109 protein-coding genes, 4 tRNA genes and 18 pseudogenes (2 of these 131 cut by a window edge) are annotated in these 111,042 nt (G+C 71.2%); 69 read left to right on the top strand and 62 right to left on the bottom strand.

Going from position 1 to position 111,042, the window contains the following annotated elements; genetic code table 11:
* A protein-coding gene (locus QQK29_RS00335; protein ID WP_284296841.1) for a benzoate/H(+) symporter BenE family transporter crosses the window boundary here: on the bottom strand, positions 1-326 show its 5' portion. Its footprint begins 274 nt before the window's first position; the window shows 326 of its 600 coding nt (coding positions 1-326); its start codon is at positions 324-326; its stop codon lies off the left edge, out of view.
* A gap of 108 nt (positions 327-434) precedes the next feature.
* On the opposite strand from QQK29_RS00335, the gene QQK29_RS00340 reads away from it, so the two are divergent.
* Genes QQK29_RS00340 through QQK29_RS00365 form a run of 6 tightly spaced genes read left to right on the top strand, consistent with a single transcriptional unit; the run spans position 435 to position 7,737 of the window.
* The gene (locus tag QQK29_RS00340; RefSeq protein WP_284296843.1) at positions 435-782 is read left to right on the top strand and encodes a hypothetical protein; all 348 of its coding nucleotides are present in this window, start codon (positions 435-437) and stop codon (positions 780-782) included.
* Positions 707-1,720, top strand: a complete 1,014-nt coding sequence (locus QQK29_RS00345; RefSeq protein WP_284296846.1) for an FtsX-like permease family protein — start codon at positions 707-709, stop codon at positions 1,718-1,720. The genes QQK29_RS00340 and QQK29_RS00345 overlap by 76 nt, the downstream gene beginning before the upstream one ends.
* Positions 1,648-3,468, top strand: a complete 1,821-nt coding sequence (locus QQK29_RS00350) for an FtsX-like permease family protein (protein ID WP_284296848.1) — start codon at positions 1,648-1,650, stop codon at positions 3,466-3,468. Before QQK29_RS00345 ends, QQK29_RS00350 begins: the two co-directional genes overlap by 73 nt.
* Positions 3,465-6,137, top strand: a complete 2,673-nt coding sequence (locus tag QQK29_RS00355; RefSeq protein WP_284296850.1) for an ABC transporter permease — start codon at positions 3,465-3,467, stop codon at positions 6,135-6,137. The genes QQK29_RS00350 and QQK29_RS00355 overlap by 4 nt, the downstream gene beginning before the upstream one ends.
* Positions 6,134-7,015, top strand: a complete 882-nt coding sequence (locus QQK29_RS00360; protein ID WP_284296852.1) for an ABC transporter ATP-binding protein — start codon at positions 6,134-6,136, stop codon at positions 7,013-7,015. The genes QQK29_RS00355 and QQK29_RS00360 overlap by 4 nt, the downstream gene beginning before the upstream one ends.
* Entirely contained in the window at positions 7,012-7,737 is a 726-nt protein-coding gene (locus QQK29_RS00365; RefSeq protein WP_284296854.1) for an ABC transporter ATP-binding protein, read from the top strand. Before QQK29_RS00360 ends, QQK29_RS00365 begins: the two co-directional genes overlap by 4 nt.
* Here QQK29_RS00365 and QQK29_RS00370 read toward each other — a convergent pair.
* From QQK29_RS00370 to clpX, 3 genes and pseudogenes are all read right to left on the bottom strand, one after another.
* Entirely contained in the window at positions 7,709-8,077 is a 369-nt protein-coding gene (locus QQK29_RS00370; RefSeq protein ID WP_284296856.1) for a type II toxin-antitoxin system death-on-curing family toxin, read from the bottom strand. The two genes, QQK29_RS00365 and QQK29_RS00370, sit on opposite strands and share 29 nt — an antisense overlap.
* Entirely contained in the window at positions 8,074-8,280 is a 207-nt protein-coding gene (locus QQK29_RS00375; protein WP_284296858.1) for a ribbon-helix-helix domain-containing protein, read from the bottom strand. Before QQK29_RS00375 ends, QQK29_RS00370 begins: the two co-directional genes overlap by 4 nt.
* Before the next feature lie 51 nt (positions 8,281-8,331).
* Positions 8,332-9,608 (bottom strand): annotated as a pseudogene (gene clpX / locus QQK29_RS00380) (ATP-dependent Clp protease ATP-binding subunit ClpX).
* A gap of 114 nt (positions 9,609-9,722) precedes the next feature.
* Between clpX and QQK29_RS00385 the strand changes: the two are divergent.
* The 3 genes from QQK29_RS00385 to QQK29_RS00395 all read left to right on the top strand — a co-directional run bounded on the left by QQK29_RS00385 (position 9,723) and on the right by QQK29_RS00395 (position 11,689).
* Entirely contained in the window at positions 9,723-10,322 is a 600-nt protein-coding gene (locus tag QQK29_RS00385) for a hypothetical protein (protein ID WP_284296860.1), read from the top strand.
* Between the two features lie 129 nt (positions 10,323-10,451).
* Positions 10,452-11,147: a YcnI family copper-binding membrane protein gene (locus QQK29_RS00390; RefSeq protein WP_284296862.1), complete on the top strand. Its 696-nt coding sequence runs from the start codon at positions 10,452-10,454 to the stop codon at positions 11,145-11,147.
* Positions 11,147-11,689 (top strand): copper resistance CopC family protein, encoded by a 543-nt coding sequence (locus QQK29_RS00395; RefSeq protein WP_284296864.1) that lies wholly within the window; start codon positions 11,147-11,149, stop codon positions 11,687-11,689. Before QQK29_RS00390 ends, QQK29_RS00395 begins: the two co-directional genes overlap by 1 nt.
* Positions 11,690-11,804: 115 nt before the next feature.
* Here the strand turns inward: QQK29_RS00395 and QQK29_RS00400 are convergent, their stop codons facing one another.
* Together QQK29_RS00400 and QQK29_RS00405 are read right to left on the bottom strand one after the other, a co-directional pair.
* A complete protein-coding gene (locus tag QQK29_RS00400) occupies positions 11,805-12,479 on the bottom strand; it encodes an ATP-dependent Clp protease proteolytic subunit (RefSeq protein ID WP_284296866.1) in 675 nt (224 codons plus the stop codon).
* A gap of 26 nt (positions 12,480-12,505) precedes the next feature.
* A complete protein-coding gene (locus QQK29_RS00405; RefSeq protein WP_284296868.1) occupies positions 12,506-13,099 on the bottom strand; it encodes an ATP-dependent Clp protease proteolytic subunit in 594 nt (197 codons plus the stop codon).
* 163 nt (positions 13,100-13,262) lie between these two features.
* Here QQK29_RS00405 and QQK29_RS00410 point away from each other — a divergent pair.
* Both QQK29_RS00410 and QQK29_RS00415 read left to right on the top strand, forming a co-directional pair.
* Positions 13,263-13,502 (top strand): annotated as a pseudogene (locus QQK29_RS00410) (tetratricopeptide repeat protein); the annotation flags it as partial.
* Positions 13,469-13,723, top strand: coding sequence for a tetratricopeptide repeat protein (locus tag QQK29_RS00415; RefSeq protein WP_284296870.1), 255 nt, complete (start codon positions 13,469-13,471; stop codon positions 13,721-13,723). The pseudogene QQK29_RS00410 and the gene QQK29_RS00415, both read left to right, overlap by 34 nt.
* 184 nt (positions 13,724-13,907) lie before the next feature.
* Here QQK29_RS00415 and QQK29_RS18280 read toward each other — a convergent pair.
* The 4 genes and pseudogenes from QQK29_RS18280 to QQK29_RS00440 form a co-directional block, all read right to left on the bottom strand.
* Positions 13,908-15,181 (bottom strand): annotated as a pseudogene (locus tag QQK29_RS18280) (trans-sulfuration enzyme family protein).
* Between the two features lie 31 nt (positions 15,182-15,212).
* A complete protein-coding gene (locus tag QQK29_RS00430) occupies positions 15,213-15,728 on the bottom strand; it encodes a DUF1697 domain-containing protein (RefSeq protein WP_284296875.1) in 516 nt (171 codons plus the stop codon).
* A 163-nt stretch (positions 15,729-15,891) separates the two neighbouring features.
* Entirely contained in the window at positions 15,892-17,265 is a 1,374-nt protein-coding gene (gene tig / locus QQK29_RS00435; RefSeq protein ID WP_284296877.1) for a trigger factor, read from the bottom strand.
* A 36-nt stretch (positions 17,266-17,301) separates the two neighbouring features.
* A tRNA-Pro gene (locus QQK29_RS00440) sits at positions 17,302-17,376 on the bottom strand.
* 246 nt (positions 17,377-17,622) lie between these two features.
* Between QQK29_RS00440 and QQK29_RS00445 the strand changes: the two genes are divergently transcribed.
* Positions 17,623-17,808, top strand: a complete 186-nt coding sequence (locus QQK29_RS00445; protein ID WP_284296879.1) for a hypothetical protein — start codon at positions 17,623-17,625, stop codon at positions 17,806-17,808.
* Between the two features lie 62 nt (positions 17,809-17,870).
* Positions 17,871-17,944 (top strand) — tRNA-Gly (locus tag QQK29_RS00450).
* Positions 17,945-18,031: 87 nt separating this feature from the next.
* On the opposite strand, the gene QQK29_RS00455 is transcribed toward QQK29_RS00450, so the two are convergent.
* Positions 18,032-18,232 carry a hypothetical protein gene (locus tag QQK29_RS00455; RefSeq protein WP_284296881.1) on the bottom strand — a complete coding sequence of 67 codons (201 nt, stop codon included), beginning with the start codon at positions 18,230-18,232 and terminating at the stop codon, positions 18,032-18,034.
* A 43-nt stretch (positions 18,233-18,275) separates the two neighbouring features.
* Between QQK29_RS00455 and QQK29_RS00460 the strand changes: the two genes are divergently transcribed.
* The 6 genes and pseudogenes from QQK29_RS00460 (at position 18,276) to QQK29_RS00485 (ending at position 22,753) form a co-directional block, all read left to right on the top strand.
* Positions 18,276-19,307, top strand: coding sequence for an alpha/beta hydrolase (locus QQK29_RS00460; RefSeq protein ID WP_284296883.1), 1,032 nt, complete (start codon positions 18,276-18,278; stop codon positions 19,305-19,307).
* Positions 19,308-19,393: 86 nt separating this feature from the next.
* Positions 19,394-20,185: a cysteine hydrolase family protein gene (locus QQK29_RS00465; protein ID WP_284296885.1), complete on the top strand. Its 792-nt coding sequence runs from the start codon at positions 19,394-19,396 to the stop codon at positions 20,183-20,185.
* Positions 20,185-20,847, top strand: coding sequence for an AmiS/UreI family transporter (locus QQK29_RS00470; protein ID WP_284296888.1), 663 nt, complete (start codon positions 20,185-20,187; stop codon positions 20,845-20,847). Before QQK29_RS00465 ends, QQK29_RS00470 begins: the two co-directional genes overlap by 1 nt.
* Positions 20,848-21,000: 153 nt before the next feature.
* Positions 21,001-22,070, top strand: a pseudogene (locus tag QQK29_RS00475) (fatty acid desaturase family protein).
* A gap of 117 nt (positions 22,071-22,187) precedes the next feature.
* A complete protein-coding gene (locus QQK29_RS00480) occupies positions 22,188-22,391 on the top strand; it encodes a cold-shock protein (RefSeq protein ID WP_284296890.1) in 204 nt (67 codons plus the stop codon).
* A gap of 179 nt (positions 22,392-22,570) precedes the next feature.
* Complete coding sequence (locus QQK29_RS00485; protein WP_284296892.1) at positions 22,571-22,753, top strand: DUF2510 domain-containing protein; 183 nt, start codon at positions 22,571-22,573, stop codon at positions 22,751-22,753.
* Positions 22,754-22,913: 160 nt separating this feature from the next.
* Here the strand turns inward: QQK29_RS00485 and QQK29_RS00490 are convergent.
* The 7 genes and pseudogenes from QQK29_RS00490 to QQK29_RS00520 form a co-directional block, all read right to left on the bottom strand.
* Positions 22,914-23,551: pseudogene (locus QQK29_RS00490) on the bottom strand (response regulator transcription factor).
* A 16-nt stretch (positions 23,552-23,567) separates the two neighbouring features.
* On the bottom strand, positions 23,568-24,338 hold the full coding sequence (locus QQK29_RS00495) for a sensor histidine kinase (protein WP_348533903.1): 771 nt from the start codon (positions 24,336-24,338) through the stop codon (positions 23,568-23,570).
* Positions 24,339-24,394: 56 nt separating this feature from the next.
* On the bottom strand, positions 24,395-24,976 hold the full coding sequence (locus QQK29_RS00500) for a sensor domain-containing protein (RefSeq protein WP_284296894.1): 582 nt from the start codon (positions 24,974-24,976) through the stop codon (positions 24,395-24,397).
* A gap of 107 nt (positions 24,977-25,083) precedes the next feature.
* Entirely contained in the window at positions 25,084-28,500 is a 3,417-nt protein-coding gene (gene cydC / locus QQK29_RS00505; RefSeq protein ID WP_284296896.1) for a thiol reductant ABC exporter subunit CydC, read from the bottom strand.
* Position 28,501: 1 nt separating this feature from the next.
* The gene (cydB, locus tag QQK29_RS00510) at positions 28,502-29,551 is read right to left on the bottom strand and encodes a cytochrome d ubiquinol oxidase subunit II (RefSeq protein ID WP_284296898.1); all 1,050 of its coding nucleotides are present in this window, start codon (positions 29,549-29,551) and stop codon (positions 28,502-28,504) included.
* Positions 29,552-29,571: 20 nt separating this feature from the next.
* On the bottom strand, positions 29,572-31,161 hold the full coding sequence (locus QQK29_RS00515; RefSeq protein ID WP_284296900.1) for a cytochrome ubiquinol oxidase subunit I: 1,590 nt from the start codon (positions 31,159-31,161) through the stop codon (positions 29,572-29,574).
* 218 nt (positions 31,162-31,379) lie between these two features.
* Positions 31,380-31,760, bottom strand: a complete 381-nt coding sequence (locus QQK29_RS00520; RefSeq protein ID WP_284296902.1) for a nitroreductase family deazaflavin-dependent oxidoreductase — start codon at positions 31,758-31,760, stop codon at positions 31,380-31,382.
* A 106-nt stretch (positions 31,761-31,866) separates the two neighbouring features.
* Between QQK29_RS00520 and QQK29_RS00525 the strand changes: the two genes are divergently transcribed.
* Genes QQK29_RS00525 through QQK29_RS00540 form a run of 4 tightly spaced genes read left to right on the top strand, consistent with a single transcriptional unit; the run spans position 31,867 to position 34,455 of the window.
* Positions 31,867-32,400 (top strand): NACHT domain-containing protein, encoded by a 534-nt coding sequence (locus QQK29_RS00525; protein WP_284296904.1) that lies wholly within the window; start codon positions 31,867-31,869, stop codon positions 32,398-32,400.
* Between the two features lie 11 nt (positions 32,401-32,411).
* Positions 32,412-32,951, top strand: a complete 540-nt coding sequence (locus QQK29_RS00530; protein WP_284296906.1) for a winged helix-turn-helix domain-containing protein — start codon at positions 32,412-32,414, stop codon at positions 32,949-32,951.
* Positions 32,948-34,243 (top strand): hypothetical protein, encoded by a 1,296-nt coding sequence (locus QQK29_RS00535; protein WP_284296908.1) that lies wholly within the window; start codon positions 32,948-32,950, stop codon positions 34,241-34,243. Before QQK29_RS00530 ends, QQK29_RS00535 begins: the two co-directional genes overlap by 4 nt.
* Positions 34,234-34,455: a response regulator transcription factor gene (locus QQK29_RS00540; RefSeq protein WP_284296910.1), complete on the top strand. Its 222-nt coding sequence runs from the start codon at positions 34,234-34,236 to the stop codon at positions 34,453-34,455. The genes QQK29_RS00535 and QQK29_RS00540 overlap by 10 nt, the downstream gene beginning before the upstream one ends.
* Here QQK29_RS00540 and QQK29_RS00545 read toward each other — a convergent pair.
* The 5 genes from QQK29_RS00545 to QQK29_RS00565 form a co-directional block, all read right to left on the bottom strand.
* Positions 34,440-35,963, bottom strand: a complete 1,524-nt coding sequence (locus QQK29_RS00545; protein WP_284296912.1) for a hypothetical protein — start codon at positions 35,961-35,963, stop codon at positions 34,440-34,442. The two genes, QQK29_RS00540 and QQK29_RS00545, sit on opposite strands and share 16 nt — an antisense overlap.
* A complete protein-coding gene (locus QQK29_RS00550; RefSeq protein ID WP_284296914.1) occupies positions 35,912-37,717 on the bottom strand; it encodes a hypothetical protein in 1,806 nt (601 codons plus the stop codon). The genes QQK29_RS00545 and QQK29_RS00550 overlap by 52 nt, the downstream gene beginning before the upstream one ends.
* Before the next feature lie 229 nt (positions 37,718-37,946).
* The gene (locus QQK29_RS00555; RefSeq protein ID WP_284296916.1) at positions 37,947-38,084 is read right to left on the bottom strand and encodes a hypothetical protein; all 138 of its coding nucleotides are present in this window, start codon (positions 38,082-38,084) and stop codon (positions 37,947-37,949) included.
* Between the two features lie 14 nt (positions 38,085-38,098).
* Positions 38,099-38,308: a hypothetical protein gene (locus QQK29_RS00560; protein WP_284296918.1), complete on the bottom strand. Its 210-nt coding sequence runs from the start codon at positions 38,306-38,308 to the stop codon at positions 38,099-38,101.
* A gap of 152 nt (positions 38,309-38,460) precedes the next feature.
* Positions 38,461-40,086, bottom strand: a complete 1,626-nt coding sequence (locus QQK29_RS00565; RefSeq protein WP_284296920.1) for an acyl-CoA dehydrogenase family protein — start codon at positions 40,084-40,086, stop codon at positions 38,461-38,463.
* A 46-nt stretch (positions 40,087-40,132) separates the two neighbouring features.
* Between QQK29_RS00565 and QQK29_RS18285 the strand changes: the two are divergent.
* A pseudogene (locus tag QQK29_RS18285) lies at positions 40,133-40,444 on the top strand (nucleoside deaminase); the annotation flags it as partial.
* Between the two features lie 200 nt (positions 40,445-40,644).
* Here QQK29_RS18285 and QQK29_RS00570 read toward each other — a convergent pair.
* Positions 40,645-41,244 carry a helix-turn-helix domain-containing protein gene (locus QQK29_RS00570; protein WP_284296922.1) on the bottom strand — a complete coding sequence of 200 codons (600 nt, stop codon included), beginning with the start codon at positions 41,242-41,244 and terminating at the stop codon, positions 40,645-40,647.
* Between the two features lie 66 nt (positions 41,245-41,310).
* On the opposite strand from QQK29_RS00570, the gene QQK29_RS00575 reads away from it, so the two are divergent.
* The 4 genes from QQK29_RS00575 (at position 41,311) to QQK29_RS00590 (ending at position 46,396) form a co-directional block, all read left to right on the top strand.
* A complete protein-coding gene (locus QQK29_RS00575; protein ID WP_284296924.1) occupies positions 41,311-42,258 on the top strand; it encodes an NAD(P)/FAD-dependent oxidoreductase in 948 nt (315 codons plus the stop codon).
* Between the two features lie 177 nt (positions 42,259-42,435).
* On the top strand, positions 42,436-42,975 hold the full coding sequence (locus QQK29_RS00580; protein ID WP_284296926.1) for a DUF1345 domain-containing protein: 540 nt from the start codon (positions 42,436-42,438) through the stop codon (positions 42,973-42,975).
* A 110-nt stretch (positions 42,976-43,085) separates the two neighbouring features.
* Complete coding sequence (pta, locus tag QQK29_RS00585) at positions 43,086-45,263, top strand: phosphate acetyltransferase (RefSeq protein ID WP_284296928.1); 2,178 nt, start codon at positions 43,086-43,088, stop codon at positions 45,261-45,263.
* Positions 45,263-46,396, top strand: a complete 1,134-nt coding sequence (locus tag QQK29_RS00590) for an acetate/propionate family kinase (RefSeq protein WP_284301863.1) — start codon at positions 45,263-45,265, stop codon at positions 46,394-46,396. The genes pta and QQK29_RS00590 overlap by 1 nt, the downstream gene beginning before the upstream one ends.
* Before the next feature lie 212 nt (positions 46,397-46,608).
* Here the strand turns inward: QQK29_RS00590 and QQK29_RS00595 are convergent, their stop codons facing one another.
* On the bottom strand, positions 46,609-47,448 hold the full coding sequence (locus QQK29_RS00595) for a universal stress protein (protein WP_284296930.1): 840 nt from the start codon (positions 47,446-47,448) through the stop codon (positions 46,609-46,611).
* A gap of 110 nt (positions 47,449-47,558) precedes the next feature.
* On the opposite strand from QQK29_RS00595, the gene QQK29_RS00600 reads away from it, so the two are divergent.
* From QQK29_RS00600 to QQK29_RS00615, 4 genes and pseudogenes are all read left to right on the top strand, one after another.
* On the top strand, positions 47,559-49,007 hold the full coding sequence (locus QQK29_RS00600; RefSeq protein ID WP_284296932.1) for a sensor histidine kinase: 1,449 nt from the start codon (positions 47,559-47,561) through the stop codon (positions 49,005-49,007).
* Complete coding sequence (locus QQK29_RS00605; protein ID WP_348533763.1) at positions 48,923-49,192, top strand: sensor histidine kinase; 270 nt, start codon at positions 48,923-48,925, stop codon at positions 49,190-49,192. Before QQK29_RS00600 ends, QQK29_RS00605 begins: the two co-directional genes overlap by 85 nt.
* A pseudogene (locus QQK29_RS00610) lies at positions 49,189-49,807 on the top strand (response regulator). The gene QQK29_RS00605 and the pseudogene QQK29_RS00610 overlap by 4 nt, the downstream one beginning before the upstream one ends.
* Before the next feature lie 140 nt (positions 49,808-49,947).
* Positions 49,948-50,436 carry a Dps family protein gene (locus QQK29_RS00615; protein WP_284296936.1) on the top strand — a complete coding sequence of 163 codons (489 nt, stop codon included), beginning with the start codon at positions 49,948-49,950 and terminating at the stop codon, positions 50,434-50,436.
* Here the strand turns inward: QQK29_RS00615 and QQK29_RS00620 are convergent.
* From QQK29_RS00620 to QQK29_RS00640, 5 genes are all read right to left on the bottom strand, one after another.
* A complete protein-coding gene (locus tag QQK29_RS00620) occupies positions 50,433-51,812 on the bottom strand; it encodes an amidohydrolase (protein ID WP_284296938.1) in 1,380 nt (459 codons plus the stop codon). The genes QQK29_RS00615 and QQK29_RS00620 overlap by 4 nt on opposite strands.
* Positions 51,812-51,961, bottom strand: a complete 150-nt coding sequence (locus QQK29_RS00625) for a hypothetical protein (RefSeq protein ID WP_284296940.1) — start codon at positions 51,959-51,961, stop codon at positions 51,812-51,814. Before QQK29_RS00625 ends, QQK29_RS00620 begins: the two co-directional genes overlap by 1 nt.
* Before the next feature lie 5 nt (positions 51,962-51,966).
* Entirely contained in the window at positions 51,967-52,587 is a 621-nt protein-coding gene (locus QQK29_RS00630) for an FMN-binding negative transcriptional regulator (protein WP_284296942.1), read from the bottom strand.
* A gap of 63 nt (positions 52,588-52,650) precedes the next feature.
* Positions 52,651-53,643, bottom strand: a complete 993-nt coding sequence (locus QQK29_RS00635) for an Fpg/Nei family DNA glycosylase (RefSeq protein WP_284296943.1) — start codon at positions 53,641-53,643, stop codon at positions 52,651-52,653.
* Positions 53,644-53,646: 3 nt separating this feature from the next.
* Positions 53,647-54,132: a ribose-5-phosphate isomerase gene (locus tag QQK29_RS00640; RefSeq protein WP_284296946.1), complete on the bottom strand. Its 486-nt coding sequence runs from the start codon at positions 54,130-54,132 to the stop codon at positions 53,647-53,649.
* Positions 54,133-54,263: 131 nt separating this feature from the next.
* On the opposite strand from QQK29_RS00640, the gene QQK29_RS00645 reads away from it, so the two are divergent.
* The 9 genes and pseudogenes from QQK29_RS00645 (at position 54,264) to QQK29_RS00685 (ending at position 64,013) form a co-directional block, all read left to right on the top strand.
* Positions 54,264-54,935, top strand: coding sequence for a hypothetical protein (locus QQK29_RS00645; protein WP_284296948.1), 672 nt, complete (start codon positions 54,264-54,266; stop codon positions 54,933-54,935).
* 56 nt (positions 54,936-54,991) lie between these two features.
* On the top strand, positions 54,992-57,550 hold the full coding sequence (gene pepN / locus QQK29_RS00650; RefSeq protein ID WP_284296950.1) for an aminopeptidase N: 2,559 nt from the start codon (positions 54,992-54,994) through the stop codon (positions 57,548-57,550).
* 137 nt (positions 57,551-57,687) lie between these two features.
* On the top strand, positions 57,688-58,560 hold the full coding sequence (locus tag QQK29_RS00655) for a DUF2510 domain-containing protein (protein WP_284296952.1): 873 nt from the start codon (positions 57,688-57,690) through the stop codon (positions 58,558-58,560).
* Positions 58,560-59,114, top strand: coding sequence for a GTP-binding protein (locus tag QQK29_RS00660; protein ID WP_284296954.1), 555 nt, complete (start codon positions 58,560-58,562; stop codon positions 59,112-59,114). Before QQK29_RS00655 ends, QQK29_RS00660 begins: the two co-directional genes overlap by 1 nt.
* Positions 59,111-59,530: a roadblock/LC7 domain-containing protein gene (locus tag QQK29_RS00665; protein ID WP_284296956.1), complete on the top strand. Its 420-nt coding sequence runs from the start codon at positions 59,111-59,113 to the stop codon at positions 59,528-59,530. The genes QQK29_RS00660 and QQK29_RS00665 overlap by 4 nt, the downstream gene beginning before the upstream one ends.
* 146 nt (positions 59,531-59,676) lie before the next feature.
* Entirely contained in the window at positions 59,677-60,486 is an 810-nt protein-coding gene (locus tag QQK29_RS00670; RefSeq protein ID WP_284301864.1) for a DUF2510 domain-containing protein, read from the top strand.
* Between the two features lie 395 nt (positions 60,487-60,881).
* Positions 60,882-61,889, top strand: a complete 1,008-nt coding sequence (locus QQK29_RS00675; RefSeq protein WP_284296958.1) for a mechanosensitive ion channel family protein — start codon at positions 60,882-60,884, stop codon at positions 61,887-61,889.
* A 14-nt stretch (positions 61,890-61,903) separates the two neighbouring features.
* The gene (locus tag QQK29_RS00680; protein WP_284301865.1) at positions 61,904-62,302 is read left to right on the top strand and encodes a globin; all 399 of its coding nucleotides are present in this window, start codon (positions 61,904-61,906) and stop codon (positions 62,300-62,302) included.
* A 56-nt stretch (positions 62,303-62,358) separates the two neighbouring features.
* A pseudogene (locus QQK29_RS00685) lies at positions 62,359-64,013 on the top strand (FAD-binding dehydrogenase).
* A 209-nt stretch (positions 64,014-64,222) separates the two neighbouring features.
* Here QQK29_RS00685 and QQK29_RS00690 read toward each other — a convergent pair.
* Entirely contained in the window at positions 64,223-64,915 is a 693-nt protein-coding gene (locus QQK29_RS00690) for a DUF8185 domain-containing protein (RefSeq protein WP_284296960.1), read from the bottom strand.
* A gap of 51 nt (positions 64,916-64,966) precedes the next feature.
* On the opposite strand from QQK29_RS00690, the pseudogene QQK29_RS00695 reads away from it, so the two are divergent.
* The 4 genes and pseudogenes from QQK29_RS00695 (at position 64,967) to QQK29_RS00710 (ending at position 69,465) form a co-directional block, all read left to right on the top strand.
* Positions 64,967-65,859 (top strand): annotated as a pseudogene (locus tag QQK29_RS00695) (acyl-CoA thioesterase).
* A gap of 379 nt (positions 65,860-66,238) precedes the next feature.
* Positions 66,239-67,549: a quaternary amine ABC transporter ATP-binding protein gene (locus QQK29_RS00700; RefSeq protein WP_284296962.1), complete on the top strand. Its 1,311-nt coding sequence runs from the start codon at positions 66,239-66,241 to the stop codon at positions 67,547-67,549.
* Positions 67,549-68,490: an ABC transporter permease gene (locus tag QQK29_RS00705; protein ID WP_284296964.1), complete on the top strand. Its 942-nt coding sequence runs from the start codon at positions 67,549-67,551 to the stop codon at positions 68,488-68,490. Before QQK29_RS00700 ends, QQK29_RS00705 begins: the two co-directional genes overlap by 1 nt.
* A gap of 69 nt (positions 68,491-68,559) precedes the next feature.
* Positions 68,560-69,465 (top strand): glycine betaine ABC transporter substrate-binding protein, encoded by a 906-nt coding sequence (locus QQK29_RS00710; RefSeq protein ID WP_284296966.1) that lies wholly within the window; start codon positions 68,560-68,562, stop codon positions 69,463-69,465.
* Positions 69,466-69,526: 61 nt separating this feature from the next.
* Here the strand turns inward: QQK29_RS00710 and QQK29_RS00715 are convergent, their stop codons facing one another.
* The 5 genes and pseudogenes from QQK29_RS00715 to QQK29_RS00735 all read right to left on the bottom strand — a co-directional run bounded on the left by QQK29_RS00715 (position 69,527) and on the right by QQK29_RS00735 (position 73,310).
* A complete protein-coding gene (locus tag QQK29_RS00715; protein ID WP_284296968.1) occupies positions 69,527-69,949 on the bottom strand; it encodes a DUF6069 family protein in 423 nt (140 codons plus the stop codon).
* Between the two features lie 137 nt (positions 69,950-70,086).
* Positions 70,087-70,559: pseudogene (locus QQK29_RS00720) on the bottom strand (acyl-CoA thioesterase).
* Between the two features lie 23 nt (positions 70,560-70,582).
* Positions 70,583-72,260: pseudogene (ettA, locus tag QQK29_RS00725) on the bottom strand (energy-dependent translational throttle protein EttA).
* 49 nt (positions 72,261-72,309) lie between these two features.
* Complete coding sequence (locus QQK29_RS00730) at positions 72,310-72,780, bottom strand: DUF6993 domain-containing protein (protein WP_284296971.1); 471 nt, start codon at positions 72,778-72,780, stop codon at positions 72,310-72,312.
* A gap of 47 nt (positions 72,781-72,827) precedes the next feature.
* A complete protein-coding gene (locus QQK29_RS00735) occupies positions 72,828-73,310 on the bottom strand; it encodes a single-stranded DNA-binding protein (protein ID WP_284296972.1) in 483 nt (160 codons plus the stop codon).
* A gap of 698 nt (positions 73,311-74,008) precedes the next feature.
* Here QQK29_RS00735 and QQK29_RS00740 point away from each other — a divergent pair.
* A complete protein-coding gene (locus QQK29_RS00740; protein WP_284296974.1) occupies positions 74,009-74,701 on the top strand; it encodes a hypothetical protein in 693 nt (230 codons plus the stop codon).
* A gap of 279 nt (positions 74,702-74,980) precedes the next feature.
* On the opposite strand, the gene QQK29_RS00745 is transcribed toward QQK29_RS00740, so the two are convergent.
* Positions 74,981-75,394 carry a hypothetical protein gene (locus QQK29_RS00745; protein ID WP_284296976.1) on the bottom strand — a complete coding sequence of 138 codons (414 nt, stop codon included), beginning with the start codon at positions 75,392-75,394 and terminating at the stop codon, positions 74,981-74,983.
* Positions 75,395-75,440: 46 nt separating this feature from the next.
* On the opposite strand from QQK29_RS00745, the gene QQK29_RS00750 reads away from it, so the two are divergent.
* The gene (locus QQK29_RS00750; RefSeq protein WP_284296978.1) at positions 75,441-75,614 is read left to right on the top strand and encodes a hypothetical protein; all 174 of its coding nucleotides are present in this window, start codon (positions 75,441-75,443) and stop codon (positions 75,612-75,614) included.
* A gap of 120 nt (positions 75,615-75,734) precedes the next feature.
* Here the strand turns inward: QQK29_RS00750 and QQK29_RS00755 are convergent, their stop codons facing one another.
* The 7 genes from QQK29_RS00755 to msrA form a co-directional block, all read right to left on the bottom strand.
* Complete coding sequence (locus QQK29_RS00755; RefSeq protein WP_284296980.1) at positions 75,735-76,193, bottom strand: hypothetical protein; 459 nt, start codon at positions 76,191-76,193, stop codon at positions 75,735-75,737.
* A 273-nt stretch (positions 76,194-76,466) separates the two neighbouring features.
* Positions 76,467-76,961 carry a hypothetical protein gene (locus QQK29_RS00760; protein WP_284296982.1) on the bottom strand — a complete coding sequence of 165 codons (495 nt, stop codon included), beginning with the start codon at positions 76,959-76,961 and terminating at the stop codon, positions 76,467-76,469.
* 42 nt (positions 76,962-77,003) lie between these two features.
* Positions 77,004-77,156 (bottom strand): single stranded DNA-binding domain-containing protein, encoded by a 153-nt coding sequence (locus tag QQK29_RS00765; RefSeq protein WP_284296984.1) that lies wholly within the window; start codon positions 77,154-77,156, stop codon positions 77,004-77,006.
* 177 nt (positions 77,157-77,333) lie between these two features.
* Positions 77,334-77,546 carry a methyltransferase gene (locus tag QQK29_RS00770; RefSeq protein WP_284296986.1) on the bottom strand — a complete coding sequence of 71 codons (213 nt, stop codon included), beginning with the start codon at positions 77,544-77,546 and terminating at the stop codon, positions 77,334-77,336.
* Between the two features lie 87 nt (positions 77,547-77,633).
* Positions 77,634-78,200: a TetR/AcrR family transcriptional regulator gene (locus QQK29_RS00775; protein ID WP_284296988.1), complete on the bottom strand. Its 567-nt coding sequence runs from the start codon at positions 78,198-78,200 to the stop codon at positions 77,634-77,636.
* Positions 78,193-78,984, bottom strand: coding sequence for an alpha/beta fold hydrolase (locus QQK29_RS00780; RefSeq protein ID WP_284296990.1), 792 nt, complete (start codon positions 78,982-78,984; stop codon positions 78,193-78,195). Before QQK29_RS00780 ends, QQK29_RS00775 begins: the two co-directional genes overlap by 8 nt.
* A gap of 108 nt (positions 78,985-79,092) precedes the next feature.
* On the bottom strand, positions 79,093-79,620 hold the full coding sequence (msrA, locus tag QQK29_RS00785) for a peptide-methionine (S)-S-oxide reductase MsrA (protein ID WP_284296992.1): 528 nt from the start codon (positions 79,618-79,620) through the stop codon (positions 79,093-79,095).
* A gap of 146 nt (positions 79,621-79,766) precedes the next feature.
* On the opposite strand from msrA, the pseudogene QQK29_RS00790 reads away from it, so the two are divergent.
* Both QQK29_RS00790 and QQK29_RS00795 read left to right on the top strand, forming a co-directional pair.
* A pseudogene (locus tag QQK29_RS00790) lies at positions 79,767-80,766 on the top strand (aldo/keto reductase).
* Between the two features lie 143 nt (positions 80,767-80,909).
* Complete coding sequence (locus tag QQK29_RS00795; protein ID WP_284296994.1) at positions 80,910-81,629, top strand: hypothetical protein; 720 nt, start codon at positions 80,910-80,912, stop codon at positions 81,627-81,629.
* Here the strand turns inward: QQK29_RS00795 and QQK29_RS00800 are convergent.
* Entirely contained in the window at positions 81,551-82,405 is an 855-nt protein-coding gene (locus tag QQK29_RS00800; RefSeq protein WP_348533904.1) for an alpha/beta fold hydrolase, read from the bottom strand. The genes QQK29_RS00795 and QQK29_RS00800 overlap by 79 nt on opposite strands.
* A gap of 141 nt (positions 82,406-82,546) precedes the next feature.
* Between QQK29_RS00800 and QQK29_RS00805 the strand changes: the two genes are divergently transcribed.
* The gene (locus QQK29_RS00805) at positions 82,547-83,092 is read left to right on the top strand and encodes a TetR/AcrR family transcriptional regulator (protein ID WP_284296996.1); all 546 of its coding nucleotides are present in this window, start codon (positions 82,547-82,549) and stop codon (positions 83,090-83,092) included.
* Between the two features lie 17 nt (positions 83,093-83,109).
* On the opposite strand, the pseudogene QQK29_RS18290 reads toward QQK29_RS00805, so the two are convergent.
* The 5 genes and pseudogenes from QQK29_RS18290 to QQK29_RS00830 form a co-directional block, all read right to left on the bottom strand.
* Positions 83,110-83,747, bottom strand: a pseudogene (locus tag QQK29_RS18290) (ABC transporter ATP-binding protein).
* Positions 83,644-84,704 (bottom strand): annotated as a pseudogene (locus tag QQK29_RS00815) (ABC transporter ATP-binding protein). Before QQK29_RS00815 ends, QQK29_RS18290 begins: the two co-directional pseudogenes overlap by 104 nt.
* An 87-nt stretch (positions 84,705-84,791) precedes the next feature.
* Positions 84,792-86,657, bottom strand: coding sequence for a hypothetical protein (locus QQK29_RS00820; protein ID WP_284296998.1), 1,866 nt, complete (start codon positions 86,655-86,657; stop codon positions 84,792-84,794).
* Positions 86,570-87,373, bottom strand: a complete 804-nt coding sequence (locus QQK29_RS00825; protein ID WP_284297000.1) for a hypothetical protein — start codon at positions 87,371-87,373, stop codon at positions 86,570-86,572. The genes QQK29_RS00820 and QQK29_RS00825 overlap by 88 nt, the downstream gene beginning before the upstream one ends.
* A complete protein-coding gene (locus QQK29_RS00830; protein ID WP_284297002.1) occupies positions 87,370-89,811 on the bottom strand; it encodes a thioesterase domain-containing protein in 2,442 nt (813 codons plus the stop codon). The genes QQK29_RS00825 and QQK29_RS00830 overlap by 4 nt, the downstream gene beginning before the upstream one ends.
* A gap of 152 nt (positions 89,812-89,963) precedes the next feature.
* Here QQK29_RS00830 and QQK29_RS00835 point away from each other — a divergent pair.
* From QQK29_RS00835 to QQK29_RS00875, 10 genes and pseudogenes are all read left to right on the top strand, one after another.
* Positions 89,964-90,036, top strand: a tRNA-Arg gene (locus tag QQK29_RS00835).
* A gap of 76 nt (positions 90,037-90,112) precedes the next feature.
* Entirely contained in the window at positions 90,113-90,547 is a 435-nt protein-coding gene (locus tag QQK29_RS00840) for a MarR family winged helix-turn-helix transcriptional regulator (protein ID WP_284301867.1), read from the top strand.
* On the top strand, positions 90,544-91,791 hold the full coding sequence (locus tag QQK29_RS00845; RefSeq protein ID WP_284297004.1) for an MFS transporter: 1,248 nt from the start codon (positions 90,544-90,546) through the stop codon (positions 91,789-91,791). Before QQK29_RS00840 ends, QQK29_RS00845 begins: the two co-directional genes overlap by 4 nt.
* Before the next feature lie 163 nt (positions 91,792-91,954).
* Positions 91,955-92,578, top strand: a complete 624-nt coding sequence (gene orn / locus QQK29_RS00850; RefSeq protein ID WP_284297006.1) for an oligoribonuclease — start codon at positions 91,955-91,957, stop codon at positions 92,576-92,578.
* A gap of 29 nt (positions 92,579-92,607) precedes the next feature.
* Positions 92,608-92,683 (top strand) — tRNA-His (locus QQK29_RS00855).
* A gap of 47 nt (positions 92,684-92,730) precedes the next feature.
* A complete protein-coding gene (clpS, locus tag QQK29_RS00860; protein ID WP_284297008.1) occupies positions 92,731-92,997 on the top strand; it encodes an ATP-dependent Clp protease adapter ClpS in 267 nt (88 codons plus the stop codon).
* A gap of 73 nt (positions 92,998-93,070) precedes the next feature.
* Positions 93,071-93,331, top strand: a pseudogene (locus QQK29_RS18295) (DUF2017 family protein); the annotation flags it as partial.
* Entirely contained in the window at positions 93,304-93,459 is a 156-nt protein-coding gene (locus QQK29_RS00865; RefSeq protein ID WP_284297009.1) for a hypothetical protein, read from the top strand. The pseudogene QQK29_RS18295 and the gene QQK29_RS00865, both read left to right, overlap by 28 nt.
* The gene (locus tag QQK29_RS00870) at positions 93,456-93,809 is read left to right on the top strand and encodes a metallopeptidase family protein (protein WP_284297011.1); all 354 of its coding nucleotides are present in this window, start codon (positions 93,456-93,458) and stop codon (positions 93,807-93,809) included. The genes QQK29_RS00865 and QQK29_RS00870 overlap by 4 nt, the downstream gene beginning before the upstream one ends.
* 119 nt (positions 93,810-93,928) lie before the next feature.
* Entirely contained in the window at positions 93,929-94,450 is a 522-nt protein-coding gene (locus QQK29_RS00875; protein WP_284297013.1) for a hypothetical protein, read from the top strand.
* Here the strand turns inward: QQK29_RS00875 and QQK29_RS00880 are convergent.
* The 5 genes and pseudogenes from QQK29_RS00880 to QQK29_RS00895 form a co-directional block, all read right to left on the bottom strand.
* A complete protein-coding gene (locus QQK29_RS00880; RefSeq protein ID WP_284297015.1) occupies positions 94,354-95,052 on the bottom strand; it encodes a nucleoside/nucleotide kinase family protein in 699 nt (232 codons plus the stop codon). The two genes, QQK29_RS00875 and QQK29_RS00880, sit on opposite strands and share 97 nt — an antisense overlap.
* Positions 95,049-95,828 (bottom strand): energy-coupling factor transporter transmembrane component T family protein, encoded by a 780-nt coding sequence (locus QQK29_RS00885; protein WP_284297017.1) that lies wholly within the window; start codon positions 95,826-95,828, stop codon positions 95,049-95,051. The genes QQK29_RS00880 and QQK29_RS00885 overlap by 4 nt, the downstream gene beginning before the upstream one ends.
* The gene (locus QQK29_RS00890; RefSeq protein WP_431308636.1) at positions 95,825-96,832 is read right to left on the bottom strand and encodes an ATP-binding cassette domain-containing protein; all 1,008 of its coding nucleotides are present in this window, start codon (positions 96,830-96,832) and stop codon (positions 95,825-95,827) included. Before QQK29_RS00890 ends, QQK29_RS00885 begins: the two co-directional genes overlap by 4 nt.
* A 21-nt stretch (positions 96,833-96,853) precedes the next feature.
* Positions 96,854-97,308, bottom strand: a pseudogene (locus QQK29_RS18300) (ABC transporter ATP-binding protein); the annotation flags it as partial.
* A gap of 8 nt (positions 97,309-97,316) precedes the next feature.
* Positions 97,317-97,952 carry an ECF transporter S component gene (locus QQK29_RS00895; protein ID WP_284297019.1) on the bottom strand — a complete coding sequence of 212 codons (636 nt, stop codon included), beginning with the start codon at positions 97,950-97,952 and terminating at the stop codon, positions 97,317-97,319.
* Positions 97,953-98,196: 244 nt separating this feature from the next.
* On the opposite strand from QQK29_RS00895, the gene QQK29_RS00900 reads away from it, so the two are divergent.
* From QQK29_RS00900 to QQK29_RS00925, 6 genes are all read left to right on the top strand, one after another.
* A complete protein-coding gene (locus QQK29_RS00900; RefSeq protein WP_284297020.1) occupies positions 98,197-98,703 on the top strand; it encodes an EXPERA domain-containing protein in 507 nt (168 codons plus the stop codon).
* A gap of 26 nt (positions 98,704-98,729) precedes the next feature.
* Positions 98,730-98,915 (top strand): hypothetical protein, encoded by a 186-nt coding sequence (locus tag QQK29_RS00905; RefSeq protein ID WP_284297022.1) that lies wholly within the window; start codon positions 98,730-98,732, stop codon positions 98,913-98,915.
* A 113-nt stretch (positions 98,916-99,028) separates the two neighbouring features.
* Positions 99,029-99,328 (top strand): hypothetical protein, encoded by a 300-nt coding sequence (locus tag QQK29_RS00910; RefSeq protein ID WP_284297024.1) that lies wholly within the window; start codon positions 99,029-99,031, stop codon positions 99,326-99,328.
* Between the two features lie 89 nt (positions 99,329-99,417).
* Positions 99,418-99,549, top strand: coding sequence for a hypothetical protein (locus QQK29_RS00915; RefSeq protein WP_284297026.1), 132 nt, complete (start codon positions 99,418-99,420; stop codon positions 99,547-99,549).
* On the top strand, positions 99,516-100,139 hold the full coding sequence (locus tag QQK29_RS00920) for a YidC/Oxa1 family membrane protein insertase (protein ID WP_284297028.1): 624 nt from the start codon (positions 99,516-99,518) through the stop codon (positions 100,137-100,139). Before QQK29_RS00915 ends, QQK29_RS00920 begins: the two co-directional genes overlap by 34 nt.
* Before the next feature lie 113 nt (positions 100,140-100,252).
* Positions 100,253-101,149, top strand: coding sequence for an SDR family oxidoreductase (locus tag QQK29_RS00925; protein WP_284297030.1), 897 nt, complete (start codon positions 100,253-100,255; stop codon positions 101,147-101,149).
* Positions 101,150-101,931: 782 nt separating this feature from the next.
* On the opposite strand, the gene QQK29_RS00930 is transcribed toward QQK29_RS00925, so the two are convergent.
* The 3 genes and pseudogenes from QQK29_RS00930 to QQK29_RS00940 all read right to left on the bottom strand — a co-directional run.
* A complete protein-coding gene (locus QQK29_RS00930; RefSeq protein ID WP_431308760.1) occupies positions 101,932-103,638 on the bottom strand; it encodes an ATP-dependent helicase in 1,707 nt (568 codons plus the stop codon).
* Positions 103,632-103,994, bottom strand: coding sequence for an NUDIX domain-containing protein (locus tag QQK29_RS00935; protein WP_284301868.1), 363 nt, complete (start codon positions 103,992-103,994; stop codon positions 103,632-103,634). Before QQK29_RS00935 ends, QQK29_RS00930 begins: the two co-directional genes overlap by 7 nt.
* A 233-nt stretch (positions 103,995-104,227) precedes the next feature.
* Positions 104,228-104,605, bottom strand: a pseudogene (locus tag QQK29_RS00940) (hypothetical protein); the annotation flags it as partial.
* A 90-nt stretch (positions 104,606-104,695) separates the two neighbouring features.
* Between QQK29_RS00940 and QQK29_RS00945 the strand changes: the two are divergent.
* Both QQK29_RS00945 and QQK29_RS00950 read left to right on the top strand, forming a co-directional pair.
* Positions 104,696-105,022, top strand: a complete 327-nt coding sequence (locus QQK29_RS00945) for a hypothetical protein (RefSeq protein WP_284297034.1) — start codon at positions 104,696-104,698, stop codon at positions 105,020-105,022.
* The gene (locus QQK29_RS00950) at positions 104,920-105,687 is read left to right on the top strand and encodes a phosphotransferase (RefSeq protein ID WP_284297036.1); all 768 of its coding nucleotides are present in this window, start codon (positions 104,920-104,922) and stop codon (positions 105,685-105,687) included. The genes QQK29_RS00945 and QQK29_RS00950 overlap by 103 nt, the downstream gene beginning before the upstream one ends.
* 698 nt (positions 105,688-106,385) lie before the next feature.
* On the opposite strand, the gene QQK29_RS00955 is transcribed toward QQK29_RS00950, so the two are convergent.
* Entirely contained in the window at positions 106,386-107,741 is a 1,356-nt protein-coding gene (locus QQK29_RS00955; RefSeq protein ID WP_284297038.1) for an MFS transporter, read from the bottom strand.
* 89 nt (positions 107,742-107,830) lie between these two features.
* Between QQK29_RS00955 and QQK29_RS00960 the strand changes: the two genes are divergently transcribed.
* Positions 107,831-108,673 carry a LysR substrate-binding domain-containing protein gene (locus tag QQK29_RS00960; protein ID WP_284297040.1) on the top strand — a complete coding sequence of 281 codons (843 nt, stop codon included), beginning with the start codon at positions 107,831-107,833 and terminating at the stop codon, positions 108,671-108,673.
* Positions 108,674-108,891: 218 nt separating this feature from the next.
* Here QQK29_RS00960 and QQK29_RS00965 read toward each other — a convergent pair.
* The 3 genes and pseudogenes from QQK29_RS00965 to QQK29_RS00975 form a co-directional block, all read right to left on the bottom strand.
* Positions 108,892-109,230 (bottom strand): annotated as a pseudogene (locus QQK29_RS00965) (PD-(D/E)XK nuclease family protein); the annotation flags it as partial.
* A 512-nt stretch (positions 109,231-109,742) separates the two neighbouring features.
* Complete coding sequence (locus QQK29_RS00970) at positions 109,743-110,063, bottom strand: 3'-5' exonuclease (protein ID WP_284301869.1); 321 nt, start codon at positions 110,061-110,063, stop codon at positions 109,743-109,745.
* Positions 110,036-111,042 carry the 3' portion of an ATP-dependent helicase gene (locus QQK29_RS00975; RefSeq protein WP_284297042.1) on the bottom strand. It continues 859 nt past the right edge of the window, so 1,007 of the gene's 1,866 nt are visible here — the last part of the coding sequence; its start codon lies off the right edge, out of view; its stop codon occupies positions 110,036-110,038. The genes QQK29_RS00970 and QQK29_RS00975 overlap by 28 nt, the downstream gene beginning before the upstream one ends.

A 111,042-nucleotide genomic window follows, 5' to 3' on the forward strand; every position in this document is an offset into this window, starting at 1 on the left:
CAGAGGCCGGTCACGAGCAGCAGCACACCGCACAGCACGAACGCGCCGACCGCGGCCCGGAAGTCGCCCGTCGTCGCCTCCGCCGCCACGAGCACCGCGGCACCGGGGGTCGACCAGGCGAAGCTCAGCGGCATCCGGAACCACAGGCCGAGCCCGATCGCGAGCACGCCCTGCAGCACGCACAGCATGAGCAGCCCGGATGCCGTGTCGGCGGGCGAGGCGCCGACGGCCTGCAGACCCGCGACGACGAGCGCGAAGGAGCTCGCGAATCCGGTGACGGCGCCGACGAGGCCGGCACCGATCGGCTGGAGGTCGGATGCGCGCATGGCACCCGAGCCTAGGGCCGGGGAGGTCATGTGACGACGCGACTGGATGTGACGGTCACATTCGCCGCTAGACTCGCCTGGCTCACCGATGAATCGAGGATCCGTCCCGTGTCGTCCCTTGCCCGCTCACGCCGACAACTCGGGGTGCTGACGAGCGTGGCGGTGGTCGTGGGTCTCGTCGCCGGGGGCTGGATGGTCGCCGAGGGAGCGCTCTCGCGTGCGGCCGATCAGGGGGTGCAGCAGGGCATGGCCACCCGCTCGGGAGCCGACCTCGGCCTGCGGGTGACGGCTCCGCTCGGAGCGGACCCCGAGACCCAGGATGCCCAGGTGCGCGCGGCGATCGGGCGAAGCTTCGCGGCGCTCGCGACGCCCCCGAGGTCGTGCGCACCGCGAGCGCGGCCGCGACCGTGCTCGCGCCCGCCCACCCGACCACCTCGCGCGCGGGACTCGTCATGAGCATCGATGGGCTCGCGCAGCGGGCGCAGCTCGTGGCGGGCTCGTGGGCGTCCTCACCCGACGAGGTGACCGTGCAGGCGGATGCCGCCGAGCTGCTCGACGCCACGGTCGGCGATGTGCTGACGCTCGATGGCGCGCCTGCCCGCATCGCGGGGCTGTGGCGCGTGACCGACCCGCTCGCCGCGCGGTGGCTCGGTGATCCGCAGCTGCTCACCGGTCACGACGACGCCGGCCCGAGCTCGATCGGCCCGATCGTCGTCGACGCGAGCCGGTTGACCGCTTTCGAGGAACCTGACGCGCAGTGGACGGTGGTGCCGGATGCGACGCGCATCGCCGCCGCCGACCTCACGACGATCGCCTCCGCCTGGGCGCAGATCCCGTCGGCCTGGCGCGGCGAGGTCGACGGGGCGGGTTCGTTCCACAAGTCCGGCCGCCTGAAGAACACCGTCGCCGACCTCGGCGCGCGCGTCGATGGCCTGCGGGCCATCGAACCTGTCGTGTTGCTGCTGCTCGCCGCCGCCGCGCTCGTCGCGCTGCTGGAACTGGGCCGTCTGCTCGCGAGCAACCGCGCTCGCGAGATCGCCCTGCTGTGGGCCCGCGGGCGCGGTTCGACCGAGACCGGCGCGTGGGCGGGCATCGAGGCGAGCATCGCTGCGGCGCTCGGTGCCGCCGCAGGCCTCGGTGCCGGGGCGCTCGTGCTCGCGCTGCTCGGCGACCGCGTCGCGGTGACTCCCGCGAGCCTCGGCGTCGCGCTCGTCGCGGTTCTCACGGCGGTCGCGGCTTGTGGTGCCGCCGCGGCCCGACAAGCGCGCGAGGGCGTGCGCGCCGAGGCCGCCGAGGGCGCCTGCGCCGCGCCGCCGGGCCCATGGTCACGATCCTCGCGGTGGCCGCCGCGGCCGTCTCGGTGTGGCAGCTGCGCCTTTACGGCAGCCCGGTGACCCCGCTCGCCGACGGACGCTCGGCGGTCGACCCCATCGCGGTCGTGGCACCGGCCCTTACCGTCGTCGCCGGTGCCCTGCTCGCGCTCACCGCGTTTCCGCTGCTCGCCCGTCTCGTCATGCGGGCGACGGCACAAGGTCCGGCACCGCGGATGCTCGCGGCACACGGGGTCGCCCGTCGCCTCCGTCGCGTCACGGCGCCGCTGCTCGTCGTGGCGATCGCCGGATCGAGCGTGCTCGTCGCCGCCGGCTACACCGCGACCTGGTCGCTGGCCTTCGATCGCACGAGTGCCCTGCGCGCCGGGGCGCCGCTCAGCGTGGCGGGCGCGGGCACTCTCGATGAGGCCACGCTCGACGAGCTCGCCTCACTCGACGCGGTGCAGCACCTCGTTCCGATCCGTCGCGACGAGCTCGTGCTGAGCGACGGCACCGGCACGATCGTCTCGGTCTCCCCTGATGCCTTCGCCGCGCTCGCGAGCGACGGGTCGGGCGCGATCGATCCGCGCGCCGTCGCCGAGCAGTTCCGCGCCGAGCTGAACGGCCCCGCCGTTCCGGCGTCCGCGCACGAGCTCGTGCTGACCGCCGAACTGAGCGGGTTCTCGAACGCACCCGCGGTGAGGTTGCGCTACGCCGACGGCTGGGGCCGCGAGCGCGTGCTGCCCACCGAGGCATCGGCATCCGATGGCCGAGTGCGTTTCACCGCCGCCCTCCCCGAAGCGGCGCCGCCCGCCGGCGGACGGCTGCTCGCGATCGACGTCGAGGTGCGCGGGTCGGCGATCGCGACGGCGGACGGTGCCACCTTCGCGCTCGAGTCGCTCGGAACGGATGCCGGCGAGCTTCCCGAGGCGTTCGGGCGCGCGCCGTGGGCCGCCGAGCCGACCGGGCTCACCGCGGCCGTCGGCGCGACCGGCGCTCGCGGCTTCCGCGTCAGCGGCGGCAACACGACGGTGCGCATGACTCCGGATGCCGCGGACGGCATGCCGCCCGTCGTCGTGACGCGCGCGCTCGCCGAGCGATACGGGCTCGCGGTGGGATCGACGTTGAGCGTGCAGACGGCGGGCTCCTACGCGAACACCACGATGCGCATCGCCGCGGTACTCCCCGCCGTGCCGGGTGCCGACGACGCGCTCGCGGCTCTCATCGACCTCGGCGTCGTGCAGACCGCGGCCGCACGGGAGACGCGCGGCTCGGCCCTGCCGAACGCGGCCTGGCTCGACTCCGACGCGCCGCCGGTCGCCGCCGCCGCGGTGCGCGCCGTGCTGCCGCCGGGGGCCCGCATCCTGACCGCCGACGACGAGGCGGGGCGCACCGTGGTCGGATCCGCCGCGATCGCGCTCGTAGGCGTCGCGGCCCTCTGCATCCTGCTGGCACTCATCACACTCGCGGCCGTCGGCCGCGCCGATCACCGGCTGCGGCTCGGCGACCTCGCCGTGCTCCGCGCGCTCGGCTTCCGCGCCGCGCAGCAGTCCGCCGTGCGGCGCGGCGAGTGGTGGATCGTCGCGGCGTCGGGACTGCTCGCGGGTGCGATCATCGGCACGCTCGCGGTGCTCCTCACCATCCCGCAGCTCACGAGCGCGGCGCTGCCCGATCCCATTCCCGGGCTGTCGGCCGCCGTGCGGGTCGATCCCGTGCTCGTCTCCGGTGGCGCGATCGTGCTGCTCGGCGGCATCGCCCTGCTCGGCGAACTCGCGGCCGCGCGGGTGCGCCGCAATGCGCTGCGCGCGCTCGGCGGGGAGGAGACGCGATGACCCGCTCCCGGGTCGGCACCCCCGGTCTGCTGCTGCGTCACACCTCGACGGGAATCACCGGCTCGTTGCTCGTGGCGCTGCTCGTCGCGATCGCCGTCTTCGCCACCACGGTGGCGCCGCGCGCGCTCGTGACGCTCGGCACCGACGAGCTGCAGCACCGGCTCGGCGAGCTCTCCTCCCTGCGCGACATCACCGGGCTCGGGCGCATCGGTCTCGTCGGCGGGCTCGCCGATCCCACCGCCGAGGAGCTGCTCGGCCCGACCGACCACGCCATCCAGCAGTCGGCGTCGCTGCTGCGTCCGCCCCTCGGCGAGCTCGCGGGAACGCCGCGCTGGGTCGCCCGCACGGCGCAACAGGATGCCGTGCTGCCCGAGGGCGCGCCGGCCGCGCGCGTGCGCCTCAAGCTCGCCGTCGACCTCGCGTGGGGCGACGGCATCCGCATCGTCTCCGGCGACGCGCCGAGCGCCTGGGCCGGGTCCGACGACGGCACGGTCGACGCCCCGCTCGACATCGCGATCTCGCAGGCCACGGGCGAGGCGATGGGCGTGACCGAGGGCGCCCTGCTCCGCTACGGGGCGCTGACCCTGCGCGTCGCGGGCGTTTACGCCCCCACCGATCCGCAGGATGCCTACTGGGCGCACGCGCCGGATCTCGCCGAACCCTCGGTGAGCGCCCCCGACGGCGTCGTGCCGACCGTCACGACCTCGGCCTACATCTCCCCCGACTCGGCGCCCGGGCTCCTCAACACCTTCGCGGCGGGCGCGCTCTCGGCCTGGATCCCCATCGACGCGTCGACGATCACCTACGGCGACGCGGCCGAGATCGCCACCCAGACGCGCACCCGCACGGCCACGAACTTCACGCTGCCCGCTGCGGGAGAGCTGCGCTTCTCGAGTCGGTTCGCGGATGCCATCGACCAGACGGCCGCGCGGGTCGTCGCGGCCTCCGCTCTGCTGGCGCTCGCCCTCTCGGGCCTGCTCGGGGTGCTGCTGGCCGTCGTGACCCTCGGCATCGGCGCGATCGTGGAGCGACGCCGCGCCGCGCTCGTGCTCATCGGGGCGCGCGGGGCGAGCGGCCTGCAGCTTCGCGGCGCCATGGCGCTCGAAGGGCTGATCGTGGCGCTCCCTGCCGCGATCCTGGGTGCCGCCGCGGCCGTCGTGCTCGTGCCCGAACCCGTCGACGCGAGCGCGTGGGTGCTGCCCGTGCTCGTCGCCGCCTCGGTGCCCCTCGTCTTCGCCGTGCGTGCCGGCCCCCACGACGTGCGTGCCCGACGCCGCGACCTGCGCTCGCGCGGCGGGCGGGTGCGCGTGATCGCCGAAGCCCTGCTCGTGGGTGCGGCCGCCCTCGCCCTGTTCCTGCTCTCGCGTCGCGGGCTCGCCGCCTCGGCCAGCGCCGTGGGGATCGATCCGCTGCTCGCGCTCACCCCCGTGCTGCTGGCGGCAGCCGTGTGCGCACTCGCGCTGCGGCTCTATCCGCTGCCGCTGCGTCTCGTGCTCGACCGGGTGCGCGGTGGCGACAGCGCGGTCGGGCTGGTCGGAGCGGCGCGTGCCGTGCGCGCCCCCGTGCACGGGCCCACGGCATCCTTCGCCCTCGTGCTCGGGGTGACGGTCGTGGTGTTCTCGTCGGTGCTCGGCACGACGCTGAGCGTCGGCGTGACCCGCGCCGCTACCGCCGAGGCCGGGGCCGACATCAAGGTGCGCGCGGTCGAGATCGCGCCCGACACGCTCGCCACCATCGCCGGGCTGGACGGGGTTCGGGCCGCTGCCGCGCTCACCCGCATCCCGGGCGCGCAACTCGATGACGACGGAGGCACCAGCGGCGTGACGCTCGTGCTCACCGACACGGCGGCGCTGCACGCCATGCATCCCGAACTGCCGCAGCTCGACGCGCGCGACGGCGGGCGCATCCCCGTCGCGGTCTCGGATGACCTGCCGCTCATCGGCGATGACGCCCGGCTCGGCAGCGCCGAGGTGGTCGTCCAGCACCGGCGCGCGCCGCGGAGCCTGCCGGGTGTCACGCGCGACTGGGTGCTCGCCGACAGCCGGTTCGCCTCCGAGCTCGGGCGCGAGGGCATCGTGGCGGACCTGCTGCTGATCGCCGTGGACGACGCGGATGCCGTCGACCGCATCGCGGCGAGCGCCGAGCGCACCGTGATCGACGCGCTCAGCGAGCAGGGCCGCGCGACGGTCACCGTGACGACCGCGCGGGGTGTGCTCGATGACGCGCGCTCCTCCCCTGTCATCGCGGGGATCGAGGGTGCGCTGCCGATCGCCGCCGGCGCCGCTCTGCTGCTGACGCTGCTCGCACTCGCACTCGCGACCCTCGCGGCGGGCGCGGCACGCAGTCACCTCGTGGGCGTGCTGCGCGTCATCGGCGCCGACCGACGGCAGCAGCGCGGCATCCTCGTGTGGGAATCCGCCCCGGTCGTGATCGTCTCGATCCTCGTGGGGGTGGGGCTCGGGCTCGCCTTGCCGTTCGTCGTGACCTCGGCGGTCGATCTGAGCGCCTTCGTGGGAGGCGACGTCGCGCCCTCCCCCGTCATCGACCCGCTGACGGTCGTGCTCGCGGTGTGCGCCGTGCTCGTCACCGCCGTCGTCGCGGGCGCGACCGCCCTCGCACTCGGACGCCGCCTCACCCCCGCGGTCACCCTCAAGATGGGAGAGAGATGAGTCCCCACATCCGCTGCACCGACCTCGTGCGCATCTTCTCGGCCGAAGGGGTCGAGGTGCAGGCCCTGCAGGGGCTCACCCTCGCCATCGAACGCGGCGAGCTCACGGCGATCATCGGCGCATCGGGCTCGGGCAAGTCGACGCTGCTGTCGATCCTCTCGGGCCTCGACGTGCCGACGGCGGGGCGCGCGGAGGTGGCCGGTCACGACCTGCTCGCGATGACCGCACGGGAACGCACCCGCTACCGCCGGCACACGGTCGGCTTCGTCTGGCAGCAGACCTCCCGCAACCTGCTGCCGTATCTCACGGCCGTCGAGAACATCGCCACGGCGCTGTCGGTGTCGCACACCCCGCGCCGCACCCGCCGGTCGCGGGCCACCGAGCTACTCGAGCTCATGGACATCGCGAACCTCGCCGACCGGCGGCCCGCGCAGATGTCGGGCGGTCAGCAGCAACGCGTGGCGATCGCGGTCGCCCTGGCCAACTCGCCCGAGGTGATCTTCGCCGACGAGCCGACCGGCGAACTCGACGAGCACAACTCGCAGCTCGTGTTCGACGCGCTGCGCACCGTCAACGTCGAGCTCGGCACGACGGTGCTCATCGTCACCCACGACCAGGCCGTCTCGGCGCAGGTGCGGCGCACGCTGCAGATCCGCGACGGGCGCATGTCGACCGAGGTGCATCGCAGCACGCGCACCGACGAGCACGGTAACGAGAGCACCCACGCCGAGGAGTACGCCGTGCTCGATCGCGTCGGCCGCTTGCAGCTGCCCGAGGAGTACCTACGGGCGCTGGCACTGCGCGACCTCGTGCGGCTCGAGCTCGAACCCGACCACGTCGAGGTGCACCCGACCGCCCTCCGAAAGGACACGGCATGAGCGAGCAGATCGTGGCGCGCGCCGAGCGACTGCGCCGCAGCTACGGGCACGGCCCCGCCGAGGTGCACGCCCTGCTGGATGTCTCGGTGCAGTTGCGGGCGGGCGAGCTCGTGGTGCTGCGCGGCCCGTCCGGCGCGGGCAAGACGACGCTGCTCAACCTGCTGGGCGGTCTCGACAAGGCGGATGCCGGCGAAGTGTGGGTGGGCGAGCTCGAGTTGGGTGCCGCGAGCGAAGACGAACTCGTCGAGCTGCGTCGCCACGAGCTCGGCTACATCTTCCAGACCTTCGCCCTGCTGCCGGTGCTCTCCGCGAGCGAGAACATCGAGCTGCCGATGCGGCTGCGCGGCGTGCCGATCGCCGAGCGCCGTGAGCGCACGCGTGAGCTGCTCGCGACCGTGGGCCTCGCCGACCACGCCGAGCAGCGTCCCGGCGAGCTCTCCGGCGGCCAGCAGCAGCGCCTCGGCATCGCCCGCTCCCTCGCCAACGAGCCGCGCCTGCTCATCGCCGATGAGCCCACCGGTCAGCTCGACTCCGCGAACGCCGAGGCCATGATGAGCCTCATCGCCTCACTCGTGCACGAGCGCGGTGTCGCCGTGATCGTCTCCACTCACGACCCGCGCATGGCCGAGCACGCCGACCGCATCATCGACCTGCGCGACGGCCAGCTCGTGCCGCCGAAGCCGGGCAGGCACCTCAGCGCGCCACCACGTGCGGACGGATGATGTCGGCCGCCGCCTGAAGATCGAGCTCGCCGCCCGCTACCCCGAGCACGAGATCGAACGCGGTGTCTTCTGGCATGACGACCCTCAGGCCGTTGAGCGACAAGAACGCGAGAGTCATGAACCATGCGAAGCGCTTGTTGCCGTCGAACAGGGCGTGGTTGCTGGCGATGGAGTGCATGAGCGCTGCAGCCTTGAGTTCGATGGTCGCGTAGGCGTCTTGGCCGAAGGCGCTGGCAGCCGGACGAGCGAGCGCCGAGAACAGCAGCCCCTCATCCCGGATGTGCACGCCGAGCCGCTCGGCGGCGGCGAGCGCCTGCTCGGGCTCGAGGTACTGGATCACGCGTCTTCGAGGCGCCGGATGAGCCCCGCGTAGTCGCGGCTCGTCTCGTCGATGCTGGCCAGCACCGCTTCCGTCTTACGTTCCCGCATGAGGTACTCCTCCACCGCCCGCACGACGAGGGCCTGCTTGGAGGCATGCCGCTCCTCAGCAAGTCGATCGAGACGCTTGTCGAGATCGGTGGAGAACCGCACGGTCATGGCCATGTGCAGGATGATACCACTCTGGTATCACTTTGCGGGGGTGGGCGCTGGGGGCTACGCCGACTTCTCGGCGCGACGCGCGGGACGCGGCACGATCGTCGGCGCCGCGTTGTCGATGACCGCCTCGCGCGTGACCACCACGCGCGCGACCTCGTCGCTCGAGGGCACCTCGAACATGATCGGCCCGAGCACCTCTTCGAGGATGGCGCGCAGGCCGCGCGCACCCGTCTGCCGCAGCACCGCGAGATCCGCGATGGCCTCGAGCGCCCCTGGTCGAACTCGAGCTCCACACCGTCGAGCTCGAACATGCGCTGGTACTGCTTGACGAGCGCGTTCTTGGGCTCGGTGAGGATCTGCATGAGCGAGTTCTGGTCGAGCGGCGAGACCGTCGTGACCACGGGCAGACGGCCGATGAACTCGGGGATGAGGCCGAACTTGTGCAGGTCTTCCGGCAGCACCTCGCTGAAGAGCTCCGCGTCGTCGCGCTTGGAGTGCAGCGGGGCGCCGAAGCCGATGCCGCGACGGCCGACGCGCGCCGAGATGATGTCTTCGAGTCCCGCAAAGGCGCCCGCCACGATGAAGAGCACGTTCGTCGTGTCGATCTGGATGAACTCCTGGTGCGGATGCTTGCGCCCGCCCTGCGGCGGCACCGAGGCAACCGTGCCCTCGAGGATCTTGAGCAGCGCCTGCTGCACACCCTCACCCGACACGTCGCGGGTGATCGAGGGGTTCTCGGCCTTGCGGGCGATCTTGTCGACCTCGTCGATGTAGATGATCCCCGTCTCGGCCCGCTTGACGTCGTAGTCGGCGGCCTGGATGAGCTTCAGCAGGATGTTCTCGACGTCTTCACCGACGTATCCCGCCTCGGTGAGCGCCGTGGCATCCGCCACCGCGAACGGCACGTTGAGACGCTTCGCGAGCGTCTGCGCGAGGTAGGTCTTGCCGCATCCGGTGGGCCCGATGAGCAGGATGTTGGACTTCGCGATCTCGACATCGTCGCGCTTGGTGTCGGCCGGCGCGAGAGCCTGCAGCGAGCGGATGCGCTTGTAGTGGTTGTAGACGGCAACCGAGAGCGCGCGCTTGGCGGGCTCCTGCCCGATGACGTACTCCTCCAGGAAGGAGAAGATCTCCTTCGGCTTCGGCAGATCGAACTCGCTCGTGGCCTCCTCGCCGGCCTCGGCGAGACGCTCCTCGATGATCTCGTTGCACAACTCGACGCACTCGTCGCAGATGTAGACACCCGGGCCCGCGATGAGCTGCTGCACCTGCTTCTGGCTCTTACCGCAGAAGGAGCACTTCAGCAGGTCGGCGCTCTCACCGATACGTGCCATTGCCGGTCTCCCTCCGAAGCGGTACCGAGAGCCTAACCCGTCGCGGCGACACAGGTGCGCCTCTCGTGACATCCCGTGTCGCGGCGCGTCGTGCGCCCGGCCTACCCTGGAGACATGACCCCGAGAGCCGCCCGCCTGCTGCGCGGCGCTCTGCTCGGCACCGTCGCGACAATGCTCGCGGCCGTCTCGCATGCCGCGGGCGGCGGCCCCGTACCGGGCGGCCTCGCGCTCGTGCTCGGGTGCGTCTTCGCGACCGCCGTGGGCACGATCGCCCTCGGGCGCGTCGAGGCGGGTCGGCGCGGCTCGCCCGTGCGCACCGCCGTCGCGGTCGGCATCGCCCAGCTCGCCTTCCACCTCGGGTTCTCGCTGCTCGGCACGGGAGGCGCCGTGCGCTCGACCGGCGGGCACCACCACGCGCTGCTGACCGTGGCCGCCGATCCCGCCACCGCCATCGCGCAGGGCGGGGCGGGCATGTGGCTCGCCCACCTCGTCGCCGCCGTCGCGACCGTGCTCTACCTGCGCCACCTCGAAGGCCGCGTGTGGGCTGTGCTCGCGCGGCTCGGCGGGTTCCTGCTGCGCGCCCTCGGCATCCGGATGCCGCAGCGGCACGCGCCCCACCCCCGGCCCGCGGTCTCCCGCACCGTGATCGCGGCATCCGCGTGGCTGCGCGATGCGATCGCCCGGCGCGGCCCGCCCTCCGTGCTCGGCGCCTGACCCGTCCCGGCACGGGTCGATGTGGCGCAGGCACCGCACGCCGGGGTGCACCGGACGCCCGCGTCCGCCCCCATCGACTCGTCTGCACGCGCCTCGCGCGCGCACACGGAACCCACTCAGGAAGAGAACATGAAGAAGTCCACCCGCACCACCGCATCCGTCGTCGCCGCGCTCGGCGCCGGCACGATGCTCGCCCTCGCGCCCGCCCTCGCGGCGAGCGCCCATGTCACGGCGAGCGCGAGCTCGACCGCCGCCGGCTCGTACAGCATCGTCACCTTCAGCGTGCCGCACGGCTGCGACGGCTCTCCGACCACGGCGGTCGAGATCGAGATCCCCGAGACGATCCTCTCGGTCACCCCGACCGTCAACCCCAACTGGACGATCGAGAAGAACCTGGTGCCGCTGGATGAGGCGACCCAGGATGCGCACGGCGACAACGTCACCGAGCGCGTCGGCAGCGTCACTTACACCGCCATCGGCGCAGGCCTGCCCGACGGCTACCGCGACACGATGGCCCTCTCGCTGCAGCTGCCGGATGGCAAGGCGGGTGACGTGGTCGAGTTCCCCGTTCACCAGCTGTGCGCGGAGGGGTCGACCGACTGGGTCGGCGACGAGGTGCCCTCGATCGTGCTGACGGCGGCAGGCGAAGGCGGCAGCGGGCACGGGCACGGCGACGAGGTCGCAGCGGACGACGCGGATGCCTCGGTCGCCTCCGATCCTGACGTGCTCGCCCGCGTGCTCGGCATCGGCGGCCTCGCCGTGGGTGCCGTCGGCGTCGTGCTCGCGATCGTGGCGCGCCGCGACCGGGCGCAGCGGGAGTCCTGATGCGCCGCGTGCTCCGCGCCCTGGCCGTCGGCACCGCCGCGGCGGCGCTCGTGCTGTTCGCCGCCGTGCCGGCGTCGGCACACAGTCAACTCGTGGGGTCGACGCCCGCCGAGGGCGAGACCCTCGCCGAACTGCCGGCGGAGTTCTCCGTCACCATGAACGAGCGCCTGCTCGACGACGCCGGGCTGTCGGCCTTCGCGTTGCGCGTGCGCGACGCCGGGGGTCTCTACTACGGCGACGGATGCCTGCAGGTCGCCGACGACACGATGTCGACCGCCGCGGCCATCGGGCCGGCGGGCGACTACGTGCTCGAGTGGCAGGTGGTGTCGGCGGATGGCCACCCCGTGGGGGCGAGATCCCGTTCAGCTGGACGGGCGCGGCGACGGCCGAAGGCGCCGCTGCCCCGGCGAGCTGCGGGGCCGAGGTGCCGCCGACGGACTCGGGCACCTCATCCGGGCACCACGAGGCGGAGCCGGCTCAGATCCCGCTCGGCGACGTCGTGTGGATCGTGGCCGCGGTGCTCGTGGTCGCGATCGCCGTGACGGTCGCGCTCATCGCGACGCGACGTCGGCGCTGAGCTCACTCGCAGCTCCCGCCACGACCTCGGCGCCCCGGATGTCTCCGGGGCGCCGAGGTCGTGATCGAGGGGGTGAGGGCCTAGGCCGTGGTCAGCGCCGCCTGAAGGTTCTTGCGGCTCGAGAGCACCTGGTCGATGAGGCCGTACTCCAGCGCCTCGTCGGCCGACAGGATGGTGTCACGCTCGATGTCGGCGTTGATCTCCTCCTGCGTCTTGTTCGTGTGACGCGCGAGCGTGTCTTCGAGCCAGGTACGCAACCGCAGGATCTCCTTGGCCTGGATCTCGATATCCGACGCCTGTCCACGCCCCGCCTCGCCGACAGCGGGCTGGTGGATGAGGATGCGGGCGTTCGGCAGCGCGAGACGCTTGCCGGGCGTTCCGGCGGCGGCGATGACCGCGGCTGCCGACGCGGCCTGGCCGAGCACGACCGTCATGACCTGCGGACGGATGTACTGCATCGTGTCGTAGATCGCCGTCATGGCCGTGAAGGATCCGCCGGGCGAGTTGATGTACATCATGATGTCGCGGTCGGGATCCATCGACTCCAGCACGAGCAGCTGCGCCATGATGTCATCCGCCGACGCGTCGTCGACCTGCACGCCGAGGAAGATGATGCGGTCTTCGAAGAGCTTCGCGTAGGGGTCCTGGCGCTTGAAGCCGTAGGCCGTGCGCTCCTCGAAGCTCGGCAGGATGTAGCGAGACTGAGGCATGCGCGAGGCGAGGTCTCCGCCCGCCATGAACGTGGGGGTTTCCATCTGTGTCGTCCTTATCTCTCTCGCGCTTACTTCTTGCCCTGGTCGGTTCCGGCGCCGCCCACGACATCCGCCGCAGACGCCCGGATGTGGTCGACGAAGCCGTACTCGAGGGCCTCCTCGGCCGAGAACCAGCGGTCACGGTCGCCGTCGGCGTTGATCTGCTCGACGCTCTTGCCGGTCTGCGCCGCGGTGATCTCGGCGAGCCGCTTCTTCATGTCGAGGATGAGCGCCGCCTGGGTCTGGATGTCGGAGCTCGTTCCGCCGAAGCCGCCGTGGGGCTGGTGCAGCAGCACGCGCGCGTTGGGGGTGATGTAGCGCTTACCCTTGGTGCCCGCGGTGAGCAGCAGCTGGCCCATCGAGGCGGCCATGCCGATGCCGACCGTGACGACGTCGTTCGGGATGAACTGCATCGTGTCGTAGATCGCCATGCCGGCCGTGATCGAGCCGCCGGGGCTGTTGATGTAGAGGTAGATGTCGCGCTCGGGGTCCTCTGCGGCGAGCAGCAGCAGCTTGGCCGCGATCTCGTTCGCGTTGTCGTCGCGCACCTCGGAGCCGAGCCAGATGATGCGGTCCTTCAGGAGACGGTCGAACACACTCGGCTGGAATGCCGGTTCTGCCATGGGAGGAGCTCCTTGCTTTTCGATGTCGGTGTCGAATCTACCGGCGCGGTTTCGACCGCTCTGCCGTGTTCGCCCTGGGCAGAGTCGCGCGGCGTGCGGACGTGGCCGTTGCGCCTCTGCTGGGCAGAGTTCGTAGGCTCGAACCATGCAGTGGCGAGAGCGGATGGCGGCGGTATGGGCGGATGCCGATCGGTTGGAGGGCGCAGAACTCGTGCGACGCATCGACGCGATCGCGGCGGAGCACCCGGACGACCCGCTCGCACTGTTCGAGCGCGGCGGCGCCCGCGACTCGACGGGCGACGAGGCCGGCGCCGAGGAGTTCTACCGGCGCGCCCTCGCGGCGGGGCTCCCCGATGACGAGCGCGCGCAGTGCGTGATCCAGCTCGCGAGCACCGTGCGCAACCTCGGTCGGCCCGAGGAATCCCTCGAGCTGCTGCGCGCCGAGTTCGAGGGACGCCCCGACTCCCCTACGGGGATGCGGCTGTCGCCTTCGCGGCCCTCGCGCTCGTCGACCTCGAGCGCCCGGTCGAGGCGGTGGCGGCGCTCCTGCACGCGCTCACCCCGCACCTGCCGCGCTACCACCGCTCGGTGCCCGCCTACGCCGACGCGCTGCTCGAGCGCTGAGCCCCGGGCGGCGGGTACCCCACCCCGTCGTCAATGTCGAAAATGCAGGAGAGCCCGGGCGTGTCGCCCATGGGTGCCCCGAATCCGCGCGCAGCCCGTCGCGTGACTCCTGCATTTTCGACATAGCGCGTGTCGAGGGCGCGGTGCCGGGCGCGGTCCCGGACCCGGCGCGCCCGGCGCCGGGTCAGAGCGGCCCGAAGGTCGCGTCGAGGGCCTGCCGCAGGTCGGCGATGAGGTCGGAGGCGTCCTCCAGGCCCACCGAGAACCGCAGGTGCCCGAGCCGACGGAAGGGCTCCGGGTAGGCGGCGACCCGCGCGCCGCTCGTGCCGACGTGCACGATGAGCGACTCGTCGTGCCCGAGCGACACCGCCGAGGTGATGAGCCGCAACGCCGCCACGAAACGGTTCTGCGCATCCGGATCCCCGTCCACCGCGAACGCCATCATGGCGCCGGCGCCGTGGGGCAGCAGGCGGGCCGTGTCGGCATGCTGCGGATGCGAGGCGAGCCCCGGGTAGTACACGTACGCCACGCGCGGGTCGGCGTCGAGGAATCGGGCCACCTCGGCCGCCGTCTCGACGTGCCGGCGGATGCGCAGCGGCAGCGTCACCGATCCGCGCATGATGAGCCAGGCGTTGAAGGGGCTGATGACGCCGCCCACGTCGACCATCGCCTCGGCCTTGATGCGCTGGATCAGCTCGCGCGATCCCGCGACCGAGCCGCCCATGGCATCCCCGTGCCCGTTGATGTACTTGGTGAGGGAGTGCACGACGAGGTCGGCGCCGTCGTCGAGGGGCGCGCGAGCGGAGGCGGCGTAAAGGTCGAGTCGACGCTCAGCAGCGCCCCGGATGCGTGCGCGATCTCGGCGAGCGCCGCGACATCCGCGAGCCGTGTCGTGGGGTTCGCGACGACCTCGGTGTGCACGAGACGGGTCTCGGTCCGGATGGCGGCCCGCACGGCGTCGAGGTCGGAGGTGTCGACGAAGGTGGCCTGGATGTCGTACTTGCGCGGCAGCAGTTCGGCGAAGAGCTTGTGGATCGCCTCGTAGGACTGGTCGGAGACGACCACGTGGTCGCCCGTGCGCAGCAGTGTGAAGAACACCGCGTGCAGGGCCGCGACGCCGCTCGCGAGCACGACCGCATCCTCCGCGTGCTCGAGGGCCGCGAGCTTGCGCTGCAGCCCGAGCTGGTTGAGGCCGCTGTTGCGCGTGTAGAGGGGCGCGTCGGTGCCCGACCAGCTCATGGTCGAGGGGTCGTCGGGCAGGGCGTAGGAGTTCGCCATGACGACGGGGGTGCGGATGGCTCCCCCACCCGCCGCGGACTCGTTGCCGCCGTGCACGGCGAGGCTGTACTCGCCGAGACTCGATTCGTGGTGCTTGTCGGGAGAGCTGGTCACGCTTCCACGGTACGACCGCGGGCGGTGTGTGACGGCGTGCGGCGACGGACGCGACCGCGCGGGCATGCTCGGCTGCCCGGCGGGTCGGCTGCGCGTCTCAGCCCAGCAGCTTCTCGAGCGTGTTGACGTTGCGGCTCGTGAGATGCGGCTTGTACGCGGCCTTGCCGATCGCCTTGCCGAGCTCGGAGTCGAGGGTGTCACCCTTGGGAACGGTCCAGTACACGACGCCCTCGCCGCCGGCGCACCGCTCATGTGCCGGGTCGAGGTCGAGCGCGAGCAACCGGTCCTTCACCTCGGGGTCGAGCACGAACAGCACGTAGTCGTGCCAGCCTTCGCGGCCGCGTTCGAACGGGTAGGCGTCGACGATGCCGCGCAGGGCCTCGGTCGCGAACACCTGCACCCATGCCGGGTAGCCGAACCGTGCACGCAGTGCGGTCTCGACATCCGCTTTCACGGCGTCGGCGGCGGCCTCGCTCGTCACGAGGGCGTTGCCGCTCGCGAGCACGGTGCGCACCTCGCCGTAGCCGAGGCTCTCCAGCAGTTCGCGCAGTTCGGCCATCTTGACGGTCACGCCGCCCACGTTGACGCCGCGCAGCAGAATGACGTATCGCACGCGGTCACCCTACGCGGCCCCGCTGAGAGCACGATCCGCCGCGGTTTCGGCGCTCTGCGCGAGTTTCGCGAGCCGCGGAGCGCCGAAACCGCGGCAGAGCTCGCCGATCGCGCGGGACGCCGAAGGCCCGACCGCGCGGATGCGATCGGGCCTTCGAAGCAGGTCAGTGGTTGTGACCCTCGTGGTCGTCGTGGTCGTGGTCGACGCCCACGAGGTCGGACTCCTCGATGATCTCGGAGTCGTCATCCTCGCCGCCGAGCACCGTGGCGGTGAGGGCCGAGACGTCGACCGCCTTGCCCTTCTCGTCGACGACCTTGGCCTTCGAGAGGGCGACGGCGATGGCCTTCGAGCGGGCCACCTCGCCGACCATGGCCGGGATCTGACCGGAGTTGCCGAGCGCCTGGATGAAGTCGCCGGGCTCCATGCCGTACTGCGCGGATGCCTGCACGAGGTAGGAGGTGAGCTCGTTCTGGCTGACCTTCACGTCCTCGGCCTCGGCGATCGCGTCGAGCAGCAGCTGGCGCTTGAACACCTTCTCGCTCTCCTCGGCGACCTCGGCGCGGTGCACGTCGTCTTCGAGACGGTTCTCGTTCTCGAGGTGGCGGTGCACCTCGTCGTCGATGAGGCCCTGCGGAACCGGGATGTCGGCCTTCTCGACGAGCAGCTCCACGAGCTTGTCGCGCGCGGCTGCCGCCTGACCGAACTCGGCCGAGCGCTCGAGCTGCTCCTTGATGTCCTTGCGCAGCTCGCCGATGGTGTCGAACTGGCTCGCGATCTGGGCGAAGTCGTCGTCGGCCTCGGGAAGCTCGCGCTCCTTGACCGAGATGAGCGTCACCGAGATCTGAGCCTTCTCACCCTGGTGGTCGCCGCCCACGAGCTCCGACTCGAAGGTCGTCGACTCGCCCGCGGTGAGGGTGTCGAGGGCCTCGTCGATGCCCTCGATGAGCTCGCCCGAGCCGATCTCGTAGGAGATGTTGGATGCGGTGTCGATCTCCTCGCCACCGATCGTCGCGACGAGGTCGAGCTGGGCGAAGTCGCCCGTCTTGGCCGGTCGGTCGACGGTCACGAGCGTGCCGAAGCGGCTGCGCAGGTTCTCGAGCTCGGCCTCGACCTCATCCGGTCCGACCTTCGCGGCCTCGACCTCGACCTTGAGGCCGTCGTACTTCGGAACCTCGAACTCGGGGCGCACGTCGACCTCGACCGTGAAGACGAGGTCGCCCGAGAAGTCCTTCTCGCTGGGCCAGGTGGTGACATCCGCCTCGGGGCGACCGAGCGGGCGCAGCTTCTCGGCGTTCGCGGCGTCACGGTAGAGACGCTCGAGCCCCTCCGAGACGGCGTGGTTGAGCACCTCGGCGCGGCCGACGCGCTGGTCGATGATGGGCGGCGGCACCTTGCCCTTACGGAATCCCGGGATCGAGACCTGCTCGGCGATGTGCTTGTAGGCGTGCTCGATCGAGGGCTTCAACTCGTCGGGGGTGACGGTGATCGTGAGCTTGGCGCGCGTGGGCGACAGCTTCTCGACGGTCGTACTGACCATGGGGATGTCTCTCCTGGATTGTTCGCTGATGTTCCGTCGGGGCGACAGGATTTGAACCTGCGACCTCCCGCTCCCAAAGCGGGCACTCTAGCCAAGCTGAGCTACGCCCCGGATGCCGGGTCTTCTGCAGCCTGCTGTCGGGCGGGGTGACGGAGACGTTCCGGCCCGAAATCGGCCTCGCACAGTCTAGCCGCATGCGCCTGTGCCCCCGCTGCCGCATCGAGACGGCACCCACAGCTGGTTGAGGAGCGACGCGCGCAGCGCGGCGCGTCTCGAAACCAGCCACCACACGACACACGACTCCCCCGCACCTGCGTGTCGCCCCCCGATGTCGGAGGCGCGGCGCACCATACCTCTATGGCCAACATCGACATCATCGAGATCCAGGCGTTCGAGCCCCGTTGCCTCGACTGCGGCGAGACGGGCCCGATCGAGTCGAGCGCGTTCTGGGCGATGGCGTGGGAGGAGGCGCACGTGTGCGTCGCCGCGCGCATCGACAGCGAAGAGCGCGAACTCGTCGACGCGGGGCGCCTCAGCGCCTGACCAGAACCACCCCTGCCCTGCGCTAGACTCGCGGGGTTGCCCAGCCGGATTCGGCGGGCTCCGGGGCGGTAGCTCAATGGTAGAGCCTCAGTCTTCCAAACTGATTACGCGGGTTCGATTCCCGTCCGCCCCTCCACTGCCCTGACGGTGACCCGGATCGCCGGCACCGCATTCGTGTGACGCCGCGAATCGAACCTCCGGGCGGGCCCACGCCACCAGAGGCTTAGTCGCCGTCGCCGTCCAAGGCACCGCCGACGTCGCCCGCCTCGGCGGCCGAGGGCCCGACCTCGACGAGGCTGACGGTCGTGTTGGCGAGCGCGTCGCCTGCGCGCAGCTCGGCCGCCTCGAGGGCGCGCTCGATGGCGAGGTCCATCGGGGAGCCAGGCACCACATCCGGGTGCGTCGTCGTGGTGGGTGTCTCCATGCGCCCAGTCTAGGTTTTGTCACGGTCTCGATAGCCTGGCTGGATGAGACGCATCGCCCGCGCCATCGGCACCTGGTTCCGTCGTCCCCGCCACATCGTGTTCACGGCCCTCGCGGTGGTCATCGTCGGCCTGCTCGTGTGGACGAGCACGTCACCGTGGCCGTCGTCGATGGTGATCCGCGCCGTCTTCGAGTCGTCGCGCGACGCGAACATCGCGGAACTCAACCGCCACCTGCCCGACGAGCTGCCGCACGAGACGCTCGACGTGCCCTACGGCGATGAGGGGTCGGACACGACGTTCGACGTGTTCTGGCCCGAGGGGACCGCGGATGCGCTGCCCACGGTGGTCTGGATCCACGGGGGTGCCTGGATCTCCGGCGACAAGGTCGACGTGGCCCCCTACCTGCGCATCCTCGCGGCCGAGGGCTACACGACCATCGGCCTCAACTACACGGTCGCACCGGAGGCCGTGTACCCGACCGCGGTACGGCAGCTCAACGACGCGCTCGAGCATCTCGTCGACAACGCCGACGAGCTGCACATCGACACCGACCGCATCGTGCTCGCCGGCGACTCGGCGGGTGCACAGCTCGCGAGTCAGCTCGCCGCCATGATCACGAACCCCGACTACGCCCACCTCGTGGGCATCGACCCCGCCATCCGCGCCGACCAGCTCGTCGGAGCCGTGCTGAACTGCGGCGTGTACGAACTCGACGGCATGGCGAAGCTCAACGGCATCGTGTCGTGGGGCTTCAAGAGCGCCCTGTGGGCGTACACGGGCACGAAGGACTGGTCGTCGGAGGCGCCCGGCACGCTCATGTCGTCGCTCGAGTTCGCCACCGCAGACTTCCCGCCCACCTGGATCTCGGGCGGCAACGGCGATGGACTCACCTGGCTGCAGTCGGTGCCCATGGCACACCGCCTCGAGGAGCTCGGCGTCGACGTGACGCGCGTGTTCTACGCGGCCGACCACACGCCGGCGCTCGGTCACGAGTACCAGTTCCACCTCGACGGCGAGGCCGCGCAAGACGCGCTCGTGAGCACGATCGCGTTCCTCGATCGGGTGACCGGCTAGCCCCGCGTCAACTCGCCATGTCACCCGAGGACACATAACTTCACGCTCGGAAACACAGCTTCGGCGGGGCCGCGCGCCTCGTTACCGTGGGCGACATCCACCCCGCGATCCGAAGAGGAAACGATGAGCGCCGTCACGCTGGAAGCCCGCACGACCCCCTCGAGCCGCTCGAGCTCGACGCCGAGACGATCGCCTCGTTGCCGTCGAGCAACGTCGACGCGATTCCGGCGCTGCACCCGCAGTGGGCCTCCCTCGACCTGCGCGAGGTGCTCTCGCGCCCAGCCGCCTTCCTCTCGGTGAGCCAGTCGAACTCGCTCTACAAGCCGGGCGGTGTGCAGTACTCCGAGGGCCACGCCTACCGCGGCAGCCTCGAGGCCACGGTGCGCGCCGCGAAGGCCGCGCGGCGAGCCCCGAACTTCGTGTCGTTCAACTGGATCGGCTACACCGTCTTCCGCCAGAACTACCCGCAGACCGTGTTCGACGCCGCCCAGTACGCCCACTGGACCGGCGCGATCGAAGCCACCCCCGAGCAGATCGCCTGGGATGACGCGCTCGTGCCCGAGCTCGCCGAGCTCGTCGAACCGGGCGACAAGCAGTTCAACGAAACGGCCCTGCAGACCGCATTCGTCGGCACCGATCTGCCGGGCACGCTCGCCCGCCGCAAGGTGGAGGTGGTCGTCATCACCGGCATCCACACCGACTGGTGCATCGAGGGCAACGCGCGCGCCGCCCGCGACCACGGCCTGCTGCCGATTGTGATCGGCGACGCGACCGGAACCCACGACCCCGCGGATGAGGCTGCCGCGTTCCGGCGCATCAACACCTTCTTCGCGCCCGTGATCAGCTCCCAGCAGTTCATCGAGCTGGTGGCCCGCTGATGGGCAACGTCGGTCTGCTGCTCGTCGGCGTCGTGCTGTTCGTCAACGGCCTCGCCTCGCTCGGGATCGTCTCCGGCCGCAGCGCCGCACCGCTGAACCTGTTCGTCGGCACCGCACAGGTGGTGCTGCCGACGCTCGTGCTTCTCCAGGCGGAGGGCGACGCCGCGATCATCAACGCGACCTGGCCGAGCTTCCTCTTCGGCTTCACCTACCTGTGGTTCGGGCTCATCAACCTCGCGGGCTTCGAGCCCCAGGGATTCGGATGGTTCAGTCTCTTCGTCGCGGGGATCGCGGCCTATCAGGCGGTCATCTCGGCGCCCGGCGACCCCGTGTTCGCCGTGATCTGGCTCACCTGGGCGATCATGTGGACGCTCTTCTTCGTGCTCCTGGCGCTCGGCGTGCAGCGCGTGGGACGCCTCGACCTCGGTCGCGCGACGGGGTGGTTCCTCGTGCTGCTCGGCGTGCCCACGTGCACGGTGTCGGCGATCTTCCTGCTCAACGGCACCTGGACGACAGCCCCCGAAGCCGGGCTGCTGGCCCTCGCCGGACTCGCCGGCGCGGCCGTGTTGTCGACCCTGCTCGCCCTCCCGCGCGCGGGAACCCGTGGCGAAGCCGGCTCGTCGAACGCGGTGCCTGCCGAGGCGGTGCTCGCGGTCGACTGATGCCGCACGCCGAGACTCACAGCGGTACGGCATATACCGTGACGTACCCTTGATCAAGTCGACTGGCGACCTGCCCTTGGCTTTCATCCCGCCCCACTCGGGCAGCCAAGCGGACGGACACCCCATCTCCATCTCACCCCCGCACCGGGCCGTATTCGTCAGACTCAGCCGCGCGCAGCCGGCTCCGTTGATCCGATCCGCAACTTCACCTCCGTCTCGCAACAGGTGCGCGAGGAGGGGCTGCTGCGTCGCGGCACCTTCTTCTACCTCGCCCTCGGCACCGTGCTCGCGCTCGCGCTCGGGGGTGCCGTCACCGGTTTCGTGCTCTTCGGCGCCAGCTGGTACCAGCTGCTCATCGCGGCCGGGCTGGGGATCGTCTTCACCCAGATCGCCTTCCTCGCCCACGAGGCCTCGCACCGTCAGGTGCTCGCATCCGGCCCGCGAACGACCGCCTCGGTCGGCTGTTGATCGTGCTCGGGGTCGGCATGAGCTACCAGTGGTGGATGACGAAGCACACGCGGCACCACGCGAACCCCAACCGGGTGGGCAAAGACCCCGACATCGAAATCGACACTGTCGCGTTCACCGCCGAGTCGGCGGCGACACAGCGCGGCGTCTTCGCCTGGATCACGCGCCGCCAGGGATGGCTCTTCTACCCGCTCATGCTGCTCGAGGGCCTCAACCTCCACGTGCACTCGGTGCGCTCGCTCGTGCGGCGTGGTCGCGTCGAAGGGCGCTGGTTCGAGCTCGGCATGATCGCGCTGCGCACCGCGGTCTACCTCGGCGTCATCTTCTGGGTGCTCCCGCTCGGCATGGCCTTCGCCTTCCTCGGCGTGCAGCTCGCCGTGTTCGGGCTCTACATGGGCACCTCGTTCGCGGTCAACCACACCGGGATGCCGATCGTGCCCGCGGATGCCAAGCTCGACTTCTTCACGAAGCAGGTGCGCACCTCGCGCAACATCAGCGGTGGTTTCTGGGCATCCACCCTCCTCGGTGGCCTCAACTATCAGGTCGAGCACCACCTCTTTCCGAGCATGGCGCGCCCGCATCTGGCGCGCGCTCGGGAAATCGTGCGCGAATACTGCTACGTTCACGAGATCCCTTACACCGAGATGAGCCTGGCGCGCGCGCAAGCCGCCGTCGTCCGCCACATGCACGAAGTGGGGCGAGCAGCGCTCGACCCCTTCACGTGCCACGTCCTCGCCACGTACCGTCGTGCCTGAGGCCCCACAGATGTTCAACGGCATGATGCCGCTGGATGCGCCCGCCACCTCCTCCGGAGCGTTGCGTCACCACCCGGTGACGTCTCGGCGGGTGAAGTTGAAAACAAGGAGAACACCATGACCACCGGAACCGTGAAGTGGTTCAACGCCGACAAGGGATACGGCTTCATCGCCCCCGACGACGGCAGCGCCGACCTCTTCGCCCACCACTCGGCGATCGCCGGATCCGGATACAAGAGCCTCGACGAGGGCCAGAAGGTGCAGTTCGAAGCTGTGCGCGGCCCGAAGGGCATGCAGGCCGAGAACATCCAGCCTGCCTGAGCTTCACACCACAGACGGCCTCCCGCATCGCGGGGGCCGTCTTGCTGTTACCCCGCGTGAACGCCGCATGACGCGACATGAAATCGACTATTGCACCCCGCATATGGGGGCAGTACCATCACACCAGCCGCACCGCTTTCCCCTGCCAGCGGCGACACCCGATCCCCCAGGAGCACCACATGACTGTCGTGAACCCCACCACGACCGCAGCCCCCGCCGGCTGGTACCGAGACCCGCTCGGTATCCCTCAGCTGCGGTGGTGGAACGGAATCGCCTGGACCAACCACATCCAGGACAACCGCCCCGAAGTCCAGTCGTGGAAGAACGATTTCGGCACGCTGTCGCGCCCCTCGGTGGCCTAGCCTCCGATCGCTGCGGCGTCGCCGACCCCGGGTACACCTGCTATTGCTACCCACAGCCGGCAGTCGGCGCACTCGACGGGTGGGTGCACCGCCTGTCAGTCGGCGCGCGGGCAACGGTCGATGACCGCCCCGCGCGCCGGCACTTAGGCCGGCCGCGCGCTCAGCGCTGCAACCAGGCGACCACCGCGAGCACCCGACGGTGGTCTGAGCCCGAATCTTCGAGGCCGAGCTTGCCGAAGATCGCGGTGACGTTCTTCTCCACGGCGCCGACGCCGATGAAGAGCTGCTGCGCGATAGCCGCGTTGCTGCGCCCCTCGGCCATGAGCTGGAGCACCTCGCGCTCGCGCGGGGTGAGCGAGGCGAGCGGGTCGTGCCGCCGGCCGATGAGTTGCGCCACCACCTCGGGATCGAGCACCGTGCCGCCCGCGGCGATGCGGTCGACCGCATCCGTGAGGTCGTCGAGGGATGCGACGCGATCCTTGAGCAGATACCCCACTCCCCGGAACCCGCACCCAGCAGCTCCTGGGCGTAGGCCACCTCGACGTACTGCGACAGCAGCAGGATGCCGGTGTTCGGCAGCTCCTTGCGCAGCCGGATCGCGGCGCGCACGCCCTCGTCGCGGAACGTCGGCGGCATCCGCACGTCGAGCACGGCGAGCTCCGGTGCGAGGTCGTGCACGGCGGCGAGCAGCTCCTCGGCGTCGCCGAAGGAACCCACCACCTCGTGCCCGGCCTCGCCGAGCACCCGCACGAGTCCCTCCCGAAGCAGAACGGAGTCGTCGGCCACCACCACGCGCACGGTCACGCCCTCCAGGCTAGCGATCGGGCGATGCCGGCGATGGCTCGGCACCGAGCGGAGGCTCGGCGCCGAACGGAGGCTCGACGCTGAACGGCAACTCGGATGTCAGCGGCAGGTGCGAGATCACGTGCGTCGGTCCTCCCACGGGGCTCACGACCTCGACACTGCCGCCGAGGCCGCGCAACCGCTCGGCGATCCCCGAGAGCCCATGGCCGGCGACCGCCGACGCGCCGCCCACCCCGTCGTCGGTGACGACGACGTCGAGCCAGACGGCATCCGTCGGCGGGATGCGGCGCAGCTCGAGGCGCACCCAGGCGTTCTGAGCTCGTGCGTGCTTGGCGACGTTGGTGAGCGCCTCGGCCGCGATGAAGTAGGCGTTGCGCTCGAGTTCGGGCGGGAGCACGAGTTCGGCGGGCAGCAGCGACTCCACGTGAGTCGGCAGCGGCGAGCGCACGGCGAGGGATTCGAGGGCGGCAACGAGACCGCGGTCCATCAGGATCGGCGGCGCGAACCCGCGCGACAGCGCCCGCAGCTCCTCGAGCGCCTCCTTGGATTGCGTGCGGGCCTCGGCGATCAGTTCGCGGGCGGCATCCGGATCCTTCTCGAGCTGACGCTCGGCGGAGGCGAGGTCCATCTGCAGGCGCACGAGCCGCTGCTGCGGGCCGTCGTGGATGTCGCGCTCGAGCCGGCGGAGCGCCGTGCCCTCGGCCGCGACGGCGGCGCTGCGCGAGGCCGAGAGGTCGGCCATCTGCACCTGCAGCTCCTCGGAGCGGAACGCCGCGAGCATGCCACGCGCGATCGCGTGGTGGATCCAGGTGAGCCCGTGCGTGATGAAGGGCAGTGTCAGCAGGAAGAGCGCGCCGATGATGAACACCACGGTGCTGTGGAACGTCTGGCTCGCCACGAAGTCGGGCAGCTCGACGCCGCGCGTCTCAAGCAGATCGAGCAGAATCTCCAGCCCGTCGCTCTCGGGAATCCACACCGCGACGAACGGGTAGGCGACCCCGAGACCGCCACCGCGAGCCACGAGATCGTGATCGACCAGCTGACGATGCCGACGATCGGGTTCACGAGCGAGCCGTGCAGCAGGTAGAGCCAGTAGTGGCCGTCGACGAGCGGGGCGAGCAGCTTGCTGAGGGCGCTGCCCTGGCGCATGGTGCGATCCCAGCGCGGCGGCGTGATCGCGGGGAAGAGCGCCCCGCGCAACCGCGCGAGTTCGAAGATGCCGAACCCGCGCGCCACGAACAGCGCCGCGAGCACGAGGAACACGCCGACGACGATGGGGATCATGCCGACGCCCGTCCAGAACAGCGTCAGGAGCACAGAGAGGCCCACGATGGTGACGGGCAGCAGAGGCAGCAGGAAGCCCAGTTCGGGCAGCAGGCCCAGCCAGTACCGGCCGTAGCCGCGTCGTGTCGTGCTCATGGTGACCAGCATCGCGGATGCCGTGGCCGCCCGGCATCCGGCGAGCGGTCGGATCGGGGGTGGGGTTGGCCCTACCTCCGGCCGAGGTGGCTGAGGAGCGCGCCGCCTCAGGCGGTGCGGGTCGCGAAGCCGCCGTGCGCGGGGTTGCCGATTTCGAGACGCACCGCTGGGCGGCGCTCCTCAACCAGCAGGTTTCCCAGCACCACTACCCGGTCATCGGCCTCCCGGTCGCCCGCCCGGTGCGACACGAGCACGACCATCCGGTCGCGGCTCGCGAGCCGGATGTCGCCCATGAGAGCGCGTGCCGTGGGCTCGTCGAGGTGGGCCGTCGGTTCATCGAGCAGCAGCAGCTCGGCCCGGCTCAGCAGCGCCCGAGCGATGGCGAGACGCTGGCGCTCACCGCCGGAGAACGCCCGGCCGGCGCTCCCGACCCGGGTCGCAAGGCCATCGGGCAGCTCGCGCAGCAGGCCACCGAGCCCCGCACGTTCGAGCACCGCGGCGAGTTCCGCATCCGTGGGTGCATCGTCGCGTCGCCGTCCGATGAGCAGGTTGCCGCGGATGGTGGAGTCGAACACGTGCGCCTCCTGCGGGCACCACGCCACGTGCTGCGACCAGTTGTCACGCTCGAGATCGGCGACCGGGATGCTGTCGGCGCGCACCGCTCCGGCGTCTGCGGCGATCGACCCCATGATGATCGCGAGCAACGTCGACTTGCCCGAGCCCGACGGCCCGTCGATGCGCAGCGTCCGCCCCGTGGTGAGCTCACCGCTCACGCCCGCGAAGAGCGGCGTGCCGCCGGGCAGCACACGGCAGATGCCGTCGAGGTCGATGCGTTCCACGGGCGCGTGCAGGCGGCGCACCCCGTCGATCGTCTCGGCGGTGTCGAGCACGGGGGCGAGCCGGGCGAGCACCGCGTGCAGCACCGGGATGCGGCGGGTGGCCGCGGCCACTCCGTCGACCGCTTCGACGAGGGCGAGCGCGAGCAGGCTCACGACGGCCACGGTCGACACGGGCATGGCCGCGGGGGCGAGCACGGGCGCCGCGACGGCGAGGCCCGCGCAACCCGCGAGCGCGAGCGCCGTGCCGACCCCGGATGCCAGAGCCGTGCGGCGTTCGGCGTGCGCGAGGCGCTCCCCGGCGCGTTCGATGCCGCTGAGCGCTGCCGGGGCGAGCCCGCCACCGCGCAGCTCTGCGGCCGCCTCGCCGAGCGCGCTCATGCGGCGCACCAGTTCCGAGCGTGCCGCGACGCGCGCCCCGCCCGCTCCGCGGGCGGCGAGCAGACCGCCGAGCCCGGCCAACGCCACGGTGACGAACAGGCTGAGCCACACGACGAGCGCGAGCTCGGGCGCCAGGATCGTCGTCACCACGCCGACACCGGTCACCGCGACGACACCCGAGGCGATGGGCGGGATCACGCGAGGCAGCTGCTCCCGCAGTTCTGCCGGCTCGGTCACGAGGATGTCGAGGGTGGCACCCCCGCCGAGGAGCCCGCGCATCGCCGGGCCCTGGGCCGCCAGGCGCCGCCACAGGCGGAGCCGCAGCGCGTCGGTCGCGCGGAACACGGCGTCGTGCGCGAACAGGCGCTCGACGTAGCGCGCCACCGGGCGCCCGAGTCCGAAGAAGCGCACGCCGACGATCGCGACGAGCAGGTACATGATCGCCGGGAGCTCGGAGGCCCGCACGATGAGCCAGCCCGACACGGCCGTGAGCGCGAGGCCCAGACCGATCGCGAGGGCGGCCATGGCGGATGCGCCCACCCAGCGCCACGGGGAGGCGGCGAGCACGGTGCGAAGAGCGCGCCAGACCGCCGGCGCTGCGGCAGCCTCAGCTGGTTGAGGAGCGCCCGCAGGGCGCGTCTCGAAACCAGCGACCGCCGCGGTGCCCTCAGCTGGTTGAGGAGCGCCCGCCGCAGTGCCCTCAGCGGGTTGAGGAGCGCCCGCCGCAGGCGGACGCGTCTCGAAACCACCCGCCCCCACTCCTACGACCTCGTCCGCAAGCGCAAGCGTCTCCGCATCGTGCGACACGAGCACCGTGGCGACCCGGTCGGCGCGCGCTGTGATCGCCGCACGCACGCGCGCAGCCGAGTCGGCGTCGAGATGCGCGGTCGGCTCGTCGAGCACGAGCAGCTCGGCTCCCGCGTCGACACGCGCGAGCGCGCGGGCGACCGCGGCGCGTCGTTGCTCGCCCGGGCTCAGCTCGGCGAGGGGTGCCCGCAGCAGTCCCGCGAGGCCGAGTTCGGCCGCGAGCGCGACCGCCGCATCCGGGTGCGCCCCGGCGAGCGCGAGCTCGTCGTGCAGCGTCTCGGTGGCGAAGTGCGGCGCCTGGGCGGCATACGCGGTGCGCGCGAGGTCGCCCGTCACGACGCCCGTGAGTTCGGCATCCGCGGGGAGGGCCCCCACGAGCGCGGCGAGCGCCGTCGACTTGCCCGCCCCACTCGGCCCGACGAGCGCCGTGATGCGACCCGGCACCGGACGCACGGTGAGCCCCGCGAGCACGACCGCCCGGCCGGGGTAGCGCACGCCGACCTCCGTGAGCGCCGGCGCCCCGGGCATCGGCGCCGCCGCGACGCGTGCATCGGCGAGCAGTTCGCGCACGCGCCGCAGCGCCGCGAGTCCGTCCTGCGAGGAGTGGAAGGCGGTCCCCACATCCCGCAGCGCCGTGAAGCACTCGGGTGCGAGCAACAGCACGAGCACCGCCACCTCGAGGCTGACATCGCCCGAGAGCAGACGGATACCCAAGAACACCGCGACGACGGCCACGGAGATCGTCGCGATGAGTTCGAGAGCCAGCGCCGACAGGAACGCCGTGCGCAGGGTGAGCATGGTGCGGCGGCGGTAGTCCGACTGGATGCGGTCGAGGGCCGCGAGCTGCTCCTCGAGGCGCCCGAGTCCCACGAGCACCGGCAGGCCGCGGGCGAGCTCGACGAGGTGGTCGGCGAGTCGGGTGAGCGCGTCGGTGGCGCGATCGACGCGGTCGCGGGTGTGCATGCCGATCAGCACCATGAAGATCGGCACGAGCGGGATCGTCACCGCGAGCACGACGGCCGAGACGAGGTCGACGCCGAGGGTGCGCGCCCCGGTGGCCATCGGGATCACGACGGCCGAGATGAGCGCCGGCACCGCGACGCCGAAGTAGTCATCCAGCGCGTCGAGGCCCTCGGTCGCGAGCACCGCGGTGCCGCCGCCCGCGGCATCCCCCGCCGCGACGCGCGAGCTCAGCTCGCGACGCAGCTGCGACTTGGCGCGGATGGCGGCCCGCCTGCCCAGCATCGCTTGCGCCCAGGATGCCCCGGCGCGCAGCAGCACCCCGACCGCCCCGAGGGCGAGCCAGGTGCGCGCATCCGCTCCCGCCGCGAGGGCACCGAGCTGGCGGGCGATCGACTCCGCGATGAGCAGGATGCCGACCGCGCCCCCGATGCTCGCCGCCACCACGGGAAGCAGCGCGCGCAGGCCGCCCGGCCCGAGCTCGGGGCCCGGGCGGGCGCCCCGCTCGGCTCCGGAGCGGAAGGACGCGAGGGTGTTCATGTCAGCGGCCGCTGCTCACCGCATCCGGGCGGATCGCCGGAACGACGTCGTGCGGGTCGGGCAGGTGGTGCGGCGCCACCCGCTTGCGGAACACCCAGTAGCTCCACGCCTGGTAGGCGAGGATGAACGGCAGCGAGACGGCGGCGACGACCGTCATGACGCCGAGCGTGTAGCTGCCGCTCGCGGCGTTCCAGATGGTGAGGTCGAAGGCCGGATCGATCGTGGAGGGCAGCACGACGGGGAAGGCGGCAGCGAAGATCGCCGCGGCACCCAGCGCCCCGAACGCCGCGAAGCCGGTGAACGCCCAGCCCTCACGCCGCATCCGTGCGAAGACCCAGCCGACCACGCCCGCCACGACCGCGAGGCCGAGCAGGGTCCAGCTGAGCACGTCGCCGCCGTCGAGCTGCACGAGCACGGCCCAGCCGGCGATCGGCAGCAGCGCGACCGGGGCGAGGCGCGGTACGAGCTTGCCCATCCGCTCGCGCACGGGTCCGTCGGTCTTGAGCGCGAGGAAGGTGGCGCCGTGCACGAGGGAGAAGCCCACGAGTGCCAGGCCGCCGAGCACCGCGATCGGGGTGAGCCACACGAAGGGGCCGCCGACGCGGTCGCCGTTCCCGTCGATCGGCAGGCCGGTCGTGGTGAGGGCGAGGGCGGCGCCGATGCCGAAGGCGGCGACGGTCGAGCCGACGCCGATCGACCAGTCCCAGAACCGCGTCCAGCGGCGGGCGGTGATCTTGCCGCGGTACTCGATCGCGACCGCACGGAAGATCAGACCCAGCAGCACGAGCACGAGCGGCACGTAGAGGGTCGAGAACAGCGACGCGTACCAGAACGGGAACGCCGCGAAGATGCCGGCACCCGCCACGATGAGCCACACCTCGTTGCCGTCCCACACGGGCCCGATCGCGTTGAGCATCACGCGCCGCTGCTTCTCGTCGCGCGCGCTGACGAGCATGTGCATGCCCACGCCCAGGTCGAAGCCCTCGAGCAGGATGTAGCCGGTCCACAGCAGCGCGATCGCGATGAACCAGACGACGGGGAGCGCATCCATTTCCATATCTCCTGTTCCGCTCAGTAGGCGAAGGCGAGCACGTCGTCACGGTTGCCTGCGTCGCCGCCGCCACCGTCGCCATCCGCGTCATCGTGCACGCCGAATCGCTCGGGCATGACGCCCGCCACCCCGGCCCGCACGAAGCGGGCGATGAGGGCGACCTCGACGATCATGAGCACGAGGTAGACGAGACCCAGCGAGACGAGTGAGAACACGATCTCGCGCCCGTCGACGCCCGGCGAGACAGCGGCCGCGGTGAACATGAACACCCCGTCGACGCCGCTCGGGTTCGGGTTCGGCACCACGACGAACGGCTGCCGCCCCATCTCGGTGAAGATCCACCCGGCCGCATTCGCCCCGAACGGCGCCAGGATGCCGAACACCGCGAGCTGCATGAGCGGCTTCGATCGCGGCACTGTTCCCTTGCGGGTGAGCCACAGGGCCACGAGCGCGGCGAACGCCGAGATCGCGCCGAAGCCGATCATGATGCGGAAGCCCCAATAGGTGACCTCGAGGTTCGGCATGTAGTCGACCTGCATGCCCGAGCGCTCGCCGTAGATCGGGTCGTTCGGCAGGTGGGTTCCGTACAACTCCTGGTACCGCGGGATGAGCTCGTTGAGCCCCGGCATGTCGGTCGTGAAGTCGCCCTTCGCCAGGAACGACAGCACGCCCGGGATCTCGATGACGGGCACCACCTCGGAGCAGTCCTGCGAGCCGAGCTTGCCGATCGAGAGCACCGAGAAGCTCGTGCCGGTGTGGCAGGCCGCCTCGGCCGCCGCCATCTTGAGCGGCTGCTGCTCGTACATGAGCTTGCCCTGGATGTCGCCCGTGATCGCCACCGCACCGAACCCGACGATCGCGACGACCGCGCCGATGCGCAGCGAGGTGAGCCAGACCTTGTGGTCGGCCGTGTCGCGACCGGGGATCTCGGGAGCCTCACCCACGATCACGCGGCCCGTCGCATCCACCGTGTCGATGCCGTCCTTGCGGCGCCGCCACAGGTGGTACCACGCGATGCCGAGCAGGAACGCGCCGGCCACCGCGACCGAGCCGGCCAGGGTGTGCGGGAACGCCGCGAGCAGCGTGTTGTTGGTGAGCACCGCCCAGATGTCGGTGAGCACGGGGCGGCCGTCCTGGTAGTCGACGCCCACGGGATGCTGCATCCACGAGTTAGCGGCGAGGATGAAGTAGGCCGAGATCCAGGAGCCGATCACGGCCGCCCAGAGGGTCGCGAGGTGCACGCGCTTGGGCAACCGGCCCCATCCGAAGATCCACAACCCCAGGAACGTCGACTCGACGAAGAAGGCCAGCAGCCCCTCCATAGCGAGCGGGGCGCCGAAGACGTCGCCCACGAAGCGCGAGTACTCGCTCCACGCCATGCCGAACTGGAACTCCTGCACGATGCCGGTGGCGACACCCATGATGAAGTTGACGAGGTAGAGCTTGCCCCAGAACTTCGTCATGCGAAGCCACTGCTCGTTTCCGGTGCGCACCCACATGGAGTGCAGGATCGCCACCACGAGCCCGAGGCCGAGCGTGAGCGGAACCATCATGAAGTGGTAGACGGTGACGATGCCGAACTGCCACCGGGCGATCTCGAGCGGATCCACGGGTGTCCTCCTGCAGGCGGGTCGCACGGGCCGCGACCCTCACCCTCCACCTTCGGATGCCGCGCGGTCGTGGGTCAGGGCCCAAGGTCCCCCGGGGTGCTGGGGGACGGCGGTTTCGAGACGCGTCGCTTCGCGGCGCTCCTCAACCACCTCGACAGTCCTGGAATGCCCAGCGGGTTGAGGAGCCGCCGAAGGCGGCGTCTCGAAACCAGCGCCCCTCAGTCCCCCGTCCGCAGCAACCGGAACTCATGCCGCCGCAGCAGCTTCAGCACCCACCGCGCCGGCACCCCGAACGCCCGCCGTCCGGCCTCTGCCGGGTACGGCTCGACCGCGACCACCGGGTGTGGCTGCCCGCCCACGACGAGCTCGCATCCGCCCGCCGCGACGACGTTGCGGTACCAGTCGACGTTCTCGCCATAGGTGAGCTCGGCGATGAACCCGCCCTCAGCGGGCGCGACGATGATGGGCGTCTCGTAGGTCTTGCCCGACTTGCGCCCGACGTGCCGCACGAGCGAGAACGGCCCTCGCCCGGCCCGGGCCAGCCGTGTCGTCCATCGGTTGAGGGTGTTCCCCAGCACCCTCAGGAACCCGTGTCGCATCACCCGATTCTGCTCCGATGGTCACCGGAGCGACAGGATCGCGTGCGACGCGATGTCCCCCGAGCGGGGGCGTCTTCCCCATAGGCTGGGCAATCGGGGAGGCTCAGTGTCCGCTGGTGAGTTCGAGGTCGCGGGGGTGCTCGATCGGCCACGGCTGTTCGCGGTTCTCGATTCGCCGCGCGTGCGGGTCTGCATCGTCAAGGGCCCGAGTGGCAGCGGCAAGACGACCCTGCTGCGCAGCTGGGCACTGAAACAGCGTGAACGGCTCACCTGGGTGACGCTGGGCGACGGCGGGATCAGCCGCCAGGCGTTCTGGCGGCATGTCGTCGGCAGCGCGCAACGGCACGGAGACCTGTCGACGGATATGGCGGCGCAGGTCTTCGAGCAGCTCGACCGCCGCGCCGACCCGGTGCGCATCGCCGTCGAGCTGTTCCAGGATGCGGGGGCCGTCACCCTCGTCATCGACGCATACGAGCACCTGGGCGATGTGACTCCCGAGATCGACCAGGATCTGGCGCAGCTGCTCACCGCGCTGCCCGGGCTGCGCGTGCTGATCACCACACGCTCGGGCACGGCGCTGGCCGACGCCGATCCCCCGGAGGAACGGCGCAGATCATCACCCTCGACGAGCTGGCCCTGACCCCGGATGAGGTGGGCACCCTCATCGCGCAGCAGATCGGCATCGCCGACGAGCGGCTCGCTCTGTCGGTGATGCACGCGACGCGGGGCTTCGCGTTGACCGTCCGGGCCGTCATGCTCGCGCTCTCCCAGCTCGGGCGGATTCCGCACGCCGACTCCATCGAGTGGAACTCGATGGTCGCAGCCCGCTGGGAATCGCTGCTTCCCGACGACGTCCCGCTGCGCTTCGTCACCGACACCAGCGTGCCGCCCTACGTCGACATCGAGCTGGCGACCAACCTGACGGGACATCCGGATGCCCGAGGACTGCTCGATCTGCTCGAGCGCAACGGGTTCGGGCGATGGATCCCGTACGCCAGGCAGCGTCCCGTGTTCCAGTACGCCGAGATCATCCGCGACACGTTCCGCGCGCGCGCGGCCGCCGACGCCGATCGCTTCTCGGTCGCGTGCGCGAGCACGGCGCGCTGGCTGTTTGACAACGGCGAGGTCGACCGGGCACTGGCCTTCGCCATCGAGGAGGCGACTACGCCCTCGCCGACCGCACCTTCGTGAGCCTCGTCGTCGGCAATCCAGACAGCTATATCACCGACCGCTTCCTGCCTGTGCTGAGGCGGGTGCCCGATGAGATGCTGGCGCGGTATCCAATGCTCGCCTTCGGGCTCGGGCTGGCGCTCGCCGCGAATTCGCTCCTCCGGTTGGACGCGCCAGGCGCGTTCCGGATCGCGATCGAATCGCCCGCACAGCCCGCCTACCTCGAACCGTCGATCGACGCGTTCACCCTCGCCGCGATGCGGGCCGTCGCGCGGCGCACCGCATTCGCCTTCCGGGAGTCGGCGGATGCCGCGCTCACGGTCGTGCGGTCGGTGGACGAGATCCCTGCCGAGCTACGCGCGCGGTTCGGCGAGCACCTCGGCACGATCCTGCGTCAGCTGAGCTACTCCCTGCTGCAAGGCGGCATGATCGACGACGCGATCGCAACGGCGGTGCGCTCGGTGAGCTTGTGCACGACGCAGACCGCGCGCAACTACTCCGTGGTCTACGCGGTCGGTGCCACCGCATTCGCCGGCGATCTCTCGCGATCGCGGACGTTCTCGGCGTCCATCGACGCAGCCGCCTGGCCCGAGAACCTGCATCGCACGTACATGAACGCACTGGGCGTCGTGGCGGAGGGTTACCAGCACCTCGACGCACTCGACTTCGCGGGCGCTGCGGACGCGCTGCGCGGCACCGACGCGTACACCACCACGGGAGAGTTCTGGCCGTTCTTCACCGGCATCTCCGTGGCGGCACGACACGGGCTCGGGCAGGCGCGCGCCGAGGCGGAGCGAGTCACGCGGGAGCTCGCGGCGTCGCGGATGCCGGGCACGGGCGACAACGCGGCAACCGAGCACCTCCATGCGACCCTCGCACGTGCCTGGCTCGCCGGCGGCGACCACCGTGCAGCGGGTCGCCTGCTCGACGCGCAGCCACCCGAGCGTCCCTTCCTCGCGGCCGCACGGGTCGACAGGCTTCTCGCGGAGGAGCGAGCCGGCGACGCGCTCACGCTCGCGGAGGCGTCGCTCGAGCTTCCCACCCACACCCTGCGCACCCGCTCGGATCTGTGGACGAGCGGCGCCGTTGCCGCACTGCGGCATAACCGGCCAGAGCTCGCCTGGTCATGGCTGACGAGCGCGGCACTGTGCTGGGAGAGCTACGGGCCGCGCATGCACGTGGCGCTGCTGCCCGCGCGCGATCGCCGACTGCTCGTCGAACTCGCCGAGCAGCACCACTCGACATCCGTGCTGCGCTACCTCGAGGTGCCAACGGTTGCGGGGCAGGCGAGCCCTCGGCAGTCGTGCACCTGACGCCGCGCGAGAGCGTTGTGCTGCGCGCGCTCGCGGAGCACGGCAGCGTGCGCGAGATCGCCGAGGCTCTCGTGGTGTCCCCGCACACGATCAAGACCCAGCTGCAAGGCCTCTATCGCAAGCTCGGTGTCACCTCGCGGCGCTCGGCCGTCGTGGTCGCCGAGGAGCTGGGGCTGCTCGGCGACCACTCTGCCGGTCACTCGGAGCTCTGACGCCGCCGACGGATGGTGCGGGTCGCCACGAGCAGTCCGCCGCCGAGCAGCAGCACGAGACCGGCCACCAGCGCCGACACGGTGAGTGAGCCCTCGACCCCCGTCGCGGCGAGTCCGGGCCCGTCGGTGTCGGGCGGATCCACCGCCACGGGGCGCACGATGAAGTTCACCCAGGCTGAGCGGTCAGCGGCTGTCGCGAGATCGGCATCCGCGTAGATGCTCGCGATGTTCGGCGCCGAGGTGATCGCTTCCGGCGCGATCGCCGTGTAGGTGATCCGCAGCCCGGAGTTCGGTGCGAAGACCGGGATCGCCGCCTGGATGCCGGTGGCGTCGGAGCTGAGCACGGGGCACGGCGTGTCACCGAGCGGCCCATCCAGCACGCCCATCCCCGCGGTGATCGGCGTGCACACGACGTTCGCGAAGCCGCCGGGGTTGGCGGCAGCGAGGTCGGGATGCAGCGGGTCGCTGAAGGAGGCGGACGTCGCCGCGTCTCCAGCGTTGAGCAGGTCGACGACGAAGCTCACGGTGTCGCCCGGGTTCGGGGCGATCGGGCTGACCGACTTGCGGATCGACAAGATCGCACTCGACGCTGTCGGGGCGATAGCGTCGCTGTCGCTCACGAGCGGGAACGGCGAGCCAGGGGCCGCGTCGAAGGCCGTCGCGACCGCGGTCGCGACCGTCGCCAGCTCCGCGGGGTACTGCGCCTCGATGAGGAAGGTCACCGAGGAGCCGGCCGGCAGGGTCGGCTCACCCGCCTCACCCCAGGTGATGTCGAGCTGCGGATCCCCCGAGGCGATGGCCGCGGTCGACCCGTCGGCCAGGTAACGGGTACCCGCCGCGAAGGTGCCCGTCGGGCACACCGCGCCTCCCGTGGAGAGCGCCGGGTCGCACACGGCGACGGCCTCGACGACGGCCGGGCTGAACGCCTCCGTGAGGCGCGGCAGCGCGAGCGGGCCGGAGACGGCCGGGTTGGTGATCGTCACGGCGTAGCGCACGGTGCGGTCGGCGGGCACTGTCGGCGAGGCGATCGGGTTGCCGGACGCGTCGACGATCGTCTGGGTGATCGCGAGATCCTGCGTACACCGGGTGTAGTTGACCCGGATCTGCACGCCGCGCCAGCGGTCGTCGGCCGCACTCGCGTCACCGGAGAGTTTCGTGGTCTGCTCCGCGAAGCCGATGAAATAGAACGTGAGGTTGGCGCTTGTCGCCGTCGGGGAGCCGTCGATCAGCACGCCCTGAGGCACGCAACCGGCCTGCTGGTACTGCTCGGGCAGCTCGGGGATCTTGAACGCGGCCATCAGCTGCAGGGTCTCCCCGGCGGGCAGCACGGTCTGTTCCTGATCCGACCAGCTGAGGTTGAGCATCAGCGGGTAGGGGTGGTTGCCCGGGTAGAGCGTCCCTCGCCGTGTCGCGACATCGGGGCAGACCACCGGAGCGTCGCTCAGGCAGGTGATGTTCAGCGGGTTGTCGCTGAGGATGTCGTCGAGAGAATCCGGGTCGAGCTGCATGGTCCCGGTATCCGACTGCCAGAACACGTTGCCCGGGTCGGAGAGGTCGAACTGCTGATTGCCGGAGACGAGGTTCGGATTCGCGTTGAAGCCGAGGTTGCCGAGGACGGTGTACCCGTTGAAGTCCACATAGGGGCCGTGCCGGCCTCGCCGAGCCCGCCCTGGTCGGGGTTCGAGGCGTTCAGAGCGGTGATGTCGAAGTAGGCGGTGTCGCCCGGCTCGAAGTCGACCGTGGTCTGCGGCAGCGGCGTGCCGGCCGGGTCGTTGCGATACCACGGCACCGTCAGCCGAAGGTCGTGGCTGATACCGCACGCGATACCGATCTGCTCGCCCGGGGCCAGGTTCATGAAGTTGTTCGTCGCATCCGCGTCGGTGAACGACGGCGCCGCCGTGACGCTGGTGAGCACGGAGCCGGCCGGGTCGCCGCAGATGAGGTCATCCGCGGCGCCGCCCGTGCCCGAATAGGTGATCGTCAAGGTGCCACCGGTCGGCACGACAGCCCCGGAACCCACCGCGGTCACGGCGGACTGCCCGCGGCTGGTGGGGATGCCCGGAGTTCCCGGCGTCACCGTCGGCGTGATCTCCCACGAGGTCGGGCACACCGCACCGCCGGCCGCGACGCACACCGGGTCGGCATCCATCGACGGCCCGCCCTCGCCGGTCGCCCAGCCCAGGGTGAAGCGGATCGTCGAGGGCGCCGCGTCGGGGCCGGTGTTGGAGTAGGCGGCCTCGAAGGCGAACGGCCCGTCGTGCGGGAGCGCGCCGCTCGCCGGAGTCACCTGGGTGAGGGAGTCGGTGCGCACGTCGGACGCCCGACAAGCGGGCGTGAGCACCGAGAAAGTGGCGGAGGCGGTGTTGTCGCCGTTCAACGCGACCGCCTCAGCGACTCCGCCGGATGGTGCGACGGCGCTGGTCAGCGTGAGCGTGCGCGGAGTACCCGCCACGTTGCAGGCCGCCCCCACCGCGATCGTGAACCGCACGACGCTCGTCGTGCCCGCGGGCAGGTTGCCCACGTCGATGCGGCCCGCGGTGTCGGAGGTGAGGGTGGGCGCGGCGGCCGGTCCGCTCAGCAGCACGGCGGAGACCAGCTTGGTACCCGTACCGAGCTCGCCAGCCAGCGAGAGGGTCGAGCGCAGGTTGTTGCGCACCCCGGTGTTGACGATCGATACGTCGGCAGTGATGGTGGCGCCGTCGGCGACACCCGCAGTCGGGTAGCCCGTGATGCTCGTGGCATAGTCGGCGGGCAGCGCCTTGATCACGACACCGGCGGTGGCGGAGTCGGTGGCGACGTGCACATCCGTGTCACCGGCTGCAGGGGTGACCGTGGCGGTCACCGTGAGCGCTCCGGTCACTCCGTTCGCCGGGTTGCCCGGCGCGGTCAGTGCGAACGAGATCCAGCCACCGGCCGGGAGCGCGGGAAGCGTCGCCGTCACGGTGCGGCCATCGGCCGAGCGCACGAAGTTCTGCGGAGCGGCTGCACCGCCGCCGCCGGAGACCGCGGATGCCGAGGTCTCCCAGGCCAGGCCTGAGTTGAGCATGTTCGGCACGTCGAGCGCGACGGTGGCACCCGCCGCCGTCTGCTGGTCGCTGCGGTTGTCGATGCGCACGGTGTAGACGGCGGATTGGTCCACCGCGTAGATGGCGCGATCACTCGATACGTTCACCGCCAGATCGACATCGGCTGCGGTGGCGGCGGGCGCGGCGACCGCGCCGGCGGCCACCATGCTGAGGCTCGCGACCACCACGGCGATCACCCGGATTCGGAACCGCCCCCAGGAGCCGTCACGGGTTCGAGATGCACTGTCCACTCCGCCTTCCAGGCGCACTGCGTCTCGGCGCCCGCACCAGCTTCTCGGGCATCGGGCGTTCGCGGGGGACCAAATTGCCCTCATGCAGGACCAAAAACCGCCCCGCGAGGATGAAGCCCGTGGGGTGCGCTGAGCGCCGACTACGAGCGCCCGAGCACGGATGCCGCCCGGCTCTCTACCAGGAGATGAACCACGCGCAGGCGACGACAGCACCTGAGACGAGCAACGCACCGCCAGCGACGACGGACGGCAGGAACGGGATGCCGGACACCTGGGTGATGGCCTGCACGGCAAGCGTGCTCACGCCGAGCACGACCACATAGGCGCCTACCCCGAGCGAGGTTGCCCAGCCCCTTCGCCGTCGTTCGAGTTTGGGTCGCCTTGCCACCACCCGGCCGCATCGCCGAGCGCCTGCACGCCGATCGCGAGGAACCACGTCGGCACGATGAGCGCGACGGCGGCGGTCGCGTAGACGGCGACGACGAGCGCGATGTCGATCGCATGGGTCGAGGTGCGGGCGAGCTGCTGCTCGGTCATGGGTTCACGCTAGTCCTGGCACCCTGCGCCGACGGCGGCTTCGAGACGCGTCCGCTTCGCGGGCGCTCCTCAGCCACCTCGGCAGTGCTGCACCCCAGCTGGTTGAGGAGCCGCCGACAGCGGCGTCTCGAAACCGGCGCCCCGGGTTGCGCCTAACTGCGCTCGAGCACGGATGCCAGGTCTCGCCGCGCGGGCAGGTCGCCGTAGAGGTGCCCATGGCGGGCGCCCTCGCCGAGGCGGGCGTCGACGAACAGCTCCGCGACCGCGGGCGGCGCAGACCGCAGCAGGAGCGAGGCCTCGAGCGCGAGCGCGAGGTCGGCGACGAGGCCGCGGGCCGAGGCGGCGGCGTCTGCAGCGTCCATGCGCGCGACGGCATGGAGACGCTCGCGCGTGGCGGCGAGGTGCGCATCGAACACCGGGTGGGCGCCCGCGGCGAGCGCGAGCTCCGCCTCGAACGCGGCCACGGCATCCGGTTCCCGCCCGAGGGCGCGCAGCACGTCGAGCGCGATGACGTTGCCCGAGCCCTCCCAGATCGCCATGACGGGCTGCTCGCGGTACCGGCGTGCGAGCGGGAAGTTCTCGGCGTAGCCGTTGCCGCCGAGGCACTCGAGAGCCTCGTAGGCGTGGCCGGGTCCGCGCTTGCAGATCCAGTACTTGGCGACGGCGGTCGCGAGCCGGCGGAACGCGATCTCGTGCTCGGAGGCGTCGTCGTCGAAGGCCCGCGCGAGTCTCAGCGCCACCGCGGTCGCCGCCTCCGTCTCGAGGGCGAGATCGGCGAGCACCGCCGTCATCGCAGGCTGCTCCACGAGCGTCGACCCGAACGCCACGCGGTGCCGGGCGTGCCACAGCGCCTCGGCTGTGGCCTGTCGCATGCCGGCGACCGTGCCCAGCACGGTGTCGAAGCGCGTGCGTTGCACCATGTCGATGAGCACCGGCACGCCACGCCCCTCCTCGCCGATCAAGACCGCGCGGGTGCCCTCCAGTTCGAGCTCACCCGAGGCGTTGGCCCGGTTGCCGAGCTTGTCTTTGAGCCGCGCGATGCGGAACGGGTTGCGCGTGCCATCGGGCAACACCCGCGGCACGAGGAAGGTGCTGAGGCCGCGGGGTGCCTGCGCCGTCATGAGGAAGGCATCCGACCCGGGCGCCGAGCAGAACCACTTGTGGCCGTCGAGCACATAGCCGCCGTCGCCCGCCGGGGTCGCCGTCGTGAGGTTCGCCCGCAGGTCCGAGCCGCCCTGCTTCTCGGTCATCGACATGCCGAGGATCGCGCTCGACTTGGCAGACCGCAGCTCGGGGTCGTAGTCGCGGCTCAGCACGCGCGGCATCCACTCTTCGGCCACGGATGCGTTCTTGCGCAGCACGGGAACGGCCGAGTGCGTCATCGACACGGGGCAGCAGTGCCCCGGCTCGACCTGCGCGAAGAGCATGAAGACCGCGGCACGCGCGACGGCCGCGCCGGGCTGGGGCTCGGCGAACGCCGCGGTGTGGCCGCCCTCCGCGATGTGCGCCCGCATGATGCGGTGATACGACTCGTCATACTCGACCTCGTCCACACGCACGCCGTAGCGGTCGTACTGGTGCAGCTGCGGCGTCTGCGTATTGGCGAGCTCGGCATCCCGCTGGAACGCGGCCGTGCCCACGTGGCGGCCGACCCGGTGCAGGTGCTCGCTCGCCCATCCGGCGTCGTAGCGGTCGACGCCCTCGACGAGCGCGGTGTTCGCGGCGAACTCGTCGAGTTCTACCCGCGGCGGAACCTGGTTCACGACATCGTGAGGCATACGCCGACGCTAGCCCGGGAATGGGAAACATGCTCTGATGACGGCTATGAGCCAGATCTCCGAACGGGACACCCAGCACCTCATCGCCTGCATCGACCTGGCAGGCCAGGCCCGCGAGCGCGGAGACGCACCGTTCGGCGCGCGCCTCGTCTCGGCGTCCGACGAGGTGCTGCACGAAGACAGCAACCGCACCATCACCACGCGCGACCCGATGGCGCATCCGGAGTTCACCCTCGCGCGCTGGGCGATCGACGAACTCGATGACGACACGCGCCGCGGGGCGACCCTCTACACGAGCGCCGAGCCGTGTGCGCTGTGCTTCAGCGCCGACTTCTATGCCGGCATCGGCCGGATCGTGTTCGCGGTAGCCGGCGCCCAGCTGCGCCCGCTGCGCGGCGAGGAACGCCCGCGATCGCGATGCCGACGCGCGAGCTCGCGGCCGTCACGATCGGGCGCACGATCACCGTCGACGGGCCCGTTCCCTCGCTGGAGGAGCCCGGCATGGCGGTGCACCGCGGTTATTGGTGAGGTCGCCCGCCGAGGAGGCGAAGGAACGGATCACCCACCGGCGCCGTCGTCGCGCGGCGCGTCGAGCTCGGGCATGTGGATGCGCTGCCCATCCGGCCCGGCGAGGTGCAACAGCTCAGCAGGCCCGTCACCGACCGCGCCGATCCAGTGCGGCGTGCGGGTGTCGAACTCGGCGGCCTCCCCCGCACCGAGCTCGAAGTCGCGCCCGCCCAGCACGAGCCGCAGCCGACCGGAGATCACGTACAGCCACTCGTACCCCCGGTGCGTCTTGAGCTCGACCCGCTCACCCGCCTTCGGGGGCAGGATCTGCTTGACCACCCGGATGCCGCCGGCACCCCGACTGAGCGGCATCAGGACGCCGCCACGATGCGGGATGCGACGGATGTGCACGCGCGGATCCCCGACCTCGGGCGCGCCGACGAGCTCGTCGAGCGGCACGTCGTAGAGCAGAGCCAGCGGCAGCAGCAGCTCGAGCGCGGGTCGCCGCTCCCCCGATTCGAGTCGCGAGAGGGTGCTGACCGAGATGCCCGACTCGCGGGAGACCTCGGCGAGCGTCAGGTCACGGCGCGTGCGCAGGGTGCGCAGCCGCGATCCGACCCCCGCGAGCGTGCGTTCGATGTCGTCGACCATGGCGACAGTTTGCCAGAACAGCAACGACACTTGCGCGGCATGGACTCCGCAGCGCACGATCGCCTCATGCCCCGAAACAGTCACACCCACATCGACGTCGCCATCGTCGGCGGTGGTCCCGCCGGCCTCTCCGCTGCGATCGCGCTCGGGCGCTCGCGCCGCGAGGTACTCGTCATCGACGCGGGCGAACCCCGCAACGCTCCCGCGGCCCACGCCCACAACGTCTTCAGCCGCGACGGCGCCTCCCCCGCCGAACTGCTCGCCGCGTCCCGTGAGCAGGCGCGGGCCTACGGCGTGAGCATCCTCGACGACCGCGCCACCGACGTCGCCCGCGACGGCGACGGCTTCCTCGTCACGACCGCGACCGGCGCCACGGTGACCGCCCGCCGCCTGCTCCTCGCCTCGGGCCTCCGCGACGTGCTGCCCGACATCCCGGGCCTCACCGTGCATTGGGGCGATTCCGTGGTGCACTGCCCCTACTGCCACGGCTGGGAGGTGCGCGACCGCGCGATCGTCGTGATCGGTTCCACGCCGCGCAGCGCGCACCAGGCCCTCATGTTCAGCCGGCTGAGCGACGACGTCACGTTCGTGCGCCACGACACCCCCACCGAGGCGGAGGTGGATGCCGACCTCGCAGCGCTCGGCGTGCGCATCGTCGACGGCCACGTCGCCCGCCTGCTCGATGACGCATCCGGAACCCTCCGCGCCGTCGAACTCGACGACGGCACCGAACTGCCGGCCGGCGCCGTCGCGATCGGCCCGTCGTTCGAAGCGCGCACCGAGCTCTACGGGCAGCTGGGCGGCACCGCCTCGATCGTCGAGGGCATGGGCGTCGTGATCCCCGCGGATGCCGTGGGCCGCACGCCGATCGCCGGCGTCTGGGCGGCGGGCAACGCGAGCGACGCGGGTGCCATGGTCGGCGCATCCGCCGCAGCCGGCACGATGACGGGAGCCGCCCTCAACATGGACCTGCTCACCGAGGACGCCGCCGCGCGCCGCACCGCCGCCCGCTGAGCGGCGCACCGCCGGGCACCCGACGAGTGGCGCACCGCCCCGGGCGCCCGCCAGGTGGCAGCATGAGCCCATGCGCACACCATCGCGTCGCGAACTGGCCCGGGTACGCACACGGGCCGTCGTCGCGATCGTCGCGGGCGTCCTGGTGGCGGCGGCCACCGCCCTCTGCTCGGCATCGTGGGCGGCCTGCTCGCCGGCTGGGCCACGCTCGGCATTGTGAGCGTCGCGTGGGTGCTGCTCGTCATCTGGCGGATGGATGCCACCCAGACGCGCGCCCACGCCACGGCGGAGGATCCGGGGCGTCGACTCGCGCGGCTCGTCGCCATCCTCGGCAGCATCGCGAGCCTCGGCGCGGTCGCGGTCGTCATCATCCAGGCGCGTCACGCGCCGCCCCTGCTCTCGGGGCTGCTCGCGGGGGTCGCGGTGCTGAGCGTCGCCGCATCCTGGGCCCTCATCCAGACCGACTATCTGCTGCGCTACGCCCACCTCTACTACACCGAACCGGTCGGGGGCATCGACTTCAACCAGGACGAGCCGCCGCGCTACACCGACTTCGCCTACGTCTCGGTGGGTCTCGGGATGACCTATCAGGTGGCCGACACCGACGTGCGCGACAACGGCATCCGGCGCATCGTGATCGCCCAGACGCTGCTCGCCTACCTCTTCGGCGCGATCATCCTCGCGACGATCATCAACCTCGTCACGAGCCTGGGCTGACGGAGGCGTCGAGACGCGTCCGCCGGCGGCGGTCGCTCCTCAGCCTCCTGTGCGGCCTCCGGGCCCAATGTCCCACCCGCGGCGACCGTCGCTCGCGTAGCGTTGTGCCCGTGGCGACCCGCATCTATCTGACGAGCGCCGAGGGGCGCACCGGCAAGTCGACCGTGGCAGTGGGGTTGCTCGAAACCCTCACCGCATCCGTGACCCGCGTGGGCGTCTTCCGCCCCATCGTGCGGGCCGACGTCGAGCGCGACTACATCCTCGAGTTGCTCGTGGCGCACGCGAGCGCGGGTCAGAGCTACGAGGACTGCGTGGGCGTCGACTACGACGCGCTGCACGAGGATCCGGATGCGGCGCTCGCCACGATCGTCGATCGTTTCGCGGAGGTGGAGAGGGGCTGCGATGCCGTGCTCATCCTCGGCTCCGACTACACCGACGTGGGCACCCCCACCGAGCTCTCGACGAACGGCCGCATCGCCGCCAACCTCGCCGCCCCCGTCGTGCTCGTCACGGGCGGCCGTCAGGCCGATGGTGAGGGCGCCCGCACACCGCAGCAGTGCGCCGAGCTGGCACGCATCGCGCTCGGCGAGCTGCGCGAGGAGCATGCCGAGACCCTCGCCGTCGTCGTCAACCGCGCCGACCCCGAGCGCGTCGACGACATCGCCGCCCGCGTCGCCGCCGACACCGGCCTGCCCGCGTGGGCGATCGCCGAGGATGCCGAACTCACCGCACCGCTGCTGCGCACGGTGCTCGAGGCGGCCGACGCGCACCTCGTGCGGGGCGATCCGGAGGCACTCGAGCGCCCCGTGATGGGAACGACCATCGCCGCGATGAGCCTGCCCAACATCCTGCCGCGGCTCATCCCCGGCGGCATCGTCATCGTGCCGGGCGACCGTTCCGAGGCGCTCGTCGGAACCATGGCGGCGCAGCTCTCGCACACCTTCCCGGTGCTCACGGGCATCATCCTCAACGGCGGTTTCGAGATCGATCCGGCGATCGAGCGGCTCATCGACGGCCTCGGCGCACCCCTGCCGATCGCGAGCACGCCGCACAGCACCTTCGACACCGCCGTGCGCATCACGCATGCCCGCAGCCGCCTCGCCGCCGACTCGCCCGCCAAGCACGCCCGCGCCCTCGCCCTGTTCGCCGAGCACGTCGACGCCGAGGAGCTCGTGCGCCTGCTGAGCCTGCCAAGCGCCGGCACTGTCATGACGCCCATCCGCTTCGAGCACCTGCTCGTCGAGCGGGCGCGCGCCGCCGACCGGCACATCGTGCTGCCCGAGGGCGACGACGACCGCATCCTCGAGGCTGCCGCGATCGTCGTGAAGCGCCGCATCGCGCGTCTCACGATCCTCGGCGACCCGGATGCGGTGCGCGGTCGCGCCGCCGCTCTCGGTCTCGAGCTCGGCGACACGCAGGTGGTCCCGACGACCGACCCCGAGCTGCACGCCCGCTTCGCCGAGGAGTACGCGCGCCTGCGCGCCCACAAGGGCGTCTCGCCGGAGCTCGCGGCCGACACCGTGACCGACGTCTCGTACTTCGGAACGATGATGGTGCACACAGGCCTCGCCGACGGCATGGTGTCGGGGGCGAGGCACACGACGGCGCACACCATCCGTCCCGCTTTCGAGATCGTGAAGACCGCGCCCGGGGTGTCGGTCGTGTCAAGCGTCTTCCTCATGGCGCTCGAGGACCGCGTGCTCGTCTACGGCGACTGTGCCGTGATCCCCGAGCCGACCGTCGAGCAGCTCGCCGACATCGCCGTGTCGTCGGCCGCGACCGCGCGCCAGTTCGGCATCGACCCGCGCGTCGCGATGCTGTCGTACTCGACCGGCGAATCGGGCTCGGGAGCCGAGGTCGACCGGGTGCGCGCGGCGACCCAGCTCGTGCGCGAGCGCGCGCCGGAGCTGCCCGTCGCGGGCCCCATCCAGTACGACGCGGCCGCCGACCCCACGGTCGGCGCCTCGAAGCTGCCGGGGTCGGATGTCGCCGGCCGCGCGACGGTGTTCGTGTTCCCCGACCTGAACACCGGTAACAACACCTACAAGGCCGTGCAGCGTTCGGCCGGCGCCGTGGCCATCGGGCCCGTGCTGCAGGGGCTCGCGAAGCCCATCAACGACCTCTCGCGCGGCGCGCTCGTGCGCGACATCGTGAACACGATCGCGATCACCGCGATCCAGGCGGGCACAGACGCCATCACCGCGATCCAGGCGGGCACAGACGCCATCACCGCGATCCAGGCAGGCACAGACGCCATCACGGCGATCCAAGCAGGAGGCGAGCAGTGATCCGCAACGTCTTCGTGCTCAACGTGGGCTCGAGCTCGATCAAGTACCGCTTGCTCGATGTCGACGACGGCTCGGTGCACGCGGATGGCATCGTCGAGCGGATCGGGGTGCCCGGCTCGGGCGTGCCGGATCACGCGACGGCGATGGTCACCGTGCTCGCCGAGCTCGAGGGTCACCGGATCGACGCCGTCGGCCACCGCGTCGTGCACGGCGGAACCCGCTTCGTGAGCGCGACCCTCATCGACGACGCCGTCGAACGCGAGATCGAGGCGCTCTCCGACCTCGCACCGCTGCACAACCCGCCGGGTCTCGCCGGCATCCGCGCGGCCCGTGCTGTGCTGCCGGAGCTGCCGCACGTCGCGGTCTTCGACACCGCCTTCCACGCCACGATCAGCCCCGCGGCGCGCGACTACGCGATCGATGCCGAGGTGGCGGCGAAGACCCGCATCCGGCGCTTCGGCTTCCACGGCACCTCGATCGGCTACGTCTCGCGCATCGCCGCCGAGCTGCTCGGGCGCACGGGCGACCCGGAGCTCAAGCTCGTCGTGCTGCACCTCGGCAACGGCGCCTCCGCGGCGGCCGTGCTCGGCGGGCGCTCGCTCGACACCTCGATGGGGCTGACCCCGCTCGAGGGGCTCGTGATGGGCACCCGCTCGGGCGACATCGACCCCGCGATCCCGCTCTACCTCGCGCGCGAGCACGGCTACACGATCGATCAACTCGACGAGCTGCTCAACAAGCGCTCCGGGCTGCTCGGGCTCGCGGGACGCAGCGACATGCGCGAGCTCGTGAACGCCGCCAACGCCGGCGACGAGCGCGCCACCCATGCGCTCGACATCTACGTGCACCGCCTGCGCCGCTACATCGGCGGCTACGCGGCCGAGCTCGGCGGCATCGATGCCGTGGTGTTCACCGCGGGCGTCGGCGAGAACTCGTCGTACGTGCGACGCCGGGCGATCGCGGGCCTCGACTTCCTGGGTCTCTCGGTCGACCCCGAGCTGAACGCCGCGCCGTCGCGCGAGGCGCGGTTCATCTCGCCCGAAGGCTCGCCCGCATCCGTGCTTGTCGTGCCCACGAACGAGGAGCTCGAGATCGCGCGCGAGACGCGCGCGGCGGCACGCCCAGCTGGTTGACGAGCGCCGACTGCACACCCAGCCGGCTGAGGAGCGCCCGACGCAGACCCAGCCCACTGAGGAGCACCCGACGCACACCCAGCTGGTTGAGGAGCGCCCGCAGGGCGCGTCTCGAAACCAGCGTCGTCGATCCTGCGGCGGCGCCGGTTTCGAGACGCGTATCGCTTCGCGATGCGCTCCTCAACCAGCGGAGTGGCGGCGCGATGCGGACCTCACCCAGCGGAGTGAGCGAGCGCACCCGCGGGCCGCACCACGAGCACCGGCGCGTTCGCGTTGAGCAGCACGGCGTGCAGCGTCGTGCCGAGCGGCGAGTGCGTCTCGGCGACCGAGCCCGTCCCCACGACGAGCAGGGCGCTGCCCCGCGACGCGTCCAGCAGAGCGTCGGCCGGCACGCGTGTCGACAGGCGCGACCGGATCTCGAGCATCCCCTCGACCTCGCGTGCGGCCTCGGAAGCGAGCACGAGCGGGCTTTCGACATTGGTGCGCTGCGATTGCAGCACCTCAGGCGGCACCGCGTGCACGAGGGTCACCCGCATCCCCCGGTCCACCGCCTCGAGCGCTGCACGGCGACCGATCGAGGCCGCCGTCTCGGGACGGTCGACGCCGGCCACCACGCCGTCACGGAATCTCGGGTCGCCCTCGGGCACCACCGCGACGGTTCCGGTTGCCGCGAGCGCGAACTGCACGCTGCGCGATCCGAGCACGCGGCCCGACACGTATCCGGTCTTCCCCGTGCCGACGACGAGCGTGTCGTCGCCACGCGCGTGAGCCGCCAGCGTCCAGGTGGGAACCCCGCTCAGCAGCTCGGCCGCCACCTCGAGCTCCGGATGCTGCATCCGGATGCGCTGCGTCGCCTCCGCGAGGATCCGCTCGCCCGCGCGCTCGGCCGCGTCGAGCAGATCGAGGCCCATCATGCCCTGCTCGGGATCGATGACGTGCACGAGTTCGAGAGAGGCGCCGTCGCGGCGTGCATTGCGAACCGCCCAGGCGAGAGCCGCCTCCGAGGGAGCGGAGCCGTCGACGCCGACGACGTAACGCGCTGATGCGTTCATGCTTCGAGGCTCGCACGGTCGGGCGGCGCGGTCTCGGGGCCAAGGTCCTTCGGCTCGGCCAGCGGAGCAAGCGCGCGGCGCGGGTGCGGCCCCTCTGGGAGACTGGATGCATGCCCGCCACCGCCGATGAACCACGTCTGCGTCGTCTCCTCGACGCCGTGCCGCACGTGGTCGGCGAGCTCGAACTCGCGCACGTGCTCGAGCGCATCATCGAGGCGGCCGTCGAGCTCGTCGACGCGCGCTGGGGAGCCCTCGGCGTGATCGCACCCGACGGCACCCTCGAGCAGTTCGTGCACGTCGGCATGGCGCCTCCCGAGGTGCGCGCCGTCGGGCATCTGCCCGAAGGCCACGGCCTGCTCGGCGCCGTGATCGACTCGGGTGAGGCGATCCGGCTCCCGCATCTGCGCGACGACCCCCGCTCAGTCGGCTTCCCCGCCCACCATCCCCACATGGATGCCTTCCTGGGCGTTCCGATTCGCGTGCGCGAGCAGGTGTTCGGCAACCTCTACCTCACGAACCAGGATGGCGGGCCGGAGTTCTCCGCCGACGACCAGCTCCTCGTCGGCTCCCTCGCCGCGATCGCCGCGATCGCCATCGAGAACGCCCGCCTCTTCCAACAGCAGGTGCGTCGCGAGCGCTGGTCGACGGCCCTCGCCGAGGTGACCGCGGCCCTGCTGTCGGAGGACACCGTCGACGTGCTCGCGGTGCTCGCCGAGCGCGTCGCATCGGTCATCGAGAGCGAGCTCGTGTGCGTGATCGTGGCCGACGGCGATGACCATGGGGAGCCCATGCTGCGCGTCGACACCGCCCGCGGTAACGGCGCAGACGAGATCGTCGGCAGGCGCTATCCGGCCGCAGACACCCTCTCGGGACGCGCGATCGCCACGGGCGCCCTCGCCTCCACCTCGCCCGGGGAGCTGCCCGGCGAATCGGTCGTGCGCAGCGGTCAGAGCGCCGCGATGGCGCTGCCCGTGCGGTCCGGCGACCAGGTTCTCGGCGCGCTCTCGGTGTATCGCTCGGTCGAGGCGCCGCTCTTCACGGATGCCGAACGCGCCATGGCCGCCGACTTCGCTCTGCAGGCGGGGGTCGCCATCCAGCTCGCCCGCGGACGGGCCGACCGCGAACGCCTCGCGCTCGTGGACGAGCGCGCCCGCATCGCACGCGATCTGCACGATCATGTGATCCAGCGTCTCTTCGGCACGGGGCTGAGCCTGCAGGCGATCGCCGCCCGCTCGCCCGAGGCGGCCGACGCGATCGGCGCGCAGGTCGATGCCATCGACGCGGCGATCGGCGAGATCCGCACCGCGATCTTCGCGCTCGCGTCGCGGCCGTCGTCGAGCGGCGCGCTGCGGCACCGCGTGCTCGACGTCGCCGCCGACGCCACCCCGGGCTCGCGAACCCGCCGCTCGTCACCTTCGCCGGGCCCGTCGACCTGCTTGTCACGGGCGACCTCGCCGACGACGTGCTCGCCGTCGTGCGGGAGTGCCTCGCGAACGCCACACGCCACGCCGACGCCACGCGTGTCGAGGTGTCGGTCGCCGTGCACGACGAGACCGTGATCGTGACGGTCGACGACGACGGGGTGGGGCTGCCCACCCGGCCGCGGCGCGCATCCGGAACCCGCAACCTCGAGGAACGCGCCACCCGCCGAGGCGGTACCTTCGAGCTGTCGACCCGAGCCGAGGGCGGCACCCGCGCGCGGTGGGCCGCCCCCGTCCCCGCCCCCGAGAGGAGCACTCTGTGACCCGCGTCTTCCTGGTCGACGACCACGAGATCGTGCGGCGTGGCATCGCCGACCTGATCGACGCCGAACGCGACCTCGAGGTCGTGGGCGAATCCGGCCAGGTGCGCGGCACCCTCGCCAAGATCGAGGTGACGAAGCCGGATGTCGTGGTGCTCGACGTGCGCCTGCCCGACGGTGACGGCATCGAGCTGTGCCGTGCCATCCGCTCCGCTCACCCCGAGATGCGGTGCCTCATGCTGACCGCCTACGACGACGACGAGGCGAGTCGCTCGGCGGTGCTCGCCGGCGCGTCGGGGTACGTGCTCAAGGACATCCGGGCACGCGGCCTCGTCGAGGGTGCGGAAGGTCGCCGCGGGAGGCACGCTGCTCTCGGCCCACGTGAGCGAACGCGTCGCCGAGGCCTTCGCGAGCCCGCGCGTCGACGAACCCGCGCTCACCCTGCGCGAGCGCCAGGTGCTCGATCTCATCACCGAGGGACTCACCAACCGCCAGATCGGCGAACGGCTCGGGCTCGCCGAGAAGACCGTCAAGAACTACGTCTCGGGCCTGCTCGCCAAGCTCGGCATGGAGCGCCGCACCCAGGCCGCGGTGTACCGCCTCGAGACGCGCGGCTGAGCCCGCGAACGGCGCTAGCGATTCGGCGGCGCGCGGTCAACCCCGGTCAGGCGAGCCTCAGCTTCGTTGCGGAATGCGTGCAGCGCAGTAGCGTTGAATCAGACGACGGCCGGCACAACCGGCCAGAAGGAGGCAACGCCATGACCACGAAGACCAGCACCGTTCCCACCACGTCGCTCGACCCCGACGTCACCGCGGGGGTCGCCCAGTTCCTGAGCCCCATCGTCGTCAACCTGCAGGCGCTCGCCATCGACGGCAAGCAGGCGCACTGGCACGTGCGCGGCTCCAACTTCATCGGCGTGCACGAGTTCCTCGACGTGCTCGTCGACCACGCCCGCGCGTGGGCCGACCTCGCCGCCGAGCGCATCGTCGCCCTGGGCCTGCCGCTCGACGCCCGGGTGCAGACGATCGCCGAGAAGACCACCACCCCGAAGCTCACCGACGGCTTCCAGCAGTCGGATGCCACGATCGCCGCCGTCATCGCGCAGATCGATGCGACGCTCGAGCTGGTGCGCACGGCGGTCGACGAACTCGACGAGCTCGACCAGCCCTCGCAGGACATCGCGATCGAGATCGCGAACGGGCTCGACAAGGACCGCTGGTTCCTGTTCGCGCACGTCGCGAGCTAGCCGTCGCGACGGCGGTTTCGAGATGCGGCCGCCTCCGGCGGCCGCTCCTCAACCGCCTGAGGGTGCAACGACCCCGCAACCACCGTGCCGTGTACGGGGAGGGTGCGCAGCGCATCCGGGTCCGTCGCGTGCGGGTCGGCGTCGAGGATGGCCAGGTCGCCGGGGCCGCCCACCTCGAGGCCCGCGACTCCGCCCCACGAGGCGGGCAAGGCATCCGCGAGTGAGAGACGCTGCTCCGGGTGCCACGGCTCACGCCCGTCACGCGAGCGCGTGACCGCGGCCGCGATCGTCACCCACGGGTCGAGCGGCGACACCGGTGCGTCGGAGCCGAGCTCGAGCACGGCACCCGCGTCGAGCAGCGAGCGATAGGCGAAGGCCCGCCCGGTGCGCCCCGCCCAGTGGTGATCGGCGACGTCGCGGTCGTCCATGGCGTGCTCCGGCTGCACGCTCGCGTGGATGCCGAGTTGCCCGAAGCGCGGCAGGTCGGCATCGGCCACGAGCTGGGCGTGCTCCATGCGCGGCGGAAGCGGCGCATCCGCCGGGATGTCGAGAGCGGCGAACACGTCGAGCGCCTGCGTCACGGCGCGGTCGCCGATCGCGTGGATCGTCGGAACGAGCCCCGCGGCGAGCGCCTCGCGCGCGGCCTCGAGCAGCTCGCCGTCGGCGTAGCTCGGCAGGCCGTGGTCGTGCGGGGGCTCCGCGTCCGGGTAGGGGTCGGCACACCATGCCGTGCGCGAGTTGAGGGCGCCGTCGGTGAAGAGCTTGAACCAGCCGACCGAGACGAGGCCGTCGGTGCCCGGCACGAGGCCACCCGAGCGCAGGGCGTGCACGCGCGCCGATGCCAGATCCACCGGGTAGAGGCACGCCCGCACACGCCAGGCATGCAGACCTGCACCGATCCGCCGCTGCCAGGCGTCGACGTTGCCGCCCATGTCGAGGTCCACGATGCCGGTGACGCCGCGCGCGGATGCGGTGCGTGCGGCATCCGCGATCCAACGGTCGAGGGTCGCGTCGTCGGTCGCCGAGAGCCGCACCCCGAGATCGAACGCGGGCTGCTCCTTGAGCAGCCAGTCGTGTTCTCCGAGGCCCATGCGCCGCAGCAGGGCACGGTTCGACCACACGGTGTGCACGTCGCCCGAGATGAGCGCGACGGCCACCTCGCCCGCGTCGAGCAGCTCGGGGGTGGGGGCGTCCGGCCAGAGTGCGTCGCGGAAGCCGTAGCCGAGCAGCACCTCGTCGGCGTCCCATCCGGCGTCGAGGCGTGCGCGCACGAGCGCGGCGGCCTCGGCCGCGGAGCGGGCGCTCGACAGGTCCAGCCGGCGCGACACCGCCGCCCACTGGCCCGTGTGCACGTGGCCGTCCCAGAGCCCGGGCATCAGGAACCGGCCATCGAGAGCGACGACCTCGGCATCCGGAGCTTCGATGCGCGGCGCGATCTCGGCGATCCGCCCCCGCGCAACAGCACGTCGACAGGACCCTCCGCCGTGGATTCCGCCCCGACGATGCGCACCGTCCGCAGCAGCACGGGCGTCACGATCCGCCCTCGACGCGACGCATCTCCTCGGCGAGCGACGGCTGAGCGTACGGCCCCTCGCCCGCGAGCGCGTCGATGATGCGCTCGCGCACCTCGGGGGCCTTGTTCTGGCTGAACTTGCTGCGCGCGTCGAAGCGCGTCACGCGGATGCGCAGCCCGATCGTGCCCTTCGCGATGCGCCGCGAGTACTCCTCGTCGCTCGCGAGCGAGCGCGGTTCGGGCATCGGATGCTCGAAGTGGTCGGTGAGGCGCTCGAGCACGCGGTAGTTCTCCTCCTCGCTGAGGATCTCGGGCACCCCGTAGAGGTGGGCGGTCGCGTGGTTCCAGGTCGGGATGATGTCGCCCGGCTCATACCAGTTCGGCGAGATGTAGCCGTGCGGCCCCTGCACGATCACGAGCATCTCGTGCTGCCCCACCTCGTGCGCCACCTCGTCGGGTCGGCCGAAATGGGTGACGATGACGATCGAGTCGTCGTCGGTCTCCTCGAGCAGCGTGGGGTAGTGGGATGCCACGAGCCCCGTCGACGCGGCGGAGACGTAGGTGGTCCACGGGTTGGCGCGGATGAGGCGCTTCACCTCGTCGACGTCGGTCATCAGGTAGCGGGGCGTGTGCCGCATCCGGCTCTCCTCATCGGGCTCGGGTCGGGTCGCGTTGCGGCCGGGGCGGCAGCGCTGCTCGGGTCAGACCTGGTCGGTGGGGCACCAGTAGAGCTTGCGCCCGCCGAGTTCGGTCATCGCGATGTGGGTGCCGCACACGCGGCAGGGCTCGCCCGCGCGGTGATACACCCAGTGCCGATCATCTCGCGACGCGAGCGCTTTGCGGTACGCCTCGGGGTCGAGGTCGTCCATCGTGAGCATCTGGCCCGTCTCGACGCCGATGCGCAGCAGGCGCACCCAGTCGCGCCACAGCTCGCGCACGAGCTCCTCGGGCACCTCCTTGCCGGGCCGGAACGGGTCGAGCCGCGCGCGGAACAGCAGCTCGGCGCGGTACACGTTGCCGATGCCGGAGACCACCGACTGGTCCATGAGCAGCAGGGCGATGGGCGAGCCCTTCGTGCGTACCGTCGCCGTGAAGCGCTCCTCACCCTCCCGGAGATCGTCGACCAGCGGATCGGGACCGAGCTTGGCGATCGTGCGCTCGACCTGCTCGATCGTCTGCACCTCGCACGCGGTCGGACCGCGCAGATCGGCACAGGCCGTCTCGGTGAGCAGCCGCACCCGCACCTGCCCGATGGGCTCCGGCGGCCACGTCTCGAGCTCGGGTTCGAGCTTCTCCGACTCCGCCATCCGCAGCCGGGTGCGCCGGGGCGCGCCGATCGACCACGGCGAGTCCTCGTGGGCGCCGACGACACTGTCGCCGTCGTCCACGACCGTGCCACGCTGGTTGGTCTGCCCCATGCGCCCGTTCGCGGATGCGATGGTCGGGTCGACCGAGATGTCGCCCGCGAAGTCCCACGCTCCGTAGAGCCCGAGGTGCACGCGCAGCCAGAGCTCGTGGTCGAACTCGAGGAAGAGCTGCTTGCCGACGGCCTTGGCCTGCACGATCTGGTGTCCGTCGAGTTCCGCGGCGCCCTGCGCGAAGCGACCCTGCGGCGAGCTCACCGCGACGGGCGCACCCGTGAAGTTCGCCTGGAACTGCCGGGCGATGCGGTGGACGGAGTGACCTTCGGGCATCGGCTACTCGATCGGGTGTCCGACGATGCGGCCGGTCGTCTCGTACTCGGCGAGCTGCGCAATGCGGCGTGCGTGGCGCTCCTCACCCGAGAACGGCGTGGCGATGAAGCGGTCGATGAAGGCGATCGCCTCCTCGACGGTGTGCTGGCGCGCGCCGATCGAGATGACGTTGGCGTCGTTGTGCTCGCGCGCGAGTTCCGCGGTCGAGAGGTTCCAGACAAGCGCGGCACGCACGCCCTCGACCTTGTTGGCGGCGATCTGCTCGCCGTTGCCCGATCCGCCGAACACGACGCCGAGCGCCTCCCGTCCCGAGCGCTGGTCGCGCACGACGGCACGCGCCGCGTCGATGCAGAAGCTGGGGTAGTCGTCCAGCGGGTCGTAGCTCTCGGGCCCGTGGTCGATCACCTCGTGCCCGGCATCGCCGAGATGCTGCTGCAGGGTCTGACTGAACTCGAGTCCGGCGTGGTCGGTCGCGATGTGGATGCGCACCCTCCGAGTCTACGAGGCCCACCCGACACGCGGCCCGCTGTCAACCCCCGCCTCGGCTCGGCCCGACCTCTGGCCTCTGCGGGCGAGGAGGAGCACAATCGGAAGGAAGAGAAGACCGCGAGGTGATCACGATGCGCCAGCGCACCCCCTTCATTCCCGATGTCATGCCCCACCTGTCCGCGGGCAGGCATCGCAATCCGCGCCGCGGCGCATGCTTCATGGAGTTCGCCTCCTACCTGGCCGGGGAACGCTGGAGCGACCATCCCGCGTGCACCGACCGAACCCTTGCGGCCCTCGCGCGCGGCGTCAACGACCTCGTCGCCGACGATCGCCGCGACGAACTGATCGAGCTGATCCCGACCGTCGTGGGGCTGCGCGGCGGCGACGAACTCGGCCTCGTCGTGGCCCTGCGCGCCGCCATCACGGCCCTGCCGGTGGCGAGCATGGAGCGTCAGCGCGTGCTCGCGGCGGGCATCATCTCGATCTGCGCGCTGCTCGAGCAGCGCGGGGTGCCGTCGTACGGCATGCGCGACGAAGCGCACCGCGTGCTGAACGAGGTTCCGGATGCCGCCCGCTGGGCGCGCACGCACGTCACCACCGTCTCGGCTCGCTACCCCCGGCTCGACACCATCAGCTGCGAACTCGTCGTGGCGACCGCGGTCGTGGGGGCGGCCCGCGCGTGCATCTCCGACCCGGATGCCGTGCTCATCCGGATGCTGACGCGCGCGGTCGCCGACGTGGAGCGTCTCGTGCGCCCCGCCGCCCCGGCCGCGACCCGCATCCCGGAGCCCGCGCTCGGCTGACGGCGGCTTAGGCTTGCAGGCGGACACGATCCGCCTGAGCCTGAAGGAGCGCCCGCGTGCCTGGAGAGAACCTCACCCGCATCGAAGCCCAGGAGCGCAAGACGCTCGTCGAGGTCGAGAGCTACGACATCGAACTCGACCTCACCTCGAGTGAGACGACGTTCCGTTCGGTCACGACCGTGCGCTTCACGGCATCCGCGGGCGCGTCGACCTTCATCGACGCGATCACGGCCAAGGTGCACTCCGTCACCCTCAACGGCACCGAGCTCGGGGCCGGCGTCGCCGACGGCGCGCGCATCGCGCTCGAGAACCTCGCGGCCGACAACGAGCTCGTCGTGGTGGCCGACTTCGCCTACACGAACACGGGTGAAGGTCTGCACCGCTTCGTCGACCCGGTCGACGGCGAGGTGTATCTCTACAGCCAGTTCGAGGTGCCCGACAGCCGCCGCGTGTTCGCGGTGTTCGAGCAGCCCGACCTGAAGGCCACCTTCCGCTTCACGATCACGGCCCCTGAGGCCTGGCAGGTCGTGAGCAACTCCCCCACGCCCCAGCCCGAGCCGCTCGGCAACGGCAGCGCCGTGTGGCACTTCGAGCCGACGCCGCGCATCTCGAGCTACATCACCGCGATCGTCGCGGGCCCCTACGAGGTCGTGCGCTCCGAGCTCACGAGCTCGGATGGCCGCACGATCCCGCTCGGCGTCTTCGCCCGCAAGTCGCTGTTCGGCTACCTCGACGCCGACTACATCTTCGACATCACGCGAAAGGGCTTCGCCTACTTCGAGCAGAAGTTCGGCTACCCCTACCCGTTCGCCAAGTACGACCAGCTCTTCGTGCCCGAGTTCAACGCGGGCGCCATGGAGAACGCGGGTGCGGTGACTTTCACCGAGACGTACGTGTTCCGCTCGAAGGTGACGGACGCCATCAAGGAGCGGCGCGTCGTCACGATCCTGCACGAGCTCGCGCACATGTGGTTCGGCGACCTCGTCACGATGAAGTGGTGGAACGACCTGTGGCTGAACGAGTCGTTCGCCGAGTGGGCGTCGACGATCGCCACGGCCGAGGCCACCGAGTGGACGAATGCCTGGACGACCTTCCAGGCCATGGAGAAGAGCTGGGCCTACCGTCAGGACCAGCTGCCGAGCACCCACCCGGTGGTGGCCGACATCCGCGACCTCGACGACGTGCAGGTCAACTTCGACGGCATCACCTACGCCAAGGGCGGTTCGGTGCTCAAGCAGCTCGCCGCGTGGGTGGGCATCGACGCCTTCTTCGCCGGTGTCGGCGCCTACTTCCGCGCGCACGAGTGGGGCAACACCGAGCTCGCCGACCTGCTGCGCGAGCTCGAGAAGACCTCGGGCCGCGACCTGTCGACCTTCTCCTCGCAGTGGCTCGAGACCGCGGGCGTCAACACCCTGAAGCCCGAGATCGAGACGGATGCCGCCGGCACGATCACCGCGTTCCGCATCCGGCAGGCGGCGCACCCCGACCACCCCGTGCTGCGTCAGCACCGCATGGCGATCGGCTTCTACGATTTCGCGTCGGATGCTGCGGATGCGCCGCTCGTGCGGGTGCACCGGCACGAGTTCGACCTGGCAGCGCAGGAGCTCACCGAGATCGCCGAGCTCGTGGGCCTCGCCAAGCCCGCCCTCGTGCTGCTCAACGACGACGACTTCGCCTACGCCAAGATCCGCATGGACGACGACTCCTTCCAGGTGGCCGTCTCGGCGCTCTCCCGCATCGAGGATCCGCTTGCGCGCGCCCTGGTCTGGGGCTCCGCCTGGGACTCGACGCGCGACGGCGAGATCGCCGCGCGTGACTACGTGCAGCTCGTGCTCGGCAACATCGGCCCCGAGACCGAGTCGACCACCATCCGCCTCTCGCTCACCCAGCTCGTGCAGACCGCGCGCCTCTACGTCGACCCGGCCATCCGCGAGGCGACGATCCGCGAGGTCGGCGACCGGCTGTGGCAGCTCGCCCAGGATGCGGCACCGGGGTCGGATGCGCAGTTCCAGTTCGTGAAGTTCTTCGCGAACATCGCCTCGACGACCGAGCACGCCGCCGCCTTGCAGGCGCTGCGCACCGGCGAGACGGCACTCGAGGGCCTCGAGATCGACACCGACCTCGACTGGGAGCTGCTCGAGGGCCTCGTGCTCATCGGCGCCGCCGGCGAGCTCGAGATCGCCGCGGCGCTCGAGAAGGACGACACCGCGAACGGTCAGCAGGCCGCAGCGCGCGCCCGGGCCACGATCCCCACGCTCGAGGCGAAGCAGGCGACGCTCACGGCGGCGCTCACCGACGCATCCATCTCGAACGTCGTGCTGCGTAACATGGCCCTCGGCTACACGCACACCAACGACGCGTCGGTGCTCGCAGAGCTCGTGCCGCTGTACTTCGAGCAGATCCGTCGGGTGTGGGACGAGCGCAGCTTCCAGCTCGCGCAGTACATCGTGCACGGCTTCTACCCGGCGACCCTCACGACGACCGAGCTCGTCGACGCGACACGCGCGTGGCTCGAGGCGAACCCCGAGCCGGCCGCGCTGCGTCGCATGATCGTCGAGGAACTCGCCGGCGTCGAGCGCGCCCTCGCGGCCCAGGAGCGTGATCGCCGGGCATAGTCGGCTCTCTCCACCCGGCGCGCTGCCCCCGCACGGGGGCGCGCCGGGTGATTTCACCTCGGATATCGTGAGCGCTAGCACCCGCAACCACGGAATCCGAAGGATGCCGTGCCCTTTCACCCGAAAAGCGTACGTCCGTGACCGACACCCAGGTCCGGGCAGGTTGGTATCCCGATCCGCTGGGCATGCCCCAGATGCGGTGGTGGGACGGCCGAGCCTGGACGCGCCACATCTCCACCGCCCGCGAAGCGCCGGTGGTGCGACCGAGCGCGCCCGTCGGATTCGCCGAGCCGGATGAGCCTCGTCCGCGCGGACGCCACCGCGCCGACACCGCGGTCGACGGGGTGGCGCCTGTCGGCGGCGCCCAGTTCGCGAACGGTCAGTCGGCTCTGCCTGCGGGCACCGGAACCCTGCCCGAGCTCGGGTGGGCGGGCGCCGCGCTCACGCTGCACTCGGTGCAGTCGACGCGGGTGCCCATGCTCATCGAGCTCGGCGTCGCGAACCATCCCGCCATCCGCATCGACGCGCGCCATCAGGCGTACGACTGGCTCCTCGAACTCGAGCGCTTCCCCGAGACCCCGACGGCGGTCGTGGTGGCCGTCGAACTCGTGGCCGAGAGCACGCCTGCGCCCTTCGAGCTGCCCGGCAAGAGCCTCGACGAACTGCTCTGGAAGGTCGGTCGCGCCGCGTTCCCCGAGCGCCTCGCGCCGTGGCTCGAGGAGGGGCAGGGCTACTGGCTCACCCGCTGGCCCAACTGGACCACGCTGCATCCCGATACCGACCACATCCGCCAGACGGCGATGCTCGCCAACGCGCTGCTCACCATCGAGCAGCTCGCGGCGCTCTCGGGCCGCGGTGTCGAGAGCACCCGCACCCTGATCAATGCGTTGAGCCTCATGGGCGTGCTCGGCGTCGCATCCCCCGACACCCTCGTGCAGCGCGCCGACCCGGCTCCCCTCGGCGAGGGCAGCCTGTTCCAGCGGTTGCGCAGGCGATTCCGGATGACGTGATGGCCGAGTACGTCATCCTCTTCGCGGGGCCCATGGGGGCGGGCAAGACCACGGCCCTCCGCTCGCTGAGTGAGATCGAGGTGGTCTCGACCGAGGCCGTCAACTCCGATCGTTCGCGCAACGACAAGCCCACGACGACCGTGGCACTCGACTACGGCGAGATCGACCTCGACCCCGACAAGGTGCGGCTGTACGGCGTGCCCGGCCAGGAGCGCTTCGACTTCATGTGGGAGATCCTGCGCGACCGTGCGATGGGACTCATCGTGCTCGTCAACGCGGATGCGCCCGAACCCGAGCGGCACGTCTACGAGCACCTCACGGCGTTCGCCGAGCTCGCCAACCGGGGCGGAGTGGTCGTGGGGGTCACGCGGTACGACATCCAACGCACCGACATCGGCGACCGCATCGTCGCGACCGCACGCGCGGTCGTGCCCGACCGCGTGACGCCGGTGTTCGCCGTCGATGCCCGCGACCAGGAGCAGATGCGCACGCTGCTGCTCTCGCTCATCGCCGACATCGAGACCCGGCAGGCCCTCGCGGAGGCGACCGGATGACGACGGCACCCCCGCTGCACCGCGACCCGGCCATCGTCGCCGCCGCCGAGCGGGCCATCGCCGAGCTCGCCGACCGCTGCAGCACCCTCGAGGCCGCGGCCGTGACGAGCGACGACGGATTCCGGGTGGCCGGCATCCACGGCGCCGCGGGCGACGCGAACCGCCTCGCGAGCATGACGAGCACGACGCAGGCGCTCGGCGAGGCGATCATCCGCGAGCTCGATCTCGGGGATGCGAGCCATGTCGCGGTCGCCGGCACCCGTGGCGCGCTGCTCGTGCGTCGCATCGGCAGCCACAAGCTCGTGCTCGTGGCGGTGTTCGCCCCGGCCTCGGTCGACGACGGACGGATCGCCCGCGGCGTCGCGAAGCGCCTCGCACACACCCTCGACGCGGTGCTCGAGCACCGCGACTCCTAGCCGCGCCGCGCCCGCCAAGCGGCGTCTCCCCCGCCCCCGTTCGGGGTGCGCGCGGATGCGGTAGGCTCCGCTACTCTTGCTGCGGTGCGCCGTGCGCGCCGCCGGACGCCGCCCGACGTTCGGAACGAGCGACGAAGAGCTGCGTGATGGACGACCGTCAGACCCCCGCCGGCTGGTACCCCGACCCGCTGGGGCTGCCGCAACTGCGCTGGTGGGACGGCCAGGGCTGGGGCGAGCACACCTCCGAGGCCCGTCGTCCGCTGCTCGGTCAGCAGGCGCGATCCGTCGCCTTCGCCGACCCCGCCGACGAGGAGCCGCTGGCTCCCGAGCCCGTCGAGCCCGAGGCTCCCGTGGCAGAGGCCGCCGACCCGGTCGTGCCGCCGACTCCCGCCCCGACGACCTTCGCATCCGGCCCCGCTGCCCTTCCCGCCGGGCCCGCGGATGCCGTGCAGGGCTGGTCGGGCGCCGCGCTCACGATCCACTCGATGCGCGCCGCCGGTGTTCCCACCGTGCTCGACGTCGAGATCTCGGGGCACCCGAGCATCACGATCGACACCCGGGTGAACGCCTTCTCGTGGCAGCTCGAACTCGATCGCTTCCCCGCCGAGCCGGCAGCGGTCGCCGTCGCCGTGCGCATCGTCGAGAAGGGTGCCCCGGCAGCCTTCGAGCTCCCGGGCTCCTCACTCGACGGCCTGCTCTGGAAGATGGGCTTCGCCGCCTTCCCCGACGAGCTCGCCCCGTGGCTGAACGCGGGCGACGCCTACCGGCTGCGCCGCTGGCCCGACCTCTCGGGATTCGAGCCCGACACCGACCCGCTGCGCCAGGCCGCGATGCTCAGCAACGGCGTCTTCACGCTCGAGCAGCTCGCCGACTTCACGGGCCGCTCCATCGAGCCGACCCGCTCGCTGCTCAACGCCCTCGGCCTCATGGGCGTGCTCGAGGTCGTCGCCCGCTGATCCGCGCCGCCCTGCGAGAGTGCCAAACGCTGTAGCGCTCGTCGGTTCGCGCCGGATGTTTCTGTCGCACGTCGCCAAAACCTGTAGCGCGTAGCATGCCATCGACTGCCACCGCCGCGGGCGATCGAGGTGCTGCCGGCGCGATGGTGTTCGCGAGTGGCACCCAGGTGTGATCGCGCTCGGATGCGGCACCAGCTCCCAGCCCACCGTCGGCGCATGCGCGCCAGTTTTCTGTTCCCTGCGTCAGGGATTGCTGCCGCACCGAGTGCAAAGCTGCAGCGTTTGACACACGGACCGACAGAAGGGGCGGGGGCGCAGCGAGGCGGAGCGGCGGGAGGCGCGAGCGGCGCGCCGCCTCCACCGTGCTCACGGGCACGTCTCGTTAGGCTGGACGCATGGATGGCCTCGTCGCGTGGTGGGAGAGCCTCGGTGCGTGGCAGGTTCCGCTCCGGGTGCTGCTCATCATCGTGGGCGCCATCGTCATCCGGCTCATCCTGCAGTTCGTGATCAACCGCGCCGTGCGCGGAATCGTCACGGGCGTGAAGAAGAAGCAGGGCATCGACGACACCCAGGCGCTCGTCGCGACACCGCTCGCCGCAGTGCGTGTCGTGCAGCGCACCCGCACGCTCGGCGGGGTGCTCTCGGGCGTCGTCACGACCGCCATCGTGATCGTGGCCGTGCTGCTCGTGATCTCGACGACGTTCCCGAACGCCGCCGGTGCCTTCTCGCTCATCACGGCCGCGATCGGCGCCGGCCTCGGCTTCGGCGCCCAGAACATCGTCAAAGACGTGCTCAACGGCCTCTTCATGGTGATCGAGGACCAGCTCGGCGTGGGCGACGTGGTCGATCTCGGGCCGGCGACCGGCGTCGTGGAGTCGGTCGGCATCCGCATCACCGACATCCGCGACGTCAACGGCACCCTCTGGCACGTGCGCAACGGCGAGATCGTGCGCATCGGCAACATCTCGCAGGGCTGGGCGCGCGCGATCATCGACCTCGCGGTGCCGTACGAGTCCGACATCGACGAGGTCGAGGCGCTCATCCTGACGACGGCGCTCGAGCTCGCCGACGAACCCAAGTGGAAGCGGCTCATCCTCGAGAAGCCCGAGGTGTGGGGCATCGAGTCGATCTCCGCGGAGGCGATCGTCATCCGTCTGGTCGTCAAGACCCGCACCTCGGCCAAGGACGATGTGGCGCGCGAACTGCGGGCACGGCTCAAGCGCACCCTCGACACGGCCGGCATCCGGCTACCCGCGCTCAACTCGATCGTGCTCACGGGCTTCGAGGGCGCCGGTTCGATCCGCGGCGCCCGGCCGCCCAAGACCTCGCCGCTGCCTGTCGTGGAACAGCCGCGTCCGGCGCGCGCACCCAAGACCCCCAAGAGCCCGAAGGGCGCATCGTGAACCTGCAGATCCGGATGGGCGAAGGCGGCGACGTCGTCGGCACGAGTTTCTGGGCCGAGGTCGGCGGGCGCGCGACCTTCGAGGGCATCGTGCGCCGTTTCTACGAGGGCGTGCGCACCGACGAGCTGCTGTGGCCCATGTACCCGGAGCACGACCTCGAGGGCGCGATCCAGCGCCTCACGATGTTCCTCGAGCAGTACTGGGGCGGCCCCGGCACCTACAGCGAGCAGCGCGGGCATCCTCGCCTGCGCATCCGTCACCAGCCGTTCCCGGTGACGCCTACCGCGCGCGATGCGTGGCTGCGTCACATGCGCACCGCCGTCGACGAGGCAGATCTCAGCCCCATGCACGAGAGCATGCTGTGGGATTACCTCGATCGTGCGGCACACGCGCTCGTCAACACCGCCGAGTGAGCCGGACTCGATAGTGTTGGACGACTGACCGACTTCACGAGGAACACGGGGAACGGATGCCGGAGCAGGCCGACGCCATCATCATCGGAGCGGGACTCGCGGGGCTCGTCGCCGCCGCCGAACTCGTCGACGCGGGCAAGAAGGTGGTGATCCTCGAACAGGAACCGGAGGCCAGCTTCGGCGGCCAGGCCTGGTGGTCGTTCGGCGGCCTGTTCCTCATCGACTCCCCCGAGCAGCGCCGCATGGGCGTGCGCGACTCGCACGAACTCGCCCGCCAGGACTGGATGGGCAGTGCCGAGTTCGATCGCGCAGAAGACGACTGGGCACGCGAATGGGCGGAGGCCTACCTCGCCTTCGCCGCCGGCGAGAAGCGCGCCTGGTTGCGCGAGAAGGGCGTCTCGTTCTTCCCCGTGGTCGGCTGGGCCGAACGCGGTGGCTACACGGCGACCGGGCACGGCAACTCCGTGCCGCGTTTCCACATCACCTGGGGCACGGGCCCCGGCATCCTCGAGCCCTTCGTGCGGCGGGTGCGCGAGGGCGTCGAACAGGGTCTCGTCGAACTGCGCTTCCGCCACCGTGTCGACCGTCTCGTCACGAAGGGCGCGGCCGTGATCGGTGCCGCCGGCTCGATCCTCGCCCCGGATGCCGCCGAGCGCGGTGAGGCATCCAACCGGGATGTGGTGGGTGACTTCGAGCTGAAGGCGGGCGCCGTCGTCGTGGCGTCCGGCGGCATCGGCGGCAACCACGAACTCGTGCGGGAGAACTGGCCCGAGTGGCTCGGCACCCCGCCCGAGCACATGCTCTCGGGGGTTCCCGCGCACGTCGACGGACGGATGCTCGGCATCGCCGCGAAGGCCAAGGCGCGTCTCGTGAACCAGGACCGCATGTGGCACTACGTCGAGGGCATCGAGAACCACTCCCCGTGTGGCCGCTGCACGGCATCCGCATCCTGCCCGGACCCTCGAGCATGTGGTTCGACGCGACCGGTCAGCGCCTGCCGGTGCCGCTGTTCCCCGGCTTCGACACCCTCGGCACGCTCGAGTACCTGCGCCAGACCGGCTACGACCACTCGTGGTTCGTGCTGGATCAGTCGATCATCGAGAAGGAGTTCGCGCTCTCGGGCAGCGAGCAGAACCCCGACCTCACCGGCAAGAGCGTGCGCGAGCTGCTGCGGCAGCGCCTCGGCAAGGGGGCCACGGATGCCGTGGAGGCGTTCAAGGAGAAGGGCGCCGACTTCGTGATCGCCGACTCGCTCGACGACCTCTTCGCGGGCATGCGTCGCCTCGCGCCCGACGTGGAGCTCGACGTGCAGGCCATCAAGCACGAGCTCGAGGCGCGCGACCGTGAACTCGACAACACCTTCACCAAGGACGCCCAGGTGACCGCCCTGCGCGGTGCCCGCACCTACCGCGGTGACAAGCTCATCCGGGTGGCGAAGCCGCACAAGATCCTCGACGAGAAGCACCGCCCGCTCATCGCGGTGAAGCTGCACGTGCTCACCCGCAAGTCGCTTGGCGGCATCCAGACCGACCTGTCGAGCCGCGTGCTGAACGCCGCCGGCAAGCCGATCGCCGGCCTCTACGCCGTGGGCGAGGCCGCCGGCTTCGGCGGAGGCGGCGTGCACGGCTACCGCTCGCTCGAGGGCACCTTCCTCGGCGGCTGCCTCTTCACGGGCATGCAGGCCGGCCGCGCGATCGCGGGAGCGCTCTAAAGGCTCCCCAGCGGGAGCCCTGTCGAGCGAAGCGGCCCACGCTCGCGGCCACCCGTAGCGAACCACTCAGGTGGCTGAGGAACGACCGCGAAGCGGCCGCGTCTCGAAGCCTCCGTCGCCGGGGGCGGCGGTTTCGAGACGCGCTGCGCTACGCGCGGCGCTCCTCAACCACCTGACATGCGGATCGAGCCGAGCGCCGTGGCAGCGACTCAGCGCGACAGCGTCCAGGCGCGACGCCGCACGAGCACGTGCCCGCGGCGCGTGGTGAGGCGGGTCCAGGGGCCCGTCTCGTAGGCCTTCACCTCGTCGTCGCCGAGGAATCCGAGGCTGACGGCGGCGAAGCCGGCGCCCGCGGGGATGTGCTCGGCGCCGGGGATCTCGCGCCCCCACACCTCGCCCCGCACGCGCCGCACGATCGACTCGCCCACGGCATCCGGAACGATCTCGGCGACCTCGGCGATACCCTCGCGGGCGACCTGGTCGAGCGCGGCGGCATCCGGCCCCTGTACAGCCCGCCATCCGCCGCGCGGTGGCGAGATGGCGGCCCAGGTGGCGGTGTGCACTTCCATGGGCAGCCCCACGGTGGCCGGCTCCTCTCGCCCGTCGGCGATCGCGGTGACGGCGAGCTCCTGCGCGCGTTCGACCCGCAGCAGCAGCGAGCGGATGGGCACGACGACGTCGAAGTCGCCTCGGCTCGTGAGGGCGAGGGTGCGCAGCCCGAGCACGGTGGGGGTTTCGTCGAGCAGCCCGGCCGGGTAGAGCACCGCGGCGTAGACCGCGAGCACGCCGCTGCCGCCGATGAGGCGCACCGAGCCGTCCTCGACGCGCTGAGCACGGGCGAGGAAGGTCTGGAGGTCGTCGAGCGACGCGGGGTCGGCGAGCGTGAAGGAGCGGGCAGTCACAACGCTCCCAGCCTATCCGGATGCCCCGCCCGCGGCTTCTAGACTGAGCGCATGACCGACCCTGGTGCGGCTCCCGACCCGCTCTCCGGCCTGTTGGCGACCCTCGACCTCACCGACACGGGCGCCCGCACCGACGAGGACATCTTCACCGGCCCCAGCCAATGGACCCCCGGGGGCGCGTGTTCGGCGGTCAGGTGTACGCGCAGTCGATCATGGCGGCGATCCGCACGGTCGAGCCGGAGCGCGCGATCCACTCGACTCACGGCTACTTCCTGCGGCCGGGCGATGCCACCCAGCCGATCACGTTCTCGGTCGACCGGATCCACGACGGTCGCTCGTTCTCGACGCGGCGAACCCAGGCCTACCAGAACGGCGTGCCGATCCTCTCGATGATCGCGTCGTTCCAGGATGACGACCCGGGACTGGAGCACCAGGTTCAGGCGCCCGAGGGGGTCACACCGCCCGAGGATCTGCCCTCTGCGGCGGAGGTGCTGGGGCCGATCGATCATCCGGTGGCCCAGTTCTGGGCCACCAGCCGGGCGTTCGACATCCGGCACGTGCAGCAGCCCATCTACCTGCGCGCCGACCCGCATCGCATCCCCCGGCAGGCGCTTTGGATGAAGACGATCGGCCCGATGCCCGACGACGACAACCTGCACCGCGCGGCCCTCGCCTACGCGAGCGACTACTCGATCCTCGAGCCGGTGCTGCGCGGTCACGGCCTGGAGTGGACCCATCGCGGTCTCAAGATGGCCAGCCTCGACCACGCCATGTGGTGGCACCGGCCGATGCGCGTCGACGAGTGGCTGCTCTACGTGCAGGAATCGCCCACGGCATCCGGCGGTCGCGGCCTGTCGACGGGGCAGATCTTCACGCGCGAGGGAGTGCTCGTGGCGAGCATCGCCCAGGAGGGCATGGTGCGCGTGCCGGAGCTGCGGGAGTGACGTCACGGCCTGCGCTCCGCGTCCCCGGATAACGAAGGTGTAACAACTGAGGCCGCCTCCGTGGGTGGTGCGACACGCCGAGATCCCCGAGAACATGGGCGAGACGGTGGCAGGCGGCCCCGTTCGGGCGGCCTGAAGCCCGGCACGCATCGCTGCTACGGTGGCCGAGGCCCGCCCGACGACGCGTCCGACACGACCGGGGGCTGCAAGCCCAGGACCGCGCGCACCGGCTGCTTACCCGCCGGCGCTCGTATGGCAACGCGAAGACCGTGCCGTCACCCGGCGGCACTGCGTCCGAGGGAGCTCCGCTCCGCACGGGACGTCTCGTGGGCCCGGACCGTAACCGGAACCCGACGCTTCGGCGCGGGTCGAGGAGACCGTGACCGAGATCGCACTTCGCGCCGAAGGCCTCTACAAGGTGTTCGGCCGTCAACCCCAGGAGGCCGTGGAGCGGCTGCGCGCCGGAGCGAGCCGCGACGAGGTGCGGCCGGCCACCGCGGCCGTCATCGACGCGAGCTTCGAGGTGCGCAGCGGCGAGATCTTCGTCGTCATGGGGCTCTCCGGCTCGGGCAAGTCCACCCTGATCCGTATGCTCAACGGCCTGCTGGATGCGACAGCGGGCGAGGTCGAGCTCTGCGGCGAGCGGCTCACCGGCGCGAGCGCCGCCCAGGTGCGCGGCCTGCGCCGTCGCCGCGTATCGATGGTGTTCCAGCACTTCGCCCTGCTGCCCCACCGCACCGTGCTCGACAACGTCGCCTACGCGCTCGAGGTGCGCGGCGTGGCGAAGGACGAGCGACTCGAGGCGGCGCGGCGCACCGTCGACCTCGTGGGTCTTTCGGGCTGGGAGGACAAGCTCCCCGGCGAGCTCTCGGGCGGTATGCGCCAACGTGTCGGCCTGGCACGCGCTCTCACCGCCGACACCGACGTGCTGCTCATGGACGAGGCCTTCAGCGCCCTCGACCCCCTCATCCGACGCGAGATGCAGGAGCAGCTCGTGGAGCTGCAGAGCGCGCTCGGCAAGACGATCGTCTTCATCACCCACGACCTCAACGAGGCGATGTTCCTCGGCGACCGGATCGCCGTCATGCGCGACGGTCGCATCGTGCAGATCGGCACCCCGGAAGACATCCTCACCGACCCCGCCAACGACTACGTCGCGCAGTTCGTGCAGGATGTCGACCGCGCGCGGGTGCTCACCGCGTCGTCGGTCATGGAGCCGGCGCGCGCGACCGTCTCGGCGAGCTCCGGACCGCGGGCCGCCCTCAAGGTCATGCGCGATCTGCAGACCTCCGCCGTCTACGTCGTCGGACGCGACCGCGTGCTCACGGGCGTCGTGCGCGACCAGGACGCGATCCGTCTGCTGCGCGCCGGCACGACCGGCCTCGCATCCATCACCCACGACGACTTCGCATCCGTGAGCGTCGACACGCCGCTCTCCGAGCTCTTCGTACCGGCGGTCGAGAGCCCGCTGCCGCTCGCGGTGACCGACGATCGCAACCGCCTGCTCGGCGTCGTGCCGCGCGTGACCCTGCTCGCGGCGCTCGGCAACGTGTCGTCGCACACGGGTGAGCTGCCGACGGTGGAACCGCCGCCCACCGTGCCCATCACCGTCATGAGCGAGGCGCTCGACGCCGCGGATGCCGAAAGCGGTCGCGCGGTGCCGTCCGGCGCGCAGGAAGGAGCGGTCTGATGCTCGAGGGCTTCCGACTTCCGATCGGCGACTGGGTGGAAGGGGTCGTCGACTTCGTCACGACCTACCTCACCGTCGTCTTCGATGTGATCCGCAGCGTCTTCCTGGCGCTCTACGACGCCGTCGACTGGGTGCTCGCCGTGCCACCGTGGTGGGCGATCGTGCTCGTCGTGGTCGCCGTCGCCGTGTATGCGCGGGGCTGGCGGTTCGGTGCAGGCACGCTCGTGGGCCTGCTCGTGATCGTGGCGGTCGACCAGTGGGACAACGCGATGGACACCCTCGCCCTGACCCTCGTGGCCGCCTTCATCGCGGTGCTCATCAGCATTCCGCTCGGCATCTGGGCGGCGCGGTCGTCGACCGTCTCGGCGGTCGTGCGGCCGATCCTGGACTTCCTGCAGACGATGCCGGCGTTCGTGTACCTGATTCCCGCACTCATCCTGTTCCGCGTCGGCGTGGTGCCCGGCATCGTCGCCACCATCGCCTTCGCGCTCGCGCCGGGGGTGCGTCTCACCGAGCTCGGCATCCGCGGTGTCGACGCCGAGGTCGTCGAGGCGGGCCACGCGTTCGGCGCGACCCCGCGCCGCATCCTGCGCCAGATCCAGCTGCCGCTCGCGTTGCCGAGCATCATGGCGGGCGTCAACCAGGTGATCATGCTCGCCCTCTCGATGGTCGTCATCGCGAGCATGGTGGGCGCGCCCGGTCTCGGTCGCGACATCATCCAGTCGCTCAACCGCATCGACGTGGGGCTCGGCTTCGAAGCGGGACTCTCGGTGGTGATCCTCGCGATCCTGCTCGACCGCCTCACCTCCACGCTCGGCTCGGGGCGCCGCGGCTCCTTCGCCCGGCCCCGGCGCGGCAACCCGGCCACCGACCGCCCGGTCGGCGACGACTCGACGGGCGAAACGCCCGCCGACACGGTGTCGGTGACGACCTCGGCCTGACCGAGGCGACGACCGGCACGCACCCACCAATCGCTCCCGCCACAGCACGGGAGCCGAAAGGAAGAACGAATGAACAAGCGACTGCTCGCGAGCCTCGCGATCGGCGCCGTCGCGGCGCTCGGGCTGAGCGCCTGCGCGACGGATGCCGGATCGAACGGCGGCGACGGAGACGGCGCGAACGGCGGCGACAAGACCTCGCTCACGATCGGCGTCTTCAACGGCTGGCCGGAGGGCGAGGCCGCCTCGTACCTGTGGAAGATCATCCTCGAGGACAAGGGCTACGACGTGACGCTCGAGTACGCCGACGCGGGCCCCGTGTTCGCGGGCCTCAGCACGGGCGACTACGATGTGGCGCTCGACGGCTGGCTGCCCCTCACCCACGCCGACTACGTCAAGGAGTACAGCGACGTGGTCGACCTCGGCGCCTGGAACGAAGACGCCGTGCTGACCCTCGCGGTCAACGAGGACGCCCCGATCACCTCGATCGACGAGCTCGCCGCCAACGCCGACGCGTTCGGCAACAAGATCGTCGGCATCGAGCCGGGCGCGGGCCTCACGCAGGCCACGCAGGAGCAGGTCATCCCGACCTACGGGCTCGAGGACATGGAGTTCATCACCTCGTCGACCCCCGCCATGCTCGCCGAGCTGAGCGCCGCGATCGACGCGGGCGAGAACGTCGTCGTGACGCTGTGGCGCCCGCACTGGGCCTACGACGAGTTCCCCATCCGGGATCTGGAAGACCCGGAGGGCACGCTCGGCGCCGAGGAGTCGATCCACACCATGGCGCGCCCCGGTTTCGAGGACGACTACCCGCAGCTCACCGAGTGGCTGAAGGCGTTCACCCTCGACTCGGAGCTGCTCTACTCGCTCGAGAACGTCATGTACAACGTCGACGACGTGCCGCGCGACTTCACCGATGTCGTGACGCAGTGGATGTCGGAGAACCAGGAGTACGTGGACTCGCTCACGAGCTGAGCTGACCACTCGACGGCGACGCCGGCCACCCCGTGGGGTGCCGGCGTCGCTGCGTTGGGGGTCAGCGAGCCGGTGCGATCCGCTGCCCCACGAGCACCGCGGCACCCGCGACCACGGGGTGCATGAGCATGAGGGCGATGACGGCGCCGGGGGTCGCGCCCGGGAGGAACCCGGTCGCCAGCAGCACGGCGTCGGGCACGAACGAGAGCACGAGCAGCACGGGCACGAGCACGCGCAGCAGGCGGGCCGAGCGGCGCACGAGCCGCACCACGAGCGCCCAGCCGCCGATGGCGAGCAGGGTGCCGGCGATCGCGAAGGTGAGGTAGGCCTGCGGCTGCAGGGGCGGGAAGGCATCCCCCGCTCCTGCCGTGCGGGCCACGAGGGCGATGAGGCTCGTCGCGATCGCCACGGCGACGACCGCGGCGAGCACGAGCAGGGCGACGACGGAGGCGCGGGGAGCGCTGCGTTCGATGGTGGCGGTCATGGGGTCTCCTCGGCTGTGGCGAACGGTACGCGCCGACGCTACGGGCGTGGGTGCGGCATCCGGAACCGCCCGGTGGAGTAATCGGGGTGCTCCGGGGGAGTAGTCAGCACCCTCAGCGCGATGGGTGCGAGCGGGTGCTAGCCGCGCTTGGCGAAGACCACCGGCTGCTCGACGTAGGGTGCGAACCGCTCGCGCAGCTCGTCGGAGATGCGCACCGGGCGGCCGGTCGCGGCGTCGACCATGACGAGCGTCGTTGAGGCGATCGTGTAGCGGATGCGCGGCTGCGTGCCGTCGGGCGAGTACACCTCGTAGCAGATCTCGATGCTCGCTCCCCGATCCGCCCGATCCACAGCTCGACCACGATCGGACTGCGCTGGAACGGGATGGGCGCGAGGTACTCGACCTCCTGGCGCGCGATGAGGCTCAGCACCGGGGCGCCGGGCCGGGCGTCGAGCACCGCCGTGGGCCGCGCGTCGACGCCCTCGTCGGGGCGCCAGAACGCCTCCATACGCGCCTCTTCGAGCAGACGCAGCATCTCGGCGTTGTTGACGTGCGCGTACGCGTCGACGTCGCTCCAGCGCAGCCGGATCGGGATGTGGATGCGGGCCATGGATCGCCTCTGGGGAAGGGCGGTCAGTCGCGCGTGAGCTTGCGGTACACCGAGCGGTGCGGCTTCGCCGCCTCCGGGCCGAGGCGCTCGATCTTGTTCTGCTCGTAGGCGTCGAAGTTGCCCTCGAACCAGTACCAGTTCGCCGGGTTCTCCTCGGTGCCCTCGTAGGCCAGGATGTGGGTCGCGATGCGGTCGAGGAACCACCGGTCGTGGGTGATCACGACCGCGCATCCGGGGAACTCCAGCAGCGCGTTCTCGAGCGACTGCAGGGTCTCGACGTCGAGGTCGTTGGTCGGCTCGTCGAGCAGCAGCAGGTTGCCGCCCTCCTTGAGCGTGAGCGCGAGGTTGAGGCGGTTGCGCTCACCACCCGAGAGCACGCCGGCCTTCTTCTGCTGGTCGGGGCCCTTGAAGCCGAACTTCGACACGTAGGCGCGGCTCGGGATCTCGGTCTTGCCCACGACGATGATGTCGAGGCCGTCGGAGACCACCTCCCACAGCGTCTTGTTCGGGTCGATGTTGGCGCGGCTCTGGTCGACGTAGCTGATCTTGACCGTCTCGCCGATCTTGAGCTCGCCGCCGTCGAGCGGCTCGAGGCCCACGATCGTCTTGAAGAGCGTGGTCTTGCCGACACCGTTCGGGCCGATGACGCCCACGATGCCGTTCGGCGGCAGCGTGAAGCTGAGCCCGTCGATGAGCACGCGGTCGCCGAAGCCCTTCTGCAGGTTCTTGGCCTCGATCACGACCGAGCCGAGGCGCGGCCCCGGCGGGATCTGGATCTCCTCGAAGTCGAGCTTGCGCGTGCGCTCCGCCTCGGATGCCATCTCCTCGTAGCGCGCGAGACGCGCCTTGGACTTCGCCTGGCGGCCCTTGGCGTTCGAGCGCACCCAGTCGAGCTCCTCGGCGAGGCGCTTGGCGAGCTTGGCATCCTTCTTACCCTGCACCTCGAGGCGCTGGGCCTTCTTCTCGAGGTAGGTCGAGTAGTTGCCCTCGTAGGGGTAGAGGCGGCCGCGATCGACCTCGGCGATCCACTCGGCGACGTTGTCGAGGAAGTACCGGTCGTGGGTGATCGCGATGACGGCGCCGGGGTACTTCTGCAGGTGCTGCTCGAGCCACTGCACACTCTCGGCGTCGAGGTGGTTGGTGGGCTCGTCGAGCAGCAGCAGGTCGGGCTTCTGCAGCAGCAGCTTCGCGAGCGCGACGCGGCGCTTCTCACCGCCGGACAGCACCGAGATCTCGGCGTCGGCGGGCGGCGTGCGCAACGCATCCATCGCCTGCTCGAGCTGGGAGTCGAGATCCCAGCCGTCGGCGGCGTCGATCTCCTCCTGCAGCACGCCCATCTCGGCCAGCAGCGCATCGAAGTCGGCATCCGGATCGCTCATCGCGGCCGAGATCTCGTTGAAGCGGTCGAGCTTCGCCTTGATGGCGATGCCGTCCTGGATGTTCTCGATGACGGTCTTGGACTCGTCGAGCTCGGGCTCCTGCATGAGGATGCCGACGCTGAAGCCCGGCGTGAGCTTGGCCTCGCCGTTGGAGGGTGTCGAGCCCTGCCATGATCTTCAGGATCGTGGACTTGCCCGCACCGTTGGGGCCGACCATGCCGATCTTGGCTCCCGGCAGGAACGCCATCGTCACGTCGTCGAGGATGAGCTTGTCGCCCACCTTCTTGCGGGCGCGCACCATGGAGTAGATGTATTCGGCCATGCCTACGATCCTAGGCTGGCGCGGCGAGCGGCGTTGCCGGGGTCGGCGCTCAGGCGGGGCGGGCGGTGCCGACGATGCAGCGGCCCGTCGAGAGCACCTCGGTCACAAGGCTCGTGTAGCCGATGTTGCCCCACTGCCCGAGCAGGCAGGTGTCACCGAACCGGATCGAGAACACGACGTTGTCGGCTCCGATGCCGATCGCCGTCTTGTCGGGCGTGACCTCCATGTTCTCGCGCGGGTAGCCGTGCTCGACGAGGTTGTCGATGAACGCTGCGCCGCCGGTGGCCCCGCCTGCGTCGATGAGCTCGCGGTTCAGGTGATCGAAGTAGGACTGGTTGTCGGATGCCGTGCCGTCGAACGCCGGCTCGGGCGTCGGAGTCGGCGTGGGCGTGGGTTCGCTCGTCGTGCTGTGGCTTGATGAGGGCGTGGGCATCGGCTCGGGCGCCGTGCAGCCGGCGAGCACGAACGCACCGGCGACGGCCACGACCGCGCACGCGAGCGCTCGACGCGGTCGGGTCATCGCATCCTCCATGCTCGGCCCGCGCGAGCCGCGCGGCATCGACGAGTCTAGAACGGCGTGGCGAGCGCGGCCTGCGCCTCCTCGGGGAATCCGGCGGCATCCGCCGCGTCCGCCGCAGCATCCGCCCCGGCGTCGACGCCGGACGGCGTGCTCTCGGTGTCGACCGCGATCCGACGCGGCGTGCGCGTGTACTGCGCGCGGCCCCAGGCGAGATCGGGCCCGAGCGCGTCGGCGACGACCTCGACGTCGCGGCCGAGCTGCTCGCCGTTGCGCCACTCGCGCACCCGGAGCCGCCCGGCGACCACCACCCGGTGCCCCTTGTCGAGTGACGCGTGCACGTTGGCGGCGAGGTGCCGGAAGGCGGTGACGGTGAACCAGTTGGTCTCGCCGTCGACCCAGGCCTTGCTCGCGGCGTCGTAGCGGCGGCTCGTGGACGCGAGGCGGAACGAGCTGATCTCGAGCCCCTCGGCGGTGACGGTGTGCTTGATCGGCGTGGCGACGAGCCCCGCGACGGTGATGTTCTCGGACATCGGTGTCTCCCCTGTTCTGCGCGCCCTCTGATGGACGGCGCCCGGGGTCGTGCCGGTGACGTCCGGGCGCCGTCAGGCCAGGATGGCCGGGGCGGCGGGGCGCACAGGGCACCGCGACCGGATCCGGGGATGACCCACATCCGGTGCGGCGGTGCAGGAGAAGAGCTGCTGCGCGGCATGTACTCCCGCATCGCCGTGACACCGGCAACTCGCGGCGCGGGGGCGCATGGCCGACCGGCTCCGACTGGTGCCTGTCTCTGATCGAGCACGAGTGGCCGCCTACAGGCGGATGAGGCTCGCGATCAGTTCAGCCACTCCGGGCGGATGCTGGCCGAATACGGCGGCAAGAACGACAGCCACGGCGACGACGAGAACCTGAAGCGTTCGCCACCTCGCTTTGGTCTGGGCAGTCTTGTGGTCCCACTCGTTCGTCGAGCGGGACTGAGGAGGAGGCTCGGGCTTCTGGCTGAAAATAGGCATGGCGATCCGTTCTGACTGCGCTTGCAGTTCAATCGCCTAGATGCGGCGATTATGGAAGGTTCGCCACGGTGCCCTTTCTGCTCGGCTAGGGCGACACCCGTACTGGATCGCCTGACTGGATTTTACGCCCCGACCGGGGCGCGCCGCAGGAAGTTTGCTCAGGCCGCTTATGCCGCTGACCGAGCACGAGTGACGGCGCTGTGCGATAAGACCTAGGCGTGCAACCTTCGAGCCTGTGGGAACGCCTGAGCCCCGAGCAGCAAGACGACTTCGCGGGTGGGCTGCTCAATCAATACTTCGAGCGACTGGGCACAGTGGCCCAGAACCTAGATACCTGGAGCATCGACCCAACTAGTCAGCTCGCTGAGGACAATGCAGCCTCGGCGCTCTTTCGGCAAATGTCGTTCGAGCTGCACTACCTCGTTACCAACTCGCTCGAACACCTCAGCGTCGTTCAGAGCTTCTGGAACAGGGGCAGCGTCCCTCCGCTTACGCCCTTCACGCTCATCCGCTCGGCAATCGAGTCCAGCGCGTACGGCGTGTGGCTACAGGAGGCAGGAACGCTCAGCGCCCGGCTCATCCGGCTCCTCGAACTGCAATGGGATCAGAGGCTGAAAGTAGACACATACACCAAGGCCGCGGGCACTCACACCAAGGCGCTAACCGATTGGCTTGAGGCGGTTCTGATCGACACCAAGGACCGGCGCCCCAATCTGCGGCAGAGGACTATCAACGGCCTCCCGACGCTGACCGACCTACTCATCAAGACCGACCGGATCGTTACGCCCAATGCCATGATCGGGGGCTCGCTGCGTGGCGCGTGTGCTCGGGAGTCATGCACGGCAATCAGCACTTCTCCGCTGGCCTGTGTCGTCAAACTCCGGTGCTGCTCCCGAACGGAGCCCAGGTGACTCAGCACACCATCTCAATCAGCGGCCTCGCGATGACCTTGGATCCCGCAATCACCTATCTGGAGAAACTGACGGCGTTGATTCTCGCCAACAGCGCCCCCGCAAGGGCAGGCCCCCCGCGGTCTCAATTGCGGGTGGCCCTCCGCCTCCTCGGGTCCCATAGTCGGAAGCCCCCGCCTCGCGAGAGGATCGGGTGCTTTTCCGCATCTCGGACTACGACAGTGGATCCGCGACTGCGTAGAGCTCCGCGTTCTCCGGGCCGGTGCGGACGGTGAGCACTCAGGCCTCAACTGCGGCGCTGAGGAGCTTCGCTGCGGAGTTCTTGGGACACCTCGGATGCCGAGGTCTACTACCTCCGAGGTTGTCAGCTCCCCTCTCCGATGCGCTCCGCTCGAAATCGAGCAGCGCCACCTTCCGCGCCGTGGTGACCGCGAACTCTCCGAGGAAATCGTCTCCGTCAACGAGCGAGCGGAGGAGGTTGTGAACGGTCGTGGACTTGCCCGCCGGGTCTCTGAGCGAAAGGTGATCGGCCTTCGGGTCGTACTCCACGTACGCCGGGTACGTCTGCTTCTTGGAGCGCGACTGAACGGTGAGTGTCGCAACGTAGCCGCGAACCGAGCACGCCACGATCGAGGGGATTCCATGCGCGATGTCGAGCGCGAGTCCTTCAAAGCCCTCTTGAGTCAACGCCATGCTCCAACCGTGCCAGGGGTATCCACACCCTCGCTACCCTTCAGCCATGAGCGAAGGCGCATTCGATGTCGGTGACGATGTGTACGCGGCGGGCTACCGCGGCATTGTGATCGACATTCGGGAGACCTCAGACGGTGGCCGCACGGTCTACGGCGTCGAAGACCTCACCGGGGGCGTCAACTTCTACACCGCCCGGGGCCTGAGGCTCGCTACGGAATAGCACAGTGGACGACTTGCCGGAAAGCCCCAACTGCCCGAGCTGTCTCGTGTCCTTCGAGATCCTCGGCACGGTCGATCGCCCGCAGTGGGAGTGCCCGAGCTGCTGGCTCGTGCGGTTGCCCTAATGAACGCTGCCCGTTTGTTTTTCTGCGCGAAGGGGGTACTCATCGACATCGCCCTTCATCCGAACTGACGCCATGTACCAGGCCTTGACCCCTTTGCGCCCCAACTTTGTCCAATTCACGGTCACAACGGCCCCGTCCGGAAGGTCCCCAATGTACTGATTGCCGGACGGGTAGATGATTCCGCCGTAGGTCTCGATTGCCTGAAACGTCGTCTGCGTTGATCCTGCAACGGGGGCCTGATAGCTGACGTTGAGGCCGGGAAGCGGCTTCTTCGAAAGGTTGACCAACTGCCAATCGGTTACTCCCATACGACGCAGCACCAAGGGGTGCTTGCCGAGAGTGCGCCGCGACTGGGCGCGAGCTACTAGCCACGTGATTGCCAGCGTCACCAAAGTTGTTACTACGCTCGCAACGACAGACGGCAGGACAGAAGCCCACGGGTTCGGGTCGGACATGCGCCGATGCTAGCGGCTCTTGGCATTCGGTGAGTCACGACAGGCACGGGCGACAAATCGGGACGGTTCAGAAGGTTCACCTAGGCCGGAACCATGCGACATTCTGGGACGCCCGTTCACTGGACGGCGTAGACCTCGGGGCACACGTTGACCGCTTCGACGCTGAGGTTGCGATACAAGACGACTGGGAAGCCGGACACCCCCGAGACCCCGACAATTACCGCGACAGGTGGAGGCCTACTCGCACCGGGATGCGCCTTTCTTGCTAGGGCACTAGCTCCACTCAATCGGGTGTGCCTTGCGCCACCTGCGCGCCCTCCAACCGCTCGCATTCTCGCGCCGGCGCAGCTCGCCCTCATACGCGGCTAGGATGAGCCCCGCCCGCCTCGAACGGTTCTCCAGGTGGAAGAGCATTCTGGCCAGAGCCAAGCTCAGCGCGCTCACCACCACCAGCGCAGCAAGCTGAGCCCATGGCCCGAAGCTGAAACTAAGCGGCTCGAGCCCGAGCCAGCTGTACGGCCAATCGCTTATCGTTGCTCTTTGGGCCGGGATTGCCGTAAACACGATCGCTCCGTAGCCCAGAAAAACCGTGTACACGACCGACATCATCGGCGCCATGTGCGCGGATGCACTTCTGGCCACCAACGAGCGCAAGGCTGTCAATGCGATGCGCTGTTCTTCGTTTGGCGCCTCCGCAAAGGCCCTAATGCGCTCAGCGCTTGCGTCTCCGTCGATAAACACGTGGCGGGGGAATTCGGGCTTCGCCATGCCCCAAAACGTAGCGGATAAGCGCGTGTGTGATATTTGACTCTACGGCTCGCCGTCGACCCAGGCCTTGCTCGCGGCGTCGTAGCGGCGGCTCGTGGACGCGAGGCGGAACGAGCTGATCTCGAGCCCCTCGGCGGTGACGGTGTGCTTGATCGGCGTGGCCACGAGCCCCGCCACGGTGAGGTTATCGGTCATCGGTCTCTCCCTGTTCGGCGCGCCCTCAGCTGGACGGCGCCCGGGCAATCGTGCCGGTGACGTCCGGGCGCCGTCAGGCCAGGATGCCCGGCGCGGGGACGCGCGCAGGGTGCCGCGACCGGATCCGGGGATGACCCGCATCCGGTGCGGCGGTGAAGGAGAGGAGACCCCGCGAGTTCAGTGCTCGCGGAAGTCCGGCCACTCCGAACCGGGCTCGAGCGCGGCGTGCAGCGCGCTCTTCGCGACCTCGAGGGTGGGGTAGGTGCCTCGGTAGGTGTCGTCGTCGAGCAGCTTCATCTGGAAGCCCTCGGCGGTGCGGTGGATGGCGCCCACGGCGCCCGCGGGCCCGAAGGCGACCCACCGCTGTTCGACGGTCGTGCTCTCGCTCATGATCTGCTCCTTCGCGTGGCTGTCGACTGCCTCTGAATCGACCGTACCCCGCGGGGGTCGCCCCGTGTCGAGTACCCCTGAGAATCTTCAGCCGAGCTCCGCGAACCCCGCCCAGACCACGTCGAGCAGCCGATCGAAGCTCGCGTCGACATCGTCGGGCAACCCGAACCCGCCGGCCGCCTCGAGCAGCACGAAGCCGTGCACGGCAGCGCGCGCGATGCGCACGGCATCCACCTCGCGCGCCGCCAGCAGCCCCTCGCGGCGCACCACCCCGGCGAGCAGGGCGACGGCCCGCTCCCCCGCCGCGAGCAGCTCCGCCGACGCCTCGCGGCCGGGCGCGGGCTGACTGGCGAGATAGAGCCCCGGATGCGCGCGCGCCTCGGCGCGGATCGCCCGCCCCGCGGCGCGGAACGCGGCACGCCCCGAGGCGCCAGCCACCGCATCCGCCACCGCGTCGGCGAGTCGCGTGACCCCCACGACGGCGACCGCATCCCGCAGCTCGTCGAGCGAGCGCACGTGCTTGTACAGGCTCGGCACCGCGACGCCCGCCCGCGACGCCACGGCCGCGAGCGTGATCGGGGCGTGCGGGTCGGCGTCGAGCAGCTCGACCGTGAGGGCGACGACCGCGTCGCGGCTGAGGCCGGCCCTAGGCACGCGCGGCCACTTGCGCCACGAAGGTGCGGACGGCGGGCAGCACGACATCCGGGCGCTGGCGGTGCGGGTAGTGGGCGGCGTCGTCGACGAGCAGCGTCTGAGCGCCCGGCAGCACCTCGGCGATGTGCGCGAGCTCGGCCGCCGGATCGCGGAAGTCGGGATCGAGTGCGCCGACGATCGCGAGCGCGGGGGCTCGCACCTCGGCGATGCGCGCCGCGACGGGGGCATGGTCGAGCACGGAGGTGAGCCGACGGAACTCGGCGAGCCGACCGGGCCGGCGCAGCCATGCGCCGATCTCGGCGACATGCGCCTCGTGGTCGGCGGGCACGGCGCCCTTGTTGAGGGTGCTGCGGTAGTACCCGAGCCAGGCGGCCACACCCCACGGCCGGGCGAAGAGCGCCCGGAACATGAGGCGCATGGCCCAGGCGGGGCCTGCCCCATTGCGCACGAAGGGCGAGAGCAGCACGAGCCCGCGCACGAGCTCGGGCCGGTCCGCCGCGGCGAGCAGCGCGGAGGACGCACCCATCGAGGTGCCGACGATCACGGCGGGGCCGCCGAGCTGCTCGATGAGGGCGATCAGATCGGATGCCGTGGCCGGGTCGCCGAGTTCGGCGAACCCCGCGTCCGAATCGCCGTGGCCGCGCAGGTCGAGCGTCGCGACCCGGAAGCCGTCGGCCACGAGGGCCTCCGCGAGCGCGGTGTCGGCGGATCGCAGATCGCCCATCCCGGGCGCGGTCACCACGAGCGGGCCGTCGCCGCGCACCTCGTAGGCTACGCGGCCCACGGCATCCGCGGTTGCGGAGAGGGGCGGGTGAGGAAGGAGACGGTGGAGGTCACGTCGTAAAGCTAATGGCATTAGCTTTACGACGCAACCCCGAATCCGCTGGCGCGCTCAGGCCGCCTTGACGTACTGCGCGAAGCCCTTGCGCACCTTGTTGACCTTGGGCAGCGCGACCGCGAGGCAGTAACCCTGACCGGGATTCTTGGCGAAGAAGTCCTGGTGGTACTCCTCCGCGCGGAAGAACTCCCCGAGCTTCGTGACCGACGTCACGACTCCGTCACCCCAGATCTCCCGAGCGCGCTCGAGCGACGCCGTGAACTCGGCCTTCTGCTCCTCGTCGGCATAGAACATCGCCGAGCGATACTGGGTGCCGACGTCGTTGCCCTGGCGGTTCAGCTGACGCGGGTCGTGCAGCGTGAAGAACACGTCGAGGATGACGCTCGCCGGGATCACCGTCTCGTCGAAGGTCACCGCGACGGCCTCGGCGTGGCCCGTGCTGCCCGTGCACACGAGCTCGTAGCTCGGGTTCGGCACCGATCCTCCCGTGTAGCCCGACACGACGTCCGTCACGCCCTCGAGCGTGCGGTACACCGCATCCAGGCACCAGAAACAACCGCCGGCGAGAACGAACGTGCGCATGATGCGACCTGCTTTCGTGTGTTGGGGACACTGGATGCAACGCAGCGGATGTCGCATCCGTTCCCCGGGTGCGTTGGTCGAGGCCGGGTGGGAACGCGCGACACGCGAACGATCCGGTCTCGACCAACGCACCCTAGGGTGAGCACATGCCGTACACCGCTGCCGACGACCGTTACGACCGCCTCGAATACGCCCGCGTGGGCCGCTCGGGCCTCAAGCTGCCGCGTATCTCGTTGGGTCTCTGGAACAACTTCGGCCACGACCGGCCGCTCACGACGCAGCGTTCGATCGTGCTGCGCGCCTTCGATCTCGGCGTCACCCATTTCGATCTCGCGAACAACTACGGCCCGCCTCCCGGGTCGGCCGAGGAGAACTTCGGCCGCATCCTCGCGAGCGATCTGCGCCCGTATCGCGACGAGCTCATCGTCTCGTCGAAGGCCGGCTACGACATGTGGCCGGGGCCGTACGGCGAGTGGGGCTCGCGCAAGTACCTGCTGAGCTCGCTCGACGCCTCGCTCACGCGTCTCGGGCTCGACTACGTCGACATCTTCTACCACCACCGGCCCGACCCCGAGACCCCGATCGAGGAGTCGATGAGGGCGCTCGCGCACGCCGTGCGCAGCGGCAAGGCGCTCTACGCGGGCATCTCGAACTACGGTCCGGACGACACCCGCCGCGCCGCTGCCGCCCTCGCCGCCGAGGGGTGCCGTTGCTGATCCACCAGCCCTCGTATTCGATGTTCAACCGCACGCCCGAGGAAGGGCTGCTGGATGCGATCGGCGAGCTCGGCATCGGGTCCATCGTCTTCTCCCCCTCGCGCAGGGACTGCTGACGAACCGCTACCTCGGCGGCATCCCCGAGGACTCGCGCGCGGCGAAGGGCCGCTGGATGAACGCCGACACCATCAGCGAGACCTACCTCGAGCGGGCACGCGGCCTCAACGCCATCGCCGAGGCGCGCGGGCAGAGCCTCGCGCAGCTCGCGCTGTTGTGGGTGCTGCGGCAGCCGAGCGTCACGAGCGCCCTCATCGGGGCGTCGAGCGTGGCCCAGCTGGAGGACAATCTCGCGGCGCTCGACGGTGCACCGTTGACCGACGAGGAACTCGCGGCGATCGAGCCGTTGGCGGTGCACGGTACCGGCCGGTAGGCGCGACGTCGGTTTCGAAACGCGTCGCGCCTACGACCCGACGCTCCTCGACCAGCTGAGCACGGCGCCGGCAGCGCCGCACAATCTCACGGCGCGCGGGGGAAGACAGCCCGTTCCGTCTGCACCCGACGTAGGGTGCCGCCATGCAGTGGTGGAACGACTTCGTGGACTGGTTCTATTCCGAGGACGGCCAGCGGATCCTGGTGTCCGCCGTCATCCCCTTCCTCGCCATCGTGGTGGCCGGCATCGTGGCGGCCCTCATCGGGCGCGGCGCCACACGTCGGCTCGTCGCCCAGCGCGACCATGAGACGCGCGCGGCCGCCGTGACCGCGCTCATCTCGGCGGGGCAGAACGCGGCGCGCTGGCACAGTCAGTCGCCCGCCGCGCGTGAGCACGCCGAGCACCTGGCCAACGACGCGGATGTCATGGTGCGTCTGCTGCCGATCGCGGGTGCGAACTACGCCGCCGACTGGGCCTCGCACCAGCTCGCCGACATGCGCGTCAACTCGGTGAGCTTCAGCTACCAGGCCGACCAGACGCTCTCCGAGTACCGTGAGCGCCTCGTGCTGTGGCTGCACAAGCCGAACAAGGGCCGCAAGCTCTTCGCCGCCGACCTCGAGCGCTGGCGCTACGAGGAGCAGGGCACCGATCCGGTGATCCTCGAGCAGCAGCAGTGGGCCGAGAACCAGTACACGGCGACGACCGACCAGAAGGTGCCGCACGAGCCGCTCATCGAGCCGGCGGAGTCGACGGCCGTCTCCCCCACGCCTCTGGACACCGACCGTTACGCCTCGCCGCTCGCGGCATCCGCCGACCCCGCCACGGGGCCGGTTGCGGCTGCCGACGAGCCCGAGTCGCGCTGAGCGGCGTCCCCGTCGAGGAAGACGCGGATCACCCGCGCGAGTTCGGCGGGCCGCTCCTCCGGCACGAAATGTGAGGCTCCGGCGAGTGCGTGCACCTCGAGGTGCGCCGCCCATCGGCTCGCGCTCTGCATGCCCATGCGCGCGACGATCGGATCGTCGGCGCCGTACACGACGAGCGTCGGCACCTCGAGTCGGCGGCGGCGGTATCGCCCGGCGAGGATCGCGAGGAAGGTCGGCAGGATGAGTCGTCGGTACAGCGCCGATCCGGCGCGCGCCCGTGCCGGGTCGCGGTAGGGGGCCAGGTAGCCCTCGATCTCGTCGTCGCTACGCTCGCGGGCGCAGTAGTCGACGAGCAGGGTGCGCAGGATGCGCTGGCGACCTCGCCGGAGCGCCGCCGGACCGATGCCCGGGGCGGCGAGCACGAAGTCGAACCACATGCTGGGCATGGCGCGCACGAGCGCGGGTGAGATCCGGATGAAGGGGTGCGGCACGCCGACGATGACGAGCCGTCGCAGCCGCTCGGGGGATGCGAACGCGAGGCCCAGGGCGACGAGCGCCGCCCAGTCATGCGCGACGATGTCGACCCGGTCGAGTTCGAGAGCATCCAGCAACGCGCACAGTTCGGCGATCTGCGATGCGAGCCCGTAGCCGCCACGCGGGACATCGCTCGCGCCCGCACCGCGCAGATCGGGACGGATGCTGCGTCGCATCGGCAGTTCGGCGACGACCGCATCCCACACCGCTCCGGACTGCGGGAACCCGTGCAGCAGGAGCAGCGGGGGCCCTCACCACCGACGGTCACCTGGAGTCGAACCCCACCCAGTAGCACGGATCGGGTCGCGGACGTCGTCGACATGGGGGCACGATACTACAGTTATAGTAGCCTGGCGATACCGTGCCGCGATTACTCTGGGCCCATGGCAGGCACGCGTGAACTCGTCCTGCGCGCCGCCATCCGCATCCTCGGCACCGAGGGGGTGCGCGCCCTCACCCATGCCCGCATCGACACGGTTGCGGGGGTGCCGCTGGGCAGTTGTTCGAACTACTTCCGCACGCGTCGCGCGCTGCTCACGGGAATCGCCGAGCAGATGGCGTCCGACGAGCTCAGCGCGTTCGAGCGCTTCGCCGATGCGCCGTCCAGCCGCGACGAGCTCGTCGACCAATTGACCCGCGTCGTGGAACTGCAGACCGGGCCGGGCCGAATCGCGACCCTCGCGCGCCACCGGCTGTTCCTCGAGGTCGCCGAAGGCGACGCCGCCGACATCTTCGGCGCGGGCCGCGCCCGATTCACGGCCTGGACCGCCCGAGCGCTCGGCGCCCTCGGCACGCACGATGACGACGCCGTGCGCGCCTTCATGGCCGGGCTGGACGGGCTCATCCTGCACCGCCTGACGGTCGACGATTCGGGCGAGGTGAGCAGCATCATCCGCTACCTGCTCGACGGGGTCGCCCCCACGCGCTGACGGCGCCGTCCTCGACCTCAGCCGTCGAGGCGGCCGTCGTGGATGCGCAGCACTCGGTTCGCCCGTTCGGCGAGCGCGGGGTCGTGCGTCGCCACGAGCGCGGCCATGCCGGTGTCGGCGACGAGGCGCGCGATGAGGTCCATGATCGCGGCACCCGTCTCGGAGTCGAGTTGGCCGGTCGGTTCGTCGGCGAGCAGGAGGGCCGGCCGGATGACGATCGCGCGCGCGATGCCGACCCGCTGCTGCTGGCCCCTGAGAGCTCGCCGGGCCGCTGCGCGGCATGGTCGCTCAGGTCGACCGCGGCGAGGGCCTCGGCCACCCGCCGCTCTCGCTCGGCGCGCGGCACCCGCAGGATGCGCAACGGCACCTCGACGTTCTCGGCTGCAGAGAGCACGGGCAGCAGCCCGAAGGTCTGGAACACGGATGCCACGCGCGTCGAGCGCAGCTGACGAAGCTCCTGCTCGTCGAGCGTCTCGAGCGCACGACCGTCGAGCTCGACCCGGCCCGCGGTCGACCGGTCCAGCCCACCGAGCATCGTGAGCAGTGTCGTCTTACCGGCTCCCGACCTTCCCTGCAGCACGACGAGCTCGCCCGCTGCGACCTCGAGCGTCGCGCCGTCCACGGCGCGCACCTCGCCGGCCGGGGTCGCGAACACGCGCGTGAGACCCTCCGCACGCAGCACGGCGGTCATCGCGCCTCCTCCCCTCGTACGGCGCATCCGGGCGCGCGCCATGCGGTTGCCCCGGTCGCACCTCGATCCGATCCGGTTCGAGGCCGAGTCGCACGCGGTCACGCAGCTCGAGCACCGCGATGAACTCGGCGGGCAGCTGCATGCGCCCCGCACGGTCGAGCACCGCGAACTCCTCGGCCACCCGCACTCGCCCGCCTTCGGCATCCGTGTGGGTACGGCGCAGCACCTCGGTCGAGGTGCGCCCGTCGCGGATGCGGATGGTGCGGTCCACGTGTTCGGCGACGGCCGCGTCGTGGGTCACCACGAGCGTCGTGAGGCCCTGCTCGCGGCCGACGGTCTCCATCGCCTCGAGCACCTGGGCGCTCGTGACCTCGTCGAGCTCGCCCGTGGGCTCGTCGGCGAGCAGTACGCGCGGGCCGTTGGCGAGCGCGACCGCGAGCGCGACGCGCTGCTGCTGCCCGCCGGAGAGCTCGGCCGGCCGCCGGTCGGCGAGGTCGCCGATCTCGAGCAGCTCGAGCAGCTCGGCGCCGCGCGCCTCTCGCTCCGCACGCGGAACGACTCCCGCCACGTGCTGCGCGAGCGCGATGTTCTCGGCCGCCGTGAGGTAGCCCACGAGGTTGCGACTCGTCTGCTGCCAGATGAAGCCGACGCTGCCGCGGCGATACGCGATCCGTTCGGCGCGCCGCATCGCGGTCAGGTCGTGACCCGCGACGCGGGCGACCCCGCGGTGGGCGTGTCGAGGCCGGCGAGGATGCCGAGCAGCGTCGACTTGCCCGAGCCGGAGGCGCCCACGAGCGCGACGAGCTCCCCGCGCTCGACCCGCAGATCGAGACCCTGCAGTGCCTGCACCTCCACGCCTTGAGCCGTGAAGATGCGCACGAGACCCTCGCACAGGATGTCGGGTTCGGCGAGCGCGGTCATCTGCTCATCCTTCCTCGTCGATGAAACGGACAGCGCGCGCGGCGCCGGAGCGGCGGGCGAGGGCCGCGGCGAGCAGCACCCCCACGATCACGACGCCGATGAGCGCCCCCACGATGACGGCCGAGAGGTCGAGGCCGAGGGCGAGCGCCGGCGGCGTTCCGCCGCCCGTGAAGACCCGCAGGTCGCCCGCGCCCGCGAGCAGCGGAAGCAGCAGGAGGCCCGCTGCGATTCCGAGGGGAACGGCGACGATGAGCGCGGGCAGCAACTCCCAGAGCACGAGCGGGTACTCGGCGCGCGCGGGGCCCCGAGTGCGCGCAACAGTCCGAAGACGCGAGCGCGGCCCGCCGCGCCGGCCGTGAGGGCGAGCACGGCGGCCAGCACCGTGAGGGCTGCGGCGGCAGCCACGGCGATCGTGGTGCCGGTCACGAGGGCGCTCACGGCGGGCGCGCCGCGCCGCACCGCGAGCACCTCGTCGATCGTGCGCACCGTTCCGGCCGCCGCGAATTTCTCCGCGAGGGCGGTGCGCACCTGCACCCGATCGTCGGGCGCGGCAGCCACGAGGAGTGCGCGCGGTCGCGCCTCGACGCGCAGCTGCTCGGCCGTCGTGGGGCTCACGACGATCCAGGCGGATGCGCGGCCGAAGGGTCCGTCGTCGGGTGCCTCGTCGGTGATCGGCACCTCGTCGCGGCCGATCACGAGCGCGTCGCCGGCGAGTCGCTGCTCGACGGTGTGCGAGACGAGCGCCCCGGCCTCCGGGATCACGAGCGGGCTCGTCGAGGCTGCGGCGAACGCGGCCGGGTCGACCACGTACACGGTGATGCGGCCCTCGCCGTCGGGGAACTCGATCTCGATGTCGGGGTCGGATGCCACGGTCGCCACCGCGCGCACCCCCGCCAGCCCGTCCACCTCGGCGAGCTGCTCCGGGCCGAGGTAGGCGGAATCGAGCCGCACGTCCGCCCCGAGCTGCGAGCGGGCGGCCACGTCGACACCCTGCTGCACGGTCGCGAGCAGGCCCGCGCCGAGCACCGCGCTCGTCACGGCGATCACGAGCGCGAGCACGGGCACGACGCCCGTTGTCGCATCCCGACCGGCACGCGCCGGGCCGAGCAGCGCCACGAGCCCCCGTCCGCGTCGTGCCGCTGCCTCGAAGGCCCGCACGACGAGCGGCGCCAGGCGCAGCGCGATGACGCATCCGGCGGCTGCGACGACAGCGGGCAGCAGCACCGCAAGCGGTGGCGGCGCCGCCCGGGTCTCGGCCGGGGCGAGCACGACGAGGATCGCAGCGGCGAGGGCGAGCAGCACGAGACCGACGTCCACGGCGTTCCGGATGCGCGAGCGGCGGCGCTCGGCGTCGTCGAGGCGCGCACCGGCACGCTCGACGAGCACTCCGTCGAGCGCGGCGGTCGTAGCCGCGAGCAGCACGACGCCACCCACCGCCAGCACGGCGGTGAGCGGGGGCCCACCGAGCCACACCGCCACGATCCCGGCCGCGGGCGCGGCGCCGATCAGGGCGAGCACCCCCGTGCCGAGCGCGAGAGCCCCAGCGCGCGCACGATCGGAAGCCCCGCGCGCGGTGACGAGCCGCAGCAGGGCGCGGCGGCGGGCAACGAGCGCCCGCACCGCGAGCGCGAGCACGGCCGCGCCGGCGAGCGCGGCACCCGCCGCCATCGCCGCATGGAGGGCCGAGATGCCCGCGAGCAAGGGGCGCGTCGAGGTGAGGATCGAGGGCGTCGTGCCGACGAGCGCGATGTCGACGGTCATGCCGCCCCACTCGGTCTCGATCGGCAGCGAATGCGGCGTCGAGGTGAGGCGACGCAGGGCCGTGAGCGTGGCATCGGCCTCGTCGGCCTCGAACGCCCGCGGTATCACCGGGAGCCACACGGCGAGGGTCGATGCGGGCGACAGGGGCTCGAACTGCCCGATCGACGCGGCGTCGACGAAGCCGACGCCCACGAAGGTGGGGGCGAGTTGAAGTTGTCGATGACCTCCGGCGCGAGCGCGGGACCCGCGTGATTCCATTCGTCGGCCGCGCTGTCGCGCGCGATCACGAGCCCGACGAGCTGCAGTTCGCGGTCGCCGACCGAGTAGTGGGCGGAGCGCACCTGGCCCAGCGGCCACCCGAAGGCGTCGGCGATGGCGGGGGTGAGCGCGATCGGGATCGGTTCGCCCTCGACGATCGGGCCGGGAAGCTCGCCGTCGACGAGATCGACGAGACGCTCCAGGATCGGGTCGGCCCGCAACAGGATGCTCGTGTCGGGAGCGGAGACGCCCGACTCGGTCGGCACCGCGGGAGCCTGGTCGAGCTGCAGCGCAGCGTGGGGTTCACCCAGCACGGCGGCCGCGGCGGGCTCGGCCTCGGCGGCGATCGCGTCGAGGGAGTCGAAGGTGACTCCCCAGGCGGCCGCGACCTCGGGCGCCAGGTCGTGATCGAGGTGCCCGAGGCCGGTCGTGGGCACGCCGCGGGCCGTGTCGCCGAGATCGCGCTGCGCGGGAGGGGCATCAGCGATGGCCGAACGCAGCACCTCCGAACGTGCGTGCGACGCCCATCCGGATGCCGCCGTCGCGCCCCCGGCGAGCAACGCGGCGAGCAACACGACCAGCAGCGAGGCGCCCGGTGCCTCGGCGAGGATCGCACGCGCGATGCGCGCGCGGGTGGGGCGGCGGCTCACGACCGCACCCCCGCATCCCGGCTCACGGCGAGCGCCGCGATCACCGCCACGACGAGCACGCCGAGAAGCAGCGCTGCCGTCAGCACGAGGGGCACCACGGATGCCTCGCCTCCGACATCTGCGGCCCCCGTTGCGAGCAGGCTCGCGAGCACGCCCGCGACGGCTCCCGCGACGATGCCGGCCAGCGAGGTGAGCGCGAGTTCGACGAAGCGACCGCGCGCCTGGGAGGCGGCCCCCACCCCGAGCGCGCGCAGCGGCAGTACCTCGCCGCGGCGCAGCCGCCGAAGCGCGGCGGCCGACGCCGCGAGGCCGCCGATCCCCATCAGCACGACAAGACCCGCGGCCACGGCCGTCGCAGTGACGCCCGCCTCGGCGACCGCGAGCGAGTCGGCCCCCGCGGGGGTGAGCATGGTCGCCGGACGGTCGGTGACCGCGCGTGCGAGAGCCGCCGTCGCCTCCGGGGTCGAGGTGCGCACCCACACCTCGTCGACGACGAGGGCCGCTTGCTCGGGCGGGAGTCGGTCGGCAAGCGCGGCCCGGCTCACGAGCATGCCCCCGCCGCCGGTGCCGGGCACGGGAGCGATCTGGGCGATGACGGCCGGCAGCGGGCTGCGCTCGCCGGGAATCGTGAGAGGCACGGCGTCGCCGAGGCCGACCCCGAGGCGCGAGGCGAGCGCGGGCGCGACGCGCACCGGGAGCGGTTCGGCGGCAGTATCGGCGGCGAGCGGCTGCGCTCCCGTGACGGTCGCGAAGCTCGCATCGGCCACGACGAGCTCGAGCGATGCCGAGCCCGACCCGGCCGCCACGAGTGCCACCTCGGTGACCGCCGTCACCCCCTCGAGGCGTGCGTACGGCGCCGCGCTGACCGGGTCGCGATCGGTGCCCGTGAACGCGATGCGCAGCTGGCCGCCGACGGCCGAGGTCACCCCGGCCTCGTGCTCGCGCGCCGCCGTACCGGCCGCCAGCCCCGCCACGACGATCGCCCCCGCCGCGAGCGCCACGACGACGAAGGCGCTTGCGACAGCCCGCGGACGGCGGCCGAGCTGGCGCAGCGGCAGCACGGGCAGCAGGGCGGTGCTGCGAGCGGCGAGACGCTCCGCGAGCCGCATCCCGGGCGCGAGCAGGAGCCGCAGCAGCAGCACGCCCGCGACGAGTGCGAGCGCCGGCGCGATGAAGCGCACAGGGGACGCGGGAACGGTTGCGGCGGTCACGAGCGCGAACGCGGCAAGGCCCACCATGCCGAGCGCCGGCACGATCGAGTCGGTCTCCGCAACGCTACGGCCGCTCTGCTCCGCCTGCGCGGGCCGACCGGCGACCGCCAGCAGCACGACGCCCACGAGACCGGCCGCGACGGCGCCGAGCACGGCATCCGGCTGCAGCTCGGCGGGTGCGGACGCCGCGAAGAGAGCCGCGACACCCACGCCGAGCCCCGTGCCCACGCCGACCACGACCGCCGCCTCGACGAGCGCCATCACGGCCGCGCGCGAACGCGAGAGGCCGCGCGCCGTGAGCAATGCGGCTTCGAGGGCGCGCACCTGCCCGAGCGAGCGCCCCACGAGGGCCAACACGATGCCGGAGGCCGCGAGTGCGAGCACGACGGCCGTTCCGCTGAGCACCCGGGCGGAGGCGACCGCGGCCTCGGCGCGCGCCACGGTGCGCGAGAGCTCGCCTGAGAGCGAGACGGCGTAGCTCGTGCCCGAGGCGAGCCCGCTCGTGGCGGCACGCACGCGCCCTTCGACGGGGGCGAGCTGCCCGAGGGCGTTCGCGTCGGCCTCGCGCGGCACGAGGGTCCACGTCACCCGGGGTCGGGACTCGAGGCCCGCGAGGTCGGACTCCGCGACGATCACCGGCCCGACGGCGTCGCCGAGGCGCCCGGATGCCACGAGGGTCTCCGAGAACCAGGCAGCGTCGCCCGTGTCGAGCGCGCGCCAGATGCCGACGATAGTGCGCGCGCCGTGCGGCAGTTCGAGGGTGTCGCCGACCGTCACCCCGAGGGCGACGGCGGCCGGCTCGGCGAGCGTCACCTCGTCGTCGCCCGCGGGCCAGGCCCCGGCGGTGAGGGTCGCGAGTTCGGCCAGATCCTGTTGGGACCCGAGCACGAGCTGTCGCTCGGCGCCATCGACGCCCACGGCCAGCGGAGCGCTCCGCACGGCGCGAACCACGTCGAGCGGGGCAGCACCGAGCGCGCTCGCGAAGGCCTCGTCGAACTCCGCCTCCTGCGCCGCCGTGTCGTCGGCGAGTGCCGTCTCCACGCGCAGCGCGCCGGCGGTGGGCTCCGCATCCGCGAGCAGCGTCGCGACGCCGCGATCGATCCCGGCGGCCGGCACGACGAGCAGCACGACGAGGGCGGCGCATCCGACGGTCGCGATGGCGAGCGCGGCGGCCAGCTGGCCCGACTGCGCGGCGCTGCGGCGCAGCAGCGCGCGTGCAACCCGCATCCGTCTCCCCTGGCGCGCGCGAACACTCGGGTCGCATCCGCGCGGAATCGTTGACGGCCACTCTACGACCTCGACGGGGCGCCGAGGTGCGCGGCAGGAATCGTGTCGACGGGCCGCCGATCGCGCTGCTCTCGGCTACCCTGAATGCGGTCTCCCCCGTAGCTCAGCGGACAGAGCGAGTGGTTTCTACCCACCAGGCCGGGGGTTCGAATCCCTCCGGGGGACTCTCCGGATCGGAGGCCATGGGCCTCCCGGGATGCATCAGCAAGTTATATAACTCCGGTATATAGTTGCGCGAGTGATGCACACCGACATCCTCGAATCCCTGCTCGTCTCCACCCATCGCCTCACCCGTCTCGCCGCCCAGGCCACGGGGAGCACGACACCGGCGGCCCAGTGGCGCACGCTGTCGATCCTCGCCGCGGAGGGCCCCATGCGGGTCGGCGAGCTCGCGGCCGCCAGTCGCGTCACCCAGCCGGGCATGACGCGTCTGCTCGGCACCATGGTCGAGGAGGAGCTCGTGACGCGGATCGCCGACCGCGACGACTCCCGCGCCTGGCTCATCGTCGTGAGCGAGAAAGGCACGAAGGCTCTCGCCGCCTGGCGCGCGCAGCTCGCCGAGACCCTCGACCCGTGGTTCGGCGAGCTGAGCGACGCCGACTGGGCCACGCTCGAAGCCGCCGCCTCGCTGCTCGAGACGCGACTCGCATCCGACGCCGCCGTGGCCGCCTCGTGACCGCGCACGGTCCCTCCGGTGACGGCGCTAACATCCTGCGCCAACCGCGCGCGGTCTGGGCGGTCGCCTTCGCGTGCGTCATCGCGTTCATGGGCATCGGGCTCGTCGACCCGATCCTGCCCTCGATCGCGGCCGACCTGAACGCGACGCCCACCGAGACCGAGCTGCTGTTCACGAGCTACCTGCTCGTGACGGGCGCCATGATGTTCTTCACCAGCTGGGTCTCCAGCCGCATCGGCGCCCGCTGGACCCTGCTCGTCGGTCTCGCCCTCATCGTCGTGTTCGCGACGCTCGCGGGCTTCAGCGGCAGCGTCGAGGCCATCATCGGATTCCGCGCCGGATGGGGACTCGGCAACGCCCTCTTCATCTCCACCGCGCTCGCCACCATCGTGGGTGCGGCATCGGGCGGCAGCGGTGCGGCGATCATCCTCTACGAGGCGGCTCTCGGTGTGGGCATCGCGATCGGCCCGCTGCTCGGCGGCCTGCTCGGCAACGTGAGCTGGCGCGGTCCGTTCTTCGGCACCGCGGCGCTCATGGCGATCGGCCTCATCGCGATCCTCGTGCTGTTGCCGAAGGACGCGGATGCGGCACACCGCCCGGCGCCCGCCAAGCTGTCGGCGCCGTTCCGGGCCCTCGCCATCCCGGCGCTCGCCGTGCTCGCGGTCGTGGCGCTGCTCTACAACATCGGCTTCTTCGTGCTGCTGGCCTACACGCCCTTCCCCCTCGGCTTCGACGCGATCGGGCTCGGCCTCACCTTCTGCGCGTGGGGCATCTCGCTCGCCGTGACGAGCGTGTGGGTCGCGCCGATCCTCACCGCCCGGATGCGCCGCACGACCGTGCTCGCGACGGTGCTGCCGCTGCTCGCGCTCGACCTCGTGTTCGCCGGGGTGTTCGTGGCCAACCCGGCCGTGCTCGTCGCGTGCGTCATCGTGGGCGGGTTGCTGCTCGGCATCATGAACACCGTCCTCACCGAATCGGTGATGGAGGCGACCGAGCTGCCGCGCAGCGTCGCATCCTCCGCGTATTCCGGCGTGCGCTTCCTCGGGGCGGCCGTCGCCCCGCCGCTCGCGACCCTGCTCGCCGAGGTCGGAAGCGCCGGGCTGCCCTACCTCGTCGGCGCGGTCTCACTCGTGCTCTCGGCACTCGTCGTCGTCGTGTTCCGGACGCGCCTCGGCCGCATCGACGGCGGCGCCCCGCCGGATGTCGTGGAGGCCGAGGCGATCGGCTTGGGCGACGCTGCGTAGGTGCCGATGCCCAGGTGGCTGAGGAGCGAGTCGCCGAAGGCGGCACGCGTCTCGAAGCCTCGATCGCCTCGACGAACTCGAGGTGGCGCTGGTTTCGAGACGCGCCTGCGGCGCTCCTCAACCAGCTGACTGGCGCGTCGGCCTCCCCGGCTAGAGTGAATCCGTGAGTCAGACACCGGATCGCCTCGTATGGATCGACTGCGAGATGACCGGTCTCGATCTCGAAGTCGATGAGCTCGTCGAGGTCGCGGTCGTCATCACCGACTACGCGCTCGTGCCGGTCGACCCCGGATTCAGCATCGTCATCAAGCCCGACGCCTCGGCCTTCGAGAACATGAGCGACTTCGTGCGCGAGATGCACACGACCTCCGGGCTGCTGGAGGAGATCCCGAACGGCGTGGGCCTCGCCGAGGCCGAGTACGAGGTGCTCGAGTACATCCTCAAGTTCGTCCCCGAGGGCGGCACCGCGCCGCTCGCGGGCAACACGATCGGCACCGATCGTGCGTTCCTCGCGAAGTACATGCCGCGCCTCGACGCGCACCTGCACTACCGCAACGTCGACGTGTCGAGCATCAAGGAGCTCTCGCGCCGCTGGTTCCCGCGGGTCTACTACCAGGCGCCGGCCAAGAACGGCGGGCATCGGGCTCTCGCCGACATCCTCGAGTCGATCCGCGAGCTCGACTACTACCGACGCGTCGCGTTCGTCGCCGACCCCGGTCCGACGAGTGACGAGGCTCACGCGGCGGCCGAGGAGGTCGTGGCGAAATGGGCTGCGCGGATACCGTAGAATCGTCCGAGTTGCGTGAGCAGCGTATGGCGGTCGTAGCTCAGTTGGTAGAGCGCTGGCTTGTGGTGCCGGATGTCGCGGGTTCGAGTCCCGTCGATCGCCCCAATTCCCGACACGACCGGCGTCCGCCGTCGTCGGGTTCCCCTTCCCCCGTGCTGGATCAGGAGCTGCGGGCGTCCCTCGATGCGCCCTGGGTGCTCATCGTGTGGAACGACCCGATCAACCTCATGAACTACGTCGCGCACGTGTTCCGCAGCTACTTCGGCTACTCCCGCGAGGAGGCCGAGCGCCTCATGCTGCTCGTGCACCATGAGGGCCACGCCGTCGTCGCATCCGGGCCCCGCGAGGAGATCGAACGCCACGCGCAGGCGATGCACGACTACGGCCTGCAGGCCACGATCGCGAAGGACGCGCCATGAGGATCGACTCATGAGGATCGGCCGCGTCCGCGGCGAGCTGCAGCTCGAGTTCGAGGCGGAGGAGGCGGGCCTCATGACCGTGCTCGCCTCGCAGTTCGCCGATGTCGTCCGCGATCCCGAGCTCGACGACGCGCCGCTGCTGGCCGCCCTCTTCCCCGACGCGTACCGCGACGACGCGGAGGCGGCATCCGAGTTCCACCGCTACACGCGCGACGAGCTCGAGCAGCGCAAGATCGAGGCCGCCGAACAGATCGTCGGCACGGCGCACGAGGGGCTCGTGGTGCTCGGCGCGGAGCAGTGCGAGACGTGGGTGCGCGCCCTCACCGGCATCCGCACGATGGTCGGCATCCGGCTCGGCATCCGGGAGGATGGCGACGAGCCGGCCGAGGACCCCTCGCCGAGATCTACCAGTGGCTCGGAGAGCTGCAGTGGGTGCTCGTCGACGCACTGGAGGGGGCATGAGCCTGAACCTGACGCCCGAGGAGTTCGAGCGGATCGTGATCGACGAGCTCGACGAACTGCCCGACGAGATGGTCGACGGCCTCGAGAACGTCGTATTCGTGTGCGAAGACCGCCCCGAGGACGGCTCGCTCGACCTGCTCGGCATCTACGAGGGCGTCGCGCTCACCGAGCGCGGCCAGTACGGCTTCGGTGAACTGCCCGACCGCATCGTGCTGTTCCGCGAACCGCTGCTCGCCATCTGCGAGACCGAGGACGAGCTGCGCGACGAGATCCACATCACCCTCGTGCACGAGATCGCCCACTTCTACGGGATCGACGATGCGGAGCTGCACCGGCTCGGCTGGGCGTAGTTGTCAACCTTCGGGCCCCTCACATCCGTCGACGAGTGACGGCTGGTCTCGCAGGTGGGATCATGCGTCTACCACCACCGAGGAGACACCATGCACCGCACCGCCTCTTCCTCCCGCTCGTGCTCCTCATCGGCGCGTTCGCGCTCGTCGGGTGCGCCGCGACGGATGCCGACGCCGAACGGCCCGATCCCGCCTCGAGCGACGCGCCGGCGCCCGCCGCCGACGACACCTCTCCCACGGCCTGCGTAACCGGGCAGTGGTCGGCGGACGTCGACGATCTCGCGGACCAGCTCGGCTCGGCTCTCGCCGATACCGGCATGACCGTCATCACCACGCGCGCGGTCGGCATCCAGACGGTGAACTTCGGCGAGGACGGCGATTTCCACTTCGACAACGACCTCGTGGTGGCCGTCGACGTGCAGATCTCCGACGGGCCGACGATGACCGTCGCGCAGAGCCATCGCGGTGCGACCACGGCCTCGTGGGGGTGGGATGCGGCCGCCGACCGGCCGGCCATGCTCTTCGACGACTACGACGACTCCGGCTACACGGTCGAGAACAGCGTCTCGATCGGCGGGGTCTCCTCGACCACCCCCATCGAGATCCCCCGATCGTCGACGCCTCGGGCCGGCTCTTCGTGACGTGCTCGGATGACGAACTCGTGACCGCCTGGGAGGGCGGGCTCTTCATCACGAGCTGGCACCGGGTCTGAGCACCAGCTCGGCGAGTTCGCGGGAGCCTTCGGCGGCGGCGAACGCCTCCTCCTGGGCGGCCCAGCGCTCCCAGTGCGGCGCGTAGGCGTCACCGTCGCGTGCGAGTGCGCGGGCCTTGCGCTCGGCGGCGTCGCGCTCGAGCCACCAGGCGTGATCGGCGAGCGGGCGTGAGGCGCGGGAGATCGCACCGCATCCCTCGACGATGAGCGAGCCGTCACGGTCGACGGATGCCGCCTCCCCGGGCGGTCGGCCGCCCAGTCCCAGCGTCGCCAGCCGCCGTCGCGGATGATGCCGGGCACCGCGGCGGCGCCCGCGGCGAGTCCGTCCCAGCCCGGGTAGACCTCGTCGAGCGAGACGAGGGTGGCGCCGGTGAGCCTCGCGAGGTCCCGGGCGAGCACGGTCTTGCCGGCGCCCGAGCGGCCGTCGATGAGCAGCACCCAGGGGTGAGGACCGGATGCCAACCGCGCCGCGAGCGGGGCGGGATCGTATTCGGGGGTGGGGGCGGCATCCGTGCTCTCTGCCCCGCTCACAGCACCCACCGCCAGCTGCCGAGCAGCACGGCCGTCGTCACGGCCGCGGCCACGACGCCCACCCCGACGAGCATGAAGAGCACGTCCCGCGGTCGCAGCACAGAACGGCGCGCCCAGCTGCGCCGTGTCGCACCGCCGAATCCGCGCGCCTCCATCGCAGTCGCGAGCTTGCCGCCGCGGCGCACCGCGAAGACGAGCAGCGTGCCCGCCTGCACGAGGAAGCGCCGGATGCCGTGCCGGTCGGCCACGCCCCGCGCACGTCGGGCGAGCCCGAGGGCCTCCCAGTCCTCGAGCAGCAGCCCGACGAGCCGCAGCGCCGCCAGGGCGCCGAGCACGAAGCGCGCGGGCAGCTTCGCGAGCTGGGCGAGGGAGTCGGCAAGATCCGTCGGGTCGGTCGTGGCGAACAGCAGCACCGCGGGCACGCCCACCGCGAGCACACGCAGCAGAATCGCGACGGCGAGCCCGAGGGAGCCCTCGGTGATCGTGACGGGCCCGAGGGATGCGAACACCCGGCCCGCGTCGACGCCGTAGAGCGCGGTCGCGATGCCCGCGAGCACGGCCGAGACGAGGATCGGCGAGGTGCGCACGGCGAGCTGACGCGCCGAGAGACCCGCGAAGGGCAGGAGCAGCACGACGACCGCCACGACGATGCCCGCCGAGACGACATCGATCGACAGCACGAGAGTCACCCCGACGCAGAGCGCCACCACGAGCTTCGCGAGCGGATTGACGCGGGCGATCCAACTGCGCCGGATCTCGGGAACGACGAGGCTCATCGCACCACCTCCCGCGCGGCGGCCGGCAGCGCGAACCGCTCGTCGGCGAGCGCGTCGACGAGCGCGAGGTCGTGGGTGACGGTGACGAGCGCCGTGCCCTCGGCCACGAGCTCGTCGAGCAGCCGCACGAGCTCGGCCCAGGTGAGAGCGTCCTGTCCGAAGCTCGGCTCGTCGGCCACGAGCACGCGCGGCGCGGTCGCGAGCGCCGTCGCGACCGAGAGCCGGCGTTTCTCGCCGCCCGAGAGGGTGAAGGGGTTCGCGTCCAGCAGGTGCGCGAGGCGCAGGCGCTCGGCGAGACGGTCGCGCACCGCCGCGACCTCGGCATCCGGCCGTCGCAGCGCACGAGGACCGACCTCGAGCTCGTCGCGCACGGAGCCGCGCAGGAACTGATGCTCGGGGTCTTGGAACACCGTGCCGATGCGCGCGGCGAGGTCGCGGGAACGCCAGCGGATGGGGGCATCGCCGAGCGTGTCGGCGAGCGCCGGGTGGGCCCGCACCCGGCCCGCGACGGGCGCCAGCAGACCGGCGAGCGTCAGGCCGAGCGTCGACTTGCCTGCCCCGTTGGGCCCGAGGATCGCGGTCGTGCGCCCGGCGTGCACCGCGACGTCGATGCCGTCGGCGGCGACGCGCGGCGTTCGCTCCCCGAAGCGGCGACGGCCCACCGCGAGGTCGTCGGCCGCCAGCAGTTCGGTCGTCGCGGCGCGCCGCGGACCGCGCGCGACCTGCGGATGCCGCCCCGGCACCCAGATGCCCGCCGCGGCGAGTTCCGCACCCTGCGCGCCGAGCACGGCATCCGGTGCCCCCTCGGCGCGCACTCCGCCGCCGGGCTCCAGCACGACGACGCGGTCCACGAGGTCGACCCAGGTCTCGACCCGGTGCTCCACGACGACGAGCGTCGTCTCACGTGTCGCGACGAGACGCTCGACCGCCTCACGCACCTCGGCGACGCCCGCCGGATCCAGGTTCGCGGTGGGCTCGTCGAGCAGCAGCAGGCCGGGGCGCATGGCGAGCACGCTCGCGATCGCGAGCCGCTGCTTCTGCCCGCCCGAGAGTTCCGAGGTCGGATGATCCAGGGCACCTCGAGGCCCACCGCGTCGAGCGCCTCCCGCACCCGTCGCCAGATCTCGTCATACGGCAGGCCGAGGTTCTCGCAGCCGAAGGCCACCTCGTCGCCCACCCGGGCGAGCACGGTCTGGCCGTCGGGATCCTGCAGCACAAGACCGACCCGCCCGCGCGCCGCCTCGGGAGGCACGCCGTCGACGAGCAGCTCGCCCGTGCGCTCGCCGTCCTGTTCGTCGCCGAGCACGCCCGCGAGCCCCGCGAGCAGGGTCGACTTGCCGGCGCCCGAGGCCCCGAGCAGCAGCACCCGCTCGCCGGGCTCGAGGTCGAGCTCGAGCCCGGCGACGGCGGGGCGGGGCCGGTCGCCGTGGCGCCAGCCCCACCCGCGTGCGGTGACGCGCGCCGCCGGGCTCATCAGCATCCGTCCGTTCAGACGTCGCTCGTGACGCGCCGGGCGCCCGCCTCGGCCGCGACCGTGCGGCGCCCCGCGGCGAACCGGCTGAGCGCACCGGAGCGCGCGAGCGCCCGCACCGCGAGCCACGAGAGCACACCCACTATCACGCCCGAGACGATCGCCGAGACGGCGTAGACGAGCTTGGCGGTCGGGTCGAACCCGGCGATCGAGGAGAAGTTGACATCGAGGATCGCGACCGCGACGCCCGCGCCGAGACCCGCGAGCGGCGCGACCCAGAACGCCCACACCCGGTAGAGCAGGATCGCGAACACGATCTCGGCGCCGAGGCCCTCGATGGCGCCCCAGATGAGCGTCTCGAAGCCCCACTGGGTGCCGATGAGCGCCGAGACGGTCGCCGCGACGACCTCGGTGAAGACGGCGGCGCCCGGCTTGCGGATCACGAGGCCGCCGAGGATCCCGGCGAACAGCCAGCCGCCGGCGAGCAGGCCGGAGAGGCCGGGCGAGAAGGCGAGCAGGGTGCTGAGCGGGGTCCAGGCGAGGCCCCACGCCCAGAACAGCACGCCGGATGCGACGCCCAGCACGGCCGCCGTGACGATGTCGACGACGCGCCAGCGCCAGATCGAGGCGTGGACGATGGATGAGGTGGTCATGATTCGTGCCTTTCCGCGGCTGTGTCGCCGCCAAAGTGGCACGGGTGGGCGACCGCGGATGCGGTCGGGCCCTGAGATGCCTCCCTGCGCCGGCATGATCCGGATCAGGTTCGACGGTCGAAGCTTCGATCAGCTTCCTCTCAGCCCGGCACACCGGACTCCCGTGTTCGCTCCCAGTGTAGGTGGTTGAGGAGCGCGCTGCCGCAGGCGGCACGCGTCTCGAAACCCCCACTAGGCTCCCGCCATGCCCGATACCACCACCAACCTGCCGCTGCGGCAGCGCCCCATCGACATCTTCTTCGCCGTGATGTTCACGATCTTCATCGTTACCTCGTGCATCGCCGATCTGCTGCCGACCATCGGCATCGACTTCTCCCAGCCGAACGGCACCTTCCTCGTCGACTCGAACTACTGGTACGCCCACGACGCCGACCCGCTGTTCATGCATCCGCCGGTCTGGATGCGCATCGTGACGGGTCTCTCGGCCTTCGTCTACCTGGCCTTCTACCTCGTGCTCGTGCCGGCGCTGCTGCGCGGCTGGAACTGGATCCAGCTGCCCGCCGTCATCTACGCCACCGCGATCAGCGTCATCACGGGCGTCATCGTGTTCGGTGTCGAGTTCTTCGGCGAGCCGGAGTTCCAGACCCAGAACCCCGTGAAGTTCCTCGCCTTCAACCTGCCGTACGTGCTCATCCCGCTGCTGCTGCTGGTGCGGATGCGCAAGCCGCAGCCGTTCACGCGTAGGTTCTGAGCATGCGACGGTGGCAACGGATTCGGGTGTTCGTCTTGCAGGGCGTCAACGCGGTGTTCGGCATCGCCCTCGTGTGGCTGGGGATCTCGTCGGATCTGCTGCCGGTCGTGATCGTGGGCGGGGTGCTCATCGCGGTCGCGGTGGTGCTGCTCGTCGTGACGCTGCGCATGGGGGCCGGCGACCCGAATCAGGGGCCGTTGGACCGTCGTTAGGTGCCGTGTACATCGTGGATCGACCGCCGCGACCGCGCGGAGGCGAGCGGATGCCGTTTCGCCATGTAGATCGGACGCGCGGCAGCGTGCGCCAGGCCTTCTAGACTGACCCCGTGACCGAGGCCCACGCCCAGTTGATGCACGGCATCGCCGTGGTGCTCGGCGTGCTCGGACTTCAGGGCCCCGGCACGATGCTCGCGACGCTCGGAGCTCTCGCACTGGTCGGCGCGCTCGGCGCCGCGATCATCGCGCTCGTGCGGGCGACGCTCGCGGGCTCGCCCCGCCACATGACAGTCGGCCTGCGCGCCCGCCGCCACGCAGTACTGCTCGGGCATCTGCCCGACGCCTCCCATCCGGATGCCCGCGGCCACGTCCGCTCCCGGGCGCCCGGGCGGCCCCTTGCGGCCGCCTGACGCGCAACTCGCGCCCCAGCTCCGACGAGCCGGGCGGCCAGACGATTCCGCCTGTCCGCATCCGTCTGCCGTTTCGGCTGGGAGCACCCATGAACCCCTTCGATTTCCCGCCCATCGCCGCGATCCTCGAGCTCGCGGCATCCGCCCTCGCCGCGCTCGGCGCGGTCGTCACCCCGCCGGCGCGGTCGTGCTCGTCACGCTCGCCGTGCGCGCCGTGCTGATCCCCGTCGGCGTCTCCGTTGCGAAGGCCGCGCAGGGCCGTCGCCGCATCGCCCCGCAACTCGCCGCCCTGCAGAAGCGCTACAAGAAGAACCCCGAGAAGTTGCAGAAAGAGACGATGGCGCTCTACGCGGCCGAGAAGGTCTCGCCGCTCGCGGGCTGCCTGCCGATGCTCGCGCAGGCGCCGGTGATCTCGCTCGTCTACGCGCTGTTCGCCTCCGCGCACATCGCGGGTGAGCCGAACCCGCTGCTCGATGCCTCGCTCTTCGGCGCAGGTCTCGGACGTCACCTGCTCGACCTGGGATCGGGGCTGCAGCCGAGCGATCTCGTTTTCGTCGCTCTGCTGCTCGTGATCGGGCTCGTCGCGTGGCTGAGTCGCCGGATGGCGCTGCGCGACGCTGCGACCGCGCCGACACCGGCTGCGGACGCGCCGGGCGCCGCCCTGCTGAACCCGCGCGGGCCGCTCAGCTGGGCGCCGTTCGTCACCCTCATCGCGGCGGCGTTCGTGCCGCTCGCCGCCACGCTCTACCTCGCGGTGTCGGGCGCGTGGTCGTACGCCGAGCGCCGGATCCTGCGTGCGATCTACACCTAGCTCGCAACTTTCGGGATACGATCCGCATCTTTCGGAAGCGGCGCCGCATCCGCTAAAGTTGCGGCTCACAACAAAGTGCCCACCTCCCCCGTTCCCGACCCAAGGAGACGACGATGGCGTCCGACCAGCTCACGTTCGACAATCCGGTCGAGCGCCACTCCCACATCAAGCCGCACGCGTCGTGGCAGCCCCTGCCGGGGCTCGACGCCGAACTCGACCCGAAGGCCGACCACGGCGAGACGAGCTACCGCGGCACGGGTCGGCTCCCCGGTCGTAAGGCGCTCATCACGGGCGGCGACTCCGGCATCGGCGCGGCCGTCGCGATCGCCTTCGCGCGTGAGGGCGCCGACGTCGCCATCAACTACCTGCCCGAGGAGCAGGTAGATGCCGACGCCATCGCCGAGGTGATCCGCGCGGAAGGCAGGAAGGTCGTGCTGTTGCCCGGCGACATCCGCGACCGCGAGGTCTGCCGCACCCTCGTCGCGGATGCCGTTGCCGGCCTCGGCGGGCTCGACATCCTCGTCAACAACGCGGCGCACCAGGTCTACCACCCGACCTTCGACCAGCTCGACGAGGACGATCTCGACCGCACCATCCAGACCAACCTCTACGCGATGTTCTGGATCACGCGCGACGCACTTCCCCACCTGGGGCCGGGGTCGACGATCATCAACTCCACCTCGGTGCAGGGGTACAACCCCTCGCCGATGATCATCAACTACGCCTCGACGAAGTTCGCCATCATCGGCTTCACGAAGGCCCTCGCGCAGGATCTGGCGCCGCGCGGCATCCGTGTCAACGCCGTCGCACCGGGACCGGTGTGGACGCCGCTGCAGGTCTCCGACGGTCAGCCCGCCGAGAAGCTCAACGGCTTCGGCGAGTCGTCGTGGCTCGGCCGTACGAGCCAGCCCGTCGAGCAGGCACCGGCCTACGTGTTCCTCGCCTCCCCCGAGTCGAGCTTCGTCGTCGGCGAGGTGATCAACGTCAACGGCGGCGCGAACGTGCCCTGATCCGCACCCGACGGACGGGCTGTGGAGAGCGAGCGACGCTCCGGCCGCTCCCCGGCAGGCTGGGCACATGGTGCTGCGTCTCGACCCTGCGATCCCCTTCGTCTGGCGCGATCTGCACACCCTGCAGTTCGGCGTCGACCCGGCGATCACGGTGCTCGAGGGGCTGACGCGCGGCCAGGAACGCCTCGTCGCCGCCCTCACCATGGGCGTCACGTCGTCGGGCTTCCGGATGCTCGCCGCCGAGGGCGGGGTCGCCTCGCGGCAGCGCGATGAGTTGTTGGCACGCCTCACTCCGTGCCTGCTGCCCGACGGGAGGAGCGCCACCCCCGCGCACAGTGTCGTCGTGCTCGGATCGGGCACCCTCGCCTCGGGGCTCGCGCGGCTGCTCCACGAAGCGGGCCTCCTGGCGCACGAGCCACCCGCGCGACCCGAGCTCGTCGTGCTCGTCGCGGATCGCGTGCTGCCCGCCGCCGATCACCGGGCCTGGCTGCGGCGCGACATCCCGCACCTGCCGCTCGTGGTCGGTGACGCCGCCATCACGCTCGGGCCGCTCGTGATGCCCGGGGCCTCGGCGTGCCTGCACTGCGCGTTCCTGCACCGGCGTGACGCGGATGCCGCCTGGCCGGCGATCGCAGCGCAGCTCGCGGCCCTGCCCGCACCGCCACCGCATCCGCTACGTTCCGCATCCGCCGCGGCGCACGCGGCCCGACTCGTGGCCGCGTTCCTCGACGGCCGCGCCGAGCCGGGGCGCGAGTGGCGCATCGAACACGACGGAGAGACGGTCAGCGAGCGGCTCGTGCCCCCGCACCCGGAGTGCCGCTGCGCAGCTCCGCCAGGAAGCGACTGGGCTCCCGCGGACGCGACCGCAGCCCCTCGGCCGACCAGTGCAGCGCGAGCGTCCGCCGCGCGCGCGTGAGGCCCACATAGAGCAACCGTCGTTCCTCGTCGATGGCGTCGAAACCGCGCGCGTGGGAGATCGGCATGAGGCCCTCACTGAGTCCGACGATGTGCACGTGGTCCCACTCGAGGCCCTTCGCGCCGTGCAGGGTCGAGAGCACGACCGACGGCATCGTCGGCTCGTGCTGGGTCGACTGGCGCTCCTGCAGCTCCTCGACGAACTGTGCCAGGGTCGTGCCCTCGGCCGCCTGGTCGGCGAGCTCGACGAGCGCACCGAGAGCCTCCCAGCGCTCACGCACGGCACCCTGGCTCTCGGGCGCGTGGGCCGACCAGCCGCCCGCGAGGGCGACATCCGCGACCGTCTCGTACAGCCCCTTCGGGGATCCGGTGCGCGCAAGGCTCGTGAGCTCGAGCACGGCGCGCTTCACGACCTCGAGGTCGAAGAAGCGGGTGCCTCCCAGCTGACGCGAGCTGATGCCGCGATCGGCGAGCGCCACCTCGAGGGCCGCAGCCTGCGCATTGACGCGGTACAGCACGGCGACGTTCTCGGGGGCGACACCGACCGCGAGCTGGGCCGCGATCGCGTCGGCGACCCCCTGCACCTCGGCAGCATCCGAGTCCCAGCGCGTGACGGTCGGCTCGGGCGATGCCGGGTCGCCCTCGGCAGCCACGAGCTCGAGCGCCCCGGGGCGTCCGCGCATGAGCCGGTTCGCGGCGCCGAGGATCGCCGGCGTCGAGCGGTGGTTGCGCTCCAGCCGCACCTCGACGGCATCCGGGTAGCGCGCCCCGAAGCCCAGCAGGTACTCGCTCGAGGCTCCCGCGAAGGAATAGATGGTCTGGGATGCGTCCCCCACGACACAGAGATCGGTGCGGGGGCCGAGCCACAGTTCGAGCAGCTCCTGCTGCAACGGCGAGACGTCCTGGTACTCGTCGACGACGAAGAAGCGATACTGCTCACGCACCTGGTCGGCGACGCGCTGCTCGGCATCGATCATGCCGGCCGTCACCAGCAGCACGTCTTCGAAGTCGAGGCGGCGCTGCTCGTCTTTGAGGTCTTCGTAGCGCTGGTGCAGCTCGACGACCGCGCTCGCGCCGAGACCGGGAGGCAGGGCGCGCGAGGGCGCCAGCCGGGCATATTCCTCGATGGGGATACGTCGCACCTTGCGCCACTCGATTTCGGCGGCGAGGTCGCGCAGCGCCGCCGTGTCGACCCGCATCCGCAACGACTCGGCCGCCTGGCCGAGCAGGCGCGCCTTGCCCGGCAGGATCTCGGGCAGGCGACCGCCGACGAGCTGCGGCCAGAAGAAGCTCAACTGCGCGAGCGCGGCCGAGTGGAAGGTGCGCGCCGACACCCCGCCCGCACCGAGGGCGCGGAGGCGGCTGCGCAGCTCGCCCGCGGCGCGCGTCGTGAAGGTGAGCGCCATGACGCGCTCGGGCGGGTAGACACCGCTCTGCACCCCGTGGGCGATGCGGTGGGTGAGGGTGCGGGTCTTGCCGGTTCCGGCACCGGCGAGAATGCACACCGGGCCGAGCAGCGTCTCGGCGGCCTGACGCTGCTGGGCGTCGAGCGCGTCGAGCAGGGCCGTCACGATGCCTCGCCGATCGGACCGCCGCACCAGTCCTCGATGATCGCGCGGGCGATCGACGCGGGCCCCGGCAGGATCACGCGGCCGGCCTCGACCTCCGCCCCGAGCTGCTCACGCGTGAACCACCGCAGCTCTCGCAGTTCGGTGCCGTCAGGCCGCGGCTCACTCGACGTGCCGGGGGCGATGTGTGCCTCGAAGCCCAGCATGAGCGACGCCGGGAACGGCCAGGGCTGGCTCCCGCGATACTCCGGGTCGGCCACCACGACGCCGGCCTCCTCGTAGATCTCGCGGATGACCGCCGCCTCGAGCGACTCCCCGGCTCCACGAAACCCGCGAGCAGCGAGAACCGCCCGGTGTCCCACTCGACGTTCGACCCGAGCAGGATGCGGTCGTCGTCGTCCAGCACCGCGACGATCACAGCCGGGTCGGTGCGCGGAAAGTTCTCGCGCCCCGTCGACGGGTCGATCCGCACCCAGCCGGCCTGGGCGATCGTCGTGGGTTCTCCCGTGGCGGGCGAGAACGCCGCGGCACCGTGCCAGTTGGCGAGCGCGAGCGCCTGGGTGAACAATCCCGCGTCCCGCGGCTCAAGCAGCGAGCCCACCCGCCGCAGGTCGAGCCAGGTGCCGTCCGCGCCGAGCGTGCCGGCATCCGCATCCGACACCGTCAGCGCCAGCACGGCCGCGCCCTCGGCGAGACCGTCGGATGCGGTACGCGCCCGCCCGAGGAACACGGCCGTATCGGGGTCGACCGCCACGGTTCCGGGGTCGACGAGTGCGAGAGCGCCGGCCGCCGTGCCGAGGGCGCGGCCCTCGTGCAGCACCACGAGTCGCGTGCGGGGATCCTCCAGCAGCGCGGGAATGCCGCCCACCCGGGAGAGGTAGTCGCGGTCGAGGTCGGAGCGCGACAGTGCGGGTGCGATCGCCGGCCGACGCGGAGCACGCGTGATGCCGTCGTTCGAACCGCTCATCCGCATCCCATCCCTTGCCGTGGAACCGACCGTGAGAACACCGCCGAGGGCGTGGCGTGCCGGGCGGCCGGGGCGGGGCAGACCTACCCTGTCGCCATGGCCAGATCCCACCTCACTCTAGCGGCGCTCGCCACCTCGGCCGTCGCGGAGCTCGACGTCGTGGGCGCGGCGCCGTTCGGCTCCGCCGGACGTGGAGACTTCGACGCCGCCGTCATCACCGGACGCGACGGACGGCACTGGATCGTGCGTGTGCCCCGATCCGAACGCGCCGAGCAGCAGCAGTCGGCCGACCTCGTGGCGCTGCGCGCGCTCAGCCAGGGGTGCGCGCCCGGCTTCCGTTCGACGTCACCGTCTACGCGGGTCAGGCGCCCGTCGACGGCACCCGCGCCGTCGTGTGCGAGTTCGTCGCCGGCTCGCCCGTGACGCTCGCCGGCATCGACCTCGCCCTCGCCGAATCCATCGGACGCGCGATCGCCGCTGTGCACGCCCTCCCGACGAGCCTCGTGACGGATGCGGGACTGCCCGCCCAGTCTGCGGTCGACGCCCACCGGGCGACCCTCGCCCTCGTGGACCGCGCGGCCGCCACCGGCCTCGTGCCCGCCGCGCTGCTCGAGCGCTGGGAGCAGGCGGGACAAGACGGCGGTCTCTGGCAGTACACGCCGACCGTCGTCAACGGCGACCTCGGCGCGTCGTCGTTCCTCGCGAGCTCGGGCGACGTGACCGGCGTGCTCGGCTGGCACGGGCTGCGCATCTCCGACCCGGCCCGCGACCTCAACTGGGTGCTCGGCATCCGCCGCGAGGGCATCGCCGAGGCCGTGTTCGACGCGTACACACGCGTGCGCGGCTCGGTCGACCGCCGACTCCGGCAGCGCGCGACCCTGCACTCCGAACTCGAGGTGGCCCGCTGGCTGCTGCACGGCACCGAGCAGCGCGACACCTCGATCGTCGACGACGCCGTGCGCATGATGTCGCGCCTCGTCGACGAGCGCGTCGGCGACGCCGGCGAGTCGATCTCGCCGCCGACCCTGCCGATCCTGGCGGTCGACGAGGTGGAGGCGCTTCTGGACCGCGCCGAGCGGGTCTCCTAGGCGGGATCGCGGCGCTTCGCGGGCGGGGAATTCGGTTCCACGGCGCATGCCCTCGCGTATCGCCTGACGGCGATGCGCTCCCGCCCGACCCGGTGCCAGCGCCGTGGAACCGAATTCCCCGCCCGCTTCGCTCGACAACCCGCGCCCACCGACGCTCGGCACGCCCCCTTTTCCGTGGGGTTAAGTACGCGCTCGGCACGCCCGCTCTTCGGGTTGAGGGGCGCGCGCTCAGCACGCCCCTCTTCCGCGGGTTGAGTAGCGCGCGCTCAGCACGCCCCCTTTTTCGCGGGTTGAGTAGCCGCGCGCGCTGGGCGCGCGGCGTATCGAAACCCCCGCACGCGACACTGCGAGCGGCCGGGCTCGATGAGTCGCGTCCGCGCCCCGCGTCGCGCGGTGACGTCAACAGGGTTTCGATACGCCCGCGCCTGTCGGCGACGGGCTACTCAACCCGCGGTGAGGGGACCCCGACCCGCCTGCCACGCGGGAGTGTCGAGCGCAGCTGGGGTGCGGATTCGGTTCCCGGACGCTGGCATCGGGCGGCGCGCTGGAGCTAGGAGCGAAGGCCATTTCTGGCCTTCGCCGCGACGCCAGCGCCGACGGCCGTCTCGGCCGTCGGACCGAGCGCATCGCCGCAGGCGATACGCGGGGGCATGCGTCCGGGAACCGAATCCGCGTCCCCGCAAAGCGCCGAGAGCCCCCTACTCCACGAGCGGCGTCCGGCGCACCACGGTGAGGAGCCGTCGCGGCCGACGCAGGTCGACGCGCAAGCGCAGCTCCTGGCGGTGGGCGAGCGAGGCGCCGAGCACGAGTGCGCACAGCAGCGGCACCGCGCCCGCGATGAGGAACGCGAGCTGCCCGCCGAGGTTCTCGGCGATCCAGCCCATGACGACGCCGCCCGCGGCCTGCCCGCCCATGAGCACCATGATGTAGAACGACACCACGCGCCCCCGGATGGCGGGGTTGGTGGAGAGCTGCACGAGTGCCTCGGCGCTCATCGCGAACAGCAGGCGCGTCACGCCGATGCCCACGAGCGCCGAGACGAACACCGGGTACCAGCCGTCCCATCCGGCCAGCATCGTGACCGCGCCGTACAGCACCGTGAAGCCCACGACATCCCAGAGCCGCAGGCTGCGTCGCCGCGACGACAGGATCGCGCCGAGGAACGCGCCGCCGGCGCACAGCGAGTTGTACAGGCCGTACCCCGTCGCGCCGGTGCCGTAGGTCTCATCCGCGGCGGATGCCAGCAGCACAGGCAGGTTCATGCCGAACACGGCCACCGGGATCAGCAGCGCGAGCGTCCAGCGGATGGCTGGCTTGCGCCACGCGTACCGCACCGCCTCGCGGATCTGGCCGCGGGCGGCGGGCTGACGTGGCACCGGCACGAGTTCATGCGTGCGCATGAGCGAGATGGCGAGCACGGCGATCGCGGTCGTCGCGGCATTGACGGCGATCGACCACCCCGATCCGACGGCGGCGATGAGCACACCGCTGATGGCGGGGCCGAGCAGGCCGCCGAGGTGGAAGGTGGTGGCGTTGAGGCTGATGGCGCCGCGCAGGCGGTGCGTGCCGACCATCTCGGACACGAAGGCCGAGCGGCTCGGTCCCTCGATGGCGCCCGCGACGCCGGTGATGCCGGCGATCATGAGCACCTGCCACACGGCGACGTGCCCGGTGAGCACGAGGAGCGCGAGGATGCCGTTCGACACGGTGGCGACGGATTGGGTGACGAGCAGCACGGTGTGACGCGGCACGCGATCTGACAGCACCCCCGCCCAGACGCCGAGCAGCAGTGTCGGCGCGAACTGCAGCGCGACCGCGATGCCGACGAGGGCGACGTCGCCCGTGAGCTCGAGCACGAGCCAGTCGATCGCGACGCGGGCCATCCAGCCGCCTGTGCTGCCGAGGATCAGCGCGCCGAGGTAGAGCCGGTAGTTGAAGACCGCGAGCGCGGCGAAGCTCTGCCGGAAGGTGGGGCGCCGATCGAAGGTCGGGATCGGCTCGGTGATCGCGGGCACTCCGTCCGACGGGAGGTCGGGCGGAGGCGGGGATGACACGATTCAAGGCTAGGTGGGTCATTACATTGGGGCGAGCTATTCTGGCTATAACTCCCATTCGATTCTCGGATGCTATGCATGGAGGGCCGATGTTCGATCCCGTTCTGCTGCGCACCTTCGTGGCCGTCGCCGACACCTCGAGCTTCACGCGTGCCGCGGAACTCCTCGGCATCAGCCAGCCCACGGTCAGCCAGCAGGTGCGCAAGCTCGAGACGGCCGCGGGCAGGGTGCTCGTGTCGCGCGACACGCGCGCCGTGCAGCTCACCGACAACGGCGACGCCATGCTCGGCTTCGCGCGCGCCATTCTCGCCGCGCACGACGAGGCGGCCGCCTACTTCGTCGGCTCCGCCATGCGCGGACGCCTGCGCTTCGGCGCCGCAGACGACCTGGCTCTCACCCACCTGCCGCAGGTGCTGCGCGACTTCCGGCAGCTGTATCCGCAGATCAACCTCGAGCTGACCGTGGGGCAGAGCGGCTACATCGCGCGTCGACTCGCCGCAGGTCAACTGGACCTCGTCTACGTGAAGCAGGATCCCGGCAATACCGAGGGCCGCACGGTGCGACGCGAACGTCTCGTGTGGATCGCCCACCGCTCCCTGCGCCTGGAGCCGGATGCCACGGTGCCGCTCATCGTCTACCAGGCGCCGAGCTACTCGCGCGACGCCGCCATCCGCGCCCTCGAGGAGACGGGACGCACCTGGCGCATCACGTGCAACGTGCGCGAGGTCAACGGGGCCCTGGCGGCCCTGCGGGCCGGCATCGGCATCGCCGTGTTCCCGCGCCTGCTGATCCCCGACGACCTCGTCGAGATCACGGGAACCTTCGAGCTGCCGCGCCTGGGAGAAGTCGACTTCGCGCTGCTCTCCAACCCGCGCTCCTCCCGCGAACCCGTCGACGCCCTCGCGAACGCGATCCATGCGGCCGCCCGCTGAGCACGGGTCCTTGCCGCTGTCGAGCGAAGCGGGGTACTACCCGAACACCGCGCGCCAGCGCTCCAGCAGCTGCTCCTCGGTGTCGACGTGTTCGGGACGGATGACGAGGTCGTCGGCGACGAAGTAGAACGCCGCGTCGATGAGCGCCGGATCGATTCCTCCCACCGCGCATACGCGAGCCGGTAGAGCGCGAGCTGCAGCTGCTTGCGTTCGAGGTCGGCGTCGTCGCGCGGCGCCTTGCCGGTCTTCCAGTCGACGACCTCGTAGCGGTCGCCGTGCTGGTAGACGGCGTCGATCTTGCAGATCACGACGCGGCCGTCGAACGGCAGGTGGATCTCCCGTTCGACCTCCACGGGCTTGAGCTGCGCCCACGGCGAGCGCTCGAAGGTGGCCTGCAGTTCGGCGAGCCGGTCGGCGTCGACGATGTCACCGTCGGAGTCGAGTTCGAAGGGCGCGGCATCGAGCTCGTCGGCGCCGCCGACGCGCCCGTAGCGCTCCTCCACCCAGGAGTGGAACAGGGTGCCGAGCCGCGTCGCCCGGTAGGGGCGCTCGGGCATGGGCCGACGCAGCTCCGCAGCCACGGCATCCGGGTCGCTCACGAAGTCCTTGAAGGCGGATGCGGGGATGCGCACGGGAAGCGGCACGACGCCCTCGCGCGTGAGTCGACGCTCCCGCTCCTCGAGCAGCAGCTGGGCCTCGCGCGCCCACCGCCCGACGAGCGCCGGTGACGCGGCGCGCACGGCATCCGCGGCAGCACGCACGGCGGCGGCCCGGGAGCCGAACGGCTCGTTGGGCCACACCGTCCATTCCGCCTCGGCTCCCTCGGGCGGCTCCGTCGTCGCGGATGCCGCCGGCGGTTCCGCCACGATGCCCACGTCGGCGAGCTCGAGCAGGAAGCCGCTCGGCGTGCGCGGCTTCTTCTGCCCCGCCCAGAACGACCCCGAGAGCAGCAGGTGATCGCGCGCGCGCGTGACCGCGACGTAGGCGAGCCGGCGCTCCTCGGCCCGGTAATGCTCGACGACGTCGCCGCGGAATCGCTTGACCTCGGCGACGTACTCCTTGCGCGTCGTCACCGCATCGAGGTCGAGGCGCGGCAGGTGGTCGCGGTCGCCGCGCTCGGGCCAGGGAAGCGGCCGAAGCCGAGCCAACCGCCGTAGCCCTCGATGGGTGCGGCCGGCAGTTCGTCTTCCACCCAGCGCGGCACGGCCACGATGTCCCACTCGAGCCCCTTGGCGCCGTGGATCGTGAGCACCTGCACCGTGCCGGGTTCGGGATCCTCGGGGCGAGGCGTGAGGTCTTCACGCTGTTCGGCCTCGCGCAGCCAGGCCAGGAACCCGGAGAGCGTGGCTGTCTCCGCGATCGCTAGGTACCCCGAGAGCGCGTCGAGCAGCGCGTCGAGGTTCGCCTCCCCGCGGTGCGGGTCTCGTTGGCGGCGATCTCGATGTCGAGCCGCAGTTCGCGCGCGACGAGCACGAGCAGTTCGGGAAGTTCGAGACCCGTGCGCGACCGCAACCGGTCGAAGGTCGTCGCGGCGGCACGCAGCCGGGCGAGTCCCTCCGCGCTGAAGCCCTCGAGCGCGCGGTGACCCTCCGCGGCGCGCCCCACGAACTCGAGCGCGTCGACGATCGAGCCGCCTTCGTCGCCCGCGACCGACTCGCGGATGCGCTGCTGCAGTTCGTCGGAGAGGATGCCGCTCTCGGCACTGTCGTGGCGGCCGAGCCAGCCCGCCACCTCGCGCAGCTGGTCGAGGTCGGCGACACCGATACGCCACCGCGCCCCCGCGAGCAGCCGCAGCAGCTCGAGCCCCGCATCCGGGTCGTCGAGCACCCGCAGGGCACTCACCAGGTCGGCGATCTCGGGCTCGGCGAGCAGGCCGCCGACGCCGAGCACGTGGTACGGCACCCCGGCCTCACGCATCGCGTCGAGGAAGTACGGTTGCGTCTTGCGCGCGCGCAGCAGAAGTGCCGCGGATGCCGGGCGCCCGGTGCGCACACGCGACTCGTCGAGCCGCTGGCGCAGCCACCGTGCGACGGCAGCGGCCTCCTCGGTGACCGTCTCGGGGTAGATGCTGTCGACGCCGAACTCGCTGGCACCCGGCCGGGCTTCGAGGGTCGGCACCTCGGCGCCCTCACCCGTGCTCGCGCCCACGAGGGTGTTGGCGGCGTCGAGGATGCGGGTGCCGTTGCGCCAGCTCGTCGAGAGCGTGAAGCGCGTGGCCGGGTGGCCATCCCGGCGGCGGAACCGTGGGCGGAACTCACGCAGATTCGACGCGCTCGCACCCCGCCATCCGTAGATCGACTGGTTGGGGTCGCCGACGGCCGTCACGGGGGTTCCGGCGAAGAGCTCGGCGAGCAGGTCGGTCTGCACGA

The sequence above is a fragment of the Homoserinibacter gongjuensis genome (genome assembly GCF_030161875.1).
In the GTDB taxonomy this organism is placed as follows: domain Bacteria; phylum Actinomycetota; class Actinomycetes; order Actinomycetales; family Microbacteriaceae; genus Homoserinibacter; species Homoserinibacter gongjuensis.

Bases quoted from the DNA above. Each gene is read 5' to 3' on its own strand.
- QQK29_RS00350 (WP_284296848.1), top strand. From the start codon at position 1,648: ATGGTCACGATCCTCGCGGTGGCCGCCGCGGCCGTCTCGGTGTGGCAG.
- QQK29_RS00355 (WP_284296850.1), top strand. From the start codon at position 3,465: ATGACCCGCTCCCGGGTCGGCACCCCCGGTCTGCTGCTGCGTCACACC.
- QQK29_RS00360 (WP_284296852.1), top strand. From the start codon at position 6,134: ATGAGTCCCCACATCCGCTGCACCGACCTCGTGCGCATCTTCTCGGCC.
- QQK29_RS00365 (WP_284296854.1), top strand. From the start codon at position 7,012: ATGAGCGAGCAGATCGTGGCGCGCGCCGAGCGACTGCGCCGCAGCTAC.
- QQK29_RS00375 (WP_284296858.1), bottom strand. From the start codon at position 8,280: ATGGCCATGACCGTGCGGTTCTCCACCGATCTCGACAAGCGTCTCGAT.
- QQK29_RS00385 (WP_284296860.1), top strand. From the start codon at position 9,723: ATGACCCCGAGAGCCGCCCGCCTGCTGCGCGGCGCTCTGCTCGGCACC.
- QQK29_RS00390 (WP_284296862.1), top strand. From the start codon at position 10,452: ATGAAGAAGTCCACCCGCACCACCGCATCCGTCGTCGCCGCGCTCGGC.
- QQK29_RS00395 (WP_284296864.1), top strand. From the start codon at position 11,147: ATGCGCCGCGTGCTCCGCGCCCTGGCCGTCGGCACCGCCGCGGCGGCG.
- QQK29_RS00400 (WP_284296866.1), bottom strand. From the start codon at position 12,479: ATGGAAACCCCCACGTTCATGGCGGGCGGAGACCTCGCCTCGCGCATG.
- QQK29_RS00405 (WP_284296868.1), bottom strand. From the start codon at position 13,099: ATGGCAGAACCGGCATTCCAGCCGAGTGTGTTCGACCGTCTCCTGAAG.
- tig (WP_284296877.1), bottom strand. From the start codon at position 17,265: ATGGTCAGTACGACCGTCGAGAAGCTGTCGCCCACGCGCGCCAAGCTC.
- QQK29_RS00445 (WP_284296879.1), top strand. From the start codon at position 17,623: ATGGCCAACATCGACATCATCGAGATCCAGGCGTTCGAGCCCCGTTGC.
- QQK29_RS00455 (WP_284296881.1), bottom strand. From the start codon at position 18,232: ATGGAGACACCCACCACGACGACGCACCCGGATGTGGTGCCTGGCTCC.
- QQK29_RS00460 (WP_284296883.1), top strand. From the start codon at position 18,276: ATGAGACGCATCGCCCGCGCCATCGGCACCTGGTTCCGTCGTCCCCGC.
- QQK29_RS00470 (WP_284296888.1), top strand. From the start codon at position 20,185: ATGGGCAACGTCGGTCTGCTGCTCGTCGGCGTCGTGCTGTTCGTCAAC.
- QQK29_RS00480 (WP_284296890.1), top strand. From the start codon at position 22,188: ATGACCACCGGAACCGTGAAGTGGTTCAACGCCGACAAGGGATACGGC.
- QQK29_RS00485 (WP_284296892.1), top strand. From the start codon at position 22,571: ATGACTGTCGTGAACCCCACCACGACCGCAGCCCCCGCCGGCTGGTAC.
- QQK29_RS00495 (WP_348533903.1), bottom strand. From the start codon at position 24,338: ATGCTCGCGGCGTTCCGCTCCGAGGAGCTGCAGGTGCAGATGGCCGAC.
- QQK29_RS00500 (WP_284296894.1), bottom strand. From the start codon at position 24,976: ATGAGCACGACACGACGCGGCTACGGCCGGTACTGGCTGGGCCTGCTG.
- cydC (WP_284296896.1), bottom strand. From the start codon at position 28,500: ATGAACACCCTCGCGTCCTTCCGCTCCGGAGCCGAGCGGGGCGCCCGC.
- cydB (WP_284296898.1), bottom strand. From the start codon at position 29,551: ATGGATGCGCTCCCCGTCGTCTGGTTCATCGCGATCGCGCTGCTGTGG.
- QQK29_RS00520 (WP_284296902.1), bottom strand. From the start codon at position 31,760: ATGCGACACGGGTTCCTGAGGGTGCTGGGGAACACCCTCAACCGATGG.
- QQK29_RS00545 (WP_284296912.1), bottom strand. From the start codon at position 35,963: ATGCAGCTCGACCCGGATTCTCTCGACGACATCCTCAGCGACAACCCG.
- QQK29_RS00560 (WP_284296918.1), bottom strand. From the start codon at position 38,308: ATGACCGAGCAGCAGCTCGCCCGCACCTCGACCCATGCGATCGACATC.
- QQK29_RS00565 (WP_284296920.1), bottom strand. From the start codon at position 40,086: ATGCCTCACGATGTCGTGAACCAGGTTCCGCCGCGGGTAGAACTCGAC.
- QQK29_RS00570 (WP_284296922.1), bottom strand. From the start codon at position 41,244: ATGGTCGACGACATCGAACGCACGCTCGCGGGGGTCGGATCGCGGCTG.
- QQK29_RS00575 (WP_284296924.1), top strand. From the start codon at position 41,311: ATGCCCCGAAACAGTCACACCCACATCGACGTCGCCATCGTCGGCGGT.
- QQK29_RS00595 (WP_284296930.1), bottom strand. From the start codon at position 47,448: ATGAACGCATCAGCGCGTTACGTCGTCGGCGTCGACGGCTCCGCTCCC.
- QQK29_RS00600 (WP_284296932.1), top strand. From the start codon at position 47,559: ATGCCCGCCACCGCCGATGAACCACGTCTGCGTCGTCTCCTCGACGCC.
- QQK29_RS00615 (WP_284296936.1), top strand. From the start codon at position 49,948: ATGACCACGAAGACCAGCACCGTTCCCACCACGTCGCTCGACCCCGAC.
- QQK29_RS00620 (WP_284296938.1), bottom strand. From the start codon at position 51,812: ATGCCCGGGCTCTGGGACGGCCACGTGCACACGGGCCAGTGGGCGGCG.
- QQK29_RS00630 (WP_284296942.1), bottom strand. From the start codon at position 52,587: ATGCGGCACACGCCCCGCTACCTGATGACCGACGTCGACGAGGTGAAG.
- QQK29_RS00635 (WP_284296943.1), bottom strand. From the start codon at position 53,643: ATGCCCGAAGGTCACTCCGTCCACCGCATCGCCCGGCAGTTCCAGGCG.
- QQK29_RS00645 (WP_284296948.1), top strand. From the start codon at position 54,264: ATGCGCCAGCGCACCCCCTTCATTCCCGATGTCATGCCCCACCTGTCC.
- QQK29_RS00660 (WP_284296954.1), top strand. From the start codon at position 58,560: ATGGCCGAGTACGTCATCCTCTTCGCGGGGCCCATGGGGGCGGGCAAG.
- QQK29_RS00665 (WP_284296956.1), top strand. From the start codon at position 59,111: ATGACGACGGCACCCCCGCTGCACCGCGACCCGGCCATCGTCGCCGCC.
- QQK29_RS00670 (WP_284301864.1), top strand. From the start codon at position 59,677: ATGGACGACCGTCAGACCCCCGCCGGCTGGTACCCCGACCCGCTGGGG.
- QQK29_RS00675 (WP_284296958.1), top strand. From the start codon at position 60,882: ATGGATGGCCTCGTCGCGTGGTGGGAGAGCCTCGGTGCGTGGCAGGTT.
- QQK29_RS00680 (WP_284301865.1), top strand. From the start codon at position 61,904: ATGGGCGAAGGCGGCGACGTCGTCGGCACGAGTTTCTGGGCCGAGGTC.
- QQK29_RS00705 (WP_284296964.1), top strand. From the start codon at position 67,549: ATGCTCGAGGGCTTCCGACTTCCGATCGGCGACTGGGTGGAAGGGGTC.
- QQK29_RS00710 (WP_284296966.1), top strand. From the start codon at position 68,560: ATGAACAAGCGACTGCTCGCGAGCCTCGCGATCGGCGCCGTCGCGGCG.
- QQK29_RS00715 (WP_284296968.1), bottom strand. From the start codon at position 69,949: ATGACCGCCACCATCGAACGCAGCGCTCCCCGCGCCTCCGTCGTCGCC.
- QQK29_RS00730 (WP_284296971.1), bottom strand. From the start codon at position 72,780: ATGACCCGACCGCGTCGAGCGCTCGCGTGCGCGGTCGTGGCCGTCGCC.
- QQK29_RS00735 (WP_284296972.1), bottom strand. From the start codon at position 73,310: ATGTCCGAGAACATCACCGTCGCGGGGCTCGTCGCCACGCCGATCAAG.
- QQK29_RS00745 (WP_284296976.1), bottom strand. From the start codon at position 75,394: ATGGCGTTGACTCAAGAGGGCTTTGAAGGACTCGCGCTCGACATCGCG.
- QQK29_RS00750 (WP_284296978.1), top strand. From the start codon at position 75,441: ATGAGCGAAGGCGCATTCGATGTCGGTGACGATGTGTACGCGGCGGGC.
- QQK29_RS00755 (WP_284296980.1), bottom strand. From the start codon at position 76,193: ATGTCCGACCCGAACCCGTGGGCTTCTGTCCTGCCGTCTGTCGTTGCG.
- QQK29_RS00760 (WP_284296982.1), bottom strand. From the start codon at position 76,961: ATGGCGAAGCCCGAATTCCCCCGCCACGTGTTTATCGACGGAGACGCA.
- QQK29_RS00765 (WP_284296984.1), bottom strand. From the start codon at position 77,156: ATGACCGATAACCTCACCGTGGCGGGGCTCGTGGCCACGCCGATCAAG.
- QQK29_RS00770 (WP_284296986.1), bottom strand. From the start codon at position 77,546: ATGAGCGAGAGCACGACCGTCGAACAGCGGTGGGTCGCCTTCGGGCCC.
- msrA (WP_284296992.1), bottom strand. From the start codon at position 79,620: ATGCGCACGTTCGTTCTCGCCGGCGGTTGTTTCTGGTGCCTGGATGCG.
- QQK29_RS00795 (WP_284296994.1), top strand. From the start codon at position 80,910: ATGCAGTGGTGGAACGACTTCGTGGACTGGTTCTATTCCGAGGACGGC.
- QQK29_RS00805 (WP_284296996.1), top strand. From the start codon at position 82,547: ATGGCAGGCACGCGTGAACTCGTCCTGCGCGCCGCCATCCGCATCCTC.
- QQK29_RS00830 (WP_284297002.1), bottom strand. From the start codon at position 89,811: ATGCGGGTTGCACGCGCGCTGCTGCGCCGCAGCGCCGCGCAGTCGGGC.
- QQK29_RS00840 (WP_284301867.1), top strand. From the start codon at position 90,113: ATGCACACCGACATCCTCGAATCCCTGCTCGTCTCCACCCATCGCCTC.
- QQK29_RS00870 (WP_284297011.1), top strand. From the start codon at position 93,456: ATGAGCCTGAACCTGACGCCCGAGGAGTTCGAGCGGATCGTGATCGAC.
- QQK29_RS00885 (WP_284297017.1), bottom strand. From the start codon at position 95,828: ATGAGCCTCGTCGTTCCCGAGATCCGGCGCAGTTGGATCGCCCGCGTC.
- QQK29_RS00890 (WP_431308636.1), bottom strand. From the start codon at position 96,832: ATGCGCCCCGGCCTGCTGCTGCTCGACGAGCCCACCGCGAACCTGGAT.
- QQK29_RS00895 (WP_284297019.1), bottom strand. From the start codon at position 97,952: ATGACCACCTCATCCATCGTCCACGCCTCGATCTGGCGCTGGCGCGTC.
- QQK29_RS00900 (WP_284297020.1), top strand. From the start codon at position 98,197: ATGCCCGATACCACCACCAACCTGCCGCTGCGGCAGCGCCCCATCGAC.
- QQK29_RS00915 (WP_284297026.1), top strand. From the start codon at position 99,418: ATGAACCCCTTCGATTTCCCGCCCATCGCCGCGATCCTCGAGCTCGCG.
- QQK29_RS00925 (WP_284297030.1), top strand. From the start codon at position 100,253: ATGGCGTCCGACCAGCTCACGTTCGACAATCCGGTCGAGCGCCACTCC.
- QQK29_RS00945 (WP_284297034.1), top strand. From the start codon at position 104,696: ATGGCCAGATCCCACCTCACTCTAGCGGCGCTCGCCACCTCGGCCGTC.
- QQK29_RS00960 (WP_284297040.1), top strand. From the start codon at position 107,831: ATGTTCGATCCCGTTCTGCTGCGCACCTTCGTGGCCGTCGCCGACACC.